This is a genomic window from Alkalihalophilus lindianensis, from assembly GCF_032843265.1.
GTDB classification, from domain to species: Bacteria; Bacillota; Bacilli; order Bacillales; family Bacillaceae_D; genus Alkalihalophilus; species Alkalihalophilus lindianensis.
On record NZ_JAWJBA010000001.1, the window covers coordinates 920238 to 1031722 of the forward strand.

General features: G+C 38.6%; 145 protein-coding genes and 4 pseudogenes (2 of these 149 cut by a window edge). 28 read left to right on the plus strand and 121 right to left on the minus strand.

The annotated features are described in order from the left end of the window. From RYX56_RS04940 to RYX56_RS04955, 4 genes are all read right to left on the minus strand, one after another. Nucleotides 1-341, minus strand: the 5' portion of a protein-coding gene (locus RYX56_RS04940; protein WP_317121019.1) for a DUF8580 domain-containing lipoprotein. It extends 340 nt beyond the left edge of the window; the window shows 341 of its 681 coding nt (coding positions 1-341); it begins with the start codon at nt 339-341; its stop codon lies beyond the left edge, outside the window. A 104-nt stretch (nt 342-445) separates the two neighbouring features. Continuing rightward, nucleotides 446-937 (minus strand): divergent PAP2 family protein, encoded by a 492-nt coding sequence (locus tag RYX56_RS04945; protein WP_317121020.1) that lies wholly within the window; start codon nt 935-937, stop codon nt 446-448. A gap of 57 nt (nt 938-994) precedes the next feature. Next, entirely contained in the window at nt 995-2377 is a 1383-nt protein-coding gene (locus RYX56_RS04950; RefSeq protein WP_317121021.1) for a hypothetical protein, read from the minus strand. A gap of 10 nt (nt 2378-2387) precedes the next feature. Then, nucleotides 2388-3317 (minus strand): hypothetical protein, encoded by a 930-nt coding sequence (locus RYX56_RS04955; RefSeq protein WP_317121022.1) that lies wholly within the window; start codon nt 3315-3317, stop codon nt 2388-2390. A 215-nt stretch (nt 3318-3532) separates the two neighbouring features. Here RYX56_RS04955 and RYX56_RS04960 point away from each other — a divergent pair, with 215 nt between their 5' ends. Continuing rightward, nucleotides 3533-5071, plus strand: coding sequence for a hypothetical protein (locus RYX56_RS04960; RefSeq protein WP_317121023.1), 1539 nt, complete (start codon nt 3533-3535; stop codon nt 5069-5071). Between the two features lie 41 nt (nt 5072-5112). Here the strand turns inward: RYX56_RS04960 and RYX56_RS04965 are convergent, their stop codons facing one another. The 4 genes from RYX56_RS04965 to recQ all read right to left on the minus strand — a co-directional run bounded on the left by RYX56_RS04965 (nt 5113) and on the right by recQ (nt 9221). Then, nucleotides 5113-5451, minus strand: a complete 339-nt coding sequence (locus RYX56_RS04965; protein WP_317121024.1) for an SCP2 sterol-binding domain-containing protein — start codon at nt 5449-5451, stop codon at nt 5113-5115. A 290-nt stretch (nt 5452-5741) separates the two neighbouring features. Continuing rightward, nucleotides 5742-6074: a bacillithiol system redox-active protein YtxJ gene (ytxJ, locus tag RYX56_RS04970; RefSeq protein WP_317121025.1), complete on the minus strand. Its 333-nt coding sequence runs from the start codon at nt 6072-6074 to the stop codon at nt 5742-5744. Nucleotides 6075-6093: 19 nt separating this feature from the next. After that, nucleotides 6094-6948, minus strand: coding sequence for a DegV family protein (locus tag RYX56_RS04975; RefSeq protein WP_317121026.1), 855 nt, complete (start codon nt 6946-6948; stop codon nt 6094-6096). Between the two features lie 140 nt (nt 6949-7088). Next, entirely contained in the window at nt 7089-9221 is a 2133-nt protein-coding gene (gene recQ / locus RYX56_RS04980) for a DNA helicase RecQ (RefSeq protein WP_317121027.1), read from the minus strand. 86 nt (nt 9222-9307) lie between these two features. On the opposite strand from recQ, the gene RYX56_RS04985 reads away from it, so the two are divergent. The 3 genes from RYX56_RS04985 to RYX56_RS04995 all read left to right on the plus strand — a co-directional run bounded on the left by RYX56_RS04985 (nt 9308) and on the right by RYX56_RS04995 (nt 12478). Beyond that, nucleotides 9308-9574 (plus strand): hypothetical protein, encoded by a 267-nt coding sequence (locus tag RYX56_RS04985; RefSeq protein ID WP_317121028.1) that lies wholly within the window; start codon nt 9308-9310, stop codon nt 9572-9574. Nucleotides 9575-9715: 141 nt separating this feature from the next. Then, entirely contained in the window at nt 9716-11305 is a 1590-nt protein-coding gene (locus RYX56_RS04990; protein ID WP_317121029.1) for an ABC-F family ATP-binding cassette domain-containing protein, read from the plus strand. Between the two features lie 255 nt (nt 11306-11560). Beyond that, nucleotides 11561-12478 (plus strand): DMT family transporter, encoded by a 918-nt coding sequence (locus tag RYX56_RS04995; RefSeq protein ID WP_317121030.1) that lies wholly within the window; start codon nt 11561-11563, stop codon nt 12476-12478. Nucleotides 12479-12499: 21 nt separating this feature from the next. Here the strand turns inward: RYX56_RS04995 and RYX56_RS05000 are convergent, their stop codons facing one another. The 3 genes from RYX56_RS05000 to RYX56_RS05010 form a co-directional block, all read right to left on the minus strand. After that, nucleotides 12500-12685 carry a DUF3970 family protein gene (locus tag RYX56_RS05000; protein ID WP_317121031.1) on the minus strand — a complete coding sequence of 62 codons (186 nt, stop codon included), beginning with the start codon at nt 12683-12685 and terminating at the stop codon, nt 12500-12502. An 86-nt stretch (nt 12686-12771) separates the two neighbouring features. Continuing rightward, nucleotides 12772-13389 carry a DedA family protein gene (locus RYX56_RS05005; protein WP_317121032.1) on the minus strand — a complete coding sequence of 206 codons (618 nt, stop codon included), beginning with the start codon at nt 13387-13389 and terminating at the stop codon, nt 12772-12774. 130 nt (nt 13390-13519) lie between these two features. Then, nucleotides 13520-13720: a DUF6501 family protein gene (locus RYX56_RS05010; protein WP_317121033.1), complete on the minus strand. Its 201-nt coding sequence runs from the start codon at nt 13718-13720 to the stop codon at nt 13520-13522. Nucleotides 13721-13970: 250 nt separating this feature from the next. Here RYX56_RS05010 and RYX56_RS05015 point away from each other — a divergent pair, with 250 nt between their 5' ends. Further along, a complete protein-coding gene (locus RYX56_RS05015; protein ID WP_317121311.1) occupies nt 13971-15470 on the plus strand; it encodes a BCCT family transporter in 1500 nt (499 codons plus the stop codon). A gap of 48 nt (nt 15471-15518) precedes the next feature. Here RYX56_RS05015 and odhB read toward each other — a convergent pair whose 3' ends face one another. Both odhB and RYX56_RS05025 read right to left on the minus strand, forming a co-directional pair. Continuing rightward, nucleotides 15519-16769 (minus strand): 2-oxoglutarate dehydrogenase complex dihydrolipoyllysine-residue succinyltransferase, encoded by a 1251-nt coding sequence (odhB, locus tag RYX56_RS05020; protein ID WP_317121034.1) that lies wholly within the window; start codon nt 16767-16769, stop codon nt 15519-15521. Between the two features lie 16 nt (nt 16770-16785). After that, nucleotides 16786-19632 (minus strand): 2-oxoglutarate dehydrogenase E1 component, encoded by a 2847-nt coding sequence (locus RYX56_RS05025; RefSeq protein ID WP_317121035.1) that lies wholly within the window; start codon nt 19630-19632, stop codon nt 16786-16788. A gap of 313 nt (nt 19633-19945) precedes the next feature. On the opposite strand from RYX56_RS05025, the gene RYX56_RS05030 reads away from it, so the two are divergent. Together RYX56_RS05030 and RYX56_RS05035 are read left to right on the plus strand one after the other, a co-directional pair. Continuing rightward, nucleotides 19946-20548 carry a hypothetical protein gene (locus tag RYX56_RS05030; protein ID WP_317121036.1) on the plus strand — a complete coding sequence of 201 codons (603 nt, stop codon included), beginning with the start codon at nt 19946-19948 and terminating at the stop codon, nt 20546-20548. Between the two features lie 101 nt (nt 20549-20649). After that, nucleotides 20650-21890 (plus strand): annotated as a pseudogene (locus RYX56_RS05035) (YeeE/YedE family protein). Between the two features lie 28 nt (nt 21891-21918). On the opposite strand, the gene RYX56_RS05040 reads toward RYX56_RS05035, so the two are convergent. Continuing rightward, on the minus strand, nt 21919-22209 hold the full coding sequence (locus RYX56_RS05040; RefSeq protein WP_317121037.1) for a hypothetical protein: 291 nt from the start codon (nt 22207-22209) through the stop codon (nt 21919-21921). Between the two features lie 149 nt (nt 22210-22358). Continuing rightward, nucleotides 22359-23000: a nitroreductase family protein gene (locus RYX56_RS05045; protein ID WP_317121038.1), complete on the minus strand. Its 642-nt coding sequence runs from the start codon at nt 22998-23000 to the stop codon at nt 22359-22361. Between the two features lie 346 nt (nt 23001-23346). Here RYX56_RS05045 and RYX56_RS05050 point away from each other — a divergent pair, with 346 nt between their 5' ends. Beyond that, the gene (locus tag RYX56_RS05050) at nt 23347-23574 is read left to right on the plus strand and encodes a hypothetical protein (protein WP_317121039.1); all 228 of its coding nucleotides are present in this window, start codon (nt 23347-23349) and stop codon (nt 23572-23574) included. Nucleotides 23575-23598: 24 nt separating this feature from the next. On the opposite strand, the gene RYX56_RS05055 is transcribed toward RYX56_RS05050, so the two are convergent. Together RYX56_RS05055 and RYX56_RS05060 are read right to left on the minus strand one after the other, a co-directional pair. Further along, complete coding sequence (locus RYX56_RS05055; RefSeq protein ID WP_317121040.1) at nt 23599-24582, minus strand: class I SAM-dependent methyltransferase; 984 nt, start codon at nt 24580-24582, stop codon at nt 23599-23601. A 5-nt stretch (nt 24583-24587) separates the two neighbouring features. Next, the gene (locus tag RYX56_RS05060; RefSeq protein ID WP_317121041.1) at nt 24588-25892 is read right to left on the minus strand and encodes an FAD-dependent monooxygenase; all 1305 of its coding nucleotides are present in this window, start codon (nt 25890-25892) and stop codon (nt 24588-24590) included. A 169-nt stretch (nt 25893-26061) separates the two neighbouring features. On the opposite strand from RYX56_RS05060, the gene RYX56_RS05065 reads away from it, so the two are divergent. Next, nucleotides 26062-26673, plus strand: a complete 612-nt coding sequence (locus RYX56_RS05065; protein WP_317121042.1) for a lytic transglycosylase domain-containing protein — start codon at nt 26062-26064, stop codon at nt 26671-26673. Between the two features lie 31 nt (nt 26674-26704). Here the strand turns inward: RYX56_RS05065 and RYX56_RS05070 are convergent, their stop codons facing one another. After that, nucleotides 26705-27433 carry a YusW family protein gene (locus RYX56_RS05070; RefSeq protein WP_317121043.1) on the minus strand — a complete coding sequence of 243 codons (729 nt, stop codon included), beginning with the start codon at nt 27431-27433 and terminating at the stop codon, nt 26705-26707. Between the two features lie 120 nt (nt 27434-27553). Here RYX56_RS05070 and RYX56_RS05075 point away from each other — a divergent pair, with 120 nt between their 5' ends. After that, nucleotides 27554-28066, plus strand: a complete 513-nt coding sequence (locus tag RYX56_RS05075) for an MntP/YtaF family protein (RefSeq protein ID WP_317121044.1) — start codon at nt 27554-27556, stop codon at nt 28064-28066. On the opposite strand, the gene RYX56_RS05080 is transcribed toward RYX56_RS05075, so the two are convergent. From RYX56_RS05080 to RYX56_RS05105, 6 genes and pseudogenes are all read right to left on the minus strand, one after another. Continuing rightward, a complete protein-coding gene (locus RYX56_RS05080) occupies nt 28032-29222 on the minus strand; it encodes an MFS transporter (RefSeq protein WP_317121045.1) in 1191 nt (396 codons plus the stop codon). The two genes, RYX56_RS05075 and RYX56_RS05080, sit on opposite strands and share 35 nt — an antisense overlap. Further along, nucleotides 29215-29700, minus strand: coding sequence for a MarR family winged helix-turn-helix transcriptional regulator (locus RYX56_RS05085; RefSeq protein WP_317121046.1), 486 nt, complete (start codon nt 29698-29700; stop codon nt 29215-29217). Before RYX56_RS05085 ends, RYX56_RS05080 begins: the two co-directional genes overlap by 8 nt. A gap of 110 nt (nt 29701-29810) precedes the next feature. Next, nucleotides 29811-30026, minus strand: a pseudogene (locus RYX56_RS05090) (tunnelling fold family protein); the annotation flags it as partial. Nucleotides 30027-30105: 79 nt separating this feature from the next. After that, nucleotides 30106-31245 carry a site-specific integrase gene (locus RYX56_RS05095; RefSeq protein ID WP_317121047.1) on the minus strand — a complete coding sequence of 380 codons (1140 nt, stop codon included), beginning with the start codon at nt 31243-31245 and terminating at the stop codon, nt 30106-30108. Between the two features lie 95 nt (nt 31246-31340). After that, nucleotides 31341-31544 carry a helix-turn-helix domain-containing protein gene (locus tag RYX56_RS05100; protein WP_317121048.1) on the minus strand — a complete coding sequence of 68 codons (204 nt, stop codon included), beginning with the start codon at nt 31542-31544 and terminating at the stop codon, nt 31341-31343. Nucleotides 31545-31585: 41 nt separating this feature from the next. Continuing rightward, nucleotides 31586-32026, minus strand: a complete 441-nt coding sequence (locus tag RYX56_RS05105; RefSeq protein WP_317121049.1) for an ArpU family phage packaging/lysis transcriptional regulator — start codon at nt 32024-32026, stop codon at nt 31586-31588. Nucleotides 32027-32129: 103 nt separating this feature from the next. Here RYX56_RS05105 and RYX56_RS05110 point away from each other — a divergent pair, with 103 nt between their 5' ends. Beyond that, entirely contained in the window at nt 32130-32336 is a 207-nt protein-coding gene (locus RYX56_RS05110; RefSeq protein ID WP_317121050.1) for a hypothetical protein, read from the plus strand. A gap of 33 nt (nt 32337-32369) precedes the next feature. On the opposite strand, the gene RYX56_RS05115 is transcribed toward RYX56_RS05110, so the two are convergent. The 21 genes from RYX56_RS05115 to RYX56_RS05215 all read right to left on the minus strand — a co-directional run bounded on the left by RYX56_RS05115 (nt 32370) and on the right by RYX56_RS05215 (nt 43247). Then, the gene (locus RYX56_RS05115; RefSeq protein ID WP_317121051.1) at nt 32370-32939 is read right to left on the minus strand and encodes a hypothetical protein; all 570 of its coding nucleotides are present in this window, start codon (nt 32937-32939) and stop codon (nt 32370-32372) included. A gap of 89 nt (nt 32940-33028) precedes the next feature. Next, entirely contained in the window at nt 33029-33535 is a 507-nt protein-coding gene (locus RYX56_RS05120) for a dUTP diphosphatase (protein ID WP_317121052.1), read from the minus strand. After that, nucleotides 33532-33900 (minus strand): hypothetical protein, encoded by a 369-nt coding sequence (locus tag RYX56_RS05125; protein WP_317121053.1) that lies wholly within the window; start codon nt 33898-33900, stop codon nt 33532-33534. The genes RYX56_RS05120 and RYX56_RS05125 overlap by 4 nt, the downstream gene beginning before the upstream one ends. Before the next feature lie 33 nt (nt 33901-33933). Continuing rightward, complete coding sequence (locus RYX56_RS05130; RefSeq protein WP_317121054.1) at nt 33934-34080, minus strand: hypothetical protein; 147 nt, start codon at nt 34078-34080, stop codon at nt 33934-33936. Continuing rightward, entirely contained in the window at nt 34080-34433 is a 354-nt protein-coding gene (locus RYX56_RS05135; protein ID WP_317121055.1) for a YopX family protein, read from the minus strand. The genes RYX56_RS05130 and RYX56_RS05135 overlap by 1 nt, the downstream gene beginning before the upstream one ends. After that, entirely contained in the window at nt 34430-35242 is an 813-nt protein-coding gene (locus RYX56_RS05140; RefSeq protein ID WP_317121056.1) for a zinc-finger domain-containing protein, read from the minus strand. Before RYX56_RS05140 ends, RYX56_RS05135 begins: the two co-directional genes overlap by 4 nt. An 11-nt stretch (nt 35243-35253) precedes the next feature. Beyond that, on the minus strand, nt 35254-35802 hold the full coding sequence (locus RYX56_RS05145; RefSeq protein WP_317121057.1) for a RuvC family protein: 549 nt from the start codon (nt 35800-35802) through the stop codon (nt 35254-35256). After that, entirely contained in the window at nt 35783-35917 is a 135-nt protein-coding gene (locus RYX56_RS05150; RefSeq protein ID WP_317121058.1) for a hypothetical protein, read from the minus strand. The genes RYX56_RS05145 and RYX56_RS05150 overlap by 20 nt, the downstream gene beginning before the upstream one ends. Before the next feature lie 10 nt (nt 35918-35927). Then, complete coding sequence (locus tag RYX56_RS05155) at nt 35928-36176, minus strand: hypothetical protein (protein ID WP_317121059.1); 249 nt, start codon at nt 36174-36176, stop codon at nt 35928-35930. Then, the gene (locus tag RYX56_RS05160) at nt 36173-37462 is read right to left on the minus strand and encodes a replicative DNA helicase (protein ID WP_317121060.1); all 1290 of its coding nucleotides are present in this window, start codon (nt 37460-37462) and stop codon (nt 36173-36175) included. Before RYX56_RS05160 ends, RYX56_RS05155 begins: the two co-directional genes overlap by 4 nt. Further along, entirely contained in the window at nt 37446-38300 is an 855-nt protein-coding gene (locus RYX56_RS05165; protein WP_317121061.1) for a replication protein, read from the minus strand. The genes RYX56_RS05160 and RYX56_RS05165 overlap by 17 nt, the downstream gene beginning before the upstream one ends. Before the next feature lie 28 nt (nt 38301-38328). After that, entirely contained in the window at nt 38329-39075 is a 747-nt protein-coding gene (locus tag RYX56_RS05170) for an MBL fold metallo-hydrolase (protein ID WP_317121062.1), read from the minus strand. A 5-nt stretch (nt 39076-39080) separates the two neighbouring features. Continuing rightward, nucleotides 39081-39959 carry a RecT family recombinase gene (locus RYX56_RS05175; protein WP_317121063.1) on the minus strand — a complete coding sequence of 293 codons (879 nt, stop codon included), beginning with the start codon at nt 39957-39959 and terminating at the stop codon, nt 39081-39083. Between the two features lie 13 nt (nt 39960-39972). Beyond that, on the minus strand, nt 39973-40125 hold the full coding sequence (locus RYX56_RS05180) for a DUF6906 family protein (RefSeq protein ID WP_317121064.1): 153 nt from the start codon (nt 40123-40125) through the stop codon (nt 39973-39975). Continuing rightward, nucleotides 40103-40285: a hypothetical protein gene (locus tag RYX56_RS05185; RefSeq protein WP_317121065.1), complete on the minus strand. Its 183-nt coding sequence runs from the start codon at nt 40283-40285 to the stop codon at nt 40103-40105. Before RYX56_RS05185 ends, RYX56_RS05180 begins: the two co-directional genes overlap by 23 nt. Then, nucleotides 40278-40418, minus strand: coding sequence for a hypothetical protein (locus RYX56_RS05190; protein WP_317121066.1), 141 nt, complete (start codon nt 40416-40418; stop codon nt 40278-40280). Before RYX56_RS05190 ends, RYX56_RS05185 begins: the two co-directional genes overlap by 8 nt. Then, nucleotides 40415-40780 (minus strand): hypothetical protein, encoded by a 366-nt coding sequence (locus RYX56_RS05195; protein WP_317121067.1) that lies wholly within the window; start codon nt 40778-40780, stop codon nt 40415-40417. Before RYX56_RS05195 ends, RYX56_RS05190 begins: the two co-directional genes overlap by 4 nt. After that, the gene (locus RYX56_RS05200; RefSeq protein ID WP_317121068.1) at nt 40780-42291 is read right to left on the minus strand and encodes an AAA family ATPase; all 1512 of its coding nucleotides are present in this window, start codon (nt 42289-42291) and stop codon (nt 40780-40782) included. The genes RYX56_RS05195 and RYX56_RS05200 overlap by 1 nt, the downstream gene beginning before the upstream one ends. Next, on the minus strand, nt 42292-42468 hold the full coding sequence (locus tag RYX56_RS05205) for a hypothetical protein (RefSeq protein WP_317121069.1): 177 nt from the start codon (nt 42466-42468) through the stop codon (nt 42292-42294). A gap of 13 nt (nt 42469-42481) precedes the next feature. Further along, entirely contained in the window at nt 42482-42802 is a 321-nt protein-coding gene (locus RYX56_RS05210; protein WP_317121070.1) for a hypothetical protein, read from the minus strand. Between the two features lie 154 nt (nt 42803-42956). Continuing rightward, entirely contained in the window at nt 42957-43247 is a 291-nt protein-coding gene (locus RYX56_RS05215) for a hypothetical protein (RefSeq protein ID WP_317121071.1), read from the minus strand. A 167-nt stretch (nt 43248-43414) separates the two neighbouring features. Here RYX56_RS05215 and RYX56_RS05220 point away from each other — a divergent pair, with 167 nt between their 5' ends. Together RYX56_RS05220 and RYX56_RS05225 are read left to right on the plus strand one after the other, a co-directional pair. Then, nucleotides 43415-43858: a helix-turn-helix domain-containing protein gene (locus RYX56_RS05220; RefSeq protein ID WP_317121072.1), complete on the plus strand. Its 444-nt coding sequence runs from the start codon at nt 43415-43417 to the stop codon at nt 43856-43858. A 205-nt stretch (nt 43859-44063) separates the two neighbouring features. Next, entirely contained in the window at nt 44064-44354 is a 291-nt protein-coding gene (locus tag RYX56_RS05225) for a helix-turn-helix domain-containing protein (protein ID WP_317121073.1), read from the plus strand. Between the two features lie 220 nt (nt 44355-44574). Here RYX56_RS05225 and RYX56_RS05230 read toward each other — a convergent pair whose 3' ends face one another. The 6 genes from RYX56_RS05230 to RYX56_RS05255 form a co-directional block, all read right to left on the minus strand. Next, nucleotides 44575-44706: a hypothetical protein gene (locus RYX56_RS05230; protein ID WP_317121074.1), complete on the minus strand. Its 132-nt coding sequence runs from the start codon at nt 44704-44706 to the stop codon at nt 44575-44577. After that, entirely contained in the window at nt 44703-45245 is a 543-nt protein-coding gene (locus RYX56_RS05235) for a replication-relaxation family protein (protein ID WP_317121075.1), read from the minus strand. The genes RYX56_RS05230 and RYX56_RS05235 overlap by 4 nt, the downstream gene beginning before the upstream one ends. Continuing rightward, nucleotides 45202-46431 (minus strand): FtsK/SpoIIIE domain-containing protein, encoded by a 1230-nt coding sequence (locus RYX56_RS05240; protein ID WP_317121076.1) that lies wholly within the window; start codon nt 46429-46431, stop codon nt 45202-45204. Before RYX56_RS05240 ends, RYX56_RS05235 begins: the two co-directional genes overlap by 44 nt. A 121-nt stretch (nt 46432-46552) precedes the next feature. Further along, nucleotides 46553-46750, minus strand: a complete 198-nt coding sequence (locus RYX56_RS05245; RefSeq protein ID WP_317121077.1) for an LPXTG cell wall anchor domain-containing protein — start codon at nt 46748-46750, stop codon at nt 46553-46555. Continuing rightward, nucleotides 46747-47022 carry a hypothetical protein gene (locus RYX56_RS05250; protein WP_317121078.1) on the minus strand — a complete coding sequence of 92 codons (276 nt, stop codon included), beginning with the start codon at nt 47020-47022 and terminating at the stop codon, nt 46747-46749. Before RYX56_RS05250 ends, RYX56_RS05245 begins: the two co-directional genes overlap by 4 nt. Beyond that, nucleotides 47019-47183, minus strand: coding sequence for a hypothetical protein (locus tag RYX56_RS05255; protein ID WP_317121079.1), 165 nt, complete (start codon nt 47181-47183; stop codon nt 47019-47021). Before RYX56_RS05255 ends, RYX56_RS05250 begins: the two co-directional genes overlap by 4 nt. Before the next feature lie 129 nt (nt 47184-47312). On the opposite strand from RYX56_RS05255, the gene RYX56_RS05260 reads away from it, so the two are divergent. The 6 genes from RYX56_RS05260 to RYX56_RS05285 all read left to right on the plus strand — a co-directional run bounded on the left by RYX56_RS05260 (nt 47313) and on the right by RYX56_RS05285 (nt 51390). Next, complete coding sequence (locus RYX56_RS05260) at nt 47313-47540, plus strand: helix-turn-helix transcriptional regulator (protein WP_317121080.1); 228 nt, start codon at nt 47313-47315, stop codon at nt 47538-47540. A 38-nt stretch (nt 47541-47578) separates the two neighbouring features. Beyond that, nucleotides 47579-48373 carry a hypothetical protein gene (locus tag RYX56_RS05265; protein ID WP_317121081.1) on the plus strand — a complete coding sequence of 265 codons (795 nt, stop codon included), beginning with the start codon at nt 47579-47581 and terminating at the stop codon, nt 48371-48373. Between the two features lie 80 nt (nt 48374-48453). Then, nucleotides 48454-48813, plus strand: a complete 360-nt coding sequence (locus RYX56_RS05270) for a YhjD family protein (protein WP_317121082.1) — start codon at nt 48454-48456, stop codon at nt 48811-48813. Between the two features lie 111 nt (nt 48814-48924). Next, nucleotides 48925-49851, plus strand: coding sequence for a hypothetical protein (locus RYX56_RS05275; protein ID WP_317121083.1), 927 nt, complete (start codon nt 48925-48927; stop codon nt 49849-49851). Nucleotides 49852-49865: 14 nt separating this feature from the next. Further along, nucleotides 49866-50147 carry an STAS-like domain-containing protein gene (locus tag RYX56_RS05280; protein ID WP_317121084.1) on the plus strand — a complete coding sequence of 94 codons (282 nt, stop codon included), beginning with the start codon at nt 49866-49868 and terminating at the stop codon, nt 50145-50147. A 241-nt stretch (nt 50148-50388) separates the two neighbouring features. Continuing rightward, nucleotides 50389-51390, plus strand: a complete 1002-nt coding sequence (locus tag RYX56_RS05285; protein ID WP_317121085.1) for a hypothetical protein — start codon at nt 50389-50391, stop codon at nt 51388-51390. Here the strand turns inward: RYX56_RS05285 and RYX56_RS05290 are convergent. The 33 genes and pseudogenes from RYX56_RS05290 to RYX56_RS05450 form a co-directional block, all read right to left on the minus strand. Beyond that, nucleotides 51369-51833, minus strand: a complete 465-nt coding sequence (locus tag RYX56_RS05290) for a hypothetical protein (protein ID WP_317121086.1) — start codon at nt 51831-51833, stop codon at nt 51369-51371. The two genes, RYX56_RS05285 and RYX56_RS05290, sit on opposite strands and share 22 nt — an antisense overlap. Before the next feature lie 43 nt (nt 51834-51876). Continuing rightward, nucleotides 51877-52668 (minus strand): N-acetylmuramoyl-L-alanine amidase family protein, encoded by a 792-nt coding sequence (locus tag RYX56_RS05295; RefSeq protein WP_317121087.1) that lies wholly within the window; start codon nt 52666-52668, stop codon nt 51877-51879. Then, nucleotides 52655-52789, minus strand: a complete 135-nt coding sequence (locus RYX56_RS05300; protein WP_317121088.1) for a hypothetical protein — start codon at nt 52787-52789, stop codon at nt 52655-52657. The genes RYX56_RS05295 and RYX56_RS05300 overlap by 14 nt, the downstream gene beginning before the upstream one ends. Then, nucleotides 52782-53186, minus strand: a complete 405-nt coding sequence (locus RYX56_RS05305; protein WP_317121089.1) for a phage holin family protein — start codon at nt 53184-53186, stop codon at nt 52782-52784. Before RYX56_RS05305 ends, RYX56_RS05300 begins: the two co-directional genes overlap by 8 nt. Before the next feature lie 51 nt (nt 53187-53237). Beyond that, complete coding sequence (locus RYX56_RS05310) at nt 53238-53402, minus strand: hypothetical protein (protein ID WP_317121090.1); 165 nt, start codon at nt 53400-53402, stop codon at nt 53238-53240. A 96-nt stretch (nt 53403-53498) separates the two neighbouring features. Further along, complete coding sequence (locus RYX56_RS05315; RefSeq protein ID WP_317121091.1) at nt 53499-53741, minus strand: hypothetical protein; 243 nt, start codon at nt 53739-53741, stop codon at nt 53499-53501. 2 nt (nt 53742-53743) lie between these two features. Continuing rightward, a complete protein-coding gene (locus RYX56_RS05320) occupies nt 53744-54184 on the minus strand; it encodes a hypothetical protein (protein ID WP_317121092.1) in 441 nt (146 codons plus the stop codon). Between the two features lie 24 nt (nt 54185-54208). After that, a complete protein-coding gene (locus tag RYX56_RS05325; RefSeq protein ID WP_317121093.1) occupies nt 54209-59500 on the minus strand; it encodes a phage tail spike protein in 5292 nt (1763 codons plus the stop codon). Nucleotides 59501-59720: 220 nt separating this feature from the next. Then, on the minus strand, nt 59721-61157 hold the full coding sequence (locus RYX56_RS05330; protein ID WP_317121094.1) for a distal tail protein Dit: 1437 nt from the start codon (nt 61155-61157) through the stop codon (nt 59721-59723). Nucleotides 61158-61160: 3 nt separating this feature from the next. Beyond that, complete coding sequence (locus RYX56_RS05335) at nt 61161-65552, minus strand: phage tail tape measure protein (RefSeq protein WP_317121095.1); 4392 nt, start codon at nt 65550-65552, stop codon at nt 61161-61163. Between the two features lie 213 nt (nt 65553-65765). Beyond that, nucleotides 65766-66140, minus strand: a complete 375-nt coding sequence (gene gpG, locus RYX56_RS05340) for a phage tail assembly chaperone G (protein ID WP_317121096.1) — start codon at nt 66138-66140, stop codon at nt 65766-65768. A gap of 58 nt (nt 66141-66198) precedes the next feature. After that, nucleotides 66199-66789 carry a major tail protein gene (locus tag RYX56_RS05345; RefSeq protein WP_317121097.1) on the minus strand — a complete coding sequence of 197 codons (591 nt, stop codon included), beginning with the start codon at nt 66787-66789 and terminating at the stop codon, nt 66199-66201. Between the two features lie 12 nt (nt 66790-66801). After that, nucleotides 66802-67179, minus strand: a complete 378-nt coding sequence (locus RYX56_RS05350) for a hypothetical protein (protein ID WP_317121098.1) — start codon at nt 67177-67179, stop codon at nt 66802-66804. Then, entirely contained in the window at nt 67176-67580 is a 405-nt protein-coding gene (locus tag RYX56_RS05355; RefSeq protein ID WP_317121099.1) for an HK97-gp10 family putative phage morphogenesis protein, read from the minus strand. The genes RYX56_RS05350 and RYX56_RS05355 overlap by 4 nt, the downstream gene beginning before the upstream one ends. Further along, a complete protein-coding gene (locus RYX56_RS05360) occupies nt 67570-67902 on the minus strand; it encodes a head-tail adaptor protein (protein ID WP_317121100.1) in 333 nt (110 codons plus the stop codon). Before RYX56_RS05360 ends, RYX56_RS05355 begins: the two co-directional genes overlap by 11 nt. Beyond that, the gene (locus tag RYX56_RS05365) at nt 67889-68194 is read right to left on the minus strand and encodes a head-tail connector protein (RefSeq protein WP_317121101.1); all 306 of its coding nucleotides are present in this window, start codon (nt 68192-68194) and stop codon (nt 67889-67891) included. The genes RYX56_RS05360 and RYX56_RS05365 overlap by 14 nt, the downstream gene beginning before the upstream one ends. Before the next feature lie 2 nt (nt 68195-68196). Beyond that, nucleotides 68197-68463 (minus strand): annotated as a pseudogene (locus RYX56_RS05370) (fibronectin type III domain-containing protein); the annotation flags it as partial. A 13-nt stretch (nt 68464-68476) separates the two neighbouring features. Beyond that, complete coding sequence (locus RYX56_RS05375; RefSeq protein WP_317121102.1) at nt 68477-69703, minus strand: phage major capsid protein; 1227 nt, start codon at nt 69701-69703, stop codon at nt 68477-68479. Further along, nucleotides 69703-70470: a head maturation protease, ClpP-related gene (locus RYX56_RS05380; RefSeq protein WP_317121312.1), complete on the minus strand. Its 768-nt coding sequence runs from the start codon at nt 70468-70470 to the stop codon at nt 69703-69705. Before RYX56_RS05380 ends, RYX56_RS05375 begins: the two co-directional genes overlap by 1 nt. 7 nt (nt 70471-70477) lie before the next feature. Further along, entirely contained in the window at nt 70478-71707 is a 1230-nt protein-coding gene (locus tag RYX56_RS05385) for a phage portal protein (protein WP_439108455.1), read from the minus strand. A gap of 4 nt (nt 71708-71711) precedes the next feature. Further along, complete coding sequence (locus tag RYX56_RS05390) at nt 71712-73517, minus strand: terminase large subunit (protein WP_439108465.1); 1806 nt, start codon at nt 73515-73517, stop codon at nt 71712-71714. After that, nucleotides 73495-73830, minus strand: a complete 336-nt coding sequence (locus RYX56_RS05395; RefSeq protein ID WP_317121103.1) for a phage terminase small subunit P27 family — start codon at nt 73828-73830, stop codon at nt 73495-73497. Before RYX56_RS05395 ends, RYX56_RS05390 begins: the two co-directional genes overlap by 23 nt. A gap of 97 nt (nt 73831-73927) precedes the next feature. Next, on the minus strand, nt 73928-74275 hold the full coding sequence (locus tag RYX56_RS05400) for an HNH endonuclease signature motif containing protein (protein WP_317121104.1): 348 nt from the start codon (nt 74273-74275) through the stop codon (nt 73928-73930). Continuing rightward, nucleotides 74272-74577, minus strand: coding sequence for a hypothetical protein (locus tag RYX56_RS05405; RefSeq protein WP_317121105.1), 306 nt, complete (start codon nt 74575-74577; stop codon nt 74272-74274). Before RYX56_RS05405 ends, RYX56_RS05400 begins: the two co-directional genes overlap by 4 nt. Nucleotides 74578-74790: 213 nt before the next feature. Continuing rightward, nucleotides 74791-74937: a hypothetical protein gene (locus RYX56_RS05410; protein ID WP_317121106.1), complete on the minus strand. Its 147-nt coding sequence runs from the start codon at nt 74935-74937 to the stop codon at nt 74791-74793. 11 nt (nt 74938-74948) lie between these two features. Continuing rightward, on the minus strand, nt 74949-75071 hold the full coding sequence (locus RYX56_RS05415; protein WP_317121107.1) for a hypothetical protein: 123 nt from the start codon (nt 75069-75071) through the stop codon (nt 74949-74951). A gap of 57 nt (nt 75072-75128) precedes the next feature. Continuing rightward, complete coding sequence (locus RYX56_RS05420) at nt 75129-75272, minus strand: hypothetical protein (RefSeq protein WP_317121108.1); 144 nt, start codon at nt 75270-75272, stop codon at nt 75129-75131. A 127-nt stretch (nt 75273-75399) separates the two neighbouring features. After that, nucleotides 75400-75840 carry a hypothetical protein gene (locus RYX56_RS05425; RefSeq protein WP_317121109.1) on the minus strand — a complete coding sequence of 147 codons (441 nt, stop codon included), beginning with the start codon at nt 75838-75840 and terminating at the stop codon, nt 75400-75402. A gap of 13 nt (nt 75841-75853) precedes the next feature. Next, nucleotides 75854-76357 (minus strand): hypothetical protein, encoded by a 504-nt coding sequence (locus RYX56_RS05430; RefSeq protein WP_317121110.1) that lies wholly within the window; start codon nt 76355-76357, stop codon nt 75854-75856. 558 nt (nt 76358-76915) lie between these two features. Next, nucleotides 76916-77131: pseudogene (locus tag RYX56_RS05435) on the minus strand (tunnelling fold family protein); the annotation flags it as partial. Between the two features lie 79 nt (nt 77132-77210). After that, nucleotides 77211-78350 carry a site-specific integrase gene (locus RYX56_RS05440; protein WP_317121047.1) on the minus strand — a complete coding sequence of 380 codons (1140 nt, stop codon included), beginning with the start codon at nt 78348-78350 and terminating at the stop codon, nt 77211-77213. A 95-nt stretch (nt 78351-78445) separates the two neighbouring features. Continuing rightward, nucleotides 78446-78649 carry a helix-turn-helix domain-containing protein gene (locus tag RYX56_RS05445; protein WP_317121048.1) on the minus strand — a complete coding sequence of 68 codons (204 nt, stop codon included), beginning with the start codon at nt 78647-78649 and terminating at the stop codon, nt 78446-78448. Nucleotides 78650-78690: 41 nt separating this feature from the next. After that, a complete protein-coding gene (locus RYX56_RS05450) occupies nt 78691-79131 on the minus strand; it encodes an ArpU family phage packaging/lysis transcriptional regulator (protein ID WP_317121049.1) in 441 nt (146 codons plus the stop codon). A 103-nt stretch (nt 79132-79234) separates the two neighbouring features. Between RYX56_RS05450 and RYX56_RS05455 the strand changes: the two genes are divergently transcribed. Next, nucleotides 79235-79441 carry a hypothetical protein gene (locus RYX56_RS05455; protein WP_317121050.1) on the plus strand — a complete coding sequence of 69 codons (207 nt, stop codon included), beginning with the start codon at nt 79235-79237 and terminating at the stop codon, nt 79439-79441. 33 nt (nt 79442-79474) lie between these two features. On the opposite strand, the gene RYX56_RS05460 is transcribed toward RYX56_RS05455, so the two are convergent. The 21 genes from RYX56_RS05460 to RYX56_RS05560 all read right to left on the minus strand — a co-directional run bounded on the left by RYX56_RS05460 (nt 79475) and on the right by RYX56_RS05560 (nt 90352). Then, complete coding sequence (locus RYX56_RS05460; protein WP_317121051.1) at nt 79475-80044, minus strand: hypothetical protein; 570 nt, start codon at nt 80042-80044, stop codon at nt 79475-79477. 89 nt (nt 80045-80133) lie between these two features. After that, nucleotides 80134-80640 carry a dUTP diphosphatase gene (locus RYX56_RS05465; protein ID WP_317121052.1) on the minus strand — a complete coding sequence of 169 codons (507 nt, stop codon included), beginning with the start codon at nt 80638-80640 and terminating at the stop codon, nt 80134-80136. Continuing rightward, nucleotides 80637-81005 carry a hypothetical protein gene (locus RYX56_RS05470; protein ID WP_317121053.1) on the minus strand — a complete coding sequence of 123 codons (369 nt, stop codon included), beginning with the start codon at nt 81003-81005 and terminating at the stop codon, nt 80637-80639. Before RYX56_RS05470 ends, RYX56_RS05465 begins: the two co-directional genes overlap by 4 nt. A gap of 33 nt (nt 81006-81038) precedes the next feature. Then, the gene (locus tag RYX56_RS05475; RefSeq protein ID WP_317121054.1) at nt 81039-81185 is read right to left on the minus strand and encodes a hypothetical protein; all 147 of its coding nucleotides are present in this window, start codon (nt 81183-81185) and stop codon (nt 81039-81041) included. Next, nucleotides 81185-81538: a YopX family protein gene (locus RYX56_RS05480; RefSeq protein WP_317121055.1), complete on the minus strand. Its 354-nt coding sequence runs from the start codon at nt 81536-81538 to the stop codon at nt 81185-81187. The genes RYX56_RS05475 and RYX56_RS05480 overlap by 1 nt, the downstream gene beginning before the upstream one ends. After that, nucleotides 81535-82347 carry a zinc-finger domain-containing protein gene (locus RYX56_RS05485; protein ID WP_317121056.1) on the minus strand — a complete coding sequence of 271 codons (813 nt, stop codon included), beginning with the start codon at nt 82345-82347 and terminating at the stop codon, nt 81535-81537. Before RYX56_RS05485 ends, RYX56_RS05480 begins: the two co-directional genes overlap by 4 nt. 11 nt (nt 82348-82358) lie before the next feature. Then, entirely contained in the window at nt 82359-82907 is a 549-nt protein-coding gene (locus tag RYX56_RS05490) for a RuvC family protein (RefSeq protein WP_317121057.1), read from the minus strand. Further along, nucleotides 82888-83022 (minus strand): hypothetical protein, encoded by a 135-nt coding sequence (locus RYX56_RS05495; protein WP_317121058.1) that lies wholly within the window; start codon nt 83020-83022, stop codon nt 82888-82890. The genes RYX56_RS05490 and RYX56_RS05495 overlap by 20 nt, the downstream gene beginning before the upstream one ends. A 10-nt stretch (nt 83023-83032) precedes the next feature. Beyond that, nucleotides 83033-83281, minus strand: a complete 249-nt coding sequence (locus RYX56_RS05500; RefSeq protein ID WP_317121059.1) for a hypothetical protein — start codon at nt 83279-83281, stop codon at nt 83033-83035. Then, nucleotides 83278-84567 carry a replicative DNA helicase gene (locus RYX56_RS05505; RefSeq protein ID WP_317121060.1) on the minus strand — a complete coding sequence of 430 codons (1290 nt, stop codon included), beginning with the start codon at nt 84565-84567 and terminating at the stop codon, nt 83278-83280. Before RYX56_RS05505 ends, RYX56_RS05500 begins: the two co-directional genes overlap by 4 nt. Beyond that, nucleotides 84551-85405 (minus strand): replication protein, encoded by an 855-nt coding sequence (locus RYX56_RS05510; protein ID WP_317121061.1) that lies wholly within the window; start codon nt 85403-85405, stop codon nt 84551-84553. Before RYX56_RS05510 ends, RYX56_RS05505 begins: the two co-directional genes overlap by 17 nt. Before the next feature lie 28 nt (nt 85406-85433). Further along, nucleotides 85434-86180: an MBL fold metallo-hydrolase gene (locus tag RYX56_RS05515; protein WP_317121062.1), complete on the minus strand. Its 747-nt coding sequence runs from the start codon at nt 86178-86180 to the stop codon at nt 85434-85436. 5 nt (nt 86181-86185) lie between these two features. After that, nucleotides 86186-87064: a RecT family recombinase gene (locus tag RYX56_RS05520; protein ID WP_317121063.1), complete on the minus strand. Its 879-nt coding sequence runs from the start codon at nt 87062-87064 to the stop codon at nt 86186-86188. Between the two features lie 13 nt (nt 87065-87077). Further along, on the minus strand, nt 87078-87230 hold the full coding sequence (locus tag RYX56_RS05525) for a DUF6906 family protein (protein WP_317121064.1): 153 nt from the start codon (nt 87228-87230) through the stop codon (nt 87078-87080). After that, nucleotides 87208-87390, minus strand: a complete 183-nt coding sequence (locus RYX56_RS05530) for a hypothetical protein (protein WP_317121065.1) — start codon at nt 87388-87390, stop codon at nt 87208-87210. Before RYX56_RS05530 ends, RYX56_RS05525 begins: the two co-directional genes overlap by 23 nt. Beyond that, complete coding sequence (locus tag RYX56_RS05535; protein WP_317121066.1) at nt 87383-87523, minus strand: hypothetical protein; 141 nt, start codon at nt 87521-87523, stop codon at nt 87383-87385. The genes RYX56_RS05530 and RYX56_RS05535 overlap by 8 nt, the downstream gene beginning before the upstream one ends. After that, a complete protein-coding gene (locus tag RYX56_RS05540) occupies nt 87520-87885 on the minus strand; it encodes a hypothetical protein (protein ID WP_317121067.1) in 366 nt (121 codons plus the stop codon). Before RYX56_RS05540 ends, RYX56_RS05535 begins: the two co-directional genes overlap by 4 nt. Next, complete coding sequence (locus RYX56_RS05545) at nt 87885-89396, minus strand: AAA family ATPase (RefSeq protein ID WP_317121068.1); 1512 nt, start codon at nt 89394-89396, stop codon at nt 87885-87887. The genes RYX56_RS05540 and RYX56_RS05545 overlap by 1 nt, the downstream gene beginning before the upstream one ends. Then, on the minus strand, nt 89397-89573 hold the full coding sequence (locus tag RYX56_RS05550) for a hypothetical protein (protein WP_317121069.1): 177 nt from the start codon (nt 89571-89573) through the stop codon (nt 89397-89399). A 13-nt stretch (nt 89574-89586) separates the two neighbouring features. Further along, a complete protein-coding gene (locus RYX56_RS05555; RefSeq protein ID WP_317121070.1) occupies nt 89587-89907 on the minus strand; it encodes a hypothetical protein in 321 nt (106 codons plus the stop codon). A 154-nt stretch (nt 89908-90061) separates the two neighbouring features. After that, on the minus strand, nt 90062-90352 hold the full coding sequence (locus tag RYX56_RS05560; protein ID WP_317121071.1) for a hypothetical protein: 291 nt from the start codon (nt 90350-90352) through the stop codon (nt 90062-90064). Nucleotides 90353-90519: 167 nt separating this feature from the next. Between RYX56_RS05560 and RYX56_RS05565 the strand changes: the two genes are divergently transcribed. Both RYX56_RS05565 and RYX56_RS05570 read left to right on the plus strand, forming a co-directional pair. Further along, a complete protein-coding gene (locus tag RYX56_RS05565) occupies nt 90520-90963 on the plus strand; it encodes a helix-turn-helix domain-containing protein (protein WP_317121072.1) in 444 nt (147 codons plus the stop codon). 205 nt (nt 90964-91168) lie between these two features. Next, nucleotides 91169-91459 carry a helix-turn-helix domain-containing protein gene (locus tag RYX56_RS05570; protein ID WP_317121073.1) on the plus strand — a complete coding sequence of 97 codons (291 nt, stop codon included), beginning with the start codon at nt 91169-91171 and terminating at the stop codon, nt 91457-91459. A 220-nt stretch (nt 91460-91679) separates the two neighbouring features. Here RYX56_RS05570 and RYX56_RS05575 read toward each other — a convergent pair whose 3' ends face one another. The 6 genes from RYX56_RS05575 to RYX56_RS05600 all read right to left on the minus strand — a co-directional run bounded on the left by RYX56_RS05575 (nt 91680) and on the right by RYX56_RS05600 (nt 94288). After that, entirely contained in the window at nt 91680-91811 is a 132-nt protein-coding gene (locus tag RYX56_RS05575; RefSeq protein WP_317121074.1) for a hypothetical protein, read from the minus strand. Continuing rightward, nucleotides 91808-92350 carry a replication-relaxation family protein gene (locus RYX56_RS05580; protein ID WP_317121075.1) on the minus strand — a complete coding sequence of 181 codons (543 nt, stop codon included), beginning with the start codon at nt 92348-92350 and terminating at the stop codon, nt 91808-91810. Before RYX56_RS05580 ends, RYX56_RS05575 begins: the two co-directional genes overlap by 4 nt. Next, on the minus strand, nt 92307-93536 hold the full coding sequence (locus RYX56_RS05585) for an FtsK/SpoIIIE domain-containing protein (RefSeq protein ID WP_317121076.1): 1230 nt from the start codon (nt 93534-93536) through the stop codon (nt 92307-92309). Before RYX56_RS05585 ends, RYX56_RS05580 begins: the two co-directional genes overlap by 44 nt. A 121-nt stretch (nt 93537-93657) precedes the next feature. Continuing rightward, nucleotides 93658-93855 (minus strand): LPXTG cell wall anchor domain-containing protein, encoded by a 198-nt coding sequence (locus RYX56_RS05590; protein WP_317121077.1) that lies wholly within the window; start codon nt 93853-93855, stop codon nt 93658-93660. After that, nucleotides 93852-94127 (minus strand): hypothetical protein, encoded by a 276-nt coding sequence (locus tag RYX56_RS05595; RefSeq protein WP_317121078.1) that lies wholly within the window; start codon nt 94125-94127, stop codon nt 93852-93854. Before RYX56_RS05595 ends, RYX56_RS05590 begins: the two co-directional genes overlap by 4 nt. Next, nucleotides 94124-94288: a hypothetical protein gene (locus tag RYX56_RS05600; protein WP_317121079.1), complete on the minus strand. Its 165-nt coding sequence runs from the start codon at nt 94286-94288 to the stop codon at nt 94124-94126. Before RYX56_RS05600 ends, RYX56_RS05595 begins: the two co-directional genes overlap by 4 nt. 129 nt (nt 94289-94417) lie before the next feature. Between RYX56_RS05600 and RYX56_RS05605 the strand changes: the two genes are divergently transcribed. The 6 genes from RYX56_RS05605 to RYX56_RS05630 all read left to right on the plus strand — a co-directional run bounded on the left by RYX56_RS05605 (nt 94418) and on the right by RYX56_RS05630 (nt 98495). Continuing rightward, nucleotides 94418-94645 (plus strand): helix-turn-helix transcriptional regulator, encoded by a 228-nt coding sequence (locus RYX56_RS05605; RefSeq protein WP_317121080.1) that lies wholly within the window; start codon nt 94418-94420, stop codon nt 94643-94645. A 38-nt stretch (nt 94646-94683) separates the two neighbouring features. After that, nucleotides 94684-95478 carry a hypothetical protein gene (locus tag RYX56_RS05610; protein ID WP_317121081.1) on the plus strand — a complete coding sequence of 265 codons (795 nt, stop codon included), beginning with the start codon at nt 94684-94686 and terminating at the stop codon, nt 95476-95478. Nucleotides 95479-95558: 80 nt separating this feature from the next. Then, nucleotides 95559-95918 carry a YhjD family protein gene (locus RYX56_RS05615; protein ID WP_317121082.1) on the plus strand — a complete coding sequence of 120 codons (360 nt, stop codon included), beginning with the start codon at nt 95559-95561 and terminating at the stop codon, nt 95916-95918. Nucleotides 95919-96029: 111 nt separating this feature from the next. Then, on the plus strand, nt 96030-96956 hold the full coding sequence (locus RYX56_RS05620) for a hypothetical protein (protein WP_317121083.1): 927 nt from the start codon (nt 96030-96032) through the stop codon (nt 96954-96956). A 14-nt stretch (nt 96957-96970) separates the two neighbouring features. Next, nucleotides 96971-97252 carry an STAS-like domain-containing protein gene (locus RYX56_RS05625; RefSeq protein WP_317121084.1) on the plus strand — a complete coding sequence of 94 codons (282 nt, stop codon included), beginning with the start codon at nt 96971-96973 and terminating at the stop codon, nt 97250-97252. Between the two features lie 241 nt (nt 97253-97493). Next, complete coding sequence (locus RYX56_RS05630; RefSeq protein WP_317121085.1) at nt 97494-98495, plus strand: hypothetical protein; 1002 nt, start codon at nt 97494-97496, stop codon at nt 98493-98495. On the opposite strand, the gene RYX56_RS05635 is transcribed toward RYX56_RS05630, so the two are convergent. The 10 genes from RYX56_RS05635 to RYX56_RS05680 form a co-directional block, all read right to left on the minus strand. Continuing rightward, on the minus strand, nt 98474-98938 hold the full coding sequence (locus tag RYX56_RS05635; RefSeq protein ID WP_317121086.1) for a hypothetical protein: 465 nt from the start codon (nt 98936-98938) through the stop codon (nt 98474-98476). The two genes, RYX56_RS05630 and RYX56_RS05635, sit on opposite strands and share 22 nt — an antisense overlap. A gap of 43 nt (nt 98939-98981) precedes the next feature. Then, complete coding sequence (locus RYX56_RS05640) at nt 98982-99773, minus strand: N-acetylmuramoyl-L-alanine amidase family protein (protein ID WP_317121087.1); 792 nt, start codon at nt 99771-99773, stop codon at nt 98982-98984. Next, nucleotides 99760-99894, minus strand: coding sequence for a hypothetical protein (locus RYX56_RS05645; RefSeq protein WP_317121088.1), 135 nt, complete (start codon nt 99892-99894; stop codon nt 99760-99762). The genes RYX56_RS05640 and RYX56_RS05645 overlap by 14 nt, the downstream gene beginning before the upstream one ends. After that, complete coding sequence (locus RYX56_RS05650; RefSeq protein ID WP_317121089.1) at nt 99887-100291, minus strand: phage holin family protein; 405 nt, start codon at nt 100289-100291, stop codon at nt 99887-99889. Before RYX56_RS05650 ends, RYX56_RS05645 begins: the two co-directional genes overlap by 8 nt. Nucleotides 100292-100342: 51 nt before the next feature. Beyond that, nucleotides 100343-100507 (minus strand): hypothetical protein, encoded by a 165-nt coding sequence (locus RYX56_RS05655; protein WP_317121090.1) that lies wholly within the window; start codon nt 100505-100507, stop codon nt 100343-100345. Nucleotides 100508-100603: 96 nt separating this feature from the next. Further along, nucleotides 100604-100846 (minus strand): hypothetical protein, encoded by a 243-nt coding sequence (locus tag RYX56_RS05660; RefSeq protein ID WP_317121091.1) that lies wholly within the window; start codon nt 100844-100846, stop codon nt 100604-100606. Between the two features lie 2 nt (nt 100847-100848). Next, nucleotides 100849-101289 carry a hypothetical protein gene (locus RYX56_RS05665; protein ID WP_317121092.1) on the minus strand — a complete coding sequence of 147 codons (441 nt, stop codon included), beginning with the start codon at nt 101287-101289 and terminating at the stop codon, nt 100849-100851. A 24-nt stretch (nt 101290-101313) separates the two neighbouring features. After that, nucleotides 101314-106605, minus strand: a complete 5292-nt coding sequence (locus tag RYX56_RS05670; RefSeq protein WP_317121093.1) for a phage tail spike protein — start codon at nt 106603-106605, stop codon at nt 101314-101316. A gap of 220 nt (nt 106606-106825) precedes the next feature. Further along, complete coding sequence (locus tag RYX56_RS05675) at nt 106826-108262, minus strand: distal tail protein Dit (RefSeq protein ID WP_317121094.1); 1437 nt, start codon at nt 108260-108262, stop codon at nt 106826-106828. A 3-nt stretch (nt 108263-108265) separates the two neighbouring features. Further along, nucleotides 108266-111485, minus strand: the 3' portion of a protein-coding gene (locus tag RYX56_RS05680) for a phage tail tape measure protein (protein WP_317121095.1). 1172 nt of this gene lie beyond the right edge of the window; 3220 of the gene's 4392 nt are visible here — the last part of the coding sequence; its start codon lies beyond the right edge, outside the window — the gene reads right to left on this strand; it ends in the stop codon at nt 108266-108268.

The following is a 111485-nucleotide window of genomic DNA, read 5'->3' on the forward strand; positions in this document are numbered from 1 at the left end:
CTGTGAAGAGTGTAATCTTCTATTACATAGATTGAGTAACCAAGTCCGCTTCTATTGAATGTAGCGATTCTTTTTTCGGTTTGGCCCTCCACATTTACTTCTAACTCTTTTTGATCTGCCAATTCAATTTCATTTGACGGGACTCCCTCGCCCTCGTTCTCTTCATTCCTCGTACCTTCCTTTTCGTTTCCTAGCTCAATCTCACCTTCAGCCACTTCCTCTTCAACCGTTTCATCAATCACAGGATCTTGTAACTCATTTTCTTCTATTGATTGATCGATTCCACATGCAGCAATTAGACTAATACTTAAAGTTAGTAAAAAGACTGTACATTTTTTCATTTCCCTATCCCCTTTGATTAAATGTGATCATTTACCAATTAGACGCCATGATTTAGCCAAACGTTTCAACTCAAAAAAAGAACTGCTCTCATAGAGAACAGTTCTTAAAATAACGAAAGCATAAATGATTTTTTACGTTTCTTTCCTGTTAATGCGTAACTGATGCAACCGGTGATGACGCCAAGCATTGCTCCACCTACTACTTCTTCTGGTTGATGCCCCAGACGTTCTCTTAATTGAACGGAGCGTTTTTCACTCTGTTTGGCGTGTGAATCACCTGCTATTCTTTCTAGGTCGGCGTTCATTTCATTTACTTTTATTGTTAATTCACCTGTTTGCCTTCTAATTCCTTGAGCATCATACATTACAATTAATCCGAATACCGTCGATAAAGCAAAGTCTACTGACGAAACCCCGCGCTCAAGCGCCACATAAGTCGCAAGAGCTGTAACACCAGCTGAATGAGAACTTGGCATTCCACCTGTTTCAATTAATGTGTCCCATTCCCATAGGTCAGTTTGAGCTTTTTTAATTGGCACTTTCAAACTTTGAGCAAGCCCTATCGTTAAAAGAGCCGTTAGCATTGGCCGATTCATTTTCCTCACCTCACGCTTAGCGTGCGATGAGAGCGGAAATTTTATTCTTGTGTCCCTTTAATAATTGAAAACTTCATGTGGTATGCTAATCGATTCCCTTGGATTTATGATCATACCGAGATTCTCAAACGTCAACGTAATCTCATCTATCCCCTCTAATTTGGAGCGGTCAAGAAGAATCTCATGAGTATTATCACTACCATCTCCCCCCACAAAAATATCTGGATTGAGCTGTTTTTGATTCGATGAAAAGGTGAGTAAATTAGGTCTGATATGTTCATTATGTCCCTCTTCAGTCCACTCGGCATCTTCATCGTTTAAAGACATCATCGTTAAGTCAATATGATATGGAGATTCCTCGTTCGTTTCCGTTCGAAGATTAATTGCATAATGGTTCGAATTCGATGATAACCCTTCGATTATGACTCTCCCATACTCCCCTTTATACACTTCATCACCCATTACATTTTCATATTTTTCTTTATCTGTAGGAATTGTAATTTGAAAGCTCTCTTTACTCGTTAAATGAATGGTATCCAAACTGAAAGTAATAGAACCAACAGGTGGCTCAAAGGCATCATAACTTAATCGATAGGTATTTTCCTCTTCTATTTGACCAGTTGAACTATTTCGTTCACCAGCACCAGTCAAGTGACCCCAAAGTGAATCTAAAATAAAATCTTGGTGTGGCTCCATTTTAAACAGCAAATCGAATTTTTCAGGGTGCGCTGTTATAGAACTCAACTGAATAGTGACATCACCAATGGTAACAGCATGCTGATCATTGATTTCTTTGTAAGGTATTTCTTCATGATTGTAATCAATATCGAGCTTTATCGGTTCAATCTGATGCACATGCCCCTGTTTATGAACAGTGGTATGCATCAATTCAATCTGATCCACTTGAACCACCTCTACTTCAGGAGAGTAATAGGGCAAATAAAAAACAGCGACACCATAATATCTCCCGTCTTTATATAAGTTACCTAACTCTCTATAATCATCTGAAAACAGCTCGCTGTAATAGTCCATTTCAATATCGTCAAGTTGAATTCGGCTAGTGAGTTTCGGTAAGTCATGCGGGCTTGACAGCTCCCCTTCAAGTCCGACACTATAAAAGATAAACGAAGGGTGCTCTTTTCTCACCCAGACTTCTTCAATCCGAAGGGTATCATCTGAATCTTCAAGGTTCCAATTAGTCTCAAAGAAATTTGTCAAACCTAATTCCCTTGCATACGTAATTCCTGGTGCGACCTTTTCAAATGCTCTAACCAAGCCTTCCTCATCCGTCTCATTTACATAATAGATGATCTCTCTGTTCATTTCCTCTTCTTCATATTCTTCTGTACTCGTCGTTTCGTGTTCAAATGATTGAATATAGGCGAATAAGGTAAGACCGACAACGATCCCGAGAACGATTATCCACTTTTGTTTATTCATCCTACTCCCCCTAAGCTTGTTCAATCAAACGCATACGCTGTTGTTTGATTTCTGATTTCTCCATTTGAATTCGTTCTTGAAACGTTCTTAGAGATACAATCGCTTGTTCTACTTCTTTTTTCATCTTTTCAGTTTGATTAAGTGAATCATTTATTTTACCGTGGACCATCCAATCCACAATAAAGCCATCAAAGAAATAATCAGCAAATGTTAACATTCCACTTATATCAATTGAGTAAGAAGCAAATTTTTGAACATCTTTCATTTCTTCTTCAAACAGACGCAATTTTCGTTGCGCATCATGTATTTCCTTTTTTGCCTCGTCAATTTTGCTATGTTTAATAGCAGTTGAGATCATCCCACCTCCAAATAAATCCCAAGTTGACCATCCTTTTGCATAATCAAGTGATGAGATCGCTTGTTGTAGAGCTGTTTGTGCATTTCTCCCTGCAACAATCGCTTCCTCTAATTCATTTAAAACCATCCTCTTATTCGCTTCATCATTTGCTAACTTGTTGATTTTCTTTGTAACGTCCTTATTATTGGCATAAAGAAAGCGCACTTTTTCCTTCATCAAACGCTTATATTCTTCTCTCGGGTTTCCCAACGCTGTTAGATACTTCTTGATTTCATCTATTTCACTACCCAAATCTTTTATCGTATGTATAGCTTCATCATATTTAAGTTGAGCTGCAGCTAATTCTTGTTGTTCTTTGTCTAACTTCTCTAATTTCCGGCCAGTTATCGTATAGATCAAATTGGATAGACTTATGCCCTCTAAGCGTTCCACGTCTTCCCTCTCTTTTTTTAGCTGTTTTTTTAATTGGTCCACTTTTTGACCTTCATCTTTAATATACATTTCGGCACGGTTCAAGTGATCCTGCCACTTTTCTTTTAAACGTAATTGATTTTTACAATCTTCTAATTGTTGTTGATCCATCTTATTCTCCCCCTTCCCCTCTTCTACGATATGAAAGCAATTAAGTTTCATTTTCCTTTTTTTCTATTATTTAGGTATCCTTTAAAGTGATTGATTTGTCAGAAAACATTTAGTATTACAACATTAATGTGATGGCGTTTTCATCGGTTGCTTCAAGATCATTTATAAGATAGTATTTGTAAGCACATTTGTATAATAGATAGGAGTATCATTCAATGGAAATTGTTCAACAGCTATCTCAGGTTCAAGTATTGAACCAATTATGGTTATTATTGTTTTTTATCGTTCCGATGGTTATTATATCGAGGATGGTTGTAGCAGGATCAAGATTCTCTCCGATTTTAATCATTGTTATTTTCGGTTTGCTTCTTGGGTTTTTAATGGTAGAAGTGAATATTGCGACACCAGGACTTTCTGAGTTTCCTTTAGTCGACTTTATGGCTCGTACAACCATTATTGCTTTAATTGTTTCTTTCTTTGTTGGTGGACAGGAATTACGTAAAATTCTTGGCAACAAGGAGATGGAAGTTACTGATATTGTTGTCCCTATGAATGAAGAAGTTGTATTGGGGACAGGACGGACTCATTTTATCTTTATTCTCCGTTCTTTTTTCCTCTTAATAGGAATCGAAGGGTTTATAAGAATGTTCTTGCAACCTGGTTCTCTCGATAGTGTAGCTGGATATTATCCGCTCATTGCGTTTATCGGTTTAATTGCTTCCGTACTTTTAGTCGATAACAAGGCTAAAATTGATAACAAGCAAACTTATATTCGTAAAGGTCTGCTTGAGACTGGACTCATTATTATCGTATTATTTCTTTCATTTGCAATCGCATCAGCGGTTCAGCCAATTATTGCCCTTCCGCAAATTTTCTTTGCAATGATGATTTCAGCAGCGATTGGGGCCATTTTTTATAAGTGGACTTTTGGTCCAACTGTTCGTGCCTTACTCTTTGCTGGTATTCCAGTCGTATTAGCTGCAAACTTCATGGTCGGAGGCTCTCGTATTGGGGATGCATTTGCGATTGATGGCATGAATGCTGTCCTTACTTATGGTTTCTTCGGTCAATTGTTCTGGATGTTTGGTGGAATTGCTTTAGTGATGTTTATTGCGAAAACAGCTCATGCCCGCAACCTTGCACCAGGTATGGCTGGTTCTCTATCTCACTCAGGATTAACTGGGGCATGTACAGCTGGAGACTTTGGAAAAGTTGCCGCTCAGCGTGCACCAATCATGATTAACATTCCATTCTTTGGACATATTTTTGTATTTTCAGTTCTAGCGATTAGCGCAGAGCAGGGATCGCTTTGGTTCATCCCAACTGCGGTTATCGTTACAGTCGGGGTTGTTCTAACCGCACTAGCACTTAAAAATCTTCGTCATGCAAATGGTGAAGATCGTAAGGAAGTTAAAGCTTTAATGCAATTTTCTTTCGGGTGGCAAATTTGTGCCGTGTTTGGTGGTCTAGCGCTACTTAGTATGAGTTCAATGTCATTTGAATATGGTGCGATGGCACAAACATCAGCCATCTCTCACTTTGGTCTCTTTGCAGCAATTCAAGGAGAAATGTTTGGAACAGAAGCTTCTCTTCTCATTCCTTTTATCTTCTCAATGCCGTTTTTAGTACACCCAGTAGTGTTCTATATGTTCGGTAAAGCAATGGAGAAGAACGGCGAAATGCCAAAAGTTCCTGTATATGTGATGGCAATCATCGGTTTACTTGGAATCTCATTTGCAATTTTCGCTCTATAAGCTGATTAAAAGAGGCGACCTGACTGGGTCGCCTCTTTTTCTTATTCCGCTACTTGCTTATACTCTTTAACTAATTGTTGGAGCTTCATTGCAAGACCCATGCTGCCATCCACTTTTAACTTTCCCGTCATGAACGCCACCGTTGTATTGAGGTCGTCATCTAATAGTTTAATGAATGATTCATCATTCATTTTCAGGGTGACGTCTGCATCCTCTGTTGCTTCTTCTAACATATATGCTTGTCCATCTTTAAATTGAACTTGCAAGGTTCCCGTCTCTTTTAAATCAAATTGAAACACGCGATCTTTCTCGTCGGCGATATGTGCCGGCTCTTTGTTCATCTTCTCTACTAATTCTATTAGTTGTTCTTTTGCATTCATTCATAATCCCCCTTTTATCTTGTACACCTATTCTTCGACAAGAAATGATAATCTCCTGCTTAAAAATCTGTTTTTTTATTAATGGCGTCAATTATTTACATACTTTTGCATAAATCCCCCTTTTATCGTAAATCATAGGAATAGGAGGCGGTTAAATGGAGCTTATGCGGATTTTACAATATATCTGTTCTTTTGGTGGCGCAAGTTGCTTAATTTTCACTTATATTCAAATGGCACGCAATAAAGTTAAGAAGCCGCTTCAAAAATGAAGCGGCCTTTCTTATGCCAATTTAAGCGAGAGCTTTTTCAATTTTCTTTTTTGTAATCGAGAAATGTGAGTCAACCCATTTTACACTTTTTTTGTCAAATATAAATAATTGAGGCGATTCGTGTTTCACACCAAGTTCTTCTGAAATTAGATTAGAAACAGGACGAGATTCAATCACTTTTATAAGTGCGAAGGTTAATGACTTTTCATCATTACCCTCAATAAACGATTGAAACTCACCATAAGCTTCAGCGCTAATAGGACAGGTTGTACTGTGTTTCAAAAGAAGAACAGGAGCAATTTCTGATTGCTCGAATAGGTCATGCCATTCTTGGTCTGTTTTGATTTCCTTCATGTTCATCATCCTTTATCCGTTAGTTTGACTCGGAATAATACATTAATGCAATTGCACCAGGTCCTGTATGAGTACTTATAATTGGTGATGTTGGATAAATAGTAATATTAACAGAATCATTAATCGTCTCAATCGATTGCTTTAATTTAGTAGCTAACGCTTCTGCATCTGCATGAGCAATTCCTACCTTTTTAACTACTTTCCCTTTTGTTTCATCCGCAAACGTCTTTGTTAACGTTTGGACCATTTGCATATGCGTACGAACCTTCGTAACTGGTGTATATACACCATCAGCTAAAGAGGCAATTGGCTTAATTTTAAGAAGAGAACCCAGTAATGCTTTTCCGCGTCCAATTCTTCCGCCTTTTTTTAAATACTCCAGTGTATCAACCATAATATATAATGCTGTGCCCTCACGCACCACATTTAGTGCCTCGATTATGTCCTCTACAGACTTTCCTTCTTTTGCAAGTTCAGCAGCTTTCACCACTTGAAATGCTAGTGCTTGGGAGATAAAACGTGAATTAACAACTGTTACATCAGCATCACTCATGTCTGCTGCTGTTTGTGCTGCATTCATTGTTCCACTCATACCTTCTGTAATATGAATTGAGATGATCTTCACATCATCACCGCTAGCAGCTAAGCGATTATAGGTTTCTTCAAACACACCTACTGCTGGCTGGGAGCTTTTCGGTAATTCCTCACTTAATTTTAGTTTATCCATAAATTGAGAAGCCGTAATATCTACCCCATCTAAATACGTTTCATCACCAAAAGTAATGGATAAGGGAACAATCTCTATTCCGTGCTTAGCAGCAAGATCAGCTGGCAAATCACAAGTTGAATCCGTAACAATTTTAATTGTCGTCATATTCACATTCTCCTTTATCTTCCCGTTCGCTTGTCCCATTTCTGGATTGGGCCGAAGTATTCTCTCTACTCACTATCATACCATAATTCAGCACATATCGTCTTCTAACTCTAATTTATCTTTTGATAAAATGAAAAGGTTTACTTTTCAATCGCAAACCGAATGTCTTGATACGTCACATGCTCACCAAGTACCTCTTTTATAGGGCGCAGCTTTTCTGTGCCAATCTCTTTTGCAACCTTCAAAATTTCTTTACGTATAGGCTCATCAACATAGCTCGGTAAACGAAGGTCGATCCCTTCGTCTTTGGATTTTAGGAGATGATTTAAGACCGTTTGTTCACTAATCGAACGCTGAGCGGCAATCTCCTGCACCTTTTGTCCTTCTTGAAAGAGCTTTATGGTAATCAAGTGGCTTCCCTTTGTCACCTTCTTTGAGGTCTTTGAGGTCTTTGACTTCGGTTCAGCTGGTGCATCGTGAATGTCTGCTTTCTTCTGCCCTTTAAAAGGAATAAGGACTTCGAGAAATGCATCCCCATAACGTGTGAGCTTTTGCTCACCGACACCTTGAATCAGACTCAACTCTTCTTTTGTTTGTGGGATGTATTGGCTCATCTGTTTGAGCGTTTTATCAGAAAACACCATGTATGGCGGAATGTCCTCCTTGTTAGCAAGGTCTTTTCTGCATTGTCTAAGAGCTTCAAACACTTCATTGTTTTCTTCAACTTCTGTCCCAACATTTGCGTCAATCTGATGAACTTCCTTTTCCCCTTTTATGACTGAGACCGCTAATTCAGTCAGTTGTAAGGTCGGGTATTGCGAGCCTGTCGGCTTAATATATTGCTCGGCTGTTAAATAATCAATAAACTCAGCAACTTGTTTGGCGGTATATCCACTCATTATTCCATACGTTGGAAGAGAAGTAAGTTGTAATTGCTTTATTTTTTGGTTTTCAGACCCTACTAACACTTGGGCGACCATCATTTTACCAAAACGTTCTCTCATTCGCTTAATACAAGAGAAAACCATTTGAGCCTCTCTCGTACGGTCTACTTTTTCTCCCTCTCGCACGCATGATGAGCATTTGCCGCATGCTTCAGATGCCACGTCTCCAAAATAGGATAAAATGTAGCTCATTAAGCAGCCCTCAGTATGAATGTAGGACGTCATTTGTTGCAACTTTTCATACTCTTGGGCTTTTCGTTCCTCACTTAGGTCTGTTTGCTCAATTAAAAAGGATTGGACACGGATATCTTGTGGACTGAACAGCAACACACATTCACTATCTTCACCATCACGACCAGCCCGGCCTGCTTCTTGATAATAGGATTCAATATTACGAGGCATATTGTAATGGAGTACATACCTTACATTACTCTTATCAATCCCCATACCAAAAGCATTTGTCGCTATCATTACACTCGCTTCATCATGTAGAAAAGCTTCCTGATGACGGGCTCTCTCTTCCTCATTTAACCCTCCGTGATACATCGCTACTTCTACCTTTGCATCAATAAACTTATGATAAAGCTGCTCAACCTCTTTACGAGTGGTTGCATAAATGATTCCAGATTCATTCAGATGCTTTTGAACATATTGTTTTGCAAATCTCCATTTATCAATCCCTTTGATGATCTTCAAGGTTAAATTCTCTCTGTTAAAACCCGTCAGGACAGTATGTTCATCATTAATCTGAAGATGGGTTTGAATGTCCTGCTGAACAGCCTCTGTTGCCGTAGCCGTTAAAGCCAATACGGGAGGTGTTCGCTCTAAACTTTGTAGCCAGCCTGCGATCCCTAAATAGCTTGGTCTGAAGTCATGACCCCATTGAGATAAACAATGCGCCTCGTCTATTGCCACAAACGAAAGAGGAATCGATTTAAGCAACTGTTGAAAATGGGGCTGCATTAATCTCTCAGGAGCTACATAAACAAGCTTACATTCCCCTAATTGGATAAGGCTGATCCGCTCTTCTTCCTCTTGCCTTGTCAGCGTACTGTTTAAGTAAGTAGCAGCTATATCTAATTGATGCAGGGCGTCCACTTGATCTTTCATTAATGAGATCAAAGGGGAAATAACTAATGTCACCCCTTCAAGTACAAGCGCAGGAATTTGGTAACAAAGAGATTTACCTCCTCCTGTGGGCATAATACCCAGTGCATCTTCCCCATTCAAAACGTGTTGAATGATCTCACTTTGGCCATTTCGAAATGATTGATATCCATAATAACGATGGAGAATTTCTGTTGCTTGCTCAAATTTTTCAATGCTCAATGGTCTTCTCCCCTTAATGAATGATAAAAATGAATCGCTATGGGCACATTACATGTAAAGAATATATGTAGAAAGGCGTGGCTTACGTGAACTTAACGTTAAAACAAAAAAATACATTAGGGCTTATTGTTGTGGCGCTTATATACTTAGCACCTGTTATCATCATGGTAACAACGAGAGATACTTTTTTACACTCAGTAGAACGTTTTCCACTAGATTTTTCATTATACTTTGCCGTGTTACTTGGAGCAATCATTGTTAATTACTCCTTAAAGTCGACGAAATTTCTCACCGTGGTTATGCTGGCTGCCATTGCAGGCCTTGGTGTCTATGCGTTTTATTACTTACTTTAGGATGGGTTTCATACTCTTATTTTTTCAAAAGATGAGGGTTGAATCAAATGTTTTTTTAAAGAAAAATGCCCTGAAGCTATCCTCTAACAGTTAGGAATGGTATAATTCATACGATTACAGACATTGGAGGCATATAGCTACATGATTACAGTAACAGATGTTGGTCTACAATACGGAGACCGTAAATTATTTGAAGAAGTAAATATTAAGTTTACGCCTGGCAACTGCTATGGCTTAATTGGAGCAAACGGGGCTGGGAAATCAACATTCTTGAAAATCTTATCTGGTGAGATTGAACCACAACAAGGCGACGTTCATATGAAACCTGGCCAACGCCTTGCCGTTTTGAAACAAAATCACTTTGAGTACGAAGAATTTGAAGTTCTTCACACGGTTATTATGGGACATGCTCGTCTTTATCAAGTGATGCAAGAAAAAGATGCCATTTACATGAAAGAAGAATTTTCAGATGAGGACGGGATCAAAGCTGCAGAGCTTGAAGGAGAATTTGCAGAATTAAATGGTTGGGAAGCAGAATCAGAAGCTGCAATCCTTTTAAAAGGTCTTGGAATTAACGAAGATCTTCACACGAAAAAGATGGCTGACTTATCAGGTAGTGAAAAGGTAAAAGTCTTACTTGCTCAAACTCTATTTGGTGAACCTGATGTTCTATTATTAGATGAGCCGACTAACCACTTGGACATTCAAGCGATTCAGTGGCTAGAAGAGTTTTTAATTAACTTTGAGAACACGGTTATTGTTGTTTCCCATGATCGTCACTTCCTAAATAAAGTGTGTACTCATATTGCTGATTTGGATTTCGGTAAACTTCAAATTTACGTGGGTAACTATGATTTCTGGTATGAGTCTAGTCAATTAGCACTTAAAATGGCTCAAGACCAAAATAAAAAGAAGGAAGAGAAAATCAAGGAATTACAAAACTTCGTTGCAAGATTTAGTGCGAATGCATCTAAATCGAAACAAGCAACTTCTCGTAAAAAATTACTTGATAAGATCTCTTTAGATGATATTAAACCATCCTCTCGTAAATATCCATATGTTCATTTTCAACAAGAACGTGAAATTGGAAATGATGTTCTTCGTGTTGATGGATTAACGAAGACGATTGATGGCGTAAACGTTTTAAACAATGTTAGTTTCACTTTGAATAAAGACGATAAAATTGCTCTTGTTGGTTCAAACGAAATGGCAAAGAACGTTTTATTCAAAATTTTAGCTGGAGAAATGGAGCCAGATAGTGGTTCTTATAAATGGGGCGTCACAACATCTCAAGCATACTTCCCTAAAGATAACTCCGAGTATTTTGAGGGCTGCGACCTAAACCTTGTGAACTGGCTTCGTCAATACTCACCTCAAGATGATAGCGAAACGTTCTTACGTGGATTCTTAGGAAGAATGTTATTCTCTGGTGAGGAAGTATTGAAGAAAGCAAGTGTATTATCAGGGGGCGAGAAAGTTCGCTGTATGCTTTCTAAAATGATGTTAAGTGGTGCTAACGTGCTACTGCTTGACGAGCCGACTAACCACTTAGACCTTGAATCGATCACAGCCGTCAATAATGGCTTAATTGCCTTTAAAGGTGCAATGATCTTCTCAAGTCATGACCATCAGTTCAATGAGTCAATTGCCAACCGTATCATCGAACTAACAGAAGATGGCTTAATTGATAAGCAAATGACTTATAATGAATTTCTTGAGTACAAAAAATAAATACAACTGCCACTGGGTCCTAAACCTAGTGGCTTTTTTATCGTTATCTGTTTAACTGTCAAGACCAATATTTAAGATGAAATTACAGTAAGTGAAATAAAAATAGTAAAACCTATCCCCAACGTTTATGGTCAGATCATATTTATTGAAAATCACTACTTATTTGTGAATTTATTCTTTTCACTTCTACTTACAATTCTTTTTTCACATGATATGATTAAGGGAATGTCATTGAAATAAGGGAGGGGAACCACCATGTCATTACGTCAAGCCTACACCGCGGCGATAGCTGGTGCAGCACTTTGGGGAATTATCGGATTGTTTGTTCAACCACTCTATTCTTATGGATTTACAGCTTGGGAAATTGTAGCCATACGAGCTATCGCTTCTGCTTTTTTGCTTGTTACTTCCTTAGCATTTTTCAATCGAAAAATGCTGCGAATTCGCTTACGGGACCTTCCCTTATTTATCGGAACAGGAATCATCAGTATCGTCTTTTTCAACTGGTGTTTTTTTACGGTAATTGAGCAATCGAGCTTATCTTTGGCCGTTGTACTTTTATACACTGGACCATTATTCGTTACGATCCTATCTCGTATTTTCTTTAAAGAGTTGTTAACCTTTAATAAAGTCATTGCATTAGTTACAACGATTATTGGCTGTAGCTTTGTCGTAGGGTTACTGCCTAGCTTTAACACAGTCCTTACACCTTCAATTTTACTGATTGGCATTGGCTCTGGCTTTTTTTATGCACTCTACAGCATTTTTGCTAAGGTGAGTTCACAGCGCTATTCATCGATGACGATCACCACTTACTCATTTATTTGCGCAGCCGCTTTTATGATTCCTACGTCAGGACTATGGAATAAAGCGCATCTTTTCACACAAATCGAGGTAAGCAGCTATGCAATCGGATTAGCATTTTTCCCAACTGTGCTTGCCTACTTGCTGTATACGAGAGGTTTAGCTGAGATCGAATCAAGCCGAGCATCGATTTTATCAACAATTGAACCGGTTGTAGCGATAGCTATTGGTCTTTTCGTTTTTTCAGACCAACTAACAGTCATCCAATGGTTCGGCGTCATGCTTGTCCTTCTATCTATTTACCTAGTCTCAAGGCCCGAACATCATCCCACACGCAAAAAATCGACGCCCAAACAACAAGCTGTGTAGGGCGTCGATTGTTCGATGTACCTATGCTTTTTTCTTTATATCAACATACTGCATGATTTCCTTGCTTTTTTGATATTTTGGATTGTTCGTCCGAGTCGAATCTCTCAACTCAGAAGCATAGGTGATTTCAAAGTTTTGTAATGTCTCTAGTTCCTTTACAAAATCAATTAGTTCTTGTTGATCTCTCCCACTTAACCTTACTCTCATCTATCATTCTCCTCTCATACGTACGTTATTTTAGTAGAATAATTTCATCTTGGCAAGAAAAAATGTCTACCCTATTGGCAGACATTTTACTTATCATTTAAGCGTTCCTCTTTTTGGCGCTCTCTTCTAGATTTGAAGTAATAGTATACTCCAAAAAGGATTACAACTCCAATTAATGTATAAATAAGCTGCTGAACAAAAGATGCCCAGTCTGTAATCGACCGGCCGTAATAAAAGCCTATCCAATAATAAAAACTCATCCAAATAAATGCCGAGCTAAAAGCGATTGGAGCAAAACGTTGATAAGGAATCGCTGAAACTCCTACACTAAAAGGGACGGCATGTCGTACAAACGGAAAAAAATAACTAAATGATGCTGCTCTTAATCCGTGACGATCAAGCATTTCCTTGCCTTTTAAAGCCCGTTTATGCCAAATCGAATGTTCTTTATGAATCAAATTGGACTTATCCTCAAAAAAATGTCCAAGAAAATACAGCAACGTACCATGCAATAGAATACTAGAGAAGATAATGAACATCGCAGGGATCGGATCTAGATAAGAAGTAGTAGCCAGTAAGCCACCACTCATCAGGAGGATTTCATTAGGGACAGGGAAGAAAAACAAACCAATCGAAAAAATAAGAAACAAGGCCAAATAACCATGACTTTGAATAAAAGAGATCATTTCGGTAAACGCAACCATGACATCCCCCTTCCCCCTTTATTCATGGTATGAACTGTTCATTATCTTTATCTTACAAGAAAGCATCGTATTCCGCAAAGATATCCCCTTCTCTCTCTCTTGAATAAAAAAAGACAGTGCGCACACTGTCTTAGTTTTTGAAGTAATCTTTATAGTAACCGCCAATTTTCCCTGTGTTATCAATCACGAAGTAAAATTCTTCGGTTTCATTTTTTAACTCGTATGTTTTTCCTTTTGTTAAAGCGCGATCTACCATGTATTTTTTTGCATCAGTATGTACACATTCTACCGTACGAATCGTTTCTTTTTGTTGCCACGTTTGATGAATCATTTAGCATCCCTCCTTTTAACCTCTCTTTATTATAAAGAGAATCATCAATAGAGGCAAATACAATTGAAGTTTCTAATCCGTATAAAGCACCAACAGCAACCAAACAATATGAATAGAACAGCTTAAATAAATTAAGTATTTCGTGCATTCCTACATTGTTTTACTCACTTTTTGATTTGTGGTAGGGTAAGTAAGTTATTTTTTTCTGTAAGAATTTATTTCAGGAGGGTTTACTTTGAATAAACAAAAAATGGATTGGCCAGTCTTTCTCATTAGTGGTGGTGCTCTCATCCTCTTTGTGATTGCTTCGTTCATTTCTGCAGAGGGTGTTGCAAACTATGTTGATGCTACATTTAACTGGTCAGCTACATATTTTGGAGCATTTTGGCAAGTCTTTATGCTACTCACATTTCTTATCGCCTTAGGACTTATGTTTTCTAAGTATGGGGCGGTTCGATTAGGTAGATCCGACAAACCAGAGACGAGTACATTTAAATGGATATCAATGATTATGTGTACGTTACTTGCAGGTGGAGGCGTATTCTGGGCTGCAGCTGAACCAATGTATCATTTTCTAGAAACACCACCGATGTATGGGGATATTGCTCCCGGACAAGCAGAAACGGTTGTTCCAGCCTTGGCGCAATCCTTCCTAGATTGGGGATTTTCTGCCTGGGCAATCCTTGGAACATTAGGTGTTGTTGTGCTAATGTACGGATACTCAAAAGGGTTACCACTTAAACCACGTACTCTCCTTTATCCTTTAGTAGGTAAAAAAATAATGGAGAAAAACAATGTATTGGGGATTGCAGTAGATGCCTTCTCAATTATTGCAGTTGCAGCCGGAACGATTGGACCAATAGGTTTTCTTGGCTTACAAGCAGCTTACGGCTTAGATTCTCTCTTTGGTGTCCCAAATACGTTTATAACCCAGCTTGCGATTATTTTTGGACTGGTTGCCATTGCTGCTGTGTCTGCAGTGACCGGTATTCATCAAGGGATTCAATGGTTAAGTCGTTTTAACATTATCTTTACTCTCGTTTTAGTAGTAGTTGTATTACTCGTTGGTCCTGCTGGATTTATCATCGATGGATTTGTTGGGACATATGGTGTGTATGTACGAGATTTCCTTGAACTCAGTCTCTATCGTGGAGATACGGGTTGGTTATCTTTTTGGACGATCTTCTTTTGGGGTTGGTTTATTGGGTATGGTCCAATGATGGCAATTTTCATCAGCCGCATTTCGCATGGCAGAACGCTGCGTGAGCTCTTTATCGCTGTTATTGTGATTGCGCCACTTGTTACAAACTTCTGGTTTACAGTCGTAGGTGGCTCTGGTATTTTCTTTGAATTACAGAACCCCGGCTCGGTTAGTGAACCTCTCTATGAAGCAGGCTTACCCGCTTCGATGATCGCTATTGTTACCCAATTACCGTTTGGATATTTGATCGCAGCAGCGTTCTTGCTTGTTACGGTAGTCTTCGTTGCGACAACAACTGATTCCATGTCATACACGATATCAATGACGGTTACAGGAAGCAGCACGCCTACTAAATCAATTCGCGTATTCTGGGCGCTTGCCATGGGTGCTGTTGCTGCTGTGTTACTTTACTTAGGTGAGGGCAGCATTAATGCACTTCAATCGTTTATTGTATTCACAGCTGTACCTGTTTCTTTAATTATGTTACCAACGTTATGGCTAGCTCCTAAAGTTGCTAAACAAATGGCTAAAGATCAAGGAATTCGCTAATAAAAAAACAGCCTATCTTTTTGAGATAGGCTGTTTTTATTGTGTCGATTAACCTTCTAATAAAAGTTGTTCTGGATCTTCAAGAAGTTCCTTTACTTTCACAAGGAAACTAACCGCTTCTTTACCATCAACAATACGGTGGTCATAAGAAAGGGCAATGTACATCATTGGACGATTTTCAAAACGCTCTTGGTCAATAGCAACCGGACGCCATTGAACCTTGTGCATCCCTAGAATACCAACTTGTGGAGCATTTAAAATTGGAGTCGACCATAATGAACCGAACACCCCACCGTTAGTGATAGTGAATGTTCCACCTTGCAGATCAGAAATAGAAAGCTTATTGTCACGAGCTTTTTTACCAAGTGAACCAATTTCACGTTCAATTCCTGCAAATCCTAAACGATCAGCATCGCGTACAACTGGTACAACTAGACCTTCGTCTGTTGATACAGCTACACCAATATCATAATACTTCTTCATTAGGATTTCGTCGCCTTGAATTTCAGCATTTAGTAATGGGAACTCCTTAAGTGCACCAATTACTGCTTTAGTGAAGAATGACATGAAACCAAGCTTAACCCCATTCTTATCTAAGAATGCATCTTTACGACGTTTACGTAAATCCATTACTGCAGTCATATCAACTTCGTTAAAAGTTGTTAGCATAGCTGCTGTTTGTTGAGATTCAACTAGACGTTTCGCAATCGTTTGACGGCGACGGGACATCTTCACACGCTCAACTGGCTTGCCTGGTTGTTCTTGTTGAGGTTGTGCAGCAGGCTTCTTCGCAGCTGGTGCTGATGGAGCCTTTTCTACTGGCTTTGATTGATGTGTTTCAACATCTTGTTTACGAATACGACCAGTTGGATCATTTGTTGCGATCTCTTTTAAGTCTATTCCTTTTTCACGAGCAAGCTTTCTAGCTGCAGGTGATGCAAGTGGACGATCTGTGCTAGAAGTTGTTTCTTCTGCTGCCTCTTGCTTAGGCTCTACTTTTTTCTCTTCTGCTTTTGGCTCTTCTTTTGCAGCTGGAGGAGCCTCCGTTGAACCTGATGCATCTCCGCTTTCATCAATGACTGCGATTACTTCTCCTACTTCAACCGTGTCACCTGGCTCTTTTTTAAATTCTTTAATCACACCAGAATGTTCAGCTGTAATTTCCACATTGACTTTATCTGTTTCAAGTTCAGCAATGTATTCTCCTTGGTTAACTTGCTCACCAACTTGTTTTAACCATTGTGCTATCGTTCCTTCAGTAATCGATTCTGCTAGTTCCGGTACTTTAATTTCAATCACGGCGATGGCCTCCTTATTATTTGCGAGTCAATGATTCTGTGATGATACGTTCTTGTTCTTTCTTATGAGCAACCGGGTCACCTTCAGCAGGACTTGAACGATGAGTACGTCCAATATAAGAAACAGAAGCTTCGCTCGGTGTAATCTCACGGATGCGTGACTCGATAAATGGCCAAGCACCCATATTTTTAGGCTCTTCTTGAACCCATACAATTTCTTTTAAATTCTTGTATCTAGCAAATAATGCGCGAATTTCCTTTTTAGGGAACGGATACAGTTCTTCCACTCGAGCAATATGAACCCAATCCCAATCCTCATCTGATTTTTTCACACGATCAGCTAGGTCAATCGCCACTTTACCGCTGCAAAGTACAACACGCTCTATTTTATCCACTTCTTCTCCAAGACCAGCTTGCTCAAATACAGGCTTAAATTCACCTTCTGTGAACTCAGCATGAGTAGAAGCTACGACTTGATTACGTAACAAGCTCTTAGGTGTCATAATAATCAGAGGACGAACAGCTTCTTTTTCTAAAATAGCTGCTTGACGACGTAGGATATGGAAATATTGCGCTGCAGATGTACAGTTTGCAATCGTCCAGTTGTTCTCAGCAGCAAGCACTAAGAAACGTTCAACACGTCCACTTGAATGTTCTGGCCCTTGTCCTTCATAACCGTGAGGCAATAGACAAACAAGTCCTGATTTTTGACCCCATTTCGCACGACCAGCAGATACCCATTGGTCAAATATGACTTGAGCACCATTGGCAAAGTCTCCAAATTGAGCTTCCCATAACACAAGTGTTTCTGGAGCAAATACGTTGTAGCCATATTCAAATCCAACAACAGCCATTTCAGATAATGGGCTATTATGAACCGAGAATGAAGCATTTGCTTTGTCAAATTCTTTAAGCGGTGTATGCGTCTCATTTGTCTCACGATCATGTAAGACTAGGTGACGATGAGCAAATGTTCCACGTTCTGAGTCTTGACCAGATAAACGAATTGGCGTTCCATCATGTAAAATAGAAGCAAATGCAAGCGTTTCAGCTAATGCCCAGTCAATCTTGCCTTCGCCTTCAAATGATTGGAGACGACGTTTTAATATCTTCTCAAGCTTTTCATTTGGCTTAAATTCGCTCGGCCATTCTAGAAGCTCTTCGTTAATTGATTTTAATGTATCAAACTCAACGGATGTCTTCACTTTAGGAAGTCCATTTACAACATAGTCAGGAGTCACAATTTCTTTTACTTTATTAGACTTGTTTCCTACCACTGCATCATATTGAGATTGAAGGTACTCTTGTGCTTCTTTATCAAGCTGTTCGCCGTAGTTAGACTCAATATCACCGCGAGCGACTAATTGGTCTGCATATAGCACACGTACCGTAGGGTGTTTTCTCACTGTTGTATAAAGTCCTGGTTGCGTTACAGCTGGCTCATCCATTTCGTTGTGACCGAAGCGACGATATCCAACTAAATCAATTAAGAAATCCTTTTTGAAACGCTTACGGTATTGAAATGCAAGATGCATTGCAGCAAGACAGGCTTCAGGATCGTCAGCATTCACGTGAACGATCGGAATTTCAAACCCTTTAGCTGGGTCACTTGCATATGTAGTTGAACGAGAATCATACGTTTCAGTTGTAAAACCAATATTGTTATTGGCGATAATGTGTAATGATCCACCAGTTTGATACCCTTTTAAACGACTTAGGTTTAAGGTTTCCGTTACGATACCTTGACCTGGGAACGCAGCATCCCCGTGAATTAAAATCGAATATGCTTTAGAAACCGTTTGCTCAGGATCGCCTTTTTTCGTGCGTACTTCTTGTGCAGCACGTGCATACCCTTCTACAATTGGACTAACAAATTCAAGGTGACTTGGGTTATTAGCTAGTGAGACAGTAGCTTCGACTGTGTTATCATCTTTAATTTGACGATCAGCACCTAAATGATACTTTACATCCCCTGTCCAACCGTAGTTAATTCCTGTGGAACCTTCTGAAGGTACAAGATCCTTATTTGGAGCATGTAAAAACTCGGAGAAGATCATTTTGTATGGCTTGCTTAATGTGTGAGCAAGTACATTCAGACGACCGCGATGTGCCATCCCAATCATCACATGCTCTGTGCCTTCATGAACGGATTCACGAACGACTTCATCAAGCATTGGAACCATAATATCAAGACCCTCAATCGAGAAACGCTTCTGCCCTACAAATGTACGGTGAATAAATTTCTCAAAACCTTCTACTTGCGTTAATCGTTTCAGTAGTGCTACTTTTTGTTGTTTTGAAAGGTTTGGCAAATAAATGCCAGATTCAACCATCTTATTTAACCAATGACGCTCTTCTTCATCTTGAACATGACCAAACTCAAAAGAAATAGTCTTTGTATAGACATTTTTCAAATGTTCAATTGCGTCAAGTCCATCTTTTACATGAGAAGGGGCATCTGGAGAAATTAAATCAACTGGTACTTGTTTAAGATCCGCTTCTGTTAAGTTATAGCGGGAGAGTTGAATTCTCTCTTCATTTTTCTTATCCTTATGAATCGGGTGAACGTCGGCAGCTAAATGACCTTTCGTTCGAATCATGTCGGCTAATTTTACCGCACCGACAAACTTCCTCATCATGTCCGCTCCTGCAGCTTGTGGGGCTGAAGGTGCATTTGTCGCTTGAACAAGTTCAGATTGAGTAGAAGAAGGTGGTGGTCCCCATTGTTCAAATAACTCGCGTAGGTCTTCCTCTACAGCTTGTGGGTCTTTAGTAAATTCTTCATACAACTCAATTGCGACGCCAAGGTTCGGACCATGAAATCCTTGCCATGGCTCTTCCGGTTTGTGCTCCTTGCTGGACATGTGACAAAAACCTCCTAATAACTTTTAAGTCAACACAATAGTTGATTCTATTGAGAGACTGGAAATTGTAACGCTTTCATTCCCATTTTAACATGATTGTCACAATTGCTCAAAGGTTATCTGCTAGCTTTCAAAGATTTATTAGTCTTGTTAGATACTTTGAGAATCGATTATAGTTAAAGAAAGGATGAATCAAGTTTGCTATTGTGCTTTCCTTCACTAAAAAGTGTAAAACTTTTTATTCAGAAAATCTAGTTATTTCGAAAGATTTCTTGCTTTTTTTTGAAAATTAATTTAAAAAGGACGTTTTAACGTGATAAATTTCGACAAAACCAATCGACAATTACTTACATCTGCTTGTCTCTCTTGTAGTGACCCTCACTTTAGTAGACCTATTGAAGAATTACCACATGTTGGATGTTGCTCATATAGCCCGGTATTTTCACTTTTTGAATTATCAAAAGTAGTTACCGAGGATCCTTCATTCTATTTTAATCTAGTAAATCAAGATGCCAACACAGTCAATGATTATACGATCCGAATAAATGCTTGGATTCACCCCGCTTATCAAAAACACGATCACAGTTTGAAACGATCGACGATTGAACAAGAAGATCTTAAAATCTCCTATTCTATTTGTCGATTTTTCAAAGAGAATCAAGGTTGTACATTAAAGTCTTCTTTCAAAAATGCAGTGTGCAGATCCTTTATTTGCTCTACGGTTGAAGATCGTTTATCTACTGATGAGAAAAGTCATTTACTAGAATGGGTGCAAGATATACAATCTGAAGCTACTTCCTTTCATCGCAAACATGAAGCGATCCTTAAAGAGCGTAGGCTGTCGTTAAAAGAACATCCTAATCAAGTCTTTTCCTATTTAAAGCACTCACAAACTAAACAGCACCATTTCAAATGAAGCTACCCTTAAATTGGATGGCTTTATTTGTTGACGTATAAAACAGGATTTTTTAGTATATTGATATCCTATTAAACAACTAAGAATTAGAGGTGTTTCAGATGAGTTTACAAATTAAACAGGATCAACTTCAAGCTCGCTCGCTAGAACACTCAACATTACCCCCAACTCAAACAATCTTAGTGGCGGTAGGGATCACAATAGCGATTTTGTTAAGTGTAGCTACTTTTACCATCGCAGATATGAACCTTTTAATTCAACTGTGGCTTGGTCTATTACTTGGCTTCACCTTATTTCATGCACGATTTGGCTTCACATCGGCCTTTCGGAGATTAATGTCTGTTGGAAACGGAGAAGGCCTGAGAGCTCACATGTTGATGCTTGCGATCGCTTCTACCCTATTTGCACCGATCTTAGCTTTTGGAGCTAGCTTTTTTGGACATGAGCCAACTGGATTTGTTTCCCCAGTCGGAGTAAGCCTATTATTCGGAGCGTTTGTATTCGGCATCGGTATGCAACTTGGCGGAGGATGTGCATCAGGTACTCTTTATTCTGCTGGTGGCGGACGCTCTTCCATGTTTATTACTCTTTTTGGGTTTATAGTCGGCTCTGTTATCGGAGCTGCACACTTTGATTTTTGGATGAATGATACACCTAGCTTTCCAGCGATATCGCTTGCTACTGATACCGGACTTGGTTACGGTGGTGCCTGGTTATTACAGTTAGTCATATTTGCAGGGATTATTGCCCTAACTTACTATATTCAACGTAAGAAAAACCCGCCAAAAATGGCAGCAGTCCCATCAGCTGTTGGTTTTAAGCGAGTATTTCGTGGATCATGGCCACTTTTAGTGGCTGCAGTCGTTTTAGCTGTATTAAATGCCGTGACTCTAGAGGAGAACCATGGGGCATCACGAGTGCTTTTGCCTTATGGGGATCAAAAGCAGCTCAATTTATTGGAATTGACGTGGCAAGTTGGGGCTACTGGTCAGGGGATAGAGCACAAGAATTAAATCAATCCGTTTTTCTTGATTCAACAAGTGTAATGAACTTTGGAATCATGACTGGCGCTTTACTGGCAGCAACCGCAGGTGGTGTGTATGCCTTAAAAAGAATTCCACCTAAACTGATCATCGCTTCATTGATTGGTGGGATTATGATGGGATATGGCGCTCGTCTTGCTTTTGGCTGTAATATTGGTGCTTACATTAGCGGTGTCGCTTCATTCAGTCCCCATGGTTGGGTGTGGGCGGTCATGGCTCTAGCAGGTACCTACGTAGCTCTTTACTTACGACCACTATTTGGGTTATCTGTACCGAAACCAACTGATTCAAGCTGTTAAAAAACGAAAGGCAAGGTAGCTATATAAGCTACCTTGCCTTTTTTACAGATTCGTTAAACCACTCTTTCAACTGTTCTTTTTCATTCTCTGTGAATTGGAATAATGGTGAATCGCAACCCTCTTCCCTTAAGATCACTTGAAGAACCTCCCCGTCTTGGTTCGTAATGAGTAAGGCTTCGGGGTCGACTAAATCACTTGGTATATTCTCCCCTTCAAATGCAACAACATGATGCATCCATAATTGAAGCTCGTACGTTTCAACTAATTTTAAATCTGTAAATTTAGCTTCTGTATATTTTTCAAACGTCAAATCTATCATATGTATAACCCTTCCTTATCGATCTTCTACGCGGAGAAAAATAGTTTATAAACCCCCACTGCTACTATTAGTTTATAAAATTCCATTCAATAAATCCAATCTTAAAAAAAGTAAAGGATGCCACATTTACATGTGACATCCTTATTTGCTTAGAATGAATTACGAATGGTAACTTCCTCTAGCGGCTTTCTTGCTGAGCGGTGAGCCGGCATAGCAGCTTTACCTACAGTTAATAACATAACAGGCGTGAAACGGTCAGGTACATTAAAAGATTTTACAAACGCATCGCGGTTAAAGCCACCCATTGGGCAAGTGTCATAACCTTTTGCTTTAGCTGCTAACATTAGTTGCATAGCTGCAAGCGATGCATTTAAAACCGCTTCATCACGAGGGAAAGGTGTATCGCCCTCATATGCTTGGTTGATTTGGCCCACTAAAGTATCTTTAATTTGTTCAGTCATAAAACCATTTTCTACAGCTGCACCATAAACAGCATCAGCTTCTTTATTCGCTTCTAGATCTCCTAATACAGCAATCGTAACGGAACTATCGACAATTTGCTTTTGATTATACGCAATTGGTAATAGTTCTTCTTTTTTCTTTTGATCTTCTATGACTAAAAAGCGCCAGTGTTGCAAATTCCATGAAGAAGGCGCCATTGCTGCCGCTTCTAAAATAGCTGTTAAATCCTCTGCAGGCATTTCATATCCAGCTTCGTATTTTCTAACCGAATGTCGTTCTTCTATTGTTTGAAATAAGCCAAGTTCTTCTTGGTGTGTAGTACCATGCATGTGAAACTCTCCTTTATAACCATATTACTTATATTTTAGCGAAGGCTTCATCAAGCTGTAAAACAATATGCTTCAAATGAAGTGAGATTGAGTCTTATGTCCCTGTTTTTCATGTATTCCATACTAATTAGAGTATTCAAGTTGATCTGTTGCTTGTAACGGCATGAGTCTATTTCTAAATCCAATAAGAAAAAACAATAACCTTGCTCTTCTTATTGCCTTTAGGTTGCACGAACTTTTACGTCTACATTCCATTTTTTATCACCAATACTTAGTAGCCCAATCGGTTGTAAAAGATCATAAAATGGGACATACTACAACAAAATCACCTGGAAGGATGAGATCAATGGATTACACCCTTAATAGTCTTGAATGTACAGACCCGTGTGCTGTAACGGTCGACCCCGAAAATGGCATTTATACGATTAAAACATTTGATACAAGTGGTAGACAATTCAATGAGCCAATGGAGCTTGTTGCTTGGATTAAAAAAAACTGGGAACCACAACAATTCGAGGACCCCAGCGAATATCAGAAGTTATTAAGAGCCATTCATGAGGAAATCATCAGTTAATGTGTTCCAGACGATCTTTATCTATTATTTTTTAAATACCATCATGTACCAACCGCCTTCTTTTACAACCGGCGTTGTTTTCTTGAATTTAAATCCTGCAGCCTTAGCATATTGCTTTAATTCACGTTCTGAAGGCACAGGGTACATGTTTTCGTGTGCAGACATAAAACTATTAAAGGCTGAGGCAAATGCTTGGCCATGTTTTGATTGCACAAGTGGGGAAATCACGATCAGCGTCCCCTTTTTCCCAACAATTTTACTAGAGCGCTCAAACAATTCAGCTCGATCTTCTTTTGAGAAATAATAGAGAAGATTATTCATCATCACCAGATCAAACTCTTCGTCTGATTCGTATTCTTTAATGTCTCCTGAGATGATTTCAATATCACTATCCTTTACTTCTTCTTGAGCTTTTTTTGCGACTTGTTCATCTGCTTCAAGTCCTTTTAATCGTAATTTAGGTTTCTTCACTTGAATTCGTTTTAAATAGCCACCATAAGCGCACCCAATATCAAAAATAGATTTTACACGCTCTTTTTTCACCACATCTAATACTTTAGGAAAAGCAATCGTCTCAAGTAAAGCTGATGTTTGGGCAACCGTGTCACCATAATCGGCTTCAAAGAAATTAACCTCTTTCCCTTGCATAAGATCTCGATAGGATAACATCGTTGGAATATGTAATTCCATCATTTCTTTTATTAAAATACCAACGGAGGAATCACTGTCTTTTGATACATATTTCACAAGTGATCGCTTTGGTTTGATGATGCCTTTACGGTTTTGTTTTAAGTGACCAAGAACTAAGCCAACATCTACCCAACGCTGTAAGAGATCTTGATTTAAATCATGAGTGAGAGCCACTTCTTCTACAGCAGCGCCTTTTTTAAAACGCTTAAATAAATCTAAACTATACCCAAGGTGAGCATGCCATGTTGGCAAAAATGGTTCATTTCGCTTCATCCACTTTCTAGCATTCCATAGTCGTCTGTATTCTGTAAGTTGCATGCTATTCACCTCTTTTTATTATATCTCCACGGATAATCGTCTTCTTTGCTAAATAAGTACTTGTTGATGACGTTCTCAGATAACTGTGTTTTCCCTAAGCCTAGTGCTGATAAACCATCAATGACGCCAAACTTCCACAATCCAACTCCGGCAATGTTCAACATTTGTTTATCATGCAAGCGTCTATTGGTAGCTAAGCGCTTAATCGCTTTGATACGTAATTTTTGAGTAAGATTACCAGACAAGTTGTAGACGAGTGCAGATTGATGACTAAGCCATGATAAATATTCAACCCTCTCTTTTCTCACACGTTCAAACCACTTTAACTGTGTGTAGTCACCTTCAAGTTGATGTTGATACATCCATGCAATTAAATCACCTAATGTATCCGCATCCTGGATCGCTAAGTTCATTCCTTCGCCCGCCATCGGGTGAACACTATGAGCTGCATCACCTATAACAATTACATTCCCTTCAACATAATGAGAAACAGTATGCCTTACCGGAATCATTAATTGAATGTCTTTCCATGATCCAACTTGATCCACAAAGCCTTCAAGATCAGGCTTCAACTCTTTATATGCTCGATAAAAAGCCTCTAAGCCTTCCTCCTTCATTTCCTTATATTCACCTTCACGTATGAGCAATACCGAACGCACTTCATTGTTTGGCAATGGGAATAAGCCAAGGAAACGTTCGTGATTGCCAATCATTTCACCGTACACAAGCGTAGGAGGTGAAGGAAACGTAACCGTTAAAAATTGATGTGAATAAGAGTATTTTTTTAGTGGAATGTCGACGGAATTGCGTACTTTAGACTCTCTTCCTTCTGCCCCAACAATCAAATTAGCTTGAATGCTTATTTCTTCTTTACCTTGTTTCACAATTACTTCATGATCGGATTGTTTTCTTAGAAAAGTAGCTGGTTGCAATAGTTGGAACTCATCATACTTACTTGCTTCTTCTAACAAGATTTCTTTTAAACAATTATGGGGAATCATTGCCGCTGTATTAATAGGTGTTTGTAAGGTTGTATAATCCATTACCACTTCAAGCAGTGGCTCGTTTTTTTCATTTAATTCTTTTGTAATGATCTTCTCAAGAGGTCTTATCTCTGTTGCAATTTTAGGGTAGATCCCTAGTTGCTCAAAAATGCATAGGGTCTTCGGTTGAAGTAATTCACCTTTGTAGACATTGCCCATCCCTTTTTGGCGCTCTACAACGATGACGCTTACACCTTCTTTCACTAGACGAAGAGCGAGACTTAATCCAGCTACGCCTCCACCTGCAATGAACACGTCGGTTTTCATTTTATTCACCACCTGTTTCCTTCTTTATTCCCATAGAAATTAAGAATAAAACAACATATGAACGACTTTAGTAGAAGTATTATGGGAAGTTGTCGAAAATTGTTTTCTATAGATCTGTTTATGTTTATAATTAATTGAACTGAATTGTTAGTAAAAAGGATGGCTGAATGTGCGAAAATTTCTTATGTTCTTATTCTTTACAGCATTTATTGTACTGATTGTGGCTGTGTGGTCATTTGAGAAAAATGATCAAGTAAAACAAATCACCTATAAAACGTTGATTGGCCAGCATCATATACCTGAAAAATACCTTCCAATCTATAAAGAAGCAGCCGAAGAGTATGAAGTCCCATGGGAGCTTTTAGCATCCGTTCATCGAGTAGAAACGATTTTCTCTACAATGGACCCACTCATTAGTCCTGTTGGTGCAGTTGGCCATTTTCAATTTATGCCAAGAACATGGGTTGGGTGGAGCTATCCTGGTGGAGATCTCGGTCAAATTGAGGATGAGATTGATATAACAGATATTGATCTGATTGAAGAACATCGAGGGTATGGTGTAGATGCCACAGGAAACGGGAAAGCTGATCCGTTTGACCTCTATGACTCTGCCTATTCTGCTGCTAGATACTTAGCCGATCACGGTGCTAGTGAAGGAGATTACGAGAGAGCCTTATTTGCTTACAATCAAAGCAATGAATATGTGAGCCAAGTGATGAAGTTTTTCGACTCCTACAATGATCATTATGAGTTAGTTTCCTTACCTTTCGCCTATGATTAATAAATAAGCAGAGAGCTCAGTTGCTCTCTGCTTATTTTTGTTCGTACTTTACTTTCGTTTTGTCCTGAAATTCAATTTCAAGTTCGAATTTTTTGATCGATTCTTTCTTTAGGTCTAAATAAGCAAGTATGTCATCCACAGTAGCATCGTCTACTGTACCACTTGATAAATAAATTTCATCTAAAAAAGCTTCTATGTATTGAACAGCTTCTTTTCCTTCTACTTCCTTTTTCTTGCCCTTCTCCTTTCCTTTCCCTTTACTTCCTCTCTCCTCTTTTATTTTTGCTTTTGGATTCTTTTTCTTCCCTTCATATTCAATTTCTAATTCACCCTGGTCACCAGTAAATTCTATTTCCAATTCAAAATCCTTAATGCCTTGTGCCAACAAACTAACTGGAGCTTCTTTCGTTTCTTCGTTTGAAGGGTCATTTTCATTTCCAGTAGGAGATTGTTCCTCTGATAACTCATCTGCTTGGCTTTCTTGGTTGGGTGCTGAAGCCTGAGCAAAGTCTTCTAATTCCCTCTCTTCTAATTCACTCTCTTTTACAATCATTTCGATACGTTCATTGTCTGATTCGCTGTTCGCTTCAGTAGCCAGATCACGTGTGGAAATCGGGGTTTCATTCTCAATCGTTAGTTCGTTTAATGGTTCAGGTTTTTCATTATCGTTATGTGGAGTAGATTCTGCTATCTCATTCCCTTGGTTACATCCGGCAAGTAAGAAAAAGCTACAGACCATAACGATGATTATGTATTTCAAATGTGTTCACCTCTTCATAAATTAAGCTATATCTCGTAGCCACATTACCACAGGTTGAAGTCTTATTCTAGAGCTTTTCGACATATGATGAAGAAACGACATGTCCAAGGAGCTGAATGAATGGGTTTTATTCTTCTTATCTTTCTTGCAGTACTCGTCAGTATCGATGGCTTCGTCATTGGCTTTATGTTTGGTTTAAAACGCATTAAAATTTCTCTAATCGTCCTTGCGTTTATCTCCATTTTCTCTTCATTTGTCATCTTTTTTTCAATGGGTGTAGGACGTGTGTTAGGTGAGGTGATTCCTTCTTCTTTCATTCAAACACTGGCAGGGATCTTAATGATTTCTGTAGGGGTCTATAATTTATTTAATGATCTCCCTTTATATAGACGATCGTATTTTGTGATTATTGCTCTGTTAATGAACGTGGATAGTATTGGGTACGGGGTTCAAGCAGGATTAGCGGAGCGACCTTTATGGTTCGCTCCGCTTGCAGGAATAATTTTATTTTTCGCATTGATTTTTGGAATCATTCATGGGCATGAAACGAAAAACCCATTTGTGCTTCGTTATGTCGCCGCCCTTCCTGGATTATTGTTTATCTGTCTTGGAATGATGAAGCTTCTTTTTTAAGGATAATTCCTTTAGGACGATTTTTCTCTACGATCAATAGATGAATGAACGCTACGGTAAGCATCGCTACCCCAACAAATTGATACGTAAATCGAATGCTCTCTTGATTTGCGATCATTCCTACCGCATCGAGTACGATTGGCGATGAAAATTGACCTAAAAACAACATACTCGTTACTAAAGCCATTGCTTGAACCGTCTGTACCCTTGGAACTTCTCTTGATACCCGGTCAAATACAGTGGGCATGATCACACCAAAACCAAATCCCATCAAGCCTACTCCCACTGCTAAGAAAAAGAGATTAGTAGTGAAGCCAATGATCAGAAATCCACTCGCCATCATCACAAGCTGACTAGGGATGACAAATGTTTTTAATAGCTGATTCATTTTACGTAACAACATTCCTGCAATCAGACCGAATGCTGTTGCAATCGCAATAACCATACCAGCTAATTGTGAAGAGCCAAGCCCCTCTTGATTCAAATAAAGAGCCATATTAGTCGGAATCGAGTAAAAAGCTAAGACAAGAAAAAACATTCCAGCACCTAAAAGATATAATCTTTTTGGTAACGGAGCTAATGTCGTACCTACAGGAATCGTTTCCGGACTTCTTTTAGGGAGGAAAAAGAAGACAACGATCGCCACGATAAGTGCCACTAAGTATACACTGAACGTTATGCGCCAGCTTAATGCAGCAAGTAAGCCAGAAGATAAAAAGAGTACAATTCCACCAAAGTTATTCGCAGCACTTACTTGCCCCATTGTTGCTGTTCGTTCTTCCCCGTCGAAAAAGTCAGCTACAAGCGACGTCGAGGTCGGCATCAAAAATCCTACTCCGATTCCAAGAATAGCCCGACAAACTAATAACCACTCAATCGTCGGAACAAGGCCACCACCTACTCCACCGATCACATAAAAAAAGATCCCAATAAATACAAGCGTTTTCTTTGTGATCTTTCTCGTTAAGTAACTAGATAGAAAGGTAAATGGGATAATCATAACCGATGGCAAGGTCATAATTAATTTGATCGTTGTTTCACTTGCACCTGGAAAAGCAGCCGATATATCAGCTAATGCAGGAGCAACCGCAGCCCCTGCCATAACTGTTAATAATGAGATTGAGAGAATCGCCATTTTCAAAAGTGACTTATTCATGAAGTTCCTTCTTTCTATCTAATTGGTCAAATACCGTTCTCGTGACTGAGTGCGTTTTTGCTACCCTCTTTAATACACTCTTCGTCACTAGCAGTTCTTCTTCTGAAACATCTTTTGTGGCTTGATCCAACGTTTCTTCGACAATTGAGACTAATTGACTTCTTAATTGCTTACCGTGCTCTGTTAAATAAATACGTTTGCACCTAGCATCTTTTGTGTCTGCTACTCGCACAATTAATTCACGCTTTAACATATTTTGAATCAATCGTGACATACTCGGCTGATCTTTCCCGGTACGTTGGGCTAGTTCATATTGACTTAACCCTTCTTGTTCCCACAATTGAACAAGGATCGTCCAATGCTCTGTCGTGACGTCATAGCCACTCTCTGTAATGTTACGTTGCAATTGATTCATCAAGGCTCTTCCAGCCATTGCGACTAAAAACCCTAGTGAATCATCTAATTGATAGTTAGACATCCTTATACTCCTCTTCCCATACATCTCTATCTTATTTCATCATTAAATACTTGTTTATGCAAGTAATTTGCAAATAAGAACACCCACCGTAGTTGATGGGTGTATATACCTTAACGATTATCAATCGTTTCAGGATTCAAATCATGATTCATTAGACGGTATTCAGCCATTTTTTCAAATTTCGTTCCAGGCTTACCGTAGTTTGTGTATGGATCAATCGAAATCCCACCACGTGGCGTGAATTTACCCCATACTTCAATGTAGCGTGGGTCCATTAATTCAATCAGGTCATTCATAATGATATTCATGCAATCTTCATGAAAGTCAATTTCTCTAAGCATCGTCATATCAATGATTTTAATGCATATAAATAATAGGGGTCACATATAGGTCACAAGTTTATTATTAACCCTTAAATGCTTCGTCAAATTTATCTATAGCAGCTAATTGCATGGCAGGCAACGCGTGACTATAGGTATTCAATGTAACATTAATATTTTTGTGACCTAATCTTTCTTGGATGATCTTTACATTGACGCCGATCGATAAAAGATACGTTGCATGACTATGACGTAAATCATGTAACCTAATCTTAGGCACATTCAGTTGTTTAATAGTTGTAGTAAATGATCTTCTAAAATTGTTTGGATGCACCATGTTCCCTTCTCTGGTGCATATAACAAAGTCATTATCATTATAATGAACGCCTTGTATTTCTTTTTCCTTATCGATCAATTCTTTGTGAGTTAATATATCTTTAATTAGCGAGTCAGGTATATATACCATTCTTATCGCGCTAGCTGTTTTTCCCTCATCTTGCAAGTAGTAATTATTTGAATCACTATCTCTCGTTAAAGTCTGTCTAATGAGGATTACTTTATTCTCAAAATCAATATCTTGCCACCTTAGCGCTAGCACTTCACCCATACGCATACCAGTCTTAATTAAGATGACCAAACCAATGTAATGCCTAGAGAGGTTCAAGATCTTCTGTGGAGCATTAAGGAACTCCTCTATCTGCTTCTGTTCCCAAACTTTAATTGTTTTCAACTGTCTAGGTAAAGATACTTCTTCAAGGATTCCACTTTTTAAAACACCTTTCTTTGTAAGTGTTTTAATGATCTCTCCTACAATTCCAAAAGCTGTCCTAATCGTTGCAGGCGCTAAACCTCTACTTTGGTGCAATTCCATAATATAGTGTTGCAGTACTTTCTCATCAATATCCTCTAACTTGAAATGTCCAAGATATGGTGTGATATTGTAATGAAACTGTTCTTCATAATTTTTAATAGTACTAGCTTTAAGTTTTAATTTCTTCGATTTTAACCAATCATGCGAGTAAATTTTGAATGTTTTATTACCTAGACCAGTCTCTTTACTTTCTGATATTTCGACTCGAAGTTTGGAGAGGGCTATCTCCGCTTGCTTTTTAGAGGTAAAACCTTTTCTTCTGTACTGTTTTCTTTTGCCGGTAACCACATCTCTGCCACCATCAAGAACAAAATAATACTTATTTGTTTTTTTATCTTTCTTTATATTGGACACAAGCAACACTCTCCTTTAAGAAATCACTTGTGACTTTTAAGATATTATATCACATTGATTTTCATTCTTTAGTGACTTTTTGATTTCTTACTCCTTTAGATTTTATAAATGTAACTATTTTTACGCTTATTCTCTAACCAATCATGGAATATGCCTTTATGCACTTTCAACTCTCTACCAAACTTCATTACTGGAAAATCACCACAATGCATAATTTCATAAGCTTTATCTCTACCGCATCCCATGATCGACATGACATCCTTAATCCCTAATAGCATTGATTCATTGTCCTGCTTCACCTATATAACCTCCTTTTAAAGAAGAGGAGCTCAAAGGCTCCTTATTTTGTTACAGTAATATTTAAGATCAGCGCCAACTTGTAAAATGCTTTCCATCTTATCTTTCCATAAGTGACCTGACTAATTGGTGGTTGGAAATCAAAAGTGTATACTTGAATATCAGTTTTATACTCAGCATCTGACTCTAGGTATCTTTTCTCGATTAACAATTTCTCTTTAGGCGCTAATCGATTCACTGATCGCTCTAATCTTTCACAATACTTACGCCTATACTCCTGTTGATCCGCATTATATATAGCTGCTTGGGACGTCTGATCAGTAGTCGCATTAGTTGGACCATGAAAGCGTTCCTCTGAACTTGCTGTGATGCTTACTTCTCGTTCCTCAAAGGCAAGATACCTAAAGATTCGATACTTCTCTAAAGCCGATTCTACAGCTTCTTTTGTTTTCTTCTGATCAAGCTCTGGTAGATCGAAGCTCATTGAATCACCTTCTCATTAAAAATGCGTTACTAATCTATCACTTATTATCCATATATTGTTATAATGAAGTGAGGTGTCTGAATTTAGTCTATGAGGTGATAATTTGTCTAAAAAGGAACGCTTAAAGGTTACAAAAGAAAGCGGAACTGGTCTTAATAAAATGTTTAAAGATACTAAAACAGGAAGAACAATGACTCGTGGTAAAACAGCTGATGCCATAGAAGCGGGCAAGTATCCTGGCTATCATGTAATGAAAAAGGATAATAAACGCATTCCTCGCTCCAATCCAGGCACAAATAACTTAGGATAATTAGTTAATCAGACACCTCATTAATCATTTTATTTAAAATGGTAATTCATCATCATCAACTGGCTTCAGATCATCCTCTTCTAAATCATCACCAAACTCCTCATCATCGTTCTCGGAGATTTCGACTTCTTCTTTCTCTTCTTCAACTGGATCTGATGCAGCTCCTTCTTGTTCTTTTTTCATACGCTCGTTGTAACTAAGAACACTTCCAGTTGTAACATCCACCGCATATTCAACACCTTCATGATCATTCTTAGGCTTTTCTTCTAGTAAAGAAGTTTGTGCCGGCTCGATGTGTAGTGTTACATCACTCCCTGCCATCAAGAAGATGCCAGCTGCTTTATCTGCATTGTCACCTTTGAGGTTAAGATCAAGCACAACCTTTTTGCCATCATTGTTTGCTTTTGCAAGCTCTGCTGATACCGGACCACACTTTGTACCTTCGATCTCAATATTGACCATCTCACCCACCATTTCTTGAATGGCTTGCGGTGACTTTACCTTTTCCTCTTTGCTCTTGCTGCGGATCTCAAATTTAAGGACATCTTTCTTATCATCACGTTGCATCTTTTTGAATAGTACGTTTAGTGTTTGTTTGGACATGGTTTTTTCGCTCCTTTTCGACTTATGTCGACATTTTCAAAGTATAGTAGGGTAAATGCACCTAATCAGTGCAACGTATGTGTATGGGCTTAATAACCGTTATTTTGACGCTCGTGATTCTCTTTGTTTTTCTCAAGATAAGCTTGTTCGATTTGATCCCAGGTGAAGCCGAGCATTTCGCCTAAACCAAGATACAGTTGAAAAAATAATCTGTATTCATCATCCACATAAGAAATAACTCCCTGCAACATTTCTAAAATGATAGTTGATCTAATGACATCTTTAAATTGATTAACGATATCGGGATTTTTCACTGGATAGACGTGATTAAAAGTCGGTAATGATTTAATTTCTTCTTTTTCTAACAACTCAATTCCTATATCAATAACAAAATGAAATCCGTCCGCATATTCCTCAAGTAACTTTTCTTTAGGTTCTTGGTTCTGACTCCAATATTTGAACCCTCTCCACTCATTAGCGCATTCACCAACTTCAACGATGAAAGCAAGAAACATCTTTTCAAGCTTATCTTCTTTTGCATATCCAATATGGTTCCTAAGTCCATTTTGAATTTCAAACAGTTTTGATAGGTTCATAGCCTCTGTCCCTCCTTCTTTTCAAAAAACTCAATATCTACGTTCTCCATTAAAAAATGGTTATTATCGTCTGGTACAATGAAGAAATTCTCAAGATGCTGTGATTTGATACACCTGACATTGTAGTAATTGAATAAATCCCTCAAGTCCTTGGTAAGCCTAAAGATATTTGTCTTGGGGTAGTCTAAGATGTCACTAAACGTACCAGGAAGTGTAGCTTGTTTATAAAAGCAATAAGGTAAAAACATGCTGCGCTTCCCTCCAAAATAACCGATGAACCCACCTCTATTACCTCTGAACGATACGACATGATGTTTATACATAATTGCAGCTAACCCACGTTTAAAGCTTTGAACATCCTCCATGACACCCTCCTACCTACGCTTTTTCCACTTTCCCTAGTTCTTTGACTGAGACTTGCGCTTCTTATTTGATAGCTTGCGTTCATTTACCTCTGACTGTGCTTTACGAGTGCGGTACCGGTCGAGAAACTGACTAATTCCATTAGCAACATGCTCAACTTCTTTAGAGGAGAAGATTTGCATTAGTCTTCACGCTCCAATAAGTGAGGATGCTCGTAGATGTTGCCGATTACTTCTGCATAGTGTTTCATTTTTGGCAACAACCAACTGCCACAACATAATTCCATTTGATCGTTATAACCAACTTCATAATTTCCGTTCACACCGAAAGTGGTGCTGTCAAAAGGATGGTCTGATATCTTGACAATATCCCCCTCATAAACCTCCGTACCGTTCTTATCATTGAGTCCCGTGTATTGCACAATTGCTTCAGGAGCTTCACTCAATAAGTCTGTCCAGTAGATAGGGTTTTGGCTTAGATCAAAAGGCTCTGACATTTCCTTGCCGTTCCAGAGTTTGAATTTTTTATCCTTCATTTCATCTCGCCAACTTCAGGCAAGTGAACTTTAAGTGCTGTTACGGTGGCAAGGTACTTCTCTTCGATTGATTCCAACCGTTCTAACTCATTAACTTGATCTTGTAAGGCGTCTATATGGTGATCCTTATGGCTGATTTGATTCTGCAAATCAAATATTGTTTCCTTTGATTTTTCTAGTTCATTATTCAGTTTGAGAAACTCTTCAGCGGCACCTACATTGTGATCTAATAACTTCTCGTGTTCTGATTTCAATTTTTCGTAATCATCTATTAATGAATCGTTGCTTTTAGTTGATGTGATTGCCGCGTGATCATGTTTACTCATTGGTACTAGATTTTCAGGAGCTTTCACTTTCTTCTTAATTGACCCAGCTTTTACATTTCCTCGATAACCAAGCAACCCCCATTTTTCCTTAGTAGAAGTTAATTTAGCGCTGGTTAACTTGTATGCTTTCATCAACTCGGAATCGGGTTTTCTTTCATCCTTCAGCATCATATATTTATCACGAGATAACCCATTTACCACCAGGTCATGATCAGTATTTCTGCTTGTGCTCATCTGCTTTGCCTCCTTTTTCTTAACCGAAACCTGCTCTTTAGTGCTTTCTTTCCTTCTTTTTGACTTACTCGTCAAGAGCTCTCCATAACGGACTAGCTCTTTTCCAAACTCGCAATTCCTACAATGAGTAGTAGATTTATTACGGCGGCTACTATTATGCATACAAGGTTTACAATGCTTGTCCTCGATCTCGGCAATTTTTATAGCAACTTCCCTTCTGAAATGTTGATCCCGCTGACGTTCATTCACGTTATCACCGCCTATTTGGCTTTCTTTTTCTTCTTGGGCTTAGATTTAGGTTGCGGACTAATAATAGTCTCAATGACCTCTCTCTGATAATCTGTTAATCTAAAGAGCATTCCATCAAAGTTCTTGTAAGCTTGTACACACCTTGCTAATACATAAGCATCAAGTACGTTGTCACTCCGATCTGTAAATCCCCAGTTTTCTTGGATAGGCGATGGCATCTTGTCTTTAGGTGTGTTTCCTTTACCAGTTGCGAACTTCTTCAACTGACCAGGGCTTACTTCGATATAAGGGATATTTCTACTGTAAAGAGCAATTCGAATGGCATATCCTATACCAAATTGGAATCCAATACCTCGTCCCTGGCTGTTATAACTAAACCCTTCAACAGCTATGAAGTCACCAGGTTTAATATGGGCTATGACCTCTCCTACAAGAGTCGTAATTCGCTTTGGATCAATATCACCTATGCCGGTTAACTCTTTAGCCCGTTGCACTTGACCCTCTTCATCGAGTGCTACAAAGCCTGTTTTGGTAGAAGGATCAATACCTACATATCGCATTTGCTAACTTCCTTTCTTGCAACTCTTTAGCAGCTGTATATCGTTCGGTCATCCTTGCTCCTTGATCTAATGCAATCTCATAAAGTTGTTGATTAGTAGCTTTTGAGTAATCCATTTTCATCACCTCAGTCAAGCCAACCACTAAGATCAGGAGAAGTTGAAGGTTCCTCTTGTTGCGGTTGTTCCTGTTCTGGCGGAAACTCGCTTTCTTTGTAAATTACTTTATTGTGCTCTTGTATAGCGTAAGAAGTAGCATCGTAGATTTTTTGCTTTTGAGGATCCGGTGTGTATAGTGGATGCTCTGTTTCTTTAGCAAAATCGCGCATGTATTTAAGTGCTTTTTCACGTTGCTCCATTGTCTCGATCTTCTTCATTCGTCTTCTAACTCCTCAAAGTGCTGCTTCCAACCTCTGAACAGTAATCGGAATTCATTAATACCAATGTTTCGACCTTTAGCTATAAACTGTTGGACCACCTTTCCGTTTTGGTGCGTGTCTCCCGAATCGTGCCAGAGAAATTCGACAACATCAGCATCTTGTTCAATATTGCTAGATTCTTTTAAGTCAGATAACTGAGGCTTCTTTTTATTCTCACTTTCACGGCTCATCTGAGATAACATCATAAAATTACAATCCATTTCTCTAGCAATCCGTTTAGCTGTTGTTGTAACATTTCCAATAGCTTGAGCTCTACTCTCATTCTTCGCTTGAGGGATAGACATAATTTGAAGATAATCAACTGCAATCATTGCGATCCTTCCATATTTTCTTTTGAACTGACGAGCTGTTGAGCGTATTTCTTGAATGGTGACACCAGCCGAATCTTGTATAAAGATTAAATATTGTTCAAGTTGTTCATATGCTTTCAAAACAGCAGCTTCTTCTTTTTCACTCAGAGCTTTGGACTTTATTCGAGCAAAAGGTATGCCGGTCATATTAGATATCATCCGATCTTTCAACTCGTTATCAGCCATTTCTTGCGAGTAAACCAAGATGCAACCGGCGCTAGGATTGTGTTCTGCAATACCTCTTACTCTTTGCATAAGGAGCGCAGTCTTACCCATAGAAGGGCGACCGGCGCTTACAAAAAGCTCTTGTCTTCCTAAACCTTTAGACCAGGTGTCAAATGATTTCATCCCACTCAATATTGTGCTGACCTTCTGCTTTAGATGCTTTAAATAACGTTCCTTTGTTTCTTTAAAGCTTTGCATTTTACCCACTTCTTGAGGTCGCATTTTATCTAGCAAGACTTCAGCAGCAGAAAAGTATTCTTCATCCGTTTTAAAATCCGCGTGTGCTAATTCAGCAATCTGATTACCAATGTCAGATCCTCTTTTTCTGATAGCTTTAGAACGGACAATTTTGGCGTAATGCTTAACGTTAGCGGTGGTCGGGCATGCATCAACTAATTTAACAAGATAATCAATACCGCCAATCTGATCCAACCTTCTGAAGTGGTTATATTCAGTGGTTACAGTAACCAAATCCACTGGCTTGTTTTGTTCATCCAAATAACGCATGACCTTTAGAATTTCTGCATGCGAAGGTGAGAAGTCTCTTTCTTCCAAAAAGCTGATTTCGTCTAGTACATCAGCGTCCAAAAGTACCGCTCCTAAAACTGATTGTTCTGCTTGAAAGCTATGATCAGAAAGTGAATTCATCAGGATCCCCTCCATTCGCTATCCACTTATTACGAGCTATCTCTATATCCCGTGAATCCTTCTGATAATGAGAAGGGTGCTTTTTAGGCATTGATTCAGAGTTCATCTTGATAGCCAAATCTGCATACTTCTCTCGAAACTTCTTGGCAGACAACACGTTGGTTCTCCAAAAATCATGCTGCGTAACCCATTTCATAAGCCTATGAATTTGTGCTTTATCCTCCACGCCATCAAGCTCTACTAGCTTCCTAAAATCATCCGACCACTTTTGCAAATTCGCTTTGCGTGTTAAATGCTCCACACCAGCATCTTTTGCAACATCGGTTACCAGTTCATGAAAGACCTTGGCCATTTTGTAATAGGTGTTGTCCTCGTCATATCTTTTTGATTGACGAGTTTCTTTCTTTTTTTCTTTAGTTCTTTCTTTCTTGTTCCTCGGATTAGAGGACAGTACTGTACCCGACGTAGAGGACGGTTCTGTACTCTGATTAGGGGACAGTGGAGACTGACCTCTATTTAGAGGACGGTCAATCCATTCCTCATGATTTTTATTAAAAGCCATTACTCGTGCACCTCTCGATCCATTTCCTCTAATAACAATGACCTTTCTTTCAATCAAAGCTGTAAGCTCCCTGTCTACCTGGCTCCTACTTGCTTCAATAGCTTTTGTTAAGAAGCTAAGCGATAAGAGATGATCTTTTCTTTGGAATCCATAGGTAAATCTCCATATAGCCAAAACTAATCTAAACTGAGTTCCGTTGAGAGAGAGCTTCATAATACGTTCTAGAATTTCATTGGCAATCCGCGTATGTCCGTTTTCTAATTGTGGATTAACCATGTAATCACCCGTTTCTAAGGTGACCTTGCTAAATCACCTCTATCTCATAATGTGTTCCTGCCTTAAAACCTTGCTTAGTTAATGTTCGTTTGACGGTCATCTCAGCTAATGCAGGTAGATTGTTCTTATGTGATAAGTGAGTCAGATAGATTCGTTCACCGCGCCCCTGGATCAGCTTACTTAAAGCAATAGCCGTTTGTTCATTACTCAGATGTCCTATATGGCTTAGAATCCTTGCTTGAACACTTATCGGATAATCAGAAGCTTCTACCATATTCGGCTCGTGATTTGCTTCAATGATGTAAATATCTGAACCGTACATAGCCTTTACCATGTTTGAATCTGCATGTCCCGTATCTAAGCAAATAGAGCATTTTTCCTTATCATCTGTAACCACATAACCGTAAGACTCAAGAGCGTCATGATGTGTTTTAAAAGCACCTATCTCAAAATCATCTTTGATTTGAATGCTCTTATCTGAAGAAACGTTGTGCATAAGTTCTGCATCAATTGAAACCTTGATATCTTTCCACTCTTCTAATCCTGCAAAGACTGGAATTTGGAACTTGTTAGCCAGTGGTAAACCTTTAATATGGTCCCCGTGGGCATGAGTAATGAAGATAGCTGAGATGTGATCAGGTCTGATCCCTACTTCAAGCAACCGTTTTTCGATTTTTGTTTTCGCAATACCAGCATCGATCAAGATTGTTGTGTTTCCAGAACTCAAGGCAATACAATTGCCCTGAGAACCGGATGCTAGAATATTTAATTTCATAGCAATTATTCCAATCCATCATTTTCTGTAGAATTCATTTCTTCTATTTGAAGATCCATAATCTTTAATAATCCTTCTAGCTGTTGAAGCGTTGGAGGATTAGAAGCATTTGGTGCATTCTTCTTAATGTAAGCTCCTTTAGCTTCTTTACCTTCGATCCCTAAAGATGCGAACTTCATTTGCATCTGATCTTTTGCATCTTTAATTGGATCTTGAACGACTTCTTGATCATGCTGTGCCGGCTGTGTTGTTTCATTTGGGGTGATATCTTTACGCTCTGGCTTGTATTCAGGAATATCATTACCACTTGGAGCAACATCTTCTTCGCTAATTTCAATGCCGTATTGACGCTTGGCGGCTCTTTTCACTACATGCTTTTTGAACATGTCGTTATAATATTTCTTCCATAGTGCAGCATTGTTGCCTTTAAGGTTGTGCTCAACCTCATCCGCCTTCAAATATTCGAACACTGGTGGAAATCCTTCACGGTAAGCAAAGGCATAACACCCAATAACTTGTCCTGGATCACTACTCATTTCATGCTCAACATCCCAGAAGTAACGGCCATCCTCACCGCGTACTCTTTTAGCCTTGTATTCATCATTTTCATAGACTAATTGAACGTCTACACCTTGGTAGCCTTCTACTCGCTTAGCTAGGTACATAATGCCCTCTACACTCACTTGAAGGGACATTTTGCCACCATAAACGATGCAATAAATATGATTAAGCATCGGGTTAAGACCCGCTGCAGCTGCTGTTCGAATAAATAAACTGAACTGTTCTGGTGTGGTACCTTTCGCTAATGTGTCTTGAATGGTTTGAAGCTCACCTTCAGTGAACGCTTTTACTTCTGCAAGTTGATTAGTGATAATGTTTGACATGAATATTCTCCCCTTATGAGTAAATTAATTTTGATGTGCCTGTTTCTCTATGGATTAATAGCAACTGATCATCATTTGCTTTGCTTACTAGCCAGTTATTTGGATTAAGACCTGATTGTTTAATAGATTCTTTTTGACGACGATTAGGATTCTTGCCTTGTTTCATTACGAGAGACCTCCTTATTGATTAACTGAAGCCTGGCATCTGTATCACAATCATTTAAGATATTAAGCATTAACTCTCTTTGCTTCTTAGTTTTGAAATTAAAAACTGCAATAGAATTGCTTGTTTTTGAAGAAACTTCAAGCGAGTATATTTTACGCATTATAAGCTCCTCCCAACTGTTGAAGATCACTTTGCAAAGCATCAACTTCAAATTGAGCTCGATTTCGAATAAGCTCTAGTTGTTCAAACTGCTTATCCAAATCTGCTAATTGGGTCATTAGTTCTTGTTTCATTCTTCGATCACCCACTTATTTTCCACTAGTTCTCGAAAAGTGAACTCTCCTATGAAGTTGTGTTTAAGTTGAACTTTATCTGCTTTATTAAAAGTGACATAATGTCCGCTTATTGAGATGGCAACTTGTTTACCCTGTTCAAAAGCTTTCATAGCATCTGTGAAAGATACGTATTTAGGAACAACCTCCCAACATCCGTAATCGAACAAATCATTAAGATGATATTTAGGATACATCTTTTTTCCATCACCAACTGATACAATCCGAGCGCTTTCCATTTCCCAAAAATGATCTGTTGGCCAGGCTGTGTTTCTTACACGTTTCCCATCTTCTAGAGCTTTCAGCATTTCTGATAATTTCATTATTCGCTCACCTCTATCTTCAGCTCTTGATCAGCGACCACTCGACTAGTTATCAATTGACCAGTAGGACCTTTAAACGCTGTAATAGATTCCGCATTATCAACAAATGTTGGCGCCACTACTCCACTTTGCTCACTCAATACTTCACGCAACTCTAAACCAGCTTTAATAGATTCAGAGAGTGAGAGCATCTTATAGTCTTTACCATCCATCTGAATCACAAAGGTTGGCTTGATATCACCATTCTTTTGTTCTTCAAACAAACGAACTGATAAGGTAGTAAATAGAGCTTGTACTTTTTCACCTTGCAACTCAGCTTCTTTTGCCTGGAATGCTTTGATAGCATCGATGATAAAGATTGAATCATTTAAGCTGTTGAGCTTTTCTTGTTCGTCCTGTTCAGCTATTTCGATTTGTTCTTTCAGTTGATCTACTTGTTTAACTGAACGTAAAGCTTGTATTAGAGGCTGTCGCTTATCATCCAATTCATTTCGTTTTGAGAGGAGATCATCTAGCTCAACTCTTTCAAGGTTCATTAGGTTTTCTTTTAATGAGGCTTTTTTATCTAACAATAATTTATGAGAATCTTTATGCTCTTCCATTCTTTGGAGCTTCTTATCTTTTACTGCTTCGATAGAGTCTTCATCCAGTGATTGGTTGCACAAAGGACACTCAGAAGCTATGTGTTCATTTTTTATTTGTGAGTACTTTTCCTTCGAGTGTTCAATTTCACTTTGGAGGTTTTCGAGTTGAAATTGAATATGACTAAATTTTCGATTCTTCTCGTTTGCGTTAGAAATATCATTATCAACTTGCTCTAACAATTGCCCGATCTCACCAAGCTCATCCTCAACTTCATTAACAGAGATTACATAAGATTCATATTGATCAAGTTGTCCCTTTAGAGTTTTTGTTCTGCTCTCTGCTGAAATATGAGCTTTTTCCATCTTTGTTTTATTCTCTCGATGGATCTTTTCGATATCATTTAACTTATGCTTTTTCAATAACTCTGTTAATTTATCAGATTGAGGACCGTGCAATTCTTTAAGGACTTGCTTATTAGATGGAGCAGCAACATATTGTAAAAGCATTTCGCGTTGCTTATCCCATTTAAGGGTAAAGAAGTAGTGCGGATTATAAAGTGATAAGAAGAAGTCTTTATCACCTAAATTGGAAACCAGTAAATCAAATTCAGTTGCTTTGCTCGGTACATCATTGATGTAATACTTTGCTTTTCCACTCTTCAACTCACGAGTCAATTTGACTTCTTTACTATCGATAGTTAAAATTAATGAAACTTTTGTCTCTTCGGACTCGTATGTTACTGGTGTAGGATCAAGCTTATTCTTGAAAACATCTGTTCCGAAGAAGGCCCATGAAGGTGCATTAACAACTGTTGATTTACCTTCGCCGTTATCACCGCTGATCTTCGTTTCCTCGCCAAAGTTAACTGTAAGATCGCGGTGATTTTTAAATCCTGTTAGGAATAATTCTTTAAATGTGATCTTCATTTATTTCGCCTCCTTATAGATAATCAATGCATCAGTTCCCCAATCCTCACTTGTTGCACTTGCACTAAATTTGATATCAAGGATTTCCGAAAAGGGATTCTCTGCTAACCACTCATTGATCCCTTTTTCCAAATTTTCTCCTAAGAACTGCTTAACTTTTATATCTCCCGCTAACACTTCTATCACCTCCTTAAGCTAATGACATCTTTTTCAATGGATGATTCGCTAACTGGAACTGCTCACGCTTACGATCCACTCTCGATGCTAAGATTTCATATTTAGTGGCAGCTAATGGCTCTCTGCAACCTTCCAACACTTTGCTGAATGCATTAAGAGCTCGTACGATATAGATCATTTCCTCGCTATCGTATTGATCAGAGCCTCCAACCAGATGTGCAATAATTAAATCTACTCTTTTCACTTCTGCTTCTTTTAACTCCATTTGATAAGACTCCAGAGCTTCGATAACTTGTGACTGCTGTTCTAAATTGAATTTGACTGTTTGTTTCATGCAATAACTCCCTTCTCTCATAATTTCGAAATGAGTTTTGATTTTGTGTCGGTGTTTCCGTATTAAAACAATACATCTTTAACTATCGAGAACATCGCAAACAAGTAGGAACAAACAGCACAGACTATAATGAACTTACTTTGTTTATCTGTTTTCATTTCGCATTCACCTCTTTCTTATAATCATCCGATAAGTTACGACCTCGTAACTCAGGTTCCAAAAAAAAGAATCTTTCGAATGGTTCTCCAAAAGCATTTATTACACCAGCAATAAATGCGGGTCCAGGTGCACAATATCTTGGATCATCCTTATTTAATTTCGCTCTCCAAATTTGTGAAACTGAAACACCGATCTTTGCCGCTAACTCTGTATCGCTTGAAATTTCATGATCGATAGCTGCCTTTAAGAACTCTTTAACATCTAGACGAATTATATATTTTTTCATTTCGTCACCTCAATTCGTGAATAAGTTGCGTCCTCGTACATAAACTATACAATAATAAATTACGAGAGCGCAACCTTTTTTGAAATAAAAATTGCACGCGCGCAATCAAATTGTTATAATAAGGGTATGATATTAATATAGGTTGATACTAGGAGATGAAGTTAAAAATGAGTGAAATTAATTTCGGTAAATTTATAGCGGATCATAGAATCAAAAGTGGATTTAAGACTCAAAGAGACATCGCTGAGAAAACTGGAATTTCTAGAGCTACCATTTCTAGAATTGAAAAGGAAGTACAAAAACCTAATGTAAAAACAATAAAATTATTAGCTGAACACCTTTATACAACATCCCTAAATGAGCTTATGATTGTATGCGGTTATTGGGACGAAGACGATCTTATCTATGACGAAGTACCAGAGCGTTTACACTCAGGAAATGAAAAAACCTCTTCGTATATAAACGAAAAGGAATTTTCCAATAACCTGGAATTGAGTAATGATAAACTTCTCGAGAAATTCAATTTAACCTTAGACGGGAAAGAATTATCTGAGTCTGAAGCAAAGAGTGTTATTTCTTTTCTTCGCTCTGTTCGTCAACACAACCAGTAATTACTTTTATAATACGTTCCTCTTTTATGCCCAGCAATTCGGCAATCTTTTTCAGTTCGACTTTTTTCTTCATGATGATCCCCCCTGCAATGATTGCAAATTGTGTAGTTAAAAGAGAATAAATACGCATTTTGTAACACTGATACAACACTTGTCCCCTTGTCGATATAATTAACAAAGAATGACATTGGGGGACTGGCGTCTTATGAATACAAGAATGAGTGAATTGAGACTTAATCGTAATAAAACTCAAGAAGACATCGCTAAGCTGCTTGGTGTTGCTCGAACCACTTACGCTATGTACGAACAAGGAAAGCGCGAAATGGACTATCAATTGTTGATCAAACTAGCGGATTATTACAAGGTCTCTTTGGATTTTATATTTCGGAGAACTGACAACCCTATACTCATCGAGTCATTAAAACAAGATGAAATAGAGTTTATCAACAAGAACCTTACTACCTACAGAGAAATAAAAACTACATACTGGAGATAAAGCGCATGAATTTGATAATGTGCTTTTTCTTATATGGTCATTATATACGAACGATTGTTCTCATTTCAAGTCTTTTGTCTACACAATTTACAACTTTGTTATTATTGTACAACCTAACAACGGTGAAATTTGTCGAACTTTGTATGCATGCTCATAGGTTATTTTTACCTAAAACAAGCGATATCAGGGTACATTCACCTAATATCGCTTGTTCAACCCTCTATTTGCTATATAATACTTGTTCTATTTGCGATTTATTCATTTCTTGCTTCTTTTCTATTATGTTCAAGGTGCGATTCGCACCAAACAAGTAGCATGCCCACATACTTAATACAATCCCTGCTGCAATCATTTAATCTCCTCCCATTCATAAACATTCATTTTTAGGTCCGTTATCTTTTTTAATTCATTAGCTCGCAATTTTGATTTCGTAAGCCATACGATTGTAGGAAAGTAGCCATGATGTTCCTGCCAAACTTTGTATTCTTTAAGCTTTCGGTACTTTTGCAATTTGTTGAGATTCTCTGACCATCTTTGCGTATTATCGATTTCAACAAAGAAGAAACGTTCCTGGTCTAACTCTCTCCTAACCCCTATAGCGTCGGGAACTATTTTAAATCCTTCATTTCCTACTTCTATAGACTGTTCAATGTGCCATTGTGAAGGTTTTAGATACAGATATACATCATTCCTCATGACCGTGTGCAATACGCTGGGGTTCCAATTCGCAATGTTTTCAGAGCCTATTTTTTCGCGTCCTCTTTTATTTAAATAGTAGACTTTCTCCTCGATGAATCGACTGCACAACCATTCGTTTAAATTACGCATCACCCTTCTTGCATTGTTGTCAGTACCTAAATGGTGAAGCTTCTGAATTTGGCTTCTTGTCATGAACTGGTGCTTGTCGAGGCTCTTTAGTATCTCTTCCGTCCGTTTGCGATTCTTCTCGATGTTGTTCACGTTCCCACTCCTTTAAATATTGCGTGAAGTCATTGTCATAAGGTACTTGTATCGTTGTCGTTTCATCCGTACGTAAAATAGCTCTTCCTGGTATCCTCGGCAATTGTTCAGCTCCTACTTCATCTAATACTACTCGACTCGCTATTTCTGTAGGGAGAGCGAAACATACTTTTGTATCAGCATTCTGTTTTATTTGTCTAGGCAAGGTATCGCCTGTGGGGTACTGAGTGCAGAATATAAGCCGATACCCCAATGCCCCACCGATACGAGCGATCCGTGATAAGATCGCTTGGCAACGATCCATCTTCTTTTTATCCTCTCTTGGCGTAGAAGGAGTCTTTGCTAATTCGGCCCCTTCATCTACAATAATAAACACCCTGCGACTCACACCACTTTCCACTACATTTGAGTATCGTTGCTCCTTAAAATTTTCCATCCATTTATCCAAATCGTGATTGAGCTGCTCTAAAATCTGCAAGCTACTATTCACATCGTCAGCTATACCTTTCACCTGTTTCAAATTCGCATAAGAATTGAATTCTAAGCCACCTTTTAGATCTAGCATATAAAACTGTGCTAACTCTCCATTTTGCAAGCATAGCGATGTTGTGATCGATTTAAGTAATACCGTTTTCCCTTTGCGTGTCATTCCACCAACGATCATATGCGGATATTTATCAAAATCAATAAATTTGTCACCGAAAGGAGAAAGCCCTAAATGTACATTCCACTTCTTACCCTCTATACAGTTGTATTGGACGTTTTCTGGGATCCTAATTTTAGATACCTTGATATGCAAACGACCGCTCCATTCCATAGCTACAGGCTTATTTAGTGCATCCTCTATAGCAGGTCTGATCTTTTCAGAAGCTGAGAAAGGTATCCCTTTTGGCAACTGGTACACGTAAGAATGACCATGCTCCCATTCCCCTTCATTCAGGAACTTAGGAAACTCATCATAAGAGTCCTTTCCGCTCCCTTTACGAACAGAAAAATAGACATTCTCAAACACTTCCTCAATCTTGTCACGATCCGTTTTCCCTTTCTTTCCTGCCATCGACTGAGCCAACAAAACACCACCAACAACTGCACCGAATCCGATTGATTCCACTAACACAAAACCACGCCCCAATTCCTATAGAGTTACGATTAAACGTGATATGTCGTTTTAAAATGGACAATAGTAACAAAAGGAAACAACATATCACACCTATACTCACGCCCCGCCATGTGGCGTGTCAGTATGGAAAACCGCCGAACATGTGAATAATGGTTTTTCCTGTTTGAATCACGATATAGCCTACTGAACTGATTAAACCAAGCTTCATCATTAGCTCTAATGTCCAAGCTAAGTCACTGCGATGTTTCTTCTTTAATGCGAACACTCCGACAGCGCCAATTATAGCCCCGCCACCGACAATTAGGATTGTGTTCATTCATGCCACCTCTTTCTGAACTCCCCGTTGTCGTTAATCATTTGACTAGCTAAGGATCCATACCTGCCATAGTCCAGTACATTGTGTCTATCCATGTGGTTGATGATATGAACATAATCACTTGTGGTTGTAGCACCTCTATATAATTCCTCTAAATCCTCGTAAGAGTGAAGCATATACGTGCTGTCTAACATCTTATAACGACTCTTGATAGGCTTCTTGTGGCTAGAAAATGTTCTAGCTGCTGAACGTAATACAGAAGTAAAACTCATTTCTCATGTATCCAATCTAATAGTAAATCCTTACCTTCTCGACTCAACCATATTTGCCCTCTTTCTTGTCTTTCTAGTAGTACCGTAGCATATACCTTGCGTCCTAACTTATTAGCTGGTATGTGATGAGATGGGCGAACTACAGAAGCTTTATTTGCCATTAGTAATCGACTCCTTTTTGTTGGGGATTGATACACTATATGGGCGTTGTAAAAAAAATTGCCTGTCCACACTAAATAAGTACTAGCAGGATTATAAAAAAATTTCGAGAATACACCAAATGGGTGATTATGATGAACAAATTAGAGCATATGTTAAAAGAAGAAGGCCGTAAAAAAGGATGGCTTGCAAAGAAAGTAGGAATTTCGAACAGCACTTTAACAAATATCATAAAAGGTGGATTGCCAACCTTACCAGTAGCTTTGAAGATTGCACACATTATGAATACCTCTGTAGAAGAACTATGGGGATGTTCTATTGAAGAATGGAAACATTCTATTGAAGAAGAACGTAGATAGATAGTAAGATGTTTTTGGGATAAAAAGGAGGAAATGCTTTGAAGAAATTACTTGGATTGAGCTTAGCTTTAACATTTGTTTTGTCTGCTTGTGGAAATAATAACTATTTAGAGGCATCCAAAACTGATTCAGCTGAGTTCTCAAACGAGCAATATGAACAATTAGAAAATGGAATGAGCGCAAAAGCGATCTACCAATTAGTCGGTGGCCAGCCCCACTATTCTCACGAAAGCGACACTGGTGAAATTACTGCAGAATATCTAAAAGAGGATCAAACAAAAGTACTGTTAAAGTTTAATAATGATGAACTAACGTCTTTTACTGAGTTTGGTACAGCTGTATCCACAAGCTCTAGTTCAAATACCAATAACTCGGACACCAGTAGTGCCCCATCAGTTTCTAGTACATCTCTAGAGGTTATAACCGAATCGATCATTAAAGAGTTAATTGGAAATCAAGCATTAAATACAGATAAGCCAAGGGTGGAAAGTATTAACTCTATAGAGGATGTAATCGCAGGGGAAGACAATTACATCCTCACTCTGGAACTGAATGCTAATGAACATAGAACTGCAGCACGAACAAAAGATGATATGTTACTCAATTCTAAAGAGATTTTACCCCCTATCTTTGAAGAAGAAGGTATCAGTGAAGTCCAACTGAATTGGATACTACCTTTAACAGAAGCCAGTGGTAATCAAATTGATAAAACTGTAATGACAATCGCCTTAAGATCAGAGAACGCAGAAAATATTAATTGGGAAACCTTTAATATTTATGACTTCGAATCTGCTGCTGACCGCTATTACGAAGACAATGCTTTAAACAACTGAGCCTAAATTGGCTCTTTTTTCTACTTGAAACACGAACAAACATTCGTATATAATAAAACAAAAAGACGAGGTGTTTGTTTATGATCACGACTAAAGATGAGTATGAATTGATCCTAAAATACATCTATCTTCCTATGACACGACGAGTAATAGAGAAGGATTTAGAAAAGATGGAAGCCTCTAAGTTTAAGTTCAGTGATATCTACTTGGATTTTTTCAAAAGCAAGATCGATTGGATCGGTAAAGACATAGGTGAACTAAAACGCGAAGCTAAAAGAAAAGGGATTGCGGTACATGAACTAGGAGTGGATTCATCATCCAGTGTGAAATACTGCAATTATCTCGTTGTGGTTAGAGGACAAGAACAAGAAATGAAGGTTCTTTCTCATGTGATGGCTAATAACGTGCGTGATATCTTGCGGTCATATGTGAATAAGTAGCAAACTTTATTACTTGTCGTTTAATAGTAAGTTTTGTCGAAATCATAGAAATTTTAGTTCCATAAGTATTATTATGTAAAAAGAACCAATACTTATGAAGGGTGGCACCTTATGCATCTACTAAAATTTTATGTACGCTCTTTTCCGGATGATCTTCTAGTTCAAACTACTACTGAGTTCATAGACGAAGCAAGTTTACTTAGAGATCAATTTGGAGAAGATTTTTATATTCAAGTTATTTTCAACTCGGATTTTGTAAGCAATTCAAGTTTAGTTATCGCGAGAGCCTTTCTAGATTTTTTACAGAATGAGGGATTTAGATATGATGTTAAAGGTGAATCTAACTCTTTTAACTATGCGAATAGATTAGGTTTCTTCAATGAATTACCTCACATCGATTATGATTTTAATAAACAGGCTTCGAATGGACGTTTTTTAGAATTAGAAACCATCACTAATAGCGACATGAGAGTCACTGAAAGATTAACTAAATCTTTAGAAGAGTACTCTGATAGACCTAATGTTTTTATTAGCGAAGACAGCAGGGAAATGCTATCTTATTCAATAGGCGAAGTAGTAAGTAATGTAAGAAGACATTCCTTTTCAACTGGTAGAATTAGTTTTCAAAATTACATGGGTCAAACAGTAAATGAGGTTACCATATGTGATTGTGGTATAGGTATAATAGAATCTTTGAGGAATGCAGGTAATTATGGTACTGATGTAGAAATACTAAAGCATAGTATACAACAGTACACCAGTGCATCGCATAACCCAGTAGGCTATGCTGAAAAATCACCAGGTGTTGGATTGTATAATCTTTGTAAAATAGCTGAAAGAAATAAAAAAGCTTCAGTAACAATTGTCACTGAGCAATACAAATTAGAGGTCAGTAAGAAAAACCCAGTCGATAACCCAAAGATCATTAAGCTTCCGACGAAGTTTAAAGGAACAATCGTAGTACTACGAATCCCGAATGTACTTCAAACAAATCTAAATGAGGTCTTGGAAGATAGCCTCCAAGATACTTTCTTCTAAAGGATGTGGTATAAATGTTTTCATTAGCACAAAACGGCAGCGTACTTACTGAGAGAGATCTAGGAGCTAAAATTAGAAGTGAATTACTTTCCATTATTTCAGCAGAACATAAAGTTACAGTTGATCTTTCTAATGTCCAGATGGTAACTTCATCTTTTGCAGATGAATTATTCGCTAAACTTATAGAAGAAATTGGGCCTGAGGCGAAAAGTAAGGTTGCTATTGTAAACGTGTCTACTACAGTACGCACAATTATAAACGAAGCAATCTTTACTCGATCGAAATTGCCTCAATAATTGTGTAGACAATTTAGGCATAAAGTATTAAAATTAATCTGTATCTTACCCGATACGATTATAGAATGATGATGAAAAAAGATCAGAAAAAGCACTTACTCTTAGGCAGGGAGTAGGTGTTTTTTCGTTTTTCGATTCATTATCCATTTCTAAGCAAGAATATAACACTTCCTAAATTTCCTAAAATAATGATAGTATAGTCATGTAAAATACAAATCTATTAAAATGTGGAGGTTTTTTCATGGCAGAGGTTCTAAAACTAGAGTACAAAGGTTTAGATGATCCATTTAAATTTGATGAATATATCCAAAATGCTGTAATGGCAGAGGACCAGTTACGAGATATCTATATTAAAAGGTTAAATACTTTTAACAGAGAAAATCTGAAGAATAATCCTGAACCTTTTCGTTTTTTAAAAAAGGAAAATTGCTCTATTTTATTTTTAATACAACCTTATGATTTTAATTATCAGTTGGCCGCCACAATATTGTATTTATCTACCCCCGGAGATAGAAAAAAGGAAATATACGTATTGAAGGAAAAGGATTTAGTAGGGATTGATAATTATATTAATCCACATGATTTTCTATTAGAGGAAGTATTGCCTTCAATGGATTATGATAAATCCCAAGTGATGTTTGATATTAATGATTCTTATGAAGGTCTCAAGTTCAATAATTCTTTTTTTCGTACAAATGACTTCGAGATATCTGTCGAAAATAGTATGTTAGTGCATAAGATTACTGAGCTTATAAGAAACGAGGTTAGACATTTTAAAACCCTAAATACCAAACCGTTAAGCTATTTTGCCAAAGATGCACATAAATTCCCTTTTTCAATTTTAGACTTAAAACCATTAATGAAGCTGGTAGAAGACGAGGATTTCAACTATCAACTTGACCAAGCTATGGCAGCATACCATTCTAACCTTTTTTTACCATGCGCTGCTACACTTGGAGTGGTTTTAGAAACCCTCTGCTTAAAAATCCTAGAGCACTATGAAGTAAAAAAAGTTAAGACTGGGGACACTCAACTAGGTAAACTAAGAGAGCGTTTGGTAAACGAACGTATTACTTCAAGAAGAGACAATACCCGTCTTGAAGTTGCATATAAAATGAGAAATATGGCATCACATACAAGTCCAGGCATTGCTCTTAAAGAAGATTGTCACTTCATGTTAAATGTGATTAACACACTAGCTTTTGAATATTTAAATGGTGATCAATCAGCTTTAGAAAGATGATGTGAAACATAAAATGGATCTGCAATAACCTTGTTATAATTAGCTATTTTACTTAGAATAGTTGATGTAGCATTTCCTAAATAACCATTTGCATCTACCTCTTCATAATTTTTCGATTCAAAAAATACAGCCCGGTAAATGATACTAAGTTCATCATCTGTAAATTGAAAAGAACCTCTTATGTTTGGCTCATTAGAGGTTCTAATCTTTTTCAATTCTTGATTTTGACCCTGAGAATTTCTCTGCCTCTGTAATCCATTAGCAGTTACATCCAATACCTTCGTCTTATCTTCCAACTCTTTGTACTCGTTCTCCGTCACCATTACCTTCTCATTCACTCTATTAATCTCACCTGCCATCATCGACACCGAAACTTCTAAAGATAAAATAGTTTGCTCCACTCTCTCAATCTTTTCTTCTAACACTTTGATTTTATCTGACATAACAATCACTCCTATTTTTTATTGTACTAACCTACAAAATCAACTATCTAATTCCTCTACGCCGCGCTTCATATTGCAAGCGGACCGCATTGCGAATAGTTAGCTCACCTTTACGAGCTTTCTCAAGCCACTCCTTATCTAGCGGATGGCTATGCTTCGTTTCATCTGTCCAATCCTCTAATGCACTGATAACCGCGCTTAGTTCTACTTGTGTAAGTTTCATATTAAAATATTCCTCCTCTTTATCTTCTTGGGATTTTGTTTGATTAGCAACTGAAGAGTTCACTTGCTTAGGCTTTAAATTGAAGACTTTGACAATGCCTTCTCCATGACCACGAACCACACTCTCTATAAACCGTGGATCTTTTAACTTAACTGCATCAATAGCGTTATCGATAAAAGCCGCTTCAGTTAATATAGCTGGCATGTTAGAAGTTCGTAGAACGGCAAAGTTTGCTCGTTTCTTCCCTCGGTCATTCCCACCAATTGCTTTCATAATTTCAGCGTGTATGATGTGTTGGTTCGAGATGGTTGCCGTAGATACACTGCTATTGAAAATAAAAGTTTCAAAGCCAGCTCCTCCACCTGCGTTAATATGGACGCTAATGAAGATATCAGCACCCCAGGCATTAGCCATTTGGGTACGTTGCGATAAAGTTAGGAACCGATCATCTTCACGACTAAGCATGATTTCCACATTCTCGAATTGTTCAAGATACCTTTTAAGTGCTAGTGCGATGGTTAGAACAAGGTCTTTTTCACGTAAGCCATGCGCAACAGCTCCTGGATCGGTACCGCCATGTCCGGGATCAATAAAGATTTTAATTTTCCTCAATCGACTCAACCTCCTTGCAATCATCGCATACCGGCTCCCCGTGGTTTCCTTCTACAAATAGGTCTTTACTCCAGGTGATCTCTTTGCCACAAAATACGCATTCCGTTACTTGTTTAGTCACGTTTCTCATCTCCTTTAGAAGTATCAATCACATGCAAACTATCCTTAATTGCCTTGGGCACCTTGCCGCCAATCTGTGTGTAGTTTTCTAGAATGCTCAAGCTCTCCACAGAAATATAAAAAAGCACCGTAGCTATTGCTACCGCACCGTTTAGGTCAAGTATGATGTCTATAATATTCGCCACTATAATGATCCCGAATGCCCCTACCTTTCGAGCGTAACCATAGTAAGCCGTTCGACTCCTTAACCTCTTTTCTTTAATGGCTCTTGTAATACCAGTGGCTACATCAATTAACATTAATAAAGCTAATAGATCTAAAAACTTCACACCGCCAAACAAGTACATGTGTATGACGTCTAGGTTTTCCCTGTTTACCCAAACTGTTATGTTTTCCACGTTCACACCCCTTTTATAAATAAAAAGGAACCAACAAATGTCGGCTCCTCGTTACCCCCATAACCTTTCGGTATCCAGAGGGATATATACTTCCTTGCTATTAATCGCTTTATGAAGGATCGGCTTCTTAAATTGATTTTCTAATTCTTCTTCTACTTTGCGTTTTCTCTCTTCAGCTAACTTATTAAATGTACTCTTCGTTTTATGTGTACCCATGATGCTTCCCCTTTCCATAATCTATAGCTATTATTTCCATAGGGAGGTTTTTTATCCTTTTACAACAAATATTAATATGCTTATGAAAAGCCCCTACTATTCAGCAGGAGCTTCCTCTACACCATTGATTCGATCAATAATCTTCTGTTTGATGACATTCCTTAACGAGTCCATCGCTTCATTCCCGTGATACTCTTCTGGTTCCAACGGAATGTACCCACTAAGGTTAATCTGACTCTTTGGGTCACGTGCTTGGAATTGAACATGCACAGATGAAATGCCTCCATCTGCATAACGAATATTTGTACCTGTGATTTGGATTTCGAATTGTTGACTCATATTTATTCAGCTCCCTTTTCAGTTTCTGATTCTACTTGATCGACTTCAAATGCTTCATAGAGATAGTCATAAATCTCAGAAGTTTGTCCCTCATACTCATCCTCTTCAAACTTGGCCAAGATCTGCTTCATGGTACGAATCAATCCACGATGCTCACCACCTTCAAGAATAAGTTCTTCTTCATTCAACTCTTTAACGTCCTCACGAAACGCCTCTAAGTCTTTAATATCAAAGTTGCCATTCTTAACAACGGCTTCTCCCTTTTCATCTTTGTGAGAGTGTTCTTTTGCAATCTCTTTGCGATCTTCATCAACTTTCTTTGCTCGCTCGTCAAGCAATTTAATAAAGTCACGACGAATACGAGATTGCTTTCTTACTAGTTTTAAACCGTAAAGATAATTGATTGCTGGTACCACTTTTCCATTTTCGATTGCTACTTTCATGAATGATTCCTCCTATGCTGCATCTTAGCAGGCTTCTAATTGTTTTATTTTTTGTTTCATGTATTGATTTTCAAGCTTTAACCATAGGATTTCATCTTGCATAGTACGAACCTGTGACGATAACTCTTGGGTCGCCTTCACATTGTAATGAATCAACGTATTCGTATTGATCGCTTCTTGGTCAGCCGTTGCAACTGCCGGACTATCCTCGGCAATTAAACCAACTTTACGGTCATAAATTCCGTTCTGTACATTATCAATCAAGTCATAACCCACGACTTTTAAGCCATTAATGACGTATAACCCAATGTCATCAATCGCTTCGACGTTTGTTTTCAGTTTACGACTTGAAGAAGTAATGAATTCAGAAGCGCCAATTGCAGCATAAGCCGTGTCTGCTGCATTTCTTACTTCAAATCGATTCGTGTCTTTTCTTCCTTTAAGAATGTTGTTTCCAACTCGATAAAGAGGATGACCCGTTCCTGATACATTCCAATTGAACTCCATATTCCCTTGAACTGACAAACGGAATTGATCACCGGCATGTAACGCTGCAAAGCCATCGCTCAAACCACCAAGCTCCAAGCTAACAGGCGAACCTTTTCCTGGTAGTAAACGTATCGTTCCCATTGCATTAAGTGCATGAATGGTTGCAAAGTCTCCAAAGTGAATGCTTGCGATATTATGATAGTTATTTGCTCCAGCTCTTTGACCAATGTTAAGATTTGCACCTATTCTAGCATCTTCCAAGATATTGATTCCAACCCCGGTAATTGTTCCACCCCAAATGCGATCAGCACTCAATGTTCCGGCTGTAATCTTATCTGCACTCAAACTAGCAATCTTTGCATCTGTGATAGCTGCATTTGCAATTTGTGCGGTATTCACTGCTAAGTTTGCTATCTTCGCATTCGTAATAGCCGCATTTGCTATTTTGGCTGTATCAATAGCTAGGTTCGCAATCTTTGCGTTTGTAATAACAGCATCTTCTATTTGAGCTGTTCCAATGATGGCTGTTCCTAATTTTGCTTTAGTGATCGCTGCATTAGCTATGGCAGCACTACCAATCACAGCATTTTCAATCAACGTTTGACCGGTGATGTGATTCAGAGCACCATTGATCCTTAAGCCTTCTGACGAGAGGTTAATGGAAGCAATGACCCCGTCTTTCTCTACTTTTGCAGCTATTTGCCCAGCCTGAACAGACAAGCTTGATTCAGCTTGACTCACGCGACCTGTTAAGTTGTTAACGGATGTTTGAGAAGCTTTTGCTTCAATTTGACCAGGTAAAACAGACAGTGTACCTTCAGCAGAAGATATACGACCATTTAAGGCTGTAATTACCGAATCAACGTCTTCAGGAGCTGGTGTCCAGTCGGTAGCTTTATTACCTTTTTCGATTTTCCAGTTTTTGTGGTCTAAGTAGTCTACTGGCACATTCGTATATAGCAGGGTATTTATTCGGTCATAAACTTTTGACTCATTTACTACTAGGTATATCTGAACCCAGCCATCCGATTTTCGGACATCTGTATAGCTATTATGACCACGAGTAGTACTACCGTCACGATATGTCATCCCTATTCTAATTTCTGCATCATGAGATACTCTCACCATAAGAGATATAAGGTACGTTTCGCCGACCTTTAACGGTGTAGGTATATCTCCTTCTATAAAATCATAGCAACTGACTATCGTACCATTCGTTGGAGTCGTTCTGATATACTTTTCAGATTCATCATCCATTGTTGTATTTTGCATTGGGGTAGTTGTTGAGTTGTTAGGTCTAATACCCCTAGTTTGGCTATTCCTAAATAAATTCCTCCCTCCAACCTCTAACCCATCAAAATCAGCTCTAACCTCACTCACACTCTGAACAATTCCATCTGCTCGAATATCTAAGGAGGCAATTTGACTTAATGCACTTGAAACCTCACCAGTCAATGAGTTCATGGTTGTTTCAGTGTTGCTCACTCGTCCAAGAATACCGTTAATCGAAACATCAAGCTCTCCCATTTTGTTGTTATAAACGGTTGTACTTACTCGACCATTAACCGCACTATCAACCTGCGACTTTGTATAAACATCTGTAGCATTCGCTTTTAGATTAATGCTTGTTGCATGTTGCGTCAGTGTAGCTTCTGCACTCGTGATCCTTGACCCTTGCCCGTTTACCGTTTGCGTAAGGCTAGAAACATTTGTTGCAATCGAATCAGCTTTTTGATCAATACTTGATGCAAACTCCTCAACTGTATAGATTGCAGAATCAATGTCTTCGGGAGCTGGCGACCAGGCGGTTGCTTTATTGCCTTTTTCAAATTTCAATTCTTTGTATTCTACCGTTGAAAGGGTGTTTCCGCCTTCCCTTCTTCTAATAACAGCTTTCCCTGCTATTGCGTTTGATGGTGCTTTTCTTGTGATAAGTGAGTACCCTTCTTCTCCAACTGCAACAACGCTCCCATTAGTTGACTCTACCCTCGAACCATTCTCCAATGTCCAAAAAACGCGAACAGTCATGTCTATATCTGTAACATTTTTATAGTAAACCCTAACTGTATAGAATTCTTCTGGTATTACATCTGTATCAGGTGTAAGTGATCCGTCATGATAGGCATTCCAACCATTCATTGTAATTGACTTAAATTCGCTACTTGTTCCTTTTGCAAGATTCCTTCCACCAATCTCTAACCCATCAAAATCACTTCGCAAACTAATAACACTTGATGATAATCCGCTATGATCAATCTGTAGATTAGTAAGATCCTTTCTCACACCGGTTACCTTTCCATCTACTGTGGTAAGCTCTGAACGTTCTGCCTTTGCATCTATCAACCCCGCTTGTATGTTAAGCTGCGTTTGAGCTGAGACAAGGCGTGTATCTACATCGGACACTTCGCTTTGTACAGAAGAAACATCTGCAAAGATTCCGTCCATTCTCACATCAAGTTGCGCCATCTGATTATTGTAAACCGTGGTGTCTACTTTCTTTCCAAGCTCTGTGTTGACTTCTGACTTAGTGTAGACTTCCTCTGCATTCGCCTTGATAGAAACTTGGCCGGCAATCGTTTCAATGCTGCCTTCGGCTGTACTGATCCGTCCGGTTAATGTATCCACACTGGTGATGCTAGCTTTTTCCGATATTAAACCGGCGTGTTGCTCAATAGTAGTCTGATGCTCCGAGACAATACCGTTCACACTGGTTAGCTCTGAGATCGTGGTGGACATGGTGCCGTTAATCGTGTCAATATTCTCTTCCACACTCACAATTCGACCATTGGCAGAAGCTAAAGCCGATTCCTGCTCCTCAGCCCGCTGTAATAAGCTACTAGCAGTACTTTGCAAGCTAGAGACATCATCACTCACTGATACTTCTAAATCCACCATATCGCTCTGTAGATCGTTCACACGGGTTTGTAATTGGCTCGCTGCATTCTCAATGCTGCTTATATTGTTCTGAATCTGAGTGGTCGTACCCTCTAACCCATTAACCTTATGATTTACAAGAAGTAACTGACCGTCCACATATTCAAGACCTGCTTTCTCAGCTAACTCTTGCATCAACTGATCATTAATGGCTTGAACTTCCTGATTGGTGTATTCTTTCACATCGTCTTTTATCAGTTCTTTCGCTAGTTCACTGATCATGTCAGATGTAATCGAACCATCAGCTAACAATGATGCAGTCTCACTTAACTCACGAAGCTTCTCTGCAATGTCAGGACCAAATAAAATGTCATCTGATATGATGTGGACGGTGCTTGCTGAAACTTCTTCAGAGTAACCAGATGCAACCTCATGATAGTTCACTGCTCTTACTTTGAAGTAATATGTCTTGTTCGTTTCTCCTTCAAAGATAAAGGTGCTGACTTTACCTCTAAACACTAGGTCATCAGCTGCAGGTGTGAAACCTTCTTCTTCCGAAGCAAACACTTCATACGCTGCGATATAAGAAGCGGTATTGTAATCCCAACTCACTACTATGTTTTGAAAGAGTCCTTCTGCTTTAACTTGCTCAGGAGGCAGAGGTACAATATTTGCAAAACGATCATCTGTGACCGGCACTTCTTCAGCTATTTGCTTTACTTCATCTCTTGAGGGCTTACTGTCCCAAGTGCCTTCTTTACGATTAAGCCGGCGTTCTAGCTGTCTCATTCTGCTTTCTTGACTAAACTTCTCACGGAAGTCACCAAGTATAACTTCAGAGTGCTCCGGAGAATTCAGATCATGAATGAACTTGATGATCGAAGCATTCACAATGATATTTGGGTAGATGCGACGATTTAAAGCGTCCACTGAATCACCAAGTCGAACTAATTCATGTTCATATCCAATGATAGAAGCAAGCGTGATCACTTTAAGTTCGTACGTATAAGAAGGTTTGTTAACAGTCTGAAGATATCTCCACGTGTTCATTAATAATTCAGCAGGGGCTTCTTCTTGACCATCATACATTCCCTTGCGGTGCTTTCTCCCTTGATCATATCCCCAGAGATTCCTAGCTTCGACATCTTCTATAAACGTTTGACCCCTTGGTTTATCAATCGGATCTCCATTTTCTTTTTTCCATTCTACATCGGCAAATGTAATGCGGCTGCCGTCTTCCCTTGCTGCTCCTCGTCCATACAACAGGGTTTTGATTCCAGTTGATTCTGGGATTCGTCTAATACTTTGAATGTCTTTTCCGATCTCAAACCTTTTACCTAAGTAATCCCCTCTCCGGTTTGAAATATCAATATAGCGTTTGATAATTTGATTTCCCTGGGTTTCAATTCTATATCCGATCTCGCCATTAAATGCATCTAATAATTCACTGATAGCTTCTTTCACTGACATATCGACTAGATCAAGACTTCTTTTTCCTAGATCAGCTACTTCTCCTACTGACCAGCGCGTTCCTTGAAGAACGGCAGCTAAAGCTGTTTTAAGATCTACACTAGGTACTCGATAGCCAGTAATCCATTCGTCAATCAGTTCATACTCTCCACCTTCAGCAAAGATATGTTTCATCGGTCCATCTGGCCCGTCTTCATCTTCTGGAATACGAATAATGAACTCGACTAGATTCCCATCAGGATCTCTTGTTACAGCCCGACCATCCATTTCAATTAATGCTGCCTTTTCATGATCGGCCGGTACAGAGAATTCAAGAATCATTTCTCCGTTCAATTCTTCTGTGAGCGTACCATCAAAATAGGGAAGACCCACTTCCTGATCTTCTGACACCTTTTCATCATTCTGAGAGGTCTTATTTTCAGGGTGTAATATTGTTTGTAACTGTTCATCCTTGTCATAAATCCAAATGGCTGGTGATTTCATTTTTACCTCCTTTCCATTAAAAAAGCTCACCTAGAAAAAGTGAGCTTGCGTTTAATGTAGTTTTCATTGAAAAAATACTTGAAAGTTATCCCACAGTGCAAAAATCACCGCAAACGTTATTAGTAGTATATAACCAACAAGTAACCACCAAATCCAATGAACCTCTTTTATTTTTTTCATATTGATCACCTGTTAAGATTCTTCCCCTTAACAGAAACATCTAATACCACCGACGTCTGTATTTAGCTTTCGCATCTGAGATCCCCTTAGGATCTAACTCTAACTGATTCAAACCTTGTGTCAGACTAAAAAATTCTGTGGAAAGATCATACAGGTCAATCATTGGTTCCCCATTTAAAAGTAGTCCTGATGTTTCCGTGTTGATTTCAATTTGATCACCAGGCAGCAGAATATAAGGCACTTCTAATTCACTTTGTGGTTCATTGATTCGGTACCCTTTGATTTCCTTCACTTTCATTTGTGTAGGAAGTCTATTTGGCCATGATCTCGTAGCCACTTGTATTTGCGTAATCGGTACTGTGTACCGCTCATCAAAGTCTGTATAACCAAACCAGCGCCTTACACGATGAATCCCTGTTGGGCTGTACTTTGTCACATACATGGTCCATCTACGACCAATGCGTGCAATCCGGAGTAGTCCGTTAAAGTTATTCCAACCCTTCTCATTACCGACGGATGGAAACTCTTGAAATGCCCAGAAGCCATTCATACCACCTAACTGAGACTTCGCCATCATTTGTTCGGTACCACGCCAAATATCCTCTAATCCGATCTTTCCAACCGTATTGTTATTAGCATCTAATAAATAGATTTCAACCATGCCCGTTTCAAAACCGACATTCATATTCTCGATATTAATGTCAATTTCAAAATCTTGGAGAGGTGTCCCTATAGCCTTCTTCAATGATGGACCTTGCCACTTATGCGGTTGGATGGGATCCCCAAATGATTCAGGATAAAAGCCATGATAATCGGCTGCCATTGTTCCAGCTACATAACCGTTATCCACTCGATCTGCTGTCTGCCATGAAGAAGTTGAAGTCATGGTGTCATGGAAGACTAACTCTTTCCTTACAACTGCTTCTTGTTCCATGCTTACTGGAAAACCTAAACTGATCGACTTTCCCTCCTGATTGGTGATGGATAAGTGTGTGCTCGGCTCTTTGATCGTTGCCTTGAAGATCGGCTTTGCTTCAGCAGTACCGTTATACATGATCGTGAGTTGATCGTCATCAAATTGCTCCGTCGTTTCTTCCATGTCGTAACGAAATGGATCAGAGCAAATAAAAATAAGAGTGGTTTTCCCACTCCTAACAAACTCCTCCATATCAGTTTGTCCACTTAACTTTGCATAATAAAAGACATCCGGCTCATCAGGAAACCAAAGAGATTTTGCTTCGTTTGTAATCAAAACTCCCGCGAAGTCTTTTGCTTTCTCCATCATTTCTTCACGCGTATCTCCCAATAAATTCACTGGAATAGAAATTTGTCTTACACCTAATTCATGACCGAAATTGTAGCTTCCGTGGCGTCCTGGAACTTCAATTAATTTATTTTCAATTGGAGGGGCTAAAGATCTGCTCTTCTCCCCAACAGCAACCCACTCTCTTAAATTGATCCCATTAAAAAAAGGCACTCTTTATCCGCCCCCTCGTTTTCTTAATTTCCTGTTTTCTCCACGTTGTAACCTTTCTTCAATATCCTCAAAAGTTGCATTAACAAATCTTTTGCTGTTAATATCTAATCCAACCTCAATAGGTCTTCTGTTATTAATTGTAATCAAACCATGCATCCTATCTAGAAAACCATCTAATTTCTTTGAAATTTCTTCTATTACATTAGTTGTAGTTTGTAAAGTGTCACCATTTCTATCCCTAATACGCGGGACATCCGGAACCCCTAACTCTGTCCCTAATTGATTATATAGATCCAGACTCCTATTTCTATATTGCGGTTCTGTAGTAATCGCATATTCAGGCCATCCGTTTTCGGCAAACGCTGCGATCTCTGGTTTAGCTATTCTTCCACCCATGAATCGACCAATCGGATTAATCGGTGTGCCACCTAACCTTTTCTCATAATGGACGTGCGGACCTGTACTTTGACCTGTACTCCCTACCAACGCAATAGTTTGTCCAGGAACAACCAAAGCACCTCTACCTACTAAATTCTTCGAGTTATGAGCGTAGCGATATGAGTATTTACCGCTATTAACCTCGACCATATTTCCATAACCGCCACTCCAACCACTAAACGAAACCATTCCAGCACTTTGTGAGGGAATTGGTGTTCCAGTAGGTGCTGCATAATCCACGCCAGCATGGAACCTTCTTTGTTTTGTGATGGGGTGAATTCGATAACCAAATGGAGAAGTCATTCGATATGGGGGCCCGAAACCTGATCCACCTAAACTTACCTCAGGCAATATTCCTTTTAAGAATTCTGCTGCACCCTTTTTAAGATTAGAAAATATTCCTGATGTTATGTCTTTAAATACGCCACCAAGATCAGTTCCTATTAGTTTGTTAAAAACACTACCAGCTAGTGCGGAAGGTCCCTGCATAAATAAGTCGAAATAGTCTCCAATGCCTTTTTCATAGGCAGGAAATCCATAAGACTTTAATAACTGTTCTGTATGATGATTAGGCAGAACTGAAGCGCCTTTATGCAAGAATGTCATTTCAGGACCTTTACTGCCAGTTAAATAAGTTCCCATCTTAGGATCGTGAACAAGTTCTCGTCCTTTTTCCGAAGTAATTGCCCAGCCGTCTTGAGGGTGACCTGTTAAGCTGGTACCTGTTTCGTAAGCTGGAATAGTGTTGCCACCATTACCTACAACACCTGTTCCAGATACCCCAGGACCTGAAGGTCTACGACCATTGGGTTCCCACATTGGTATACGCTTACTGATACCAAATGCTTCTAGCATACTATTAATACCTTTTGAAATAGAGTTAATATCGTACGCTAAATCGCCTTTGAAACGATCCCAACGAGTAAGGACTTCCCCAGTCGTCCAATTGATACTTCTTATTTGGCCGTCTGCTTGAAGCTGAGCTTGTCGAACAACTTTGTCGTGCATTGTTTCTGCTGCTAAAATAGACTCGTCTCTTTGCCTTTCAGCCTCTTTGATTAAGGCGTCTGCTTGCTCTTTGGAGATCGTACCCGTTTCATCTCTTTCACGTATTATAGCGGCAACAACTTCATTGTATTTATCGTTTGCTTCTTTAATAGATCCCTCTTTAGCTGCCACACTGTTCTTAACTATCTCAGCAGCTTGTTTAGCAGAGATATTCTCGCTCTCTTGCTTGAGTCGTTCCATAATTGCAATCTGTTCTACTTCACTATCACTTAAGGTTCTAACAGCCTGATTCATCATAAAAACCTGAATCTGATTAATTTCTTCTTGCTCTTCTTTGGTTAAGGATCGCTTTTCTTGAGAGGCCGTTTCGATAATTTCATTAATTTGATCTTGGTGTCTTTGGGTTAATCCTTTACGAGCTTCATACATCCCGTCTAAGTTTGCATAGATCTCAGCTTGCTCTTCTTCAGTAATAGCTTTAGAGTCTTTGAGGAATAACTCAAGATTAGACTTACTTTCATCAAATTCTGCCTTTAATCCTTCTTTAATGGTTTGGCCCATTTCTTGAAATTGTCCTGTTAAGCTCTCAGCCATCTCGCCTGTAATAGTTTGACCACTGTATGCTAATCCATTTAATTCAGTGGTGACATCATCATTCAATTTCTTATATGCAAGTACCGCTTCAGTAGTTGAATCACTAACTTCATCACCGAAATCAGTTATCGTAGGAATCAATTCTTCTCGCATATGTTGATATAAATGGTATCCACCTTCAGCCAAAAGAGTTATCGCGGTGATACCTAATCCGACTGGTCCTCCTAATGCAGCGAACCCTAAACGTGCTATTCTTAATGTGCTTGCCATACTTCCTATGTTCTTTGATGTAACTAATGATGTGGCACCAAACTTACTAAGAGCGCCTCCACCTTTAGCTGTATTACTTGCCAAACTACTTGTAGCTTTTCCTGCATCAGAAGTATTCTTTCCAAAACCAAGTAAATTTGCTCCGCCCTTAATTGCTTTAGTTGCTAAGCTACCTACGCCTTTACCGAGTTTTAACAGTTCAGGCAGAAACATAAGAGCCATTCCCGCTGCGCTACCTATACCATCACTCATTAAGAGCATACCAGCACCTGCTGCTGTAGCTCCCCCACGTAATCCTCTCATACCTCTACCAGTTCGACTCATTGCAGTGTTTGCGGTGTTCATCCTTGTAGCGGTCACTGTAGCCGTGGTTCCAAGAGCATTGATAGAAGTAGCAGTTAATGCAGCGCTAGTTCTATAACGACCAAGCGCTGCTGTTCCTCTACCCAAAGCTCCAGCTAACACTCCGAAATTTCTAATGAGCGTACCTAACGCAACGATCACTGGTCCAAGAGCAACTGCTATACCAGCAATAGTGAGAACCCAAAACTTAGTGCTGTCATCTAATTCTCCAAATCTATTAACCATATCAGCTAGCCAATCAATAAAAGGGACCGCAGCATCTAACATGTCATTAATGACTGGGAGCAATTCATCTCCGAGCGTTATTGCCACATCTTTTAACCTGTTCCAGAAGACGATTAATTGGGATTCCGTAGTGCCGTAGCGAGTTTCCGCTTCTTCAGTCAGTGCAATATTTTCATCCCAAGCCTCGTTGGACACCTTTAAAGCATCAGTCAAAGTATCTGAAGCACCCGATGTACGTAAAAGTGCATCCCGAACTCTAATTTCTGATAAACCTAATTGATCAAGCACCGCGAAGGTCGATTCACTTTCATCAGAGATATTACCCAACCCTCTAACAAAAGCCTCTATCGCCATTGAAGCGTCTGTCTCGAATGCATCTTTAAATTCATTTGCAGACATCCCTGAAATTCTCGCGAAATCATTTAGCTTTTGTCCGCCTTCATCTACAGCTCCAGCCATTTCAATCATTACACGTGAAAATGCCGATCCGCCGGCTTCTGCATTGATCCCTACAGAAACTAATGCGGTAGATAACGCCAAGATATCTGCTTCAGTCAAGCCGACCTGATTACCTGCCCCTGCTAACCGTAGTCCCATTTCAGTTATCTCAGACTCTACAGCAGCAAAGTTATTACCTAAAGCAACTATTGTTGAGCCAAGTCGATCAAAGTCTTGTTGGTTCATACCAGTGATTGTAGCAAGCCTTGCTAAAGCCATAGCAGCTTGATCACTTGATAAATCTGTAGCGACTCCTAAATCTACCATCGTTCTTGTAAATCCAAGAATTGCTTCATTTTCAATACCTAGTTGTCCAGCTGCCTCTCCAACACGCGCTATTTCTGTTGCAGCAGCAGGTATTTCCAATGCCATATCCCTAATTCCTTGTTTCAAGACGGCAAATTCATCTTCAGTTGCATCCACTGTTTTACGAACCCCAGCAAATGCTGATTCAAATTTAATAGCTGCTGTTGCAGACGTCCCTGCAAGTGCAACAATTGGTGCAGTTATACCCGCTGTTAACCCTGTTCCTACACTTTGTAGGTTCCCCCCAAGCGACTGAGCTTTACCAGAGAAGTTTTCCAAAGCGTTTGAAGCTGTTGCCCATGAAGATTCTTGATAAGCTAACTCTTTGGAAACCTCCCCTATTTCGTTACCTAAGTTGTTGTAGGATCCAATGGCACTATTTAGCTTCGCTCCTGCTTTTAAAGCGGCATCTGATTCAGCTCCATGAGCAGTTACTAAAGCATCGTATTGGTTCCTTAATTGTTGTACACGCACCCCTTGAAGGTCATATTGTTTAGTCAATCCTTCTTGACGAGCTTTCAACCGGTCAGCCGCAGTTCCTAAAGTGCCAAAACTAGAGGTTGAAGCACGCATTTCACTTCTTGCCAATGATAGTCTTGCATTTACATTTTTTAATCCTTTATCTAATTCAGTCCCATCTAAACCTACACGGACCATTAAATTCCCTAAATCTTCACTGCCTAACAAGTTCATACGACCTCACCCCCTAAAACACCGCGTCTATAGGAACCACTTTCGCATTTTGCTTTTCTTTGTTCCGTTGGTATGATGGATCTTCTTGTTTATGTTGATGTCTTATTAAGTCATAAAAAAAATCGACATCCATATTGTCGATGTCGAACAATGACCATTTTTCCATTAAAATAATACAATCATCTTTTAACCGGTCTAGCCTTTGACTCACTGTTATTCTTGCGGATCCGTCACTTCTGTATGTTCCTTCATTTCCGCTAAGAACTTCCCCATTTCTTTTTCTTGTTTCTCTAATTCTTTTTTAGTGGGGTAACCAAGTAAACCAACGCCAATCACCTCGTACCAAATATCATTAATACCAATGGCATTTAACCCATTTTCTACCTGATCAGCTGTAAATTTATGATCAAAAGCTTCAACTAGAAGGGCTACTCTTAAATCAATCGCTTCGATTTGCCCAACTTCTTTTTCTTTAAATTCTTTTTCCATTTCAAGGGCTTTTCGGTGAATCTTGAGGGGGACAAAATGTTGTGTGAAAGTTTTTTCTTTTCCTTCGATAGTTAAAGTTAATTTCAATGCTCTTTTCATGATAATTCCTCCCAAAGTTAAAAGGCACCCGCGTTAATCGAGTGCCTTTGCTCTAAATTTAGTTTTCTGGTGTAGTGTTCAATAAAGAGAGATCAAAGACTTCCTCAAAGAATAGATCTTTAAAGTCTGCAAACTCTTCAGCATCGGTATCACCCGTAATTTTAAATACTTCATCATAATCTCTGCGAATAAAAGTACCTGTAATTGAGGCGTCTTGGAAATTAGGTTGCTGAGTTTTAGTGTTCAACTCATTAGATGGGATCGAAAAGCGACCTTTGGTTAACCAAACAAACTTCTCTTCTCCATTCGCTTTGGTGCCCTTAAACCCAAAAGCTACCCAAGGTGGCGTTACATCTTGCTTATAAGCAATAACGCCTTTTGTTAAAGTTTGACCAAGAATTTCAGCTAAGACTTCATCTATAATTTCATTTGTCCCCACAGTTAAAGTGGTTTCACCAGTTTGAGTGATTACATCGATAGGACCATTATCAGCATACTGAGTAGCTGATTCTTGACCTGTATTAACACTTGCAGAAATAGCTGGGGCAAACGGTTTAACTTCCCCGTAAGTAGCACCAGTCTTATCATCTGTATCAAGTACGGAATAAACAAGATCTCGCAAACCTACCATAGAACTTCCTTTTTTCATTACTCATTCCTCCTATAGTTCAAAAACGTTGTTGTATCGCAACGCTTTCCTTATCACTTTATTTTCTTCATCAAAAAACGAAGCCACTCCGCTACGTCCGTAACCAAGTGACTTCATTACTTCATCAATTTTTCTTTGTAGTGGGGCAGGGTCCCCTTTAGTCCAGAGGTCGATTTGAACAGGAATACTACTTGCAGTTGCTGAATTATTTGCAAAATGAACATCTGCATTATCTAATTCAATTACTCTAATATAAGGATAAGCTTCTGAATGACCACCAGGCACATAATATCGATGGATTTTCCACCACTCAGACGTAACTTCTAGCAACACAGCCAACTCTTGATCTTCTTCTAAAACATCAATAATATTTGCTTCCATGCTGATCATCGGAGTTTCAACCCCTTTTTCAGCTCGCTCATAATCGCAACTTTAACCAATAATCTCGAAAGAGAGGACGCCCTGCTTATAAAAGCGTTTGGTGGCATTTTGATGGTCCCAAATTCTAAAAACTTTGCTCTCCAAGCAGTTTTTTTCCCTGGTCCTACTAAGACTATCGCAGTCCCTTCTCTTACTCTTCTAATTCCTGACATGCCCAAATCGTCACGAATATGAACATAGCTTTCACCATTGATATCAGATACCGGCACCTCTTGTTTCATTCTTTCTAAAACAATTGTAGCTCCCGCCTTAACAGCACGTCCCTCTACACGCTTATAGCCATTACCAAAATCACTCAAGTTCTTTAAGACTTCTTCGAATCCCTCAACTTCATCACTATTATGATTCATTAATAACAACCCCTTTGCATTGCAAAACGGTTTCCCTTTTATATTGAAAATCAGGCTTTACTTCCTCTATTTCAAAATGTTTGTCTTTAAACGATACTAGCATCCCCGGCTTAATCCCCTCTACATATCGAATTTCAAAGAAGATTCTAGCCTCTGCCCTTTCAACCGCAACCTTAAAAGATTGCCAGTTTGTAGGTTCAACTACAGCAGACCAACACTCGTAAAAAGTAGAGAATTTCTTTTGAACTATCTTTGTAACAGGATTTCTAAAATTCTCAAACGACCCTATAGCAATTCGATTACGATATTTACTTGGATTCATCTGGGATCACTCTCATTTTTAAGACAAGGCTTTGGATACCATAAGGTAAATCTTTAGTAGTTGCATGGGATCCATCCTGAACTTGACCTCGATTTTCATACCAATGACTAACAAACATACCAATTAGTAACTTGTATCTATACTCATCAGAAAGAGAGATAGGCACTCCCATATCTTTTGTTTCCTCAACGGCAGAACCAATAAGACTTTTAAGGAATTCATCCTCAAAAGTCCCGTCGATTCGCAAGTGACTCTTTACAAACGGCAATGTGGAACTTATAACTTCTTCCAAGTTTATTCACCGCTTTCTGCTTGTGTTTCGTCCGTGGTCACCGAAACAGCTTCACTGAAGCTCGAGATCGCCCCATTTAAGGCTATTGCCCTCACTTGGTACTCATAGGTACTAGAAGGATTTAAACCGCTCTCTGAGAACGTCAGACCCTTACGCAAGCCTATAAGTTCTCCGTCCCTATAAATCTCGTACTTGTCAATACCCCCACTATACTCAACCGCTTCCCAAGATAAGCTCACGGAACTATCAGTCTTGGAAGTGACCGTTAAGCTTTGGGGAGCCTTAGGGCGTTTCTGTTTTAGCGATACGGAATGCCGATTTTAATTTGATTTGATGGTCCATCCAAGCTGTAATAACAAACTGTTCAATACCTGTTTTTACATCCTTGTCACGATCGTAAAGTACATTTAGATCATAGTTGTAGTGAGAATACGAGAAATCACCAACAACAGGATCTACTGCAGAATCTGAGAAGGTAACTGGCTTCCCTAGAATTTGCTCTGGTTGCGCTGTATATAAAGTTGCATTTCCATTCGCTAAAAACTCAATAATGTCAGAGTAATCTTGATAGGTCATAACAATCTTTGCATTCTCACGGTAATCTTCATGTAAATCCGCAATTGCTTTTCGAATAGCTTGATACATATTTGCACCATTCACAACTTTGATATTGTTTTGAGGATAATAAAAGGACATATGCTCTTCTCCTGATTTAGGAGTAGTAGCAAATGCAACTTTCTTTTCTTTAGCCGCTACACCTGATTGGAGCGCACGATCTACATGACTAACTAAATTAGTATGCGTACCATTCAATACAGTTTCTGAGATGCCGGCGAATACCTTGAATTTGTGACGACCAAATGAAACAGTATCACCAGTAGCCTTTAGCTCTTTGGCAGTCTCCTTATCAGCGATAAAGTCATCATCATCTAAAGCAAAATTCAATTTAGGAATTTCAAGGTTAGTGATTTGCGTAAATGTAGACAAGTCACGTAGTTGATTTTTCACGAATGGTTCAACGATGATATCTGATGAAACGGTTTTAGGAAGGAATTTACCTCCACCTGTTTGACCATCATCACCTAGCGCCTGATAAACCTCGTTGGAAACTGGTTGCTTATTCATAGTAGAGCGAATAAGTTCAGCCTTAGCTTGAAGTACTTTCTGTTTCGGATCTTCAGGATTATTTTTTTGTTGAAAAGCTTGTTGTTGAGAAAACTTAGCTTTTTGTTCAGCCTCTAGACTGTCATGTTGCTCCTTCACTACATCAAATCGCATTTTCAAATCATCACGAGATCTTTGCAAAGCAGTGATGTCATCCATTGTTGCGCTTGGATCAATAGCTTTTTGTGCCAGGTTATCTTCAGTCTTTTTTAACTGCTGACCAATCGTAGCCAAATTTTGTTTTAGTTCAAATAGAGTTTGTGCGCCAAAAAATTGTATTTTTGTTGGTAAATAAGATTTTTTACATGCCACTTTCTTTTCGATAGCTTTGATTTGTTTTCCCATTAGTACATTCCTCCAGAGATTAAATTCAATTCTTTAATATTCGCTTTTGCTTTTTCTGCTATTTTTTGACGCTGGGACATTTCTTCGGCTGAGATAGTTCTATCATTCTTAGCTTGTAAACTACTCGGTACATTTTTGTACTTAGCAAAAAGTTCTTGGTTGGTTGATGCTGCCATTTCATTCTCTTGTTCAACTACGTCACAAAGTCCGTACGTTTTAGCTTCTTCAGCCGACAACCATGTTTCATTATCAAGTAATTGTTTCAAAGTTTCTTCATCGAGTGAATCACCTGCCTTCGCTAAATAGCTTTGAATAGCAGAAACGCTAATGCGATCTAAATCTTCAGCGATTTTCCTTAACTCTTTTGCATTGCCCATAGCAAAAGTCCACGGATTATGAATCATCATCATGCTATTTTTAGGCATAAAAATAACGTCACCGCTCATGGCGATAACGCTTGCTATTGATGCTGCTAATGCATCGATGTGGACATTAACCTTTGCTTTATGCCTTTTTAGCATGTTATGAATGGCTACTCCTTCAAATACACTTCCACCCGGTGAATTAATATATAGATTTAATGTACTAACATCACCTAAACTATCAAGGTCTTCTTTAAAACTAGAAGCTGAAGTATCTTCTTCATCCCATTGGTATCGAACAATATCTCCATAAATAAAGATATCCGCAGACGCACTATTATCAGTAGACAATTTCATTTCCCAGAACTTTTTTTTGGTTACATTATTAAAATTATTTGCTGACATAAAATAATCATTCATCTTTTGCTCCTTCTGAACCTTTTTCATTGTCTCTCACCCCCTTTCTCTCACGTGGATCCATTTCTAGTGGATACATATCTCCACTAATCCATAACTCTGCTGCTTGGCCTCCTCTTGGCGGTAAATCCTCCCACCTTCTAACTTCATCACGGTCCATCCAGCCGTCTCTTAATGCGCCGTGATAAAAATCTTTTCGCGACTTTGAATCACCACGAAGAAGGCCTCCTACGTTAATCTTAAAATAGTGACCTCCCTGACGATCGCTTTGAGTTAGCAACTTACGATTGAATTCTTGTTCGTACTGCCTAACAATGGGGATCAATGTCATTTGTACAAATGTAAGCATTAATTGTTCATTACTTGAGTAGCTTTGACCCTCAGTGTCATTTAAAAAAGTGACTGGCATGTTGAAAACATTCGCAACACGGGATCTTGTAATACGTTCTGAAGTGAATGTATCAGCCGCAACATATTTCCGATCGATAGGATCGATTTCTACACCAGGCTCGGTAAACAGAATACCTCCATTGTCTTGGTAGAACCTCTTAAAATCAGCAATGACTTCTTTACGCTTCTCTGTATCAATATTAGCTGCATATTTTACAACAAAAGAGTTTGGAGCACTCTCCATTTCTTTCAAACTAAATTCACGTACTGCCCGGTCATAATCAATGGTGTTTTGTAGTACCTTTATTGGGTTAATCCCTTTTAACCCACTAGCACCTACGATGTGTTTTAAATGCAGTACGTCTAAATTATGAAAATAGTAAGTTTGTGATTCTCCAATAATTTTGTACCACAATTCTTGTGATTCAGATTCTAATATCGGTTCTACGGCCGAGGATTCTACAGGAGTTAATCGAGTTACTCCCCCTCTGATATCTCTCTCAATAACTGCGTACGCATTACCACTTTCATTTCTCCTAGTTTCCATTAATCTCAAAAATTCGAATGAAGTCATATTAGGATTTGGAGTAAGCGTTAGAATTTCAGAAGCTTGGTTCGTTACTAAATCATAATCTCTATGGAGCTTTATAGGCATTGACGCTAAGACATTTGATAAACGCGATACAACGCTAAAAATGGTTTCGTTTGTAGCTAATTTTGAGTTATCAATACCCCAAAAAGTACGACCGGCCCAATTGGAAAGATCGAAGGTCGCACCAGCCCATTTAACTGCAGCCATCGCTACTACACTTTTGAATTTGTTATACCATTTCAATTAATCACCCCCTTAATAGATCAGCCATTGAAATAACCTCAACTCTGTCTCCCTTTGGTTTGCTCACCAGGAGCTTCATAACCTCTGTGTGAGAGTTGATAAAAGCAGCAAAGCCATCAATCTTTCTATAACGGCTCTGTTTTTGTGGCAACTTGTTTCTATTGCTATCTTCTGCTAATTTGACATTATTCACATACCATCTAAAGAGACGATTCTTATTGAAGATAACATTCCCATCTATAAAAATTTCTTTAGCATTATCAACGGCTGGACCTAATGTTAAATAACCCTGTCTAACAACTAATGTGTTAAATCCATAATCTTTTAATGACTCGACTAAACCAAATGCTTTTGCGGGATCATACGTAATCAACTGAATGCTGTAGACCTTCGATTGTTCAACGAACCAATTAAAGATGTATTCTTTTTTGACATATTCACCAGGAATAATGGTTAACAGTCCCATTTCCTCGTATTCTCGATAAGGTATTTTTTCATTGTCTTCTATAACCTTTTTCTCTGGTATCCACGTGTGAGACAAAACAACCACTTCACCAGTTTCAATCACCGGAAACTCTAAACAGGCACTTGTAAAATCCTCTGAATCTGATAAATCAAAACCTCCAATGCACGTCTTTCCTTTTAATTGCTCCATATCTATCGATTTTTCATTGTTCTTGATAGTTTGGTAATCTAGAAAAGATTGTTGAGTGCTGTTCACAAAGAAATTGAATTGCTTTGCAATAAAATCACTTCGTTCTTGAGGTGTTCGTTTATCCTTTTTCCAATCTCCGATTAATATAGGCAAATCAAGTGAGACACCCATATTAGGGTTTGCTTTAATCCATTCCTCAGGTTGATCAAATTCGTTTTCGTCATCAAGCTCAGCCATAAAGTAAAAAGTACGATCGTCTTCTACAGCCCCATCTAGCACCTCATCAGCTTGACTGTAATAATCTACTAAAGGACCGTCTAATTGGTATCCAGCGGTGGTGATATAGAGAATCATTGGTTGTTTACGAGATCCGCGTGATTTTTTAATAACATTGATCAACTTATAGTCCACAAATTCGTGTATCTCATCAAAAATGCCTAAATGAGTATTAAGCCCATCTAGCTTCTTACTGTCTGAAGCTCTTGGTTCGATCCGTGATTTGGTCTTATCATAAAAAATACCTTTTTGATTTTCCCGATACCGTTTACGCAATTGGGGTGAACTCTGGACCATGGCTCGGCTTTCATCAAATAATTCTCCCGCTTGTTGCTTGGAGTTAGCTAAAACATAAACACGGGCGCCATTTTCTTTGTCTTTACTTACTGCATAATTAGCTAATCCACTGATCATCGTTGTTTTTCCGTTTTTCCGACCAATAAAAATAAGACCTTCGCGAAATCGTCGAACGCCTGTATCTCGATGGACCCATCCATATAGTGAACCCATAACAAAATGTTGCCATGGTTGCAGAACTAATTTCTTTATGTCGCCTTTTGATGGCTTGCAGTACTTTTCGTTAAAACGAATTGGCCTAAGTGCTTTTTCCTCATCAAAAACGTATGGAAAATCGTCTGTTCCTGCTCTTTTTAGATCATTTAAGTGTCTTTTGCAAGCCAAAACAACCTTTTTACTAGCCTTAATCCTTCTCCCGACGACCTCTTCTGCATACCAAGTTGTTAAAACGCGGTCAGACGATTCAACTAAGATATAACCGGATCTAATCTGTTGTTCTCGCCAATCTCCATACCATTTTTCTAGTTTGATCGGATTAAGACTAAGTAAATTAAATTCATTAGAAGTCGTCGAAGTCATCATCGTCGTCTCCGCTATTATTACTAAGTCCACTGTTTAACCTTTTTCTTTGAGCAGGTGTCAAACCTAGAGATTTTAATAGATTGTTTAATGTTTGAACAGTTTTAGTGAGTTCAATTGATAAGGGGTTTTTAACCAAATTCGTAGCCCCTGCTTTATTAGTATGCTCAAACATTAAATCACTTTTCTTGATTTCTTTCTGTAGTCTCCGATAGAACTGGTGAGTTTCAATATATAATTTTATGAGCTCTTCATCTGACTCTAAATAAGATTCACCCAGATATTCTCTAATTTTTACAGCAGTAGGTATGGCCATAGGATACCCCCCTTTCATAAAAAAATCACTAGCGCAACAAACGAAGCTCCCCAGTCGGTCTGTAAAATTATTTCTTCTCAGATTCAAAGCAGGGGGGCTAGTCTATTCTTTCATTATTTGCACTTATCTCCACCACTCTCACCCCTTTTCTCTTTTTGGTTGACTTCTTATTCATTCCTCTCTCTGGATGAAGCTTATTATGACATGCCAAACAGACACTAATAAGATTATCAATGTCTAGTGCAAGCTCTGGATACTCTTTAAAGTGTTTCATGTGATGAACAGTAGCAGCTGTTTGAATGATCCCTTTCTTCAAACATAGAACACAAAGAAAATCATCACGAATTAATACAACTTCTCTACACTTTCTCCATGCAGACGAATTATAGAATGCGGTAGCTTCCTTATCTCGTTTGTATCGATCATAGTAACGACGACTGCTCATGTAACCTTGAGTTGATCCCTGGCTTCTTTGATAAGTACTTTATATTTATCTTCAGGTAGACTACCTACGTTCTTGTATGCACAATCATAGTTCTCTTGTAAGTTTGACAAGGTGGATAACATTGTATCAAGAGTCCCCGCTTCATCGTTAAGTTGTGTTAGATACTCGTGTAAGGTTTCCGTATAAAGGCGAAGCATGGTTGCTTCCTGCTGGAATACCTTATCATTAGCTTCCTTAGCTATCATCTTCTTAATAAACTCCGTCTGCTGTTTAGTTACCTTTGGACGTTGTTTCTTGTTCATTTATCTTCTTCTCCTAAAAAGAAAATAGTCTAGCAGATTTCATTTGCTAGTTTTCTTTATATATTTTCTTTAATATTTTCTTTAGAGTTTGCGCTCTAATGAAGGAAAAAGTTTGTCTGTCCTCGGATTAGAGGGCAGTACTGTACCCTAATTAGAGGACAGTTCTATACCCTACGTAGAGGACAGTCGCACTATACTCTAATTAGAGGACAGTCAGAATGATCGACGTTTGATTGCTCCACCTGGACCACGCTTGTAAGTATCTCGGTATACACCCATTAATTCTTTGTAGTTAGGCTCTTGCTTCTTCTTTTTCCGACGTCTACGTTTCTTCTTTGCTAATTCACTGGATAGATTCACACGATCAGCTCCTAGCCTATTAGAATGTAGTTCCTTGTTCTTAACGGCAACTCAGTTACAGCATCATAAAAAGCACCACCGATGAAGATCAGTAGTGCTGCAGCTGTGTATTTAATTAGGCTTTTCTTTTTCATAAGCATCACCTCTAGGCATAATAAAAAGACCAACCCGAATGGATTAGTCTTAGCTTTTTAGCTACGAACCAAAGCATGGTATTTCTTATAGATTTCCTCTAATTCTTGAGAATCAGATACACCAAAATGGTTTATATGAATTGCAACTAACTCCATAATAAGATCATATCGGTTTCTGCCTGCAGTATTATTATTTTCCATTTTTTCACCACCTTCCACCTACCAATTCGACAAAAAGTATCAAACTCCTGCATAGTTATCTAGTTCAAAATAACCTATGCTGAATTATTTACTCCACATAAAAAAGCGCTACTTTAGCGCTTTTTTATTACACTGCGTATGTTCTCAGGGTAGTCTTATATTCTTCAAAAATAGACTTTGGTACATCACTAATATCCGTAAGCTTCCTTTTATCAACCTGTTTGTTTATTGCACGCTTCTTTCTCACTTTAGCAACTTCAGCATCATTGCTAATTTGATGAGCAATATCTTCCAACATCAATTCTATTAGTAATCCCACAGCGACAGGGTATTTTAAAATGAAAATACCCATTATAGATAAAGCTTTTTTGGGAGACTTTGAAAAAGAGTTTACCGCCCAAATAAAGTGGTAAAGAAATAATGCTAAAGGAAAGAATAGAGAGAAGTATTTAGCTCTTCCAATTAGATGAATATTATTATTTTGCAATTTTTTATAAGTACCCACTACCAAACCTATATAACATGCGGTCATTAGAGTAGGAATGGCGATACTCAACAAATTATTCATCTTATCACCCCTTCTAGTTATTTTCAGTACCAGTTTTACTTGGATGACTTTTACCAATCTCTTTATGGAACTGTACCCTCTCTGCCATAGGTTCAATCCTCTTCGTTCTACTGAGCGCTTTCAAACCATCTCTGTGTTCAATTTCTTCTTGAGAACTGTAACCCACCCAATCGTAAATTCCCATAACCACATAAACTGCACCAGAACAAGCTACTATAATTTGGAACAATGGATTTAAAGTTAAAAATTCGAGGTTTAAATTCGAGAATGAAAAGCCCATACACACCGCAGAAATGAATAACGCACTCCACAATCCTAACATCTTTCGTTTCTTATTCCCTTCAAGTAGAGGTGCATGACCGCTGTAATCTAGTGCAAGTGGAAGTAAGAAAAGGAGGATTGCGCCAAAAAATGTTGTTTCGCTTGTTGTGCTTGTTATAGTCCCAAAGAATGCTAACCATATTATAATAATCAACAAAGCCCGGAAACCATAATGATAATCATAGCTAGCCCTCAATATACCCAACACCTTTAATTATTGTTAGGTATATAATACCATATTCTAGTTAAGTATTAACAATTATAACAAATTTATTTCTTATTTTTAAATTTTATTTTTAAAAGAGCACCCGCTCAAAAGAGCAGATGCCAAACTCTGTACATAATGTACACTCATCAATTGATTTGTGGTCTTTCCCACCGTCAAGACTAAAACTTAGAAATGGACTTGCAGGATCCATTTGCTTATCGAATGATCAATAGCAGCTGCTTCTTGAACCATTTTCGATAATATAAATTTACCACGGTTAAATCCTAATGACATAAATGTCTTGTTTAATTTTTTCGCTTTTTTTGTTTAATTTCTTGATAGAAGTCGGCAACTTCTTAATTCACATTAAAATAAAAACCCTCATCCCATATGGGACAAGGGCTCAACCTAGTTTTTGTGACCTCTTATTAAGATCATACTTCGGGTCACATTTCAGGTCACATTTTGATTTAATTATTGCTAACTATCACGTAAAAAGTCACAAAAAAACGTAAATAGTTTTTAATAAACAGGATTATTCAGGAACTACCTGTTATCGATTGTCTCTGGATACATGTCATGATTCATTAATCTGTAGTCCGCAATCTCTTCATACTTTGTCCCTTTTCTCCCGTAGTTACAGTAAGGATCAATACTTATTCCACCTCGTGGAGTGAACTTAGCCCAAACTTCGATATACTTCGGATCCATTAAATCAATTAAATCGTTCATAATAATGTTGACACAATCTTCATGAAAGTCAATTTCTCTAAGCATCGTCATATCAATGATTTTAATGCATATAAATAATAGGGGTCACATATAGGTCACAAGTTTATTATTAACCCTTAAATGCTTCGTCAAATTTATCTATAGCAGCTAATTGCATGGCAGGCAACGCGTGACTATAGGTATTCAATGTAACATTAATATTTTTGTGACCTAATCTTTCTTGGATGATCTTTACATTGACGCCGATCGATAAAAGATACGTTGCATGACTATGACGTAAATCATGTAACCTAATCTTAGGCACATTCAGTTGTTTAATAGTTGTAGTAAATGATCTTCTAAAATTGTTTGGATGCACCATGTTCCCTTCTCTGGTGCATATAACAAAGTCATTATCATTATAATGAACGCCTTGTATTTCTTTTTCCTTATCGATCAATTCTTTGTGAGTTAATATATCTTTAATTAGCGAGTCAGGTATATATACCATTCTTATCGCGCTAGCTGTTTTTCCCTCATCTTGCAAGTAGTAATTATTTGAATCACTATCTCTCGTTAAAGTCTGTCTAATGAGGATTACTTTATTCTCAAAATCAATATCTTGCCACCTTAGCGCTAGCACTTCACCCATACGCATACCAGTCTTAATTAAGATGACCAAACCAATGTAATGCCTAGAGAGGTTCAAGATCTTCTGTGGAGCATTAAGGAACTCCTCTATCTGCTTCTGTTCCCAAACTTTAATTGTTTTCAACTGTCTAGGTAAAGATACTTCTTCAAGGATTCCACTTTTTAAAACACCTTTCTTTGTAAGTGTTTTAATGATCTCTCCTACAATTCCAAAAGCTGTCCTAATCGTTGCAGGCGCTAAACCTCTACTTTGGTGCAATTCCATAATATAGTGTTGCAGTACTTTCTCATCAATATCCTCTAACTTGAAATGTCCAAGATATGGTGTGATATTGTAATGAAACTGTTCTTCATAATTTTTAATAGTACTAGCTTTAAGTTTTAATTTCTTCGATTTTAACCAATCATGCGAGTAAATTTTGAATGTTTTATTACCTAGACCAGTCTCTTTACTTTCTGATATTTCGACTCGAAGTTTGGAGAGGGCTATCTCCGCTTGCTTTTTAGAGGTAAAACCTTTTCTTCTGTACTGTTTTCTTTTGCCGGTAACCACATCTCTGCCACCATCAAGAACAAAATAATACTTATTTGTTTTTTTATCTTTCTTTATATTGGACACAAGCAACACTCTCCTTTAAGAAATCACTTGTGACTTTTAAGATATTATATCACATTGATTTTCATTCTTTAGTGACTTTTTGATTTCTTACTCCTTTAGATTTTATAAATGTAACTATTTTTACGCTTATTCTCTAACCAATCATGGAATATGCCTTTATGCACTTTCAACTCTCTACCAAACTTCATTACTGGAAAATCACCACAATGCATAATTTCATAAGCTTTATCTCTACCGCATCCCATGATCGACATGACATCCTTAATCCCTAATAGCATTGATTCATTGTCCTGCTTCACCTATATAACCTCCTTTTAAAGAAGAGGAGCTCAAAGGCTCCTTATTTTGTTACAGTAATATTTAAGATCAGCGCCAACTTGTAAAATGCTTTCCATCTTATCTTTCCATAAGTGACCTGACTAATTGGTGGTTGGAAATCAAAAGTGTATACTTGAATATCAGTTTTATACTCAGCATCTGACTCTAGGTATCTTTTCTCGATTAACAATTTCTCTTTAGGCGCTAATCGATTCACTGATCGCTCTAATCTTTCACAATACTTACGCCTATACTCCTGTTGATCCGCATTATATATAGCTGCTTGGGACGTCTGATCAGTAGTCGCATTAGTTGGACCATGAAAGCGTTCCTCTGAACTTGCTGTGATGCTTACTTCTCGTTCCTCAAAGGCAAGATACCTAAAGATTCGATACTTCTCTAAAGCCGATTCTACAGCTTCTTTTGTTTTCTTCTGATCAAGCTCTGGTAGATCGAAGCTCATTGAATCACCTTCTCATTAAAAATGCGTTACTAATCTATCACTTATTATCCATATATTGTTATAATGAAGTGAGGTGTCTGAATTTAGTCTATGAGGTGATAATTTGTCTAAAAAGGAACGCTTAAAGGTTACAAAAGAAAGCGGAACTGGTCTTAATAAAATGTTTAAAGATACTAAAACAGGAAGAACAATGACTCGTGGTAAAACAGCTGATGCCATAGAAGCGGGCAAGTATCCTGGCTATCATGTAATGAAAAAGGATAATAAACGCATTCCTCGCTCCAATCCAGGCACAAATAACTTAGGATAATTAGTTAATCAGACACCTCATTAATCATTTTATTTAAAATGGTAATTCATCATCATCAACTGGCTTCAGATCATCCTCTTCTAAATCATCACCAAACTCCTCATCATCGTTCTCGGAGATTTCGACTTCTTCTTTCTCTTCTTCAACTGGATCTGATGCAGCTCCTTCTTGTTCTTTTTTCATACGCTCGTTGTAACTAAGAACACTTCCAGTTGTAACATCCACCGCATATTCAACACCTTCATGATCATTCTTAGGCTTTTCTTCTAGTAAAGAAGTTTGTGCCGGCTCGATGTGTAGTGTTACATCACTCCCTGCCATCAAGAAGATGCCAGCTGCTTTATCTGCATTGTCACCTTTGAGGTTAAGATCAAGCACAACCTTTTTGCCATCATTGTTTGCTTTTGCAAGCTCTGCTGATACCGGACCACACTTTGTACCTTCGATCTCAATATTGACCATCTCACCCACCATTTCTTGAATGGCTTGCGGTGACTTTACCTTTTCCTCTTTGCTCTTGCTGCGGATCTCAAATTTAAGGACATCTTTCTTATCATCACGTTGCATCTTTTTGAATAGTACGTTTAGTGTTTGTTTGGACATGGTTTTTTCGCTCCTTTTCGACTTATGTCGACATTTTCAAAGTATAGTAGGGTAAATGCACCTAATCAGTGCAACGTATGTGTATGGGCTTAATAACCGTTATTTTGACGCTCGTGATTCTCTTTGTTTTTCTCAAGATAAGCTTGTTCGATTTGATCCCAGGTGAAGCCGAGCATTTCGCCTAAACCAAGATACAGTTGAAAAAATAATCTGTATTCATCATCCACATAAGAAATAACTCCCTGCAACATTTCTAAAATGATAGTTGATCTAATGACATCTTTAAATTGATTAACGATATCGGGATTTTTCACTGGATAGACGTGATTAAAAGTCGGTAATGATTTAATTTCTTCTTTTTCTAACAACTCAATTCCTATATCAATAACAAAATGAAATCCGTCCGCATATTCCTCAAGTAACTTTTCTTTAGGTTCTTGGTTCTGACTCCAATATTTGAACCCTCTCCACTCATTAGCGCATTCACCAACTTCAACGATGAAAGCAAGAAACATCTTTTCAAGCTTATCTTCTTTTGCATATCCAATATGGTTCCTAAGTCCATTTTGAATTTCAAACAGTTTTGATAGGTTCATAGCCTCTGTCCCTCCTTCTTTTCAAAAAACTCAATATCTACGTTCTCCATTAAAAAATGGTTATTATCGTCTGGTACAATGAAGAAATTCTCAAGATGCTGTGATTTGATACACCTGACATTGTAGTAATTGAATAAATCCCTCAAGTCCTTGGTAAGCCTAAAGATATTTGTCTTGGGGTAGTCTAAGATGTCACTAAACGTACCAGGAAGTGTAGCTTGTTTATAAAAGCAATAAGGTAAAAACATGCTGCGCTTCCCTCCAAAATAACCGATGAACCCACCTCTATTACCTCTGAACGATACGACATGATGTTTATACATAATTGCAGCTAACCCACGTTTAAAGCTTTGAACATCCTCCATGACACCCTCCTACCTACGCTTTTTCCACTTTCCCTAGTTCTTTGACTGAGACTTGCGCTTCTTATTTGATAGCTTGCGTTCATTTACCTCTGACTGTGCTTTACGAGTGCGGTACCGGTCGAGAAACTGACTAATTCCATTAGCAACATGCTCAACTTCTTTAGAGGAGAAGATTTGCATTAGTCTTCACGCTCCAATAAGTGAGGATGCTCGTAGATGTTGCCGATTACTTCTGCATAGTGTTTCATTTTTGGCAACAACCAACTGCCACAACATAATTCCATTTGATCGTTATAACCAACTTCATAATTTCCGTTCACACCGAAAGTGGTGCTGTCAAAAGGATGGTCTGATATCTTGACAATATCCCCCTCATAAACCTCCGTACCGTTCTTATCATTGAGTCCCGTGTATTGCACAATTGCTTCAGGAGCTTCACTCAATAAGTCTGTCCAGTAGATAGGGTTTTGGCTTAGATCAAAAGGCTCTGACATTTCCTTGCCGTTCCAGAGTTTGAATTTTTTATCCTTCATTTCATCTCGCCAACTTCAGGCAAGTGAACTTTAAGTGCTGTTACGGTGGCAAGGTACTTCTCTTCGATTGATTCCAACCGTTCTAACTCATTAACTTGATCTTGTAAGGCGTCTATATGGTGATCCTTATGGCTGATTTGATTCTGCAAATCAAATATTGTTTCCTTTGATTTTTCTAGTTCATTATTCAGTTTGAGAAACTCTTCAGCGGCACCTACATTGTGATCTAATAACTTCTCGTGTTCTGATTTCAATTTTTCGTAATCATCTATTAATGAATCGTTGCTTTTAGTTGATGTGATTGCCGCGTGATCATGTTTACTCATTGGTACTAGATTTTCAGGAGCTTTCACTTTCTTCTTAATTGACCCAGCTTTTACATTTCCTCGATAACCAAGCAACCCCCATTTTTCCTTAGTAGAAGTTAATTTAGCGCTGGTTAACTTGTATGCTTTCATCAACTCGGAATCGGGTTTTCTTTCATCCTTCAGCATCATATATTTATCACGAGATAACCCATTTACCACCAGGTCATGATCAGTATTTCTGCTTGTGCTCATCTGCTTTGCCTCCTTTTTCTTAACCGAAACCTGCTCTTTAGTGCTTTCTTTCCTTCTTTTTGACTTACTCGTCAAGAGCTCTCCATAACGGACTAGCTCTTTTCCAAACTCGCAATTCCTACAATGAGTAGTAGATTTATTACGGCGGCTACTATTATGCATACAAGGTTTACAATGCTTGTCCTCGATCTCGGCAATTTTTATAGCAACTTCCCTTCTGAAATGTTGATCCCGCTGACGTTCATTCACGTTATCACCGCCTATTTGGCTTTCTTTTTCTTCTTGGGCTTAGATTTAGGTTGCGGACTAATAATAGTCTCAATGACCTCTCTCTGATAATCTGTTAATCTAAAGAGCATTCCATCAAAGTTCTTGTAAGCTTGTACACACCTTGCTAATACATAAGCATCAAGTACGTTGTCACTCCGATCTGTAAATCCCCAGTTTTCTTGGATAGGCGATGGCATCTTGTCTTTAGGTGTGTTTCCTTTACCAGTTGCGAACTTCTTCAACTGACCAGGGCTTACTTCGATATAAGGGATATTTCTACTGTAAAGAGCAATTCGAATGGCATATCCTATACCAAATTGGAATCCAATACCTCGTCCCTGGCTGTTATAACTAAACCCTTCAACAGCTATGAAGTCACCAGGTTTAATATGGGCTATGACCTCTCCTACAAGAGTCGTAATTCGCTTTGGATCAATATCACCTATGCCGGTTAACTCTTTAGCCCGTTGCACTTGACCCTCTTCATCGAGTGCTACAAAGCCTGTTTTGGTAGAAGGATCAATACCTACATATCGCATTTGCTAACTTCCTTTCTTGCAACTCTTTAGCAGCTGTATATCGTTCGGTCATCCTTGCTCCTTGATCTAATGCAATCTCATAAAGTTGTTGATTAGTAGCTTTTGAGTAATCCATTTTCATCACCTCAGTCAAGCCAACCACTAAGATCAGGAGAAGTTGAAGGTTCCTCTTGTTGCGGTTGTTCCTGTTCTGGCGGAAACTCGCTTTCTTTGTAAATTACTTTATTGTGCTCTTGTATAGCGTAAGAAGTAGCATCGTAGATTTTTTGCTTTTGAGGATCCGGTGTGTATAGTGGATGCTCTGTTTCTTTAGCAAAATCGCGCATGTATTTAAGTGCTTTTTCACGTTGCTCCATTGTCTCGATCTTCTTCATTCGTCTTCTAACTCCTCAAAGTGCTGCTTCCAACCTCTGAACAGTAATCGGAATTCATTAATACCAATGTTTCGACCTTTAGCTATAAACTGTTGGACCACCTTTCCGTTTTGGTGCGTGTCTCCCGAATCGTGCCAGAGAAATTCGACAACATCAGCATCTTGTTCAATATTGCTAGATTCTTTTAAGTCAGATAACTGAGGCTTCTTTTTATTCTCACTTTCACGGCTCATCTGAGATAACATCATAAAATTACAATCCATTTCTCTAGCAATCCGTTTAGCTGTTGTTGTAACATTTCCAATAGCTTGAGCTCTACTCTCATTCTTCGCTTGAGGGATAGACATAATTTGAAGATAATCAACTGCAATCATTGCGATCCTTCCATATTTTCTTTTGAACTGACGAGCTGTTGAGCGTATTTCTTGAATGGTGACACCAGCCGAATCTTGTATAAAGATTAAATATTGTTCAAGTTGTTCATATGCTTTCAAAACAGCAGCTTCTTCTTTTTCACTCAGAGCTTTGGACTTTATTCGAGCAAAAGGTATGCCGGTCATATTAGATATCATCCGATCTTTCAACTCGTTATCAGCCATTTCTTGCGAGTAAACCAAGATGCAACCGGCGCTAGGATTGTGTTCTGCAATACCTCTTACTCTTTGCATAAGGAGCGCAGTCTTACCCATAGAAGGGCGACCGGCGCTTACAAAAAGCTCTTGTCTTCCTAAACCTTTAGACCAGGTGTCAAATGATTTCATCCCACTCAATATTGTGCTGACCTTCTGCTTTAGATGCTTTAAATAACGTTCCTTTGTTTCTTTAAAGCTTTGCATTTTACCCACTTCTTGAGGTCGCATTTTATCTAGCAAGACTTCAGCAGCAGAAAAGTATTCTTCATCCGTTTTAAAATCCGCGTGTGCTAATTCAGCAATCTGATTACCAATGTCAGATCCTCTTTTTCTGATAGCTTTAGAACGGACAATTTTGGCGTAATGCTTAACGTTAGCGGTGGTCGGGCATGCATCAACTAATTTAACAAGATAATCAATACCGCCAATCTGATCCAACCTTCTGAAGTGGTTATATTCAGTGGTTACAGTAACCAAATCCACTGGCTTGTTTTGTTCATCCAAATAACGCATGACCTTTAGAATTTCTGCATGCGAAGGTGAGAAGTCTCTTTCTTCCAAAAAGCTGATTTCGTCTAGTACATCAGCGTCCAAAAGTACCGCTCCTAAAACTGATTGTTCTGCTTGAAAGCTATGATCAGAAAGTGAATTCATCAGGATCCCCTCCATTCGCTATCCACTTATTACGAGCTATCTCTATATCCCGTGAATCCTTCTGATAATGAGAAGGGTGCTTTTTAGGCATTGATTCAGAGTTCATCTTGATAGCCAAATCTGCATACTTCTCTCGAAACTTCTTGGCAGACAACACGTTGGTTCTCCAAAAATCATGCTGCGTAACCCATTTCATAAGCCTATGAATTTGTGCTTTATCCTCCACGCCATCAAGCTCTACTAGCTTCCTAAAATCATCCGACCACTTTTGCAAATTCGCTTTGCGTGTTAAATGCTCCACACCAGCATCTTTTGCAACATCGGTTACCAGTTCATGAAAGACCTTGGCCATTTTGTAATAGGTGTTGTCCTCGTCATATCTTTTTGATTGACGAGTTTCTTTCTTTTTTTCTTTAGTTCTTTCTTTCTTGTTCCTCGGATTAGAGGACAGTACTGTACCCGACGTAGAGGACGGTTCTGTACTCTGATTAGGGGACAGTGGAGACTGACCTCTATTTAGAGGACGGTCAATCCATTCCTCATGATTTTTATTAAAAGCCATTACTCGTGCACCTCTCGATCCATTTCCTCTAATAACAATGACCTTTCTTTCAATCAAAGCTGTAAGCTCCCTGTCTACCTGGCTCCTACTTGCTTCAATAGCTTTTGTTAAGAAGCTAAGCGATAAGAGATGATCTTTTCTTTGGAATCCATAGGTAAATCTCCATATAGCCAAAACTAATCTAAACTGAGTTCCGTTGAGAGAGAGCTTCATAATACGTTCTAGAATTTCATTGGCAATCCGCGTATGTCCGTTTTCTAATTGTGGATTAACCATGTAATCACCCGTTTCTAAGGTGACCTTGCTAAATCACCTCTATCTCATAATGTGTTCCTGCCTTAAAACCTTGCTTAGTTAATGTTCGTTTGACGGTCATCTCAGCTAATGCAGGTAGATTGTTCTTATGTGATAAGTGAGTCAGATAGATTCGTTCACCGCGCCCCTGGATCAGCTTACTTAAAGCAATAGCCGTTTGTTCATTACTCAGATGTCCTATATGGCTTAGAATCCTTGCTTGAACACTTATCGGATAATCAGAAGCTTCTACCATATTCGGCTCGTGATTTGCTTCAATGATGTAAATATCTGAACCGTACATAGCCTTTACCATGTTTGAATCTGCATGTCCCGTATCTAAGCAAATAGAGCATTTTTCCTTATCATCTGTAACCACATAACCGTAAGACTCAAGAGCGTCATGATGTGTTTTAAAAGCACCTATCTCAAAATCATCTTTGATTTGAATGCTCTTATCTGAAGAAACGTTGTGCATAAGTTCTGCATCAATTGAAACCTTGATATCTTTCCACTCTTCTAATCCTGCAAAGACTGGAATTTGGAACTTGTTAGCCAGTGGTAAACCTTTAATATGGTCCCCGTGGGCATGAGTAATGAAGATAGCTGAGATGTGATCAGGTCTGATCCCTACTTCAAGCAACCGTTTTTCGATTTTTGTTTTCGCAATACCAGCATCGATCAAGATTGTTGTGTTTCCAGAACTCAAGGCAATACAATTGCCCTGAGAACCGGATGCTAGAATATTTAATTTCATAGCAATTATTCCAATCCATCATTTTCTGTAGAATTCATTTCTTCTATTTGAAGATCCATAATCTTTAATAATCCTTCTAGCTGTTGAAGCGTTGGAGGATTAGAAGCATTTGGTGCATTCTTCTTAATGTAAGCTCCTTTAGCTTCTTTACCTTCGATCCCTAAAGATGCGAACTTCATTTGCATCTGATCTTTTGCATCTTTAATTGGATCTTGAACGACTTCTTGATCATGCTGTGCCGGCTGTGTTGTTTCATTTGGGGTGATATCTTTACGCTCTGGCTTGTATTCAGGAATATCATTACCACTTGGAGCAACATCTTCTTCGCTAATTTCAATGCCGTATTGACGCTTGGCGGCTCTTTTCACTACATGCTTTTTGAACATGTCGTTATAATATTTCTTCCATAGTGCAGCATTGTTGCCTTTAAGGTTGTGCTCAACCTCATCCGCCTTCAAATATTCGAACACTGGTGGAAATCCTTCACGGTAAGCAAAGGCATAACACCCAATAACTTGTCCTGGATCACTACTCATTTCATGCTCAACATCCCAGAAGTAACGGCCATCCTCACCGCGTACTCTTTTAGCCTTGTATTCATCATTTTCATAGACTAATTGAACGTCTACACCTTGGTAGCCTTCTACTCGCTTAGCTAGGTACATAATGCCCTCTACACTCACTTGAAGGGACATTTTGCCACCATAAACGATGCAATAAATATGATTAAGCATCGGGTTAAGACCCGCTGCAGCTGCTGTTCGAATAAATAAACTGAACTGTTCTGGTGTGGTACCTTTCGCTAATGTGTCTTGAATGGTTTGAAGCTCACCTTCAGTGAACGCTTTTACTTCTGCAAGTTGATTAGTGATAATGTTTGACATGAATATTCTCCCCTTATGAGTAAATTAATTTTGATGTGCCTGTTTCTCTATGGATTAATAGCAACTGATCATCATTTGCTTTGCTTACTAGCCAGTTATTTGGATTAAGACCTGATTGTTTAATAGATTCTTTTTGACGACGATTAGGATTCTTGCCTTGTTTCATTACGAGAGACCTCCTTATTGATTAACTGAAGCCTGGCATCTGTATCACAATCATTTAAGATATTAAGCATTAACTCTCTTTGCTTCTTAGTTTTGAAATTAAAAACTGCAATAGAATTGCTTGTTTTTGAAGAAACTTCAAGCGAGTATATTTTACGCATTATAAGCTCCTCCCAACTGTTGAAGATCACTTTGCAAAGCATCAACTTCAAATTGAGCTCGATTTCGAATAAGCTCTAGTTGTTCAAACTGCTTATCCAAATCTGCTAATTGGGTCATTAGTTCTTGTTTCATTCTTCGATCACCCACTTATTTTCCACTAGTTCTCGAAAAGTGAACTCTCCTATGAAGTTGTGTTTAAGTTGAACTTTATCTGCTTTATTAAAAGTGACATAATGTCCGCTTATTGAGATGGCAACTTGTTTACCCTGTTCAAAAGCTTTCATAGCATCTGTGAAAGATACGTATTTAGGAACAACCTCCCAACATCCGTAATCGAACAAATCATTAAGATGATATTTAGGATACATCTTTTTTCCATCACCAACTGATACAATCCGAGCGCTTTCCATTTCCCAAAAATGATCTGTTGGCCAGGCTGTGTTTCTTACACGTTTCCCATCTTCTAGAGCTTTCAGCATTTCTGATAATTTCATTATTCGCTCACCTCTATCTTCAGCTCTTGATCAGCGACCACTCGACTAGTTATCAATTGACCAGTAGGACCTTTAAACGCTGTAATAGATTCCGCATTATCAACAAATGTTGGCGCCACTACTCCACTTTGCTCACTCAATACTTCACGCAACTCTAAACCAGCTTTAATAGATTCAGAGAGTGAGAGCATCTTATAGTCTTTACCATCCATCTGAATCACAAAGGTTGGCTTGATATCACCATTCTTTTGTTCTTCAAACAAACGAACTGATAAGGTAGTAAATAGAGCTTGTACTTTTTCACCTTGCAACTCAGCTTCTTTTGCCTGGAATGCTTTGATAGCATCGATGATAAAGATTGAATCATTTAAGCTGTTGAGCTTTTCTTGTTCGTCCTGTTCAGCTATTTCGATTTGTTCTTTCAGTTGATCTACTTGTTTAACTGAACGTAAAGCTTGTATTAGAGGCTGTCGCTTATCATCCAATTCATTTCGTTTTGAGAGGAGATCATCTAGCTCAACTCTTTCAAGGTTCATTAGGTTTTCTTTTAATGAGGCTTTTTTATCTAACAATAATTTATGAGAATCTTTATGCTCTTCCATTCTTTGGAGCTTCTTATCTTTTACTGCTTCGATAGAGTCTTCATCCAGTGATTGGTTGCACAAAGGACACTCAGAAGCTATGTGTTCATTTTTTATTTGTGAGTACTTTTCCTTCGAGTGTTCAATTTCACTTTGGAGGTTTTCGAGTTGAAATTGAATATGACTAAATTTTCGATTCTTCTCGTTTGCGTTAGAAATATCATTATCAACTTGCTCTAACAATTGCCCGATCTCACCAAGCTCATCCTCAACTTCATTAACAGAGATTACATAAGATTCATATTGATCAAGTTGTCCCTTTAGAGTTTTTGTTCTGCTCTCTGCTGAAATATGAGCTTTTTCCATCTTTGTTTTATTCTCTCGATGGATCTTTTCGATATCATTTAACTTATGCTTTTTCAATAACTCTGTTAATTTATCAGATTGAGGACCGTGCAATTCTTTAAGGACTTGCTTATTAGATGGAGCAGCAACATATTGTAAAAGCATTTCGCGTTGCTTATCCCATTTAAGGGTAAAGAAGTAGTGCGGATTATAAAGTGATAAGAAGAAGTCTTTATCACCTAAATTGGAAACCAGTAAATCAAATTCAGTTGCTTTGCTCGGTACATCATTGATGTAATACTTTGCTTTTCCACTCTTCAACTCACGAGTCAATTTGACTTCTTTACTATCGATAGTTAAAATTAATGAAACTTTTGTCTCTTCGGACTCGTATGTTACTGGTGTAGGATCAAGCTTATTCTTGAAAACATCTGTTCCGAAGAAGGCCCATGAAGGTGCATTAACAACTGTTGATTTACCTTCGCCGTTATCACCGCTGATCTTCGTTTCCTCGCCAAAGTTAACTGTAAGATCGCGGTGATTTTTAAATCCTGTTAGGAATAATTCTTTAAATGTGATCTTCATTTATTTCGCCTCCTTATAGATAATCAATGCATCAGTTCCCCAATCCTCACTTGTTGCACTTGCACTAAATTTGATATCAAGGATTTCCGAAAAGGGATTCTCTGCTAACCACTCATTGATCCCTTTTTCCAAATTTTCTCCTAAGAACTGCTTAACTTTTATATCTCCCGCTAACACTTCTATCACCTCCTTAAGCTAATGACATCTTTTTCAATGGATGATTCGCTAACTGGAACTGCTCACGCTTACGATCCACTCTCGATGCTAAGATTTCATATTTAGTGGCAGCTAATGGCTCTCTGCAACCTTCCAACACTTTGCTGAATGCATTAAGAGCTCGTACGATATAGATCATTTCCTCGCTATCGTATTGATCAGAGCCTCCAACCAGATGTGCAATAATTAAATCTACTCTTTTCACTTCTGCTTCTTTTAACTCCATTTGATAAGACTCCAGAGCTTCGATAACTTGTGACTGCTGTTCTAAATTGAATTTGACTGTTTGTTTCATGCAATAACTCCCTTCTCTCATAATTTCGAAATGAGTTTTGATTTTGTGTCGGTGTTTCCGTATTAAAACAATACATCTTTAACTATCGAGAACATCGCAAACAAGTAGGAACAAACAGCACAGACTATAATGAACTTACTTTGTTTATCTGTTTTCATTTCGCATTCACCTCTTTCTTATAATCATCCGATAAGTTACGACCTCGTAACTCAGGTTCCAAAAAAAAGAATCTTTCGAATGGTTCTCCAAAAGCATTTATTACACCAGCAATAAATGCGGGTCCAGGTGCACAATATCTTGGATCATCCTTATTTAATTTCGCTCTCCAAATTTGTGAAACTGAAACACCGATCTTTGCCGCTAACTCTGTATCGCTTGAAATTTCATGATCGATAGCTGCCTTTAAGAACTCTTTAACATCTAGACGAATTATATATTTTTTCATTTCGTCACCTCAATTCGTGAATAAGTTGCGTCCTCGTACATAAACTATACAATAATAAATTACGAGAGCGCAACCTTTTTTGAAATAAAAATTGCACGCGCGCAATCAAATTGTTATAATAAGGGTATGATATTAATATAGGTTGATACTAGGAGATGAAGTTAAAAATGAGTGAAATTAATTTCGGTAAATTTATAGCGGATCATAGAATCAAAAGTGGATTTAAGACTCAAAGAGACATCGCTGAGAAAACTGGAATTTCTAGAGCTACCATTTCTAGAATTGAAAAGGAAGTACAAAAACCTAATGTAAAAACAATAAAATTATTAGCTGAACACCTTTATACAACATCCCTAAATGAGCTTATGATTGTATGCGGTTATTGGGACGAAGACGATCTTATCTATGACGAAGTACCAGAGCGTTTACACTCAGGAAATGAAAAAACCTCTTCGTATATAAACGAAAAGGAATTTTCCAATAACCTGGAATTGAGTAATGATAAACTTCTCGAGAAATTCAATTTAACCTTAGACGGGAAAGAATTATCTGAGTCTGAAGCAAAGAGTGTTATTTCTTTTCTTCGCTCTGTTCGTCAACACAACCAGTAATTACTTTTATAATACGTTCCTCTTTTATGCCCAGCAATTCGGCAATCTTTTTCAGTTCGACTTTTTTCTTCATGATGATCCCCCCTGCAATGATTGCAAATTGTGTAGTTAAAAGAGAATAAATACGCATTTTGTAACACTGATACAACACTTGTCCCCTTGTCGATATAATTAACAAAGAATGACATTGGGGGACTGGCGTCTTATGAATACAAGAATGAGTGAATTGAGACTTAATCGTAATAAAACTCAAGAAGACATCGCTAAGCTGCTTGGTGTTGCTCGAACCACTTACGCTATGTACGAACAAGGAAAGCGCGAAATGGACTATCAATTGTTGATCAAACTAGCGGATTATTACAAGGTCTCTTTGGATTTTATATTTCGGAGAACTGACAACCCTATACTCATCGAGTCATTAAAACAAGATGAAATAGAGTTTATCAACAAGAACCTTACTACCTACAGAGAAATAAAAACTACATACTGGAGATAAAGCGCATGAATTTGATAATGTGCTTTTTCTTATATGGTCATTATATACGAACGATTGTTCTCATTTCAAGTCTTTTGTCTACACAATTTACAACTTTGTTATTATTGTACAACCTAACAACGGTGAAATTTGTCGAACTTTGTATGCATGCTCATAGGTTATTTTTACCTAAAACAAGCGATATCAGGGTACATTCACCTAATATCGCTTGTTCAACCCTCTATTTGCTATATAATACTTGTTCTATTTGCGATTTATTCATTTCTTGCTTCTTTTCTATTATGTTCAAGGTGCGATTCGCACCAAACAAGTAGCATGCCCACATACTTAATACAATCCCTGCTGCAATCATTTAATCTCCTCCCATTCATAAACATTCATTTTTAGGTCCGTTATCTTTTTTAATTCATTAGCTCGCAATTTTGATTTCGTAAGCCATACGATTGTAGGAAAGTAGCCATGATGTTCCTGCCAAACTTTGTATTCTTTAAGCTTTCGGTACTTTTGCAATTTGTTGAGATTCTCTGACCATCTTTGCGTATTATCGATTTCAACAAAGAAGAAACGTTCCTGGTCTAACTCTCTCCTAACCCCTATAGCGTCGGGAACTATTTTAAATCCTTCATTTCCTACTTCTATAGACTGTTCAATGTGCCATTGTGAAGGTTTTAGATACAGATATACATCATTCCTCATGACCGTGTGCAATACGCTGGGGTTCCAATTCGCAATGTTTTCAGAGCCTATTTTTTCGCGTCCTCTTTTATTTAAATAGTAGACTTTCTCCTCGATGAATCGACTGCACAACCATTCGTTTAAATTACGCATCACCCTTCTTGCATTGTTGTCAGTACCTAAATGGTGAAGCTTCTGAATTTGGCTTCTTGTCATGAACTGGTGCTTGTCGAGGCTCTTTAGTATCTCTTCCGTCCGTTTGCGATTCTTCTCGATGTTGTTCACGTTCCCACTCCTTTAAATATTGCGTGAAGTCATTGTCATAAGGTACTTGTATCGTTGTCGTTTCATCCGTACGTAAAATAGCTCTTCCTGGTATCCTCGGCAATTGTTCAGCTCCTACTTCATCTAATACTACTCGACTCGCTATTTCTGTAGGGAGAGCGAAACATACTTTTGTATCAGCATTCTGTTTTATTTGTCTAGGCAAGGTATCGCCTGTGGGGTACTGAGTGCAGAATATAAGCCGATACCCCAATGCCCCACCGATACGAGCGATCCGTGATAAGATCGCTTGGCAACGATCCATCTTCTTTTTATCCTCTCTTGGCGTAGAAGGAGTCTTTGCTAATTCGGCCCCTTCATCTACAATAATAAACACCCTGCGACTCACACCACTTTCCACTACATTTGAGTATCGTTGCTCCTTAAAATTTTCCATCCATTTATCCAAATCGTGATTGAGCTGCTCTAAAATCTGCAAGCTACTATTCACATCGTCAGCTATACCTTTCACCTGTTTCAAATTCGCATAAGAATTGAATTCTAAGCCACCTTTTAGATCTAGCATATAAAACTGTGCTAACTCTCCATTTTGCAAGCATAGCGATGTTGTGATCGATTTAAGTAATACCGTTTTCCCTTTGCGTGTCATTCCACCAACGATCATATGCGGATATTTATCAAAATCAATAAATTTGTCACCGAAAGGAGAAAGCCCTAAATGTACATTCCACTTCTTACCCTCTATACAGTTGTATTGGACGTTTTCTGGGATCCTAATTTTAGATACCTTGATATGCAAACGACCGCTCCATTCCATAGCTACAGGCTTATTTAGTGCATCCTCTATAGCAGGTCTGATCTTTTCAGAAGCTGAGAAAGGTATCCCTTTTGGCAACTGGTACACGTAAGAATGACCATGCTCCCATTCCCCTTCATTCAGGAACTTAGGAAACTCATCATAAGAGTCCTTTCCGCTCCCTTTACGAACAGAAAAATAGACATTCTCAAACACTTCCTCAATCTTGTCACGATCCGTTTTCCCTTTCTTTCCTGCCATCGACTGAGCCAACAAAACACCACCAACAACTGCACCGAATCCGATTGATTCCACTAACACAAAACCACGCCCCAATTCCTATAGAGTTACGATTAAACGTGATATGTCGTTTTAAAATGGACAATAGTAACAAAAGGAAACAACATATCACACCTATACTCACGCCCCGCCATGTGGCGTGTCAGTATGGAAAACCGCCGAACATGTGAATAATGGTTTTTCCTGTTTGAATCACGATATAGCCTACTGAACTGATTAAACCAAGCTTCATCATTAGCTCTAATGTCCAAGCTAAGTCACTGCGATGTTTCTTCTTTAATGCGAACACTCCGACAGCGCCAATTATAGCCCCGCCACCGACAATTAGGATTGTGTTCATTCATGCCACCTCTTTCTGAACTCCCCGTTGTCGTTAATCATTTGACTAGCTAAGGATCCATACCTGCCATAGTCCAGTACATTGTGTCTATCCATGTGGTTGATGATATGAACATAATCACTTGTGGTTGTAGCACCTCTATATAATTCCTCTAAATCCTCGTAAGAGTGAAGCATATACGTGCTGTCTAACATCTTATAACGACTCTTGATAGGCTTCTTGTGGCTAGAAAATGTTCTAGCTGCTGAACGTAATACAGAAGTAAAACTCATTTCTCATGTATCCAATCTAATAGTAAATCCTTACCTTCTCGACTCAACCATATTTGCCCTCTTTCTTGTCTTTCTAGTAGTACCGTAGCATATACCTTGCGTCCTAACTTATTAGCTGGTATGTGATGAGATGGGCGAACTACAGAAGCTTTATTTGCCATTAGTAATCGACTCCTTTTTGTTGGGGATTGATACACTATATGGGCGTTGTAAAAAAAATTGCCTGTCCACACTAAATAAGTACTAGCAGGATTATAAAAAAATTTCGAGAATACACCAAATGGGTGATTATGATGAACAAATTAGAGCATATGTTAAAAGAAGAAGGCCGTAAAAAAGGATGGCTTGCAAAGAAAGTAGGAATTTCGAACAGCACTTTAACAAATATCATAAAAGGTGGATTGCCAACCTTACCAGTAGCTTTGAAGATTGCACACATTATGAATACCTCTGTAGAAGAACTATGGGGATGTTCTATTGAAGAATGGAAACATTCTATTGAAGAAGAACGTAGATAGATAGTAAGATGTTTTTGGGATAAAAAGGAGGAAATGCTTTGAAGAAATTACTTGGATTGAGCTTAGCTTTAACATTTGTTTTGTCTGCTTGTGGAAATAATAACTATTTAGAGGCATCCAAAACTGATTCAGCTGAGTTCTCAAACGAGCAATATGAACAATTAGAAAATGGAATGAGCGCAAAAGCGATCTACCAATTAGTCGGTGGCCAGCCCCACTATTCTCACGAAAGCGACACTGGTGAAATTACTGCAGAATATCTAAAAGAGGATCAAACAAAAGTACTGTTAAAGTTTAATAATGATGAACTAACGTCTTTTACTGAGTTTGGTACAGCTGTATCCACAAGCTCTAGTTCAAATACCAATAACTCGGACACCAGTAGTGCCCCATCAGTTTCTAGTACATCTCTAGAGGTTATAACCGAATCGATCATTAAAGAGTTAATTGGAAATCAAGCATTAAATACAGATAAGCCAAGGGTGGAAAGTATTAACTCTATAGAGGATGTAATCGCAGGGGAAGACAATTACATCCTCACTCTGGAACTGAATGCTAATGAACATAGAACTGCAGCACGAACAAAAGATGATATGTTACTCAATTCTAAAGAGATTTTACCCCCTATCTTTGAAGAAGAAGGTATCAGTGAAGTCCAACTGAATTGGATACTACCTTTAACAGAAGCCAGTGGTAATCAAATTGATAAAACTGTAATGACAATCGCCTTAAGATCAGAGAACGCAGAAAATATTAATTGGGAAACCTTTAATATTTATGACTTCGAATCTGCTGCTGACCGCTATTACGAAGACAATGCTTTAAACAACTGAGCCTAAATTGGCTCTTTTTTCTACTTGAAACACGAACAAACATTCGTATATAATAAAACAAAAAGACGAGGTGTTTGTTTATGATCACGACTAAAGATGAGTATGAATTGATCCTAAAATACATCTATCTTCCTATGACACGACGAGTAATAGAGAAGGATTTAGAAAAGATGGAAGCCTCTAAGTTTAAGTTCAGTGATATCTACTTGGATTTTTTCAAAAGCAAGATCGATTGGATCGGTAAAGACATAGGTGAACTAAAACGCGAAGCTAAAAGAAAAGGGATTGCGGTACATGAACTAGGAGTGGATTCATCATCCAGTGTGAAATACTGCAATTATCTCGTTGTGGTTAGAGGACAAGAACAAGAAATGAAGGTTCTTTCTCATGTGATGGCTAATAACGTGCGTGATATCTTGCGGTCATATGTGAATAAGTAGCAAACTTTATTACTTGTCGTTTAATAGTAAGTTTTGTCGAAATCATAGAAATTTTAGTTCCATAAGTATTATTATGTAAAAAGAACCAATACTTATGAAGGGTGGCACCTTATGCATCTACTAAAATTTTATGTACGCTCTTTTCCGGATGATCTTCTAGTTCAAACTACTACTGAGTTCATAGACGAAGCAAGTTTACTTAGAGATCAATTTGGAGAAGATTTTTATATTCAAGTTATTTTCAACTCGGATTTTGTAAGCAATTCAAGTTTAGTTATCGCGAGAGCCTTTCTAGATTTTTTACAGAATGAGGGATTTAGATATGATGTTAAAGGTGAATCTAACTCTTTTAACTATGCGAATAGATTAGGTTTCTTCAATGAATTACCTCACATCGATTATGATTTTAATAAACAGGCTTCGAATGGACGTTTTTTAGAATTAGAAACCATCACTAATAGCGACATGAGAGTCACTGAAAGATTAACTAAATCTTTAGAAGAGTACTCTGATAGACCTAATGTTTTTATTAGCGAAGACAGCAGGGAAATGCTATCTTATTCAATAGGCGAAGTAGTAAGTAATGTAAGAAGACATTCCTTTTCAACTGGTAGAATTAGTTTTCAAAATTACATGGGTCAAACAGTAAATGAGGTTACCATATGTGATTGTGGTATAGGTATAATAGAATCTTTGAGGAATGCAGGTAATTATGGTACTGATGTAGAAATACTAAAGCATAGTATACAACAGTACACCAGTGCATCGCATAACCCAGTAGGCTATGCTGAAAAATCACCAGGTGTTGGATTGTATAATCTTTGTAAAATAGCTGAAAGAAATAAAAAAGCTTCAGTAACAATTGTCACTGAGCAATACAAATTAGAGGTCAGTAAGAAAAACCCAGTCGATAACCCAAAGATCATTAAGCTTCCGACGAAGTTTAAAGGAACAATCGTAGTACTACGAATCCCGAATGTACTTCAAACAAATCTAAATGAGGTCTTGGAAGATAGCCTCCAAGATACTTTCTTCTAAAGGATGTGGTATAAATGTTTTCATTAGCACAAAACGGCAGCGTACTTACTGAGAGAGATCTAGGAGCTAAAATTAGAAGTGAATTACTTTCCATTATTTCAGCAGAACATAAAGTTACAGTTGATCTTTCTAATGTCCAGATGGTAACTTCATCTTTTGCAGATGAATTATTCGCTAAACTTATAGAAGAAATTGGGCCTGAGGCGAAAAGTAAGGTTGCTATTGTAAACGTGTCTACTACAGTACGCACAATTATAAACGAAGCAATCTTTACTCGATCGAAATTGCCTCAATAATTGTGTAGACAATTTAGGCATAAAGTATTAAAATTAATCTGTATCTTACCCGATACGATTATAGAATGATGATGAAAAAAGATCAGAAAAAGCACTTACTCTTAGGCAGGGAGTAGGTGTTTTTTCGTTTTTCGATTCATTATCCATTTCTAAGCAAGAATATAACACTTCCTAAATTTCCTAAAATAATGATAGTATAGTCATGTAAAATACAAATCTATTAAAATGTGGAGGTTTTTTCATGGCAGAGGTTCTAAAACTAGAGTACAAAGGTTTAGATGATCCATTTAAATTTGATGAATATATCCAAAATGCTGTAATGGCAGAGGACCAGTTACGAGATATCTATATTAAAAGGTTAAATACTTTTAACAGAGAAAATCTGAAGAATAATCCTGAACCTTTTCGTTTTTTAAAAAAGGAAAATTGCTCTATTTTATTTTTAATACAACCTTATGATTTTAATTATCAGTTGGCCGCCACAATATTGTATTTATCTACCCCCGGAGATAGAAAAAAGGAAATATACGTATTGAAGGAAAAGGATTTAGTAGGGATTGATAATTATATTAATCCACATGATTTTCTATTAGAGGAAGTATTGCCTTCAATGGATTATGATAAATCCCAAGTGATGTTTGATATTAATGATTCTTATGAAGGTCTCAAGTTCAATAATTCTTTTTTTCGTACAAATGACTTCGAGATATCTGTCGAAAATAGTATGTTAGTGCATAAGATTACTGAGCTTATAAGAAACGAGGTTAGACATTTTAAAACCCTAAATACCAAACCGTTAAGCTATTTTGCCAAAGATGCACATAAATTCCCTTTTTCAATTTTAGACTTAAAACCATTAATGAAGCTGGTAGAAGACGAGGATTTCAACTATCAACTTGACCAAGCTATGGCAGCATACCATTCTAACCTTTTTTTACCATGCGCTGCTACACTTGGAGTGGTTTTAGAAACCCTCTGCTTAAAAATCCTAGAGCACTATGAAGTAAAAAAAGTTAAGACTGGGGACACTCAACTAGGTAAACTAAGAGAGCGTTTGGTAAACGAACGTATTACTTCAAGAAGAGACAATACCCGTCTTGAAGTTGCATATAAAATGAGAAATATGGCATCACATACAAGTCCAGGCATTGCTCTTAAAGAAGATTGTCACTTCATGTTAAATGTGATTAACACACTAGCTTTTGAATATTTAAATGGTGATCAATCAGCTTTAGAAAGATGATGTGAAACATAAAATGGATCTGCAATAACCTTGTTATAATTAGCTATTTTACTTAGAATAGTTGATGTAGCATTTCCTAAATAACCATTTGCATCTACCTCTTCATAATTTTTCGATTCAAAAAATACAGCCCGGTAAATGATACTAAGTTCATCATCTGTAAATTGAAAAGAACCTCTTATGTTTGGCTCATTAGAGGTTCTAATCTTTTTCAATTCTTGATTTTGACCCTGAGAATTTCTCTGCCTCTGTAATCCATTAGCAGTTACATCCAATACCTTCGTCTTATCTTCCAACTCTTTGTACTCGTTCTCCGTCACCATTACCTTCTCATTCACTCTATTAATCTCACCTGCCATCATCGACACCGAAACTTCTAAAGATAAAATAGTTTGCTCCACTCTCTCAATCTTTTCTTCTAACACTTTGATTTTATCTGACATAACAATCACTCCTATTTTTTATTGTACTAACCTACAAAATCAACTATCTAATTCCTCTACGCCGCGCTTCATATTGCAAGCGGACCGCATTGCGAATAGTTAGCTCACCTTTACGAGCTTTCTCAAGCCACTCCTTATCTAGCGGATGGCTATGCTTCGTTTCATCTGTCCAATCCTCTAATGCACTGATAACCGCGCTTAGTTCTACTTGTGTAAGTTTCATATTAAAATATTCCTCCTCTTTATCTTCTTGGGATTTTGTTTGATTAGCAACTGAAGAGTTCACTTGCTTAGGCTTTAAATTGAAGACTTTGACAATGCCTTCTCCATGACCACGAACCACACTCTCTATAAACCGTGGATCTTTTAACTTAACTGCATCAATAGCGTTATCGATAAAAGCCGCTTCAGTTAATATAGCTGGCATGTTAGAAGTTCGTAGAACGGCAAAGTTTGCTCGTTTCTTCCCTCGGTCATTCCCACCAATTGCTTTCATAATTTCAGCGTGTATGATGTGTTGGTTCGAGATGGTTGCCGTAGATACACTGCTATTGAAAATAAAAGTTTCAAAGCCAGCTCCTCCACCTGCGTTAATATGGACGCTAATGAAGATATCAGCACCCCAGGCATTAGCCATTTGGGTACGTTGCGATAAAGTTAGGAACCGATCATCTTCACGACTAAGCATGATTTCCACATTCTCGAATTGTTCAAGATACCTTTTAAGTGCTAGTGCGATGGTTAGAACAAGGTCTTTTTCACGTAAGCCATGCGCAACAGCTCCTGGATCGGTACCGCCATGTCCGGGATCAATAAAGATTTTAATTTTCCTCAATCGACTCAACCTCCTTGCAATCATCGCATACCGGCTCCCCGTGGTTTCCTTCTACAAATAGGTCTTTACTCCAGGTGATCTCTTTGCCACAAAATACGCATTCCGTTACTTGTTTAGTCACGTTTCTCATCTCCTTTAGAAGTATCAATCACATGCAAACTATCCTTAATTGCCTTGGGCACCTTGCCGCCAATCTGTGTGTAGTTTTCTAGAATGCTCAAGCTCTCCACAGAAATATAAAAAAGCACCGTAGCTATTGCTACCGCACCGTTTAGGTCAAGTATGATGTCTATAATATTCGCCACTATAATGATCCCGAATGCCCCTACCTTTCGAGCGTAACCATAGTAAGCCGTTCGACTCCTTAACCTCTTTTCTTTAATGGCTCTTGTAATACCAGTGGCTACATCAATTAACATTAATAAAGCTAATAGATCTAAAAACTTCACACCGCCAAACAAGTACATGTGTATGACGTCTAGGTTTTCCCTGTTTACCCAAACTGTTATGTTTTCCACGTTCACACCCCTTTTATAAATAAAAAGGAACCAACAAATGTCGGCTCCTCGTTACCCCCATAACCTTTCGGTATCCAGAGGGATATATACTTCCTTGCTATTAATCGCTTTATGAAGGATCGGCTTCTTAAATTGATTTTCTAATTCTTCTTCTACTTTGCGTTTTCTCTCTTCAGCTAACTTATTAAATGTACTCTTCGTTTTATGTGTACCCATGATGCTTCCCCTTTCCATAATCTATAGCTATTATTTCCATAGGGAGGTTTTTTATCCTTTTACAACAAATATTAATATGCTTATGAAAAGCCCCTACTATTCAGCAGGAGCTTCCTCTACACCATTGATTCGATCAATAATCTTCTGTTTGATGACATTCCTTAACGAGTCCATCGCTTCATTCCCGTGATACTCTTCTGGTTCCAACGGAATGTACCCACTAAGGTTAATCTGACTCTTTGGGTCACGTGCTTGGAATTGAACATGCACAGATGAAATGCCTCCATCTGCATAACGAATATTTGTACCTGTGATTTGGATTTCGAATTGTTGACTCATATTTATTCAGCTCCCTTTTCAGTTTCTGATTCTACTTGATCGACTTCAAATGCTTCATAGAGATAGTCATAAATCTCAGAAGTTTGTCCCTCATACTCATCCTCTTCAAACTTGGCCAAGATCTGCTTCATGGTACGAATCAATCCACGATGCTCACCACCTTCAAGAATAAGTTCTTCTTCATTCAACTCTTTAACGTCCTCACGAAACGCCTCTAAGTCTTTAATATCAAAGTTGCCATTCTTAACAACGGCTTCTCCCTTTTCATCTTTGTGAGAGTGTTCTTTTGCAATCTCTTTGCGATCTTCATCAACTTTCTTTGCTCGCTCGTCAAGCAATTTAATAAAGTCACGACGAATACGAGATTGCTTTCTTACTAGTTTTAAACCGTAAAGATAATTGATTGCTGGTACCACTTTTCCATTTTCGATTGCTACTTTCATGAATGATTCCTCCTATGCTGCATCTTAGCAGGCTTCTAATTGTTTTATTTTTTGTTTCATGTATTGATTTTCAAGCTTTAACCATAGGATTTCATCTTGCATAGTACGAACCTGTGACGATAACTCTTGGGTCGCCTTCACATTGTAATGAATCAACGTATTCGTATTGATCGCTTCTTGGTCAGCCGTTGCAACTGCCGGACTATCCTCGGCAATTAAACCAACTTTACGGTCATAAATTCCGTTCTGTACATTATCAATCAAGTCATAACCCACGACTTTTAAGCCATTAATGACGTATAACCCAATGTCATCAATCGCTTCGACGTTTGTTTTCAGTTTACGACTTGAAGAAGTAATGAATTCAGAAGCGCCAATTGCAGCATAAGCCGTGTCTGCTGCATTTCTTACTTCAAATCGATTCGTGTCTTTTCTTCCTTTAAGAATGTTGTTTCCAACTCGATAAAGAGGATGACCCGTTCCTGATACATTCCAATTGAACTCCATATTCCCTTGAACTGACAAACGGAATTGATCACCGGCATGTAACGCTGCAAAGCCATCGCTCAAACCACCAAGCTCCAAGCTAACAGGCGAACCTTTTCCTGGTAGTAAACGTATCGTTCCCATTGCATTAAGTGCATGAATGGTTGCAAAGTCTCCAAAGTGAATGCTTGCGATATTATGATAGTTATTTGCTCCAGCTCTTTGACCAATGTTAAGATTTGCACCTATTCTAGCATCTTCCAAGATATTGATTCCAACCCCGGTAATTGTTCCACCCCAAATGCGATCAGCACTCAATGTTCCGGCTGTAATCTTATCTGCACTCAAACTAGCAATCTTTGCATCTGTGATAGCTGCATTTGCAATTTGTGCGGTATTCACTGCTAAGTTTGCTATCTTCGCATTCGTAATAGCCGCATTTGCTATTTTGGCTGTATCAATAGCTAGGTTCGCAATCTTTGCGTTTGTAATAACAGCATCTTCTATTTGAGCTGTTCCAATGATGGCTGTTCCTAATTTTGCTTTAGTGATCGCTGCATTAGCTATGGCAGCACTACCAATCACAGCATTTTCAATCAACGTTTGACCGGTGATGTGATTCAGAGCACCATTGATCCTTAAGCCTTCTGACGAGAGGTTAATGGAAGCAATGACCCCGTCTTTCTCTACTTTTGCAGCTATTTGCCCAGCCTGAACAGACAAGCTTGATTCAGCTTGACTCACGCGACCTGTTAAGTTGTTAACGGATGTTTGAGAAGCTTTTGCTTCAATTTGACCAGGTAAAACAGACAGTGTACCTTCAGCAGAAGATATACGACCATTTAAGGCTGTAATTACCGAATCAACGTCTTCAGGAGCTGGTGTCCAGTCGGTAGCTTTATTACCTTTTTCGATTTTCCAGTTTTTGTGGTCTAAGTAGTCTACTGGCACATTCGTATATAGCAGGGTATTTATTCGGTCATAAACTTTTGACTCATTTACTACTAGGTATATCTGAACCCAGCCATCCGATTTTCGGACATCTGTATAGCTATTATGACCACGAGTAGTACTACCGTCACGATATGTCATCCCTATTCTAATTTCTGCATCATGAGATACTCTCACCATAAGAGATATAAGGTACGTTTCGCCGACCTTTAACGGTGTAGGTATATCTCCTTCTATAAAATCATAGCAACTGACTATCGTACCATTCGTTGGAGTCGTTCTGATATACTTTTCAGATTCATCATCCATTGTTGTATTTTGCATTGGGGTAGTTGTTGAGTTGTTAGGTCTAATACCCCTAGTTTGGCTATTCCTAAATAAATTCCTCCCTCCAACCTCTAACCCATCAAAATCAGCTCTAACCTCACTCACACTCTGAACAATTCCATCTGCTCGAATATCTAAGGAGGCAATTTGACTTAATGCACTTGAAACCTCACCAGTCAATGAGTTCATGGTTGTTTCAGTGTTGCTCACTCGTCCAAGAATACCGTTAATCGAAACATCAAGCTCTCCCATTTTGTTGTTATAAACGGTTGTACTTACTCGACCATTAACCGCACTATCAACCTGCGACTTTGTATAAACATCTGTAGCATTCGCTTTTAGATTAATGCTTGTTGCATGTTGCGTCAGTGTAGCTTCTGCACTCGTGATCCTTGACCCTTGCCCGTTTACCGTTTGCGTAAGGCTAGAAACATTTGTTGCAATCGAATCAGCTTTTTGATCAATACTTGATGCAAACTCCTCAACTGTATAGATTGCAGAATCAATGTCTTCGGGAGCTGGCGACCAGGCGGTTGCTTTATTGCCTTTTTCAAATTTCAATTCTTTGTATTCTACCGTTGAAAGGGTGTTTCCGCCTTCCCTTCTTCTAATAACAGCTTTCCCTGCTATTGCGTTTGATGGTGCTTTTCTTGTGATAAGTGAGTACCCTTCTTCTCCAACTGCAACAACGCTCCCATTAGTTGACTCTACCCTCGAACCATTCTCCAATGTCCAAAAAACGCGAACAGTCATGTCTATATCTGTAACATTTTTATAGTAAACCCTAACTGTATAGAATTCTTCTGGTATTACATCTGTATCAGGTGTAAGTGATCCGTCATGATAGGCATTCCAACCATTCATTGTAATTGACTTAAATTCGCTACTTGTTCCTTTTGCAAGATTCCTTCCACCAATCTCTAACCCATCAAAATCACTTCGCAAACTAATAACACTTGATGATAATCCGCTATGATCAATCTGTAGATTAGTAAGATCCTTTCTCACACCGGTTACCTTTCCATCTACTGTGGTAAGCTCTGAACGTTCTGCCTTTGCATCTATCAACCCCGCTTGTATGTTAAGCTGCGTTTGAGCTGAGACAAGGCGTGTATCTACATCGGACACTTCGCTTTGTACAGAAGAAACATCTGCAAAGATTCCGTCCATTCTCACATCAAGTTGCGCCATCTGATTATTGTAAACCGTGGTGTCTACTTTCTTTCCAAGCTCTGTGTTGACTTCTGACTTAGTGTAGACTTCCTCTGCATTCGCCTTGATAGAAACTTGGCCGGCAATCGTTTCAATGCTGCCTTCGGCTGTACTGATCCGTCCGGTTAATGTATCCACACTGGTGATGCTAGCTTTTTCCGATATTAAACCGGCGTGTTGCTCAATAGTAGTCTGATGCTCCGAGACAATACCGTTCACACTGGTTAGCTCTGAGATCGTGGTGGACATGGTGCCGTTAATCGTGTCAATATTCTCTTCCACACTCACAATTCGACCATTGGCAGAAGCTAAAGCCGATTCCTGCTCCTCAGCCCGCTGTAATAAGCTACTAGCAGTACTTTGCAAGCTAGAGACATCATCACTCACTGATACTTCTAAATCCACCATATCGCTCTGTAGATCGTTCACACGGGTTTGTAATTGGCTCGCTGCATTCTCAATGCTGCTTATATTGTTCTGAATCTGAGTGGTCGTACCCTCTAACCCATTAACCTTATGATTTACAAGAAGTAACTGACCGTCCACATATTCAAGACCTGCTTTCTCAGCTAACTCTTGCATCAACTGATCATTAATGGCTTGAACTTCCTGATTGGTGTATTCTTTCACATCGTCTTTTATCAGTTCTTTCGCTAGTTCACTGATCATGTCAGATGTAATCGAACCATCAGCTAACAATGATGCAGTCTCACTTAACTCACGAAGCTTCTCTGCAATGTCAGGACCAAATAAAATGTCATCTGATATGATGTGGACGGTGCTTGCTGAAACTTCTTCAGAGTAACCAGATGCAACCTCATGATAGTTCACTGCTCTTACTTTGAAGTAATATGTCTTGTTCGTTTCTCCTTCAAAGATAAAGGTGCTGACTTTACCTCTAAACACTAGGTCATCAGCTGCAGGTGTGAAACCTTCTTCTTCCGAAGCAAACACTTCATACGCTGCGATATAAGAAGCGGTATTGTAATCCCAACTCACTACTATGTTTTGAAAGAGTCCTTCTGCTTTAACTTGCTCAGGAGGCAGAGGTACAATATTTGCAAAACGATCATCTGTGACCGGCACTTCTTCAGCTATTTGCTTTACTTCATCTCTTGAGGGCTTACTGTCCCAAGTGCCTTCTTTACGATTAAGCCGGCGTTCTAGCTGTCTCATTCTGCTTTCTTGACTAAACTTCTCACGGAAGTCACCAAGTATAACTTCAGAGTGCTCCGGAGAATTCAGATCATGAATGAACTTGATGATCGAAGCATTCACAATGATATTTGGGTAGATGCGACGATTTAAAGCGTCCACTGAATCACCAAGTCGAACTAATTCATGTTCATATCCAATGATAGAAGCAAGCGTGATCACTTTAAGTTCGTACGTATAAGAAGGTTTGTTAACAGTCTGAAGATATCTCCACGTGTTCATTAATAATTCAGCAGGGGCTTCTTCTTGACCATCATACATTCCCTTGCGGTGCTTTCTCCCTTGATCATATCCCCAGAGATTCCTAGCTTCGACATCTTCTATAAACGTTTGACCCCTTGGTTTATCAATCGGATCTCCATTTTCTTTTTTCCATTCTACATCGGCAAATGTAATGCGGCTGCCGTCTTCCCTTGCTGCTCCTCGTCCATACAACAGGGTTTTGATTCCAGTTGATTCTGGGATTCGTCTAATACTTTGAATGTCTTTTCCGATCTCAAACCTTTTACCTAAGTAATCCCCTCTCCGGTTTGAAATATCAATATAGCGTTTGATAATTTGATTTCCCTGGGTTTCAATTCTATATCCGATCTCGCCATTAAATGCATCTAATAATTCACTGATAGCTTCTTTCACTGACATATCGACTAGATCAAGACTTCTTTTTCCTAGATCAGCTACTTCTCCTACTGACCAGCGCGTTCCTTGAAGAACGGCAGCTAAAGCTGTTTTAAGATCTACACTAGGTACTCGATAGCCAGTAATCCATTCGTCAATCAGTTCATACTCTCCACCTTCAGCAAAGATATGTTTCATCGGTCCATCTGGCCCGTCTTCATCTTCTGGAATACGAATAATGAACTCGACTAGATTCCCATCAGGATCTCTTGTTACAGCCCGACCATCCATTTCAATTAATGCTGCCTTTTCATGATCGGCCGGTACAGAGAATTCAAGAATCATTTCTCCGTTCAATTCTTCTGTGAGCGTACCATCAAAATAGGGAAGACCCACTTCCTGATCTTCTGACACCTTTTCATCATTCTGAGAGGTCTTATTTTCAGGGTGTAATATTGTTTGTAACTGTTCATCCTTGTCATAAATCCAAATGGCTGGTGATTTCATTTTTACCTCCTTTCCATTAAAAAAGCTCACCTAGAAAAAGTGAGCTTGCGTTTAATGTAGTTTTCATTGAAAAAATACTTGAAAGTTATCCCACAGTGCAAAAATCACCGCAAACGTTATTAGTAGTATATAACCAACAAGTAACCACCAAATCCAATGAACCTCTTTTATTTTTTTCATATTGATCACCTGTTAAGATTCTTCCCCTTAACAGAAACATCTAATACCACCGACGTCTGTATTTAGCTTTCGCATCTGAGATCCCCTTAGGATCTAACTCTAACTGATTCAAACCTTGTGTCAGACTAAAAAATTCTGTGGAAAGATCATACAGGTCAATCATTGGTTCCCCATTTAAAAGTAGTCCTGATGTTTCCGTGTTGATTTCAATTTGATCACCAGGCAGCAGAATATAAGGCACTTCTAATTCACTTTGTGGTTCATTGATTCGGTACCCTTTGATTTCCTTCACTTTCATTTGTGTAGGAAGTCTATTTGGCCATGATCTCGTAGCCACTTGTATTTGCGTAATCGGTACTGTGTACCGCTCATCAAAGTCTGTATAACCAAACCAGCGCCTTACACGATGAATCCCTGTTGGGCTGTACTTTGTCACATACATGGTCCATCTACGACCAATGCGTGCAATCCGGAGTAGTCCGTTAAAGTTATTCCAACCCTTCTCATTACCGACGGATGGAAACTCTTGAAATGCCCAGAAGCCATTCATACCACCTAACTGAGACTTCGCCATCATTTGTTCGGTACCACGCCAAATATCCTCTAATCCGATCTTTCCAACCGTATTGTTATTAGCATCTAATAAATAGATTTCAACCATGCCCGTTTCAAAACCGACATTCATATTCTCGATATTAATGTCAATTTCAAAATCTTGGAGAGGTGTCCCTATAGCCTTCTTCAATGATGGACCTTGCCACTTATGCGGTTGGATGGGATCCCCAAATGATTCAGGATAAAAGCCATGATAATCGGCTGCCATTGTTCCAGCTACATAACCGTTATCCACTCGATCTGCTGTCTGCCATGAAGAAGTTGAAGTCATGGTGTCATGGAAGACTAACTCTTTCCTTACAACTGCTTCTTGTTCCATGCTTACTGGAAAACCTAAACTGATCGACTTTCCCTCCTGATTGGTGATGGATAAGTGTGTGCTCGGCTCTTTGATCGTTGCCTTGAAGATCGGCTTTGCTTCAGCAGTACCGTTATACATGATCGTGAGTTGATCGTCATCAAATTGCTCCGTCGTTTCTTCCATGTCGTAACGAAATGGATCAGAGCAAATAAAAATAAGAGTGGTTTTCCCACTCCTAACAAACTCCTCCATATCAGTTTGTCCACTTAACTTTGCATAATAAAAGACATCCGGCTCATCAGGAAACCAAAGAGATTTTGCTTCGTTTGTAATCAAAACTCCCGCGAAGTCTTTTGCTTTCTCCATCATTTCTTCACGCGTATCTCCCAATAAATTCACTGGAATAGAAATTTGTCTTACACCTAATTCATGACCGAAATTGTAGCTTCCGTGGCGTCCTGGAACTTCAATTAATTTATTTTCAATTGGAGGGGCTAAAGATCTGCTCTTCTCCCCAACAGCAACCCACTCTCTTAAATTGATCCCATTAAAAAAAGGCACTCTTTATCCGCCCCCTCGTTTTCTTAATTTCCTGTTTTCTCCACGTTGTAACCTTTCTTCAATATCCTCAAAAGTTGCATTAACAAATCTTTTGCTGTTAATATCTAATCCAACCTCAATAGGTCTTCTGTTATTAATTGTAATCAAACCATGCATCCTATCTAGAAAACCATCTAATTTCTTTGAAATTTCTTCTATTACATTAGTTGTAGTTTGTAAAGTGTCACCATTTCTATCCCTAATACGCGGGACATCCGGAACCCCTAACTCTGTCCCTAATTGATTATATAGATCCAGACTCCTATTTCTATATTGCGGTTCTGTAGTAATCGCATATTCAGGCCATCCGTTTTCGGCAAACGCTGCGATCTCTGGTTTAGCTATTCTTCCACCCATGAATCGACCAATCGGATTAATCGGTGTGCCACCTAACCTTTTCTCATAATGGACGTGCGGACCTGTACTTTGACCTGTACTCCCTACCAACGCAATAGTTTGTCCAGGAACAACCAAAGCACCTCTACCTACTAAATTCTTCGAGTTATGAGCGTAGCGATATGAGTATTTACCGCTATTAACCTCGACCATATTTCCATAACCGCCACTCCAACCACTAAACGAAACCATTCCAGCACTTTGTGAGGGAATTGGTGTTCCAGTAGGTGCTGCATAATCCACGCCAGCATGGAACCTTCTTTGTTTTGTGATGGGGTGAATTCGATAACCAAATGGAGAAGTCATTCGATATGGGGGCCCGAAACCTGATCCACCTAAACTTACCTCAGGCAATATTCCTTTTAAGAATTCTGCTGCACCCTTTTTAAGATTAGAAAATATTCCTGATGTTATGTCTTTAAATACGCCACCAAGATCAGTTCCTATTAGTTTGTTAAAAACACTACCAGCTAGTGCGGAAGGTCCCTGCATAAATAAGTCGAAATAGTCTCCAATGCCTTTTTCATAGGCAGGAAATCCATAAGACTTTAATAACTGTTCTGTATGATGATTAGGCAGAACTGAAGCGCCTTTATGCAAGAATGTCATTTCAGGACCTTTACTGCCAGTTAAATAAGTTCCCATCTTAGGATCGTGAACAAGTTCTCGTCCTTTTTCCGAAGTAATTGCCCAGCCGTCTTGAGGGTGACCTGTTAAGCTGGTACCTGTTTCGTAAGCTGGAATAGTGTTGCCACCATTACCTACAACACCTGTTCCAGATACCCCAGGACCTGAAGGTCTACGACCATTGGGTTCCCACATTGGTATACGCTTACTGATACCAAATGCTTCTAGCATACTATTAATACCTTTTGAAATAGAGTTAATATCGTACGCTAAATCGCCTTTGAAACGATCCCAACGAGTAAGGACTTCCCCAGTCGTCCAATTGATACTTCTTATTTGGCCGTCTGCTTGAAGCTGAGCTTGTCGAACAACTTTGTCGTGCATTGTTTCTGCTGCTAAAATAGACTCGTCTCTTTGCCTTTCAGCCTCTTTGATTAAGGCGTCTGCTTGCTCTTTGGAGATCGTACCCGTTTCATCTCTTTCACGTATTATAGCGGCAACAACTTCATTGTATTTATCGTTTGCTTCTTTAATAGATCCCTCTTTAGCTGCCACACTGTTCTTAACTATCTCAGCAGCTTGTTTAGCAGAGATATTCTCGCTCTCTTGCTTGAGTCGTTCCATAATTGCAATCTGTTCTACTTCACTATCACTTAAGGTTCTAACAGCCTGATTCATCATAAAAACCTGAATCTGATTAATTTCTTCTTGCTCTTCTTTGGTTAAGGATCGCTTTTCTTGAGAGGCCGTTTCGATAATTTCATTAATTTGATCTTGGTGTCTTTGGGTTAATCCTTTACGAGCTTCATACATCCCGTCTAAGTTTGCATAGATCTCAGCTTGCTCTTCTTCAGTAATAGCTTTAGAGTCTTTGAGGAATAACTCAAGATTAGACTTACTTTCATCAAATTCTGCCTTTAATCCTTCTTTAATGGTTTGGCCCATTTCTTGAAATTGTCCTGTTAAGCTCTCAGCCATCTCGCCTGTAATAGTTTGACCACTGTATGCTAATCCATTTAATTCAGTGGTGACATCATCATTCAATTTCTTATATGCAAGTACCGCTTCAGTAGTTGAATCACTAACTTCATCACCGAAATCAGTTATCGTAGGAATCAATTCTTCTCGCATATGTTGATATAAATGGTATCCACCTTCAGCCAAAAGAGTTATCGCGGTGATACCTAATCCGACTGGTCCTCCTAATGCAGCGAACCCTAAACGTGCTATTCTTAATGTGCTTGCCATACTTCCTATGTTCTTTGATGTAACTAATGATGTGGCACCAAACTTACTAAGAGCGCCTCCACCTTTAGCTGTATTACTTGCCAAACTACTTGTAGCTTTTCCTGCATCAGAAGTATTCTTTCCAAAACCAAGTAAATTTGCTCCGCCCTTAATTGCTTTAGTTGCTAAGCTACCTACGCCTTTACCGAGTTTTAACAGTTCAGGCAGAAACATAAGAGCCATTCCCGCTGCGCTACCTATACCATCACTCATTAAGAGCATACCAGCACCTGCTGCTGTAGCTCCCCCACGTAATCCTCTCATACCTCTACCAGTTCGACTCATTGCAGTGTTTGCGGTGTTCATCCTTGTAGCGGTCACTGTAGCCGTGGTTCCAAGAGCATTGATAGAAGTAGCAGTTAATGCAGCGCTAGTTCTATAACGACCAAGCGCTGCTGTTCCTCTACCCAAAGCTCCAGCTAACACTCCGAAATTTCTAATGAGCGTACCTAACGCAACGATCACTGGTCCAAGAGCAACTGCTATACCAGCAATAGTGAGAACCCAAAACTTAGTGCTGTCATCTAATTCTCCAAATCTATTAACCATATCAGCTAGCCAATCAATAAAAGGGACCGCAGCATCTAACATGTCATTAATGACTGGGAGCAATTCATCTCCGAGCGTTATTGCCACATCTTTTAACCTGTTCCAGAAGACGATTAATTGGGATTCCGTAGTGCCGTAGCGAGTTTCCGCTTCTTCAGTCAGTGCAATATTTTCATCCCAAGCCTCGTTGGACACCTTTAAAGCATCAGTCAAAGTATCTGAAGCACCCGATGTACGTAAAAGTGCATCCCGAACTCTAATTTCTGATAAACCTAATTGATCAAGCACCGCGAAGGTCGATTCACTTTCATCAGAGATATTACCC

Bases quoted from the DNA above. Each gene is read 5' to 3' on its own strand.
- RYX56_RS04945 (WP_317121020.1), bottom strand. From the start codon at position 937: ATGAATCGGCCAATGCTAACGGCTCTTTTAACGATAGGGCTTGCTCAA.
- RYX56_RS04950 (WP_317121021.1), bottom strand. From the start codon at position 2,377: ATGAATAAACAAAAGTGGATAATCGTTCTCGGGATCGTTGTCGGTCTT.
- RYX56_RS04955 (WP_317121022.1), bottom strand. From the start codon at position 3,317: ATGGATCAACAACAATTAGAAGATTGTAAAAATCAATTACGTTTAAAA.
- RYX56_RS04960 (WP_317121023.1), top strand. From the start codon at position 3,533: ATGGAAATTGTTCAACAGCTATCTCAGGTTCAAGTATTGAACCAATTA.
- RYX56_RS04965 (WP_317121024.1), bottom strand. From the start codon at position 5,451: ATGAATGCAAAAGAACAACTAATAGAATTAGTAGAGAAGATGAACAAA.
- ytxJ (WP_317121025.1), bottom strand. From the start codon at position 6,074: ATGAAGGAAATCAAAACAGACCAAGAATGGCATGACCTATTCGAGCAA.
- RYX56_RS04975 (WP_317121026.1), bottom strand. From the start codon at position 6,948: ATGACGACAATTAAAATTGTTACGGATTCAACTTGTGATTTGCCAGCT.
- RYX56_RS04990 (WP_317121029.1), top strand. From the start codon at position 9,716: ATGATTACAGTAACAGATGTTGGTCTACAATACGGAGACCGTAAATTA.
- RYX56_RS04995 (WP_317121030.1), top strand. From the start codon at position 11,561: ATGTCATTACGTCAAGCCTACACCGCGGCGATAGCTGGTGCAGCACTT.
- RYX56_RS05000 (WP_317121031.1), bottom strand. From the start codon at position 12,685: ATGAGAGTAAGGTTAAGTGGGAGAGATCAACAAGAACTAATTGATTTT.
- RYX56_RS05005 (WP_317121032.1), bottom strand. From the start codon at position 13,389: ATGGTTGCGTTTACCGAAATGATCTCTTTTATTCAAAGTCATGGTTAT.
- RYX56_RS05010 (WP_317121033.1), bottom strand. From the start codon at position 13,720: ATGATTCATCAAACGTGGCAACAAAAAGAAACGATTCGTACGGTAGAA.
- RYX56_RS05015 (WP_317121311.1), top strand. From the start codon at position 13,971: ATGGATTGGCCAGTCTTTCTCATTAGTGGTGGTGCTCTCATCCTCTTT.
- RYX56_RS05025 (WP_317121035.1), bottom strand. From the start codon at position 19,632: ATGTCCAGCAAGGAGCACAAACCGGAAGAGCCATGGCAAGGATTTCAT.
- RYX56_RS05040 (WP_317121037.1), bottom strand. From the start codon at position 22,209: ATGATAGATTTGACGTTTGAAAAATATACAGAAGCTAAATTTACAGAT.
- RYX56_RS05045 (WP_317121038.1), bottom strand. From the start codon at position 23,000: ATGCATGGTACTACACACCAAGAAGAACTTGGCTTATTTCAAACAATA.
- RYX56_RS05050 (WP_317121039.1), top strand. From the start codon at position 23,347: ATGGATTACACCCTTAATAGTCTTGAATGTACAGACCCGTGTGCTGTA.
- RYX56_RS05055 (WP_317121040.1), bottom strand. From the start codon at position 24,582: ATGCAACTTACAGAATACAGACGACTATGGAATGCTAGAAAGTGGATG.
- RYX56_RS05060 (WP_317121041.1), bottom strand. From the start codon at position 25,892: ATGAAAACCGACGTGTTCATTGCAGGTGGAGGCGTAGCTGGATTAAGT.
- RYX56_RS05075 (WP_317121044.1), top strand. From the start codon at position 27,554: ATGGGTTTTATTCTTCTTATCTTTCTTGCAGTACTCGTCAGTATCGAT.
- RYX56_RS05080 (WP_317121045.1), bottom strand. From the start codon at position 29,222: ATGAATAAGTCACTTTTGAAAATGGCGATTCTCTCAATCTCATTATTA.
- RYX56_RS05085 (WP_317121046.1), bottom strand. From the start codon at position 29,700: ATGTCTAACTATCAATTAGATGATTCACTAGGGTTTTTAGTCGCAATG.
- RYX56_RS05105 (WP_317121049.1), bottom strand. From the start codon at position 32,026: ATGAGCTTCGATCTACCAGAGCTTGATCAGAAGAAAACAAAAGAAGCT.
- RYX56_RS05115 (WP_317121051.1), bottom strand. From the start codon at position 32,939: ATGTCCAAACAAACACTAAACGTACTATTCAAAAAGATGCAACGTGAT.
- RYX56_RS05120 (WP_317121052.1), bottom strand. From the start codon at position 33,535: ATGAACCTATCAAAACTGTTTGAAATTCAAAATGGACTTAGGAACCAT.
- RYX56_RS05125 (WP_317121053.1), bottom strand. From the start codon at position 33,900: ATGGAGGATGTTCAAAGCTTTAAACGTGGGTTAGCTGCAATTATGTAT.
- RYX56_RS05130 (WP_317121054.1), bottom strand. From the start codon at position 34,080: ATGCAAATCTTCTCCTCTAAAGAAGTTGAGCATGTTGCTAATGGAATT.
- RYX56_RS05135 (WP_317121055.1), bottom strand. From the start codon at position 34,433: ATGAAGGATAAAAAATTCAAACTCTGGAACGGCAAGGAAATGTCAGAG.
- RYX56_RS05145 (WP_317121057.1), bottom strand. From the start codon at position 35,802: ATGCGATATGTAGGTATTGATCCTTCTACCAAAACAGGCTTTGTAGCA.
- RYX56_RS05150 (WP_317121058.1), bottom strand. From the start codon at position 35,917: ATGGATTACTCAAAAGCTACTAATCAACAACTTTATGAGATTGCATTA.
- RYX56_RS05155 (WP_317121059.1), bottom strand. From the start codon at position 36,176: ATGAAGAAGATCGAGACAATGGAGCAACGTGAAAAAGCACTTAAATAC.
- RYX56_RS05160 (WP_317121060.1), bottom strand. From the start codon at position 37,462: ATGAATTCACTTTCTGATCATAGCTTTCAAGCAGAACAATCAGTTTTA.
- RYX56_RS05165 (WP_317121061.1), bottom strand. From the start codon at position 38,300: ATGGTTAATCCACAATTAGAAAACGGACATACGCGGATTGCCAATGAA.
- RYX56_RS05170 (WP_317121062.1), bottom strand. From the start codon at position 39,075: ATGAAATTAAATATTCTAGCATCCGGTTCTCAGGGCAATTGTATTGCC.
- RYX56_RS05175 (WP_317121063.1), bottom strand. From the start codon at position 39,959: ATGTCAAACATTATCACTAATCAACTTGCAGAAGTAAAAGCGTTCACT.
- RYX56_RS05180 (WP_317121064.1), bottom strand. From the start codon at position 40,125: ATGAAACAAGGCAAGAATCCTAATCGTCGTCAAAAAGAATCTATTAAA.
- RYX56_RS05185 (WP_317121065.1), bottom strand. From the start codon at position 40,285: ATGCGTAAAATATACTCGCTTGAAGTTTCTTCAAAAACAAGCAATTCT.
- RYX56_RS05190 (WP_317121066.1), bottom strand. From the start codon at position 40,418: ATGAAACAAGAACTAATGACCCAATTAGCAGATTTGGATAAGCAGTTT.
- RYX56_RS05195 (WP_317121067.1), bottom strand. From the start codon at position 40,780: ATGAAATTATCAGAAATGCTGAAAGCTCTAGAAGATGGGAAACGTGTA.
- RYX56_RS05200 (WP_317121068.1), bottom strand. From the start codon at position 42,291: ATGAAGATCACATTTAAAGAATTATTCCTAACAGGATTTAAAAATCAC.
- RYX56_RS05210 (WP_317121070.1), bottom strand. From the start codon at position 42,802: ATGAAACAAACAGTCAAATTCAATTTAGAACAGCAGTCACAAGTTATC.
- RYX56_RS05215 (WP_317121071.1), bottom strand. From the start codon at position 43,247: ATGAAAAAATATATAATTCGTCTAGATGTTAAAGAGTTCTTAAAGGCA.
- RYX56_RS05220 (WP_317121072.1), top strand. From the start codon at position 43,415: ATGAGTGAAATTAATTTCGGTAAATTTATAGCGGATCATAGAATCAAA.
- RYX56_RS05225 (WP_317121073.1), top strand. From the start codon at position 44,064: ATGAATACAAGAATGAGTGAATTGAGACTTAATCGTAATAAAACTCAA.
- RYX56_RS05230 (WP_317121074.1), bottom strand. From the start codon at position 44,706: ATGATTGCAGCAGGGATTGTATTAAGTATGTGGGCATGCTACTTGTTT.
- RYX56_RS05235 (WP_317121075.1), bottom strand. From the start codon at position 45,245: ATGACAAGAAGCCAAATTCAGAAGCTTCACCATTTAGGTACTGACAAC.
- RYX56_RS05245 (WP_317121077.1), bottom strand. From the start codon at position 46,750: ATGAACACAATCCTAATTGTCGGTGGCGGGGCTATAATTGGCGCTGTC.
- RYX56_RS05250 (WP_317121078.1), bottom strand. From the start codon at position 47,022: ATGAGTTTTACTTCTGTATTACGTTCAGCAGCTAGAACATTTTCTAGC.
- RYX56_RS05255 (WP_317121079.1), bottom strand. From the start codon at position 47,183: ATGGCAAATAAAGCTTCTGTAGTTCGCCCATCTCATCACATACCAGCT.
- RYX56_RS05260 (WP_317121080.1), top strand. From the start codon at position 47,313: ATGATGAACAAATTAGAGCATATGTTAAAAGAAGAAGGCCGTAAAAAA.
- RYX56_RS05270 (WP_317121082.1), top strand. From the start codon at position 48,454: ATGATCACGACTAAAGATGAGTATGAATTGATCCTAAAATACATCTAT.
- RYX56_RS05275 (WP_317121083.1), top strand. From the start codon at position 48,925: ATGCATCTACTAAAATTTTATGTACGCTCTTTTCCGGATGATCTTCTA.
- RYX56_RS05280 (WP_317121084.1), top strand. From the start codon at position 49,866: ATGTTTTCATTAGCACAAAACGGCAGCGTACTTACTGAGAGAGATCTA.
- RYX56_RS05285 (WP_317121085.1), top strand. From the start codon at position 50,389: ATGGCAGAGGTTCTAAAACTAGAGTACAAAGGTTTAGATGATCCATTT.
- RYX56_RS05290 (WP_317121086.1), bottom strand. From the start codon at position 51,833: ATGTCAGATAAAATCAAAGTGTTAGAAGAAAAGATTGAGAGAGTGGAG.
- RYX56_RS05310 (WP_317121090.1), bottom strand. From the start codon at position 53,402: ATGGGTACACATAAAACGAAGAGTACATTTAATAAGTTAGCTGAAGAG.
- RYX56_RS05315 (WP_317121091.1), bottom strand. From the start codon at position 53,741: ATGAGTCAACAATTCGAAATCCAAATCACAGGTACAAATATTCGTTAT.
- RYX56_RS05320 (WP_317121092.1), bottom strand. From the start codon at position 54,184: ATGAAAGTAGCAATCGAAAATGGAAAAGTGGTACCAGCAATCAATTAT.
- RYX56_RS05325 (WP_317121093.1), bottom strand. From the start codon at position 59,500: ATGAAATCACCAGCCATTTGGATTTATGACAAGGATGAACAGTTACAA.
- RYX56_RS05335 (WP_317121095.1), bottom strand. From the start codon at position 65,552: ATGAACTTGTTAGGCAGTGAAGATTTAGGGAATTTAATGGTCCGTGTA.
- gpG (WP_317121096.1), bottom strand. From the start codon at position 66,140: ATGAAAAGAGCATTGAAATTAACTTTAACTATCGAAGGAAAAGAAAAA.
- RYX56_RS05345 (WP_317121097.1), bottom strand. From the start codon at position 66,789: ATGAAAAAAGGAAGTTCTATGGTAGGTTTGCGAGATCTTGTTTATTCC.
- RYX56_RS05350 (WP_317121098.1), bottom strand. From the start codon at position 67,179: ATGATCAGCATGGAAGCAAATATTATTGATGTTTTAGAAGAAGATCAA.
- RYX56_RS05355 (WP_317121099.1), bottom strand. From the start codon at position 67,580: ATGAATCATAATAGTGATGAAGTTGAGGGATTCGAAGAAGTCTTAAAG.
- RYX56_RS05360 (WP_317121100.1), bottom strand. From the start codon at position 67,902: ATGAATCCAAGTAAATATCGTAATCGAATTGCTATAGGGTCGTTTGAG.
- RYX56_RS05375 (WP_317121102.1), bottom strand. From the start codon at position 69,703: ATGGGAAAACAAATCAAAGCTATCGAAAAGAAAGTGGCATGTAAAAAA.
- RYX56_RS05380 (WP_317121312.1), bottom strand. From the start codon at position 70,470: ATGTCAGCAAATAATTTTAATAATGTAACCAAAAAAAAGTTCTGGGAA.
- RYX56_RS05390 (WP_439108465.1), bottom strand. From the start codon at position 73,517: ATGATGACTTCGACGACTTCTAATGAATTTAATTTACTTAGTCTTAAT.
- RYX56_RS05395 (WP_317121103.1), bottom strand. From the start codon at position 73,830: ATGGCCATACCTACTGCTGTAAAAATTAGAGAATATCTGGGTGAATCT.
- RYX56_RS05400 (WP_317121104.1), bottom strand. From the start codon at position 74,275: ATGAGCAGTCGTCGTTACTATGATCGATACAAACGAGATAAGGAAGCT.
- RYX56_RS05405 (WP_317121105.1), bottom strand. From the start codon at position 74,577: ATGAACAAGAAACAACGTCCAAAGGTAACTAAACAGCAGACGGAGTTT.
- RYX56_RS05415 (WP_317121107.1), bottom strand. From the start codon at position 75,071: ATGAAAAAGAAAAGCCTAATTAAATACACAGCTGCAGCACTACTGATC.
- RYX56_RS05420 (WP_317121108.1), bottom strand. From the start codon at position 75,272: ATGGAAAATAATAATACTGCAGGCAGAAACCGATATGATCTTATTATG.
- RYX56_RS05425 (WP_317121109.1), bottom strand. From the start codon at position 75,840: ATGAATAATTTGTTGAGTATCGCCATTCCTACTCTAATGACCGCATGT.
- RYX56_RS05450 (WP_317121049.1), bottom strand. From the start codon at position 79,131: ATGAGCTTCGATCTACCAGAGCTTGATCAGAAGAAAACAAAAGAAGCT.
- RYX56_RS05460 (WP_317121051.1), bottom strand. From the start codon at position 80,044: ATGTCCAAACAAACACTAAACGTACTATTCAAAAAGATGCAACGTGAT.
- RYX56_RS05465 (WP_317121052.1), bottom strand. From the start codon at position 80,640: ATGAACCTATCAAAACTGTTTGAAATTCAAAATGGACTTAGGAACCAT.
- RYX56_RS05470 (WP_317121053.1), bottom strand. From the start codon at position 81,005: ATGGAGGATGTTCAAAGCTTTAAACGTGGGTTAGCTGCAATTATGTAT.
- RYX56_RS05475 (WP_317121054.1), bottom strand. From the start codon at position 81,185: ATGCAAATCTTCTCCTCTAAAGAAGTTGAGCATGTTGCTAATGGAATT.
- RYX56_RS05480 (WP_317121055.1), bottom strand. From the start codon at position 81,538: ATGAAGGATAAAAAATTCAAACTCTGGAACGGCAAGGAAATGTCAGAG.
- RYX56_RS05490 (WP_317121057.1), bottom strand. From the start codon at position 82,907: ATGCGATATGTAGGTATTGATCCTTCTACCAAAACAGGCTTTGTAGCA.
- RYX56_RS05495 (WP_317121058.1), bottom strand. From the start codon at position 83,022: ATGGATTACTCAAAAGCTACTAATCAACAACTTTATGAGATTGCATTA.
- RYX56_RS05500 (WP_317121059.1), bottom strand. From the start codon at position 83,281: ATGAAGAAGATCGAGACAATGGAGCAACGTGAAAAAGCACTTAAATAC.
- RYX56_RS05505 (WP_317121060.1), bottom strand. From the start codon at position 84,567: ATGAATTCACTTTCTGATCATAGCTTTCAAGCAGAACAATCAGTTTTA.
- RYX56_RS05510 (WP_317121061.1), bottom strand. From the start codon at position 85,405: ATGGTTAATCCACAATTAGAAAACGGACATACGCGGATTGCCAATGAA.
- RYX56_RS05515 (WP_317121062.1), bottom strand. From the start codon at position 86,180: ATGAAATTAAATATTCTAGCATCCGGTTCTCAGGGCAATTGTATTGCC.
- RYX56_RS05520 (WP_317121063.1), bottom strand. From the start codon at position 87,064: ATGTCAAACATTATCACTAATCAACTTGCAGAAGTAAAAGCGTTCACT.
- RYX56_RS05525 (WP_317121064.1), bottom strand. From the start codon at position 87,230: ATGAAACAAGGCAAGAATCCTAATCGTCGTCAAAAAGAATCTATTAAA.
- RYX56_RS05530 (WP_317121065.1), bottom strand. From the start codon at position 87,390: ATGCGTAAAATATACTCGCTTGAAGTTTCTTCAAAAACAAGCAATTCT.
- RYX56_RS05535 (WP_317121066.1), bottom strand. From the start codon at position 87,523: ATGAAACAAGAACTAATGACCCAATTAGCAGATTTGGATAAGCAGTTT.
- RYX56_RS05540 (WP_317121067.1), bottom strand. From the start codon at position 87,885: ATGAAATTATCAGAAATGCTGAAAGCTCTAGAAGATGGGAAACGTGTA.
- RYX56_RS05545 (WP_317121068.1), bottom strand. From the start codon at position 89,396: ATGAAGATCACATTTAAAGAATTATTCCTAACAGGATTTAAAAATCAC.
- RYX56_RS05555 (WP_317121070.1), bottom strand. From the start codon at position 89,907: ATGAAACAAACAGTCAAATTCAATTTAGAACAGCAGTCACAAGTTATC.
- RYX56_RS05560 (WP_317121071.1), bottom strand. From the start codon at position 90,352: ATGAAAAAATATATAATTCGTCTAGATGTTAAAGAGTTCTTAAAGGCA.
- RYX56_RS05565 (WP_317121072.1), top strand. From the start codon at position 90,520: ATGAGTGAAATTAATTTCGGTAAATTTATAGCGGATCATAGAATCAAA.
- RYX56_RS05570 (WP_317121073.1), top strand. From the start codon at position 91,169: ATGAATACAAGAATGAGTGAATTGAGACTTAATCGTAATAAAACTCAA.
- RYX56_RS05575 (WP_317121074.1), bottom strand. From the start codon at position 91,811: ATGATTGCAGCAGGGATTGTATTAAGTATGTGGGCATGCTACTTGTTT.
- RYX56_RS05580 (WP_317121075.1), bottom strand. From the start codon at position 92,350: ATGACAAGAAGCCAAATTCAGAAGCTTCACCATTTAGGTACTGACAAC.
- RYX56_RS05590 (WP_317121077.1), bottom strand. From the start codon at position 93,855: ATGAACACAATCCTAATTGTCGGTGGCGGGGCTATAATTGGCGCTGTC.
- RYX56_RS05595 (WP_317121078.1), bottom strand. From the start codon at position 94,127: ATGAGTTTTACTTCTGTATTACGTTCAGCAGCTAGAACATTTTCTAGC.
- RYX56_RS05600 (WP_317121079.1), bottom strand. From the start codon at position 94,288: ATGGCAAATAAAGCTTCTGTAGTTCGCCCATCTCATCACATACCAGCT.
- RYX56_RS05605 (WP_317121080.1), top strand. From the start codon at position 94,418: ATGATGAACAAATTAGAGCATATGTTAAAAGAAGAAGGCCGTAAAAAA.
- RYX56_RS05615 (WP_317121082.1), top strand. From the start codon at position 95,559: ATGATCACGACTAAAGATGAGTATGAATTGATCCTAAAATACATCTAT.
- RYX56_RS05620 (WP_317121083.1), top strand. From the start codon at position 96,030: ATGCATCTACTAAAATTTTATGTACGCTCTTTTCCGGATGATCTTCTA.
- RYX56_RS05625 (WP_317121084.1), top strand. From the start codon at position 96,971: ATGTTTTCATTAGCACAAAACGGCAGCGTACTTACTGAGAGAGATCTA.
- RYX56_RS05630 (WP_317121085.1), top strand. From the start codon at position 97,494: ATGGCAGAGGTTCTAAAACTAGAGTACAAAGGTTTAGATGATCCATTT.
- RYX56_RS05635 (WP_317121086.1), bottom strand. From the start codon at position 98,938: ATGTCAGATAAAATCAAAGTGTTAGAAGAAAAGATTGAGAGAGTGGAG.
- RYX56_RS05655 (WP_317121090.1), bottom strand. From the start codon at position 100,507: ATGGGTACACATAAAACGAAGAGTACATTTAATAAGTTAGCTGAAGAG.
- RYX56_RS05660 (WP_317121091.1), bottom strand. From the start codon at position 100,846: ATGAGTCAACAATTCGAAATCCAAATCACAGGTACAAATATTCGTTAT.
- RYX56_RS05665 (WP_317121092.1), bottom strand. From the start codon at position 101,289: ATGAAAGTAGCAATCGAAAATGGAAAAGTGGTACCAGCAATCAATTAT.
- RYX56_RS05670 (WP_317121093.1), bottom strand. From the start codon at position 106,605: ATGAAATCACCAGCCATTTGGATTTATGACAAGGATGAACAGTTACAA.